The following is a 96,139-nucleotide window of genomic DNA, read 5'->3' as shown; positions in this document are numbered from 1 at the left end:
CACCGATGGCGGCAACCTCGTTTTGCCGGGACCCGGTGCTGTAGACGACGGCAACCGCCGCCGGCAGCTGCCCCGGCACCGTGACGGGCGCCGCCACCGAGGACAGCCCCGGAATGACCTCGTCGATGCTGGTGGCATAGCCCAGGGCGCGGGCCTCGGAGGCGATCTTCCGGTACGGTGTCTCGTGGTTCAGCGCCGCCCACTGCTCCTCCGTGAGCGTTGACTGCATGGCAATGCCCGGGGCGCCGTGCCCGAAGGGATGGCGGGAGCCCGGGCGCTGCACCACCGCGGCGTGCACGTGGCGCGGCTCCACCGTGACCAGCGTGGTGCAGTCGGGTTGGTCCCACACCGCAATGAAGGCGCACATCTTCAATTCGTTGGCCAGGAGCGTCAGCTCCGGAAGGGCCGCGCTCTGCAAATCCCGCTGCACGCTGCTTGCCAGCACGGCAAGGCCCGGGGCGCCGTGCACCCGGCCGGACTCGTCGCGGGTGACCAGTCGGTGGGATTCCAGGGTGCGCAGGATCCGGTAGGCGATCGAGCGGTGCACGCCAAGGTCCTCGGCGAGCTCGGCAATGGTCATGGGCCCGTTGGCCTCGGCAAGGATCTCCAGCATGCGGATGCCGCGGGAGAGTGTTTGTGATGCCGGTGCGGTGGTGCTGGTGGCGGTCATGGGGGCCGGTGCCGTCCTTCGGTGGGTTGGCGCCGCGTGGCGCTGCCCGTGGGGGTTGTGGGTCAACCCGCGCTGGGTTATGGTGCAAATACTATTCTTTATTGGAACTGCTCGTTCGATATTAGAACATTTGCCGCGTTAATGCGAGGGATAGGCGGGAATGGGAAGCAGGAGCACGCCATGATCGTCCCGGGCAAGGACGAAATTGCCGAGGGCGGCGTTCCGCGCCGGATCGATGCCTCCACGTTGCCACATTTCCGCGGCAGCCTGGGTCGTTTTGCCACCGGCGTGGCCATTGTGACCTTTGACGGACAAAGCAAGCGCCACGGGATCACGGTCAACTCGTTCACCTCGGTCTCCATGGACCCGCCCCTGGTGCTGGTTTCCATTGCCCGGTCCACGAAGGCCCACGATGAGCTGGCCAACCGGCCGTTCACGGTGAACATCCTCGGCGCGGAGCAGATGGACCTTGCCCTGCATTTTGCCGGCCGCCCGAGCCACGATCCGGTCTGGATCGAGGGGGCCACGGCCCCGCGCCTCGCTGGCGTGCTCGCCTACTTCTCCTGCACGCCGTGGGCCGCTTACGACGGCGGTGACCACACGCTCTACCTGGGAGAGGTCCGCGACTTCAACTACCGCCGCGGTGACGCGCTGGCCTTCGCCAATGGGTCCTTCACCACCATCCCCGAACGCCACCTGGGCGTCGAGGAGCTGCTCTAGTCCACTACCGATGCGGAAGCGCCGCCACTACGCAAGAGGGGTCTTGAACATGGGAATCAGAACCGGGGCACAGTTCCTGGCCAAGCTGGACGCGATGCGTCCGCACCTGGTCATCGACGGGGAGGTGGTCTCCGAAAACCTCACCCGGCACCCGGCCTTCAGGCAGCTGGCGCTCACTTACGCGAAACTCTTTGACATGCAACACGACCCGGCTCACCGGGACGCTCTGACCTACGAATCGCCCACCACCGGAGACCGGGTCAACGCCTCTTTCCTGGTGCCGCGCACGCCGCAGGACCTGGCCCAGCGGCGGGCAGCGACAGCCACCTGGTCCGAGTATTCCAACGGCTTCCTGGGCCGGACCGCCGACTACATGAACTCCGCCCTCACCGCACTGTCCACCGCCAAGACGTTCTTCGCACAGGGCGACCCGGTCTTCGGGGAGCGCATCGAGGCCTACTACGAATTCGCCCGCGAGAACGACCTATTGGCCACGCACACCCTGATCCCGCCCCAGGTCAACCGTTCGGTCTCCGGCTCCGAGCAGCTCGGCGGCCAGCTCACCGCGCACATTGTCGAGGAACGACCGGACGGCATTGTCATCAGCGGTGCCCGGATGCTCGCCACCGTCGCCCCGATCGCCGACGAGCTGCTGGTTTTTCCCTCCACCGTGCTGCGCGGCACCCCCGAGGACGCTCCCTACTCCTTTGCCGTGGCCGTGCCCAACGACGCGCCGGGGTTGCGCTACCTCTGCCGCACCGGGCTGCACAACGGCGGCAACACGCATGACGAGCCGCTGGCAGCCCGCTTCGACGAGATCGACGCGGTGGTGGTGTTCGACGAGGTGTTCATCCCCAATGAGCGCATCTTCATGCTCGGGCGCCCGGAACTCTGCAACGCCTGGTATACCGACACCGGAGCCGGCGCGTTGATGACGCACCAGGTCGTCACCCGCACCGTCGCCAAGTCCGAGTTCTACCTGGGGCTGGCCTCGGAGATCGCCGGGGCCATTGGCATCGACGGCTTTGCGCATATCCAGGAGGACCTGGCGGAGTTGATCCGCAACGTGGAGATCGGCAAGGCGCTGGTGGTCGCGGCCGAGGCGCAGGCGGCCCCCAGCGTTGACGGGGTGCTGTTGCCGCACTGGGAAACGCTGAACGCCGCCCGCAACTGGTATCCGAAGATCTCCCAGCGCTTCCCGGAGATCATCCGGAAGTTCTGCGCCTCGGGCCTGATGGCGCTGCCCGGCGAAGCGGACCTGGAGGTTGCGACGGAGGATATCGCCAAGTACCTGCAGGGCAAGTCCCTGACGGGGTCCGAGCGGATCCGGCTGTTCAAGCTCGCCTACGACGCCTCGATCACCGGATTCTCCGGTCGCCAGGCACTCTATGAATACTTCTTTTTCGGCGATCCCGTGCGCATGGCCGGAGCCATGGTGAACAGCTACGACCGCGAGCCGATGCGTCTGCGAGTGCGCGAATTCCTGGGCCGGGAGGATTGAGGAACCACCACGGAAAAGCCTTCGCCCAAGACGCCGGATTGCTGGCGCATCCGGCGTCGGGCAGTCCCCGCGCAGGGGGAGGAAAAGCCGATACCCAAATTGGCGTGAGCGAAGTCACGATGATGGGTTACCATGGACAAAGCACTTTACCGTCCGAACGGTCGGTATGATGCGCACACTCGTCCACCGCACCTAGCACCGAACGCAGGAGTTCTCCCATGGCTTCCTCATCCCTCGCGGCAAGCAGCAAACGTTCCGAGGAACGTCGTGTCCTTGCCGGCACATTGGTTGGCACCACCATTGAGTGGTACGACTTCTTCATCTTTGCCCAGCTCACCGCGACCTTGCTGACACCGCTCTTCCTGCAGCCCTTGAGCGTGTCCAACCCGGGCTTGGGACAGATCCTCGCCTTCGCAATGATCGGCATTTCCTTCCTCTTCCGGCCGCTGGGCGCGATTGTGGCAGGCCACCTGGGTGACAAGTACGGACGCAAGCGCGTGCTGGTCGCCACCCTGATCCTGATGGGCGCGGCCACCGCGCTGATCGGCCTGCTGCCCACCTACGCCACCATCGGCCTGTGGGCTCCGATCCTGCTGGTGCTCCTGCGCATCATCCAGGGCTTCTCCGCCGGCGGCGAATGGGGCGGCGCGGCATTGATGGCCGTGGAGCACGCCCCGAACAACAAGCGCGGCTTCTTCGGCGCCTTCCCGCAGATCGGTGTCCCGATCGGCATGATCATTGCCACGGGCATGCTGTACCTCCTGCGCACGTCCATGAGCCCGGAACAGTTTGCCGCCTGGGGCTGGCGCGTGCCGTTCCTGCTCTCGGTGGTGCTGATCGTCGTTGGCTACCTGATCCGAAAGGCCGTCGAGGAATCCCCGATCTTCAAGCAGCTCGCACTGCGCAAGGCCTCGGAGCACACCCCGCTGAAGCAGCTCTTCCAAACCAACACCAAGGAAGTCATCCAGGCAGCCTTGATCTTCATTTCCAACAACGCCGCCGGCTACCTGGTCATCGCCTTCTTCATCGCCTACACCACCAGGGTGCTGGAGATGCCGACCGCACCGGTGCTCCTGGCCACCACCATCGGCTCCATCGGCTGGCTGATCTTCACTCTGGCCGGCGGCTGGCTCTCCGACCACTTGGGGCGCCGCAACACCTTCCTGATCGGCTACGGCATAGTTTTTGTCTGGATGATCCCGATGTTCCTGCTGATCGAGACCCGAAGCGTCTTCCTCTACGGTGTCTCGATCTTCATCCTGACGGTAGGCCTGGGGCTTTCCTACGGCCCGCAGTCGGCAATGTACGCCGAAATGTTCCCGGCACACATCCGCTACTCGGGCATCTCGATCGGCTACGCCCTCGGCGCGATCCTCGGCGGTGCCTTCGCATCGACCGTCGCCGAGATCCTTCTTCAGCGGACCGGCTGGTCCGGCTCGATTGCCATCTACATCATGGTGCTCACCCTTATTTCGATGGCGGCAGTCATCTGGGTGGGCGAGACCAAGGGCCGCAACCTGCACGTCGAGGACATCGACCCGGACCTGCAGGCGGCACATGACGCCAAGCACCGGGGCCAGCACGCCTAGACGATATAGTCCTCTCGCGCACCTGCGAAGCATGTAAGAAGGGCCGGCCGGTTCCTTTCCCCTCACGCGAGGTGGTAAGGAACCGGCCGGCCCCGCTTCTGTCCTGTCGGCAGGTGAATGTCACGCCCAACGGGCAGCGGCGCTGGAACCCTAGCGGCGGGGGACCAGTGCCGTGATCTCGTAGTCGGCGATTGAATCGAAGCGCGAGTAAAAGGCGCTAACGGAGTGGAACACCCTGGGCCTGATGGCGCAGATGAACTCGTCAACCAGCGGCTCGACTTCCTTGCAGGCCACCGCCGGGGCCACCGGAACCGCGACCACGATACGCCCGGCTCCGGCCTCGCGCATCAATTCCACGGCTGCCAACATGGTCGCGCCACTTGCCATCCCCTCATCGACCAGGATCACGGTGCGTCCGGAGACCGGCAGGACGACCGCGCTCACGAGCCGGGCACGCAACTCCTCCAGCTCCAGCCGGGCCTCCGTCTCCACCCCGTCGAGGATTTCCTTCTCGAAGCGCAGCTGCGCCGAGTCCCAAACGCCCTCGATGTACTTCAGCGACGTGTGCTCTCCATGGGCGGCCAATGCGGCAAAGGCGATGTCGGTGCGTTCGGGCATCACCAAGCGGCGAACCGCCAGCACATCGAGTTCAAGCTCCAGCCTCGCGGCGACCTCCGCCGCCACCGGGACCCCGCCGCGCAACAGTCCAAGCACCAACGCGTTGGGGTCCTTGGCGTACTGCTGCAGGTCAACCGCCAGGAATTCGCCGGCGGCCGTGCGGTCCGAGAAGCGGGTGGGGGCAATGTGTTCGGGTGTCATGTCTCTAAGTCTGCACCCCGGCACGGCGGCTTGGGGAGCGAGCCACGATTTCTCACCTCTTTGCAGGCCAAAAGCCGGTTTTCGGGGCTAGCATGTGACCATGAAGCGACCTGGAGCCCTGGTCATGATTGCGGTGATGGCCTTTGCGCTGTCGGCATGTTCAACGGGTCCCGGCGCCGAGAGCACAGAGGCAACCGTGTCCCGGGACGTGGGCCCGTACGGGCTTCCCCCGGCAGGCAACACCCCGCCGACGCCGAGCCCGTCGGCTTCCGCACCCGAGGAAACAACGAGCCCGGAATCGGATCGAAGCGACGCCGACGCTGCGGTCATTGGCCAATGGGGCGGGGCCTCAGAGGGGTCTCCGGTGCTGTCGTTCGCGCCCGAGGGCCGGTTCAACGGGCATGACGGGTGCAACACGCTGACCGGCTCGTGGACGGGATCAGGACAGGCATTCGAACTGCACGAGATGACCACGACGTTGATTGGCTGCCCGGGGATGGACACCTGGCTCTCGAGGGCCGCCGCGGTGGAGGTAGATGGTGAGACCCTGAGGGTCACCGACAAGGACGGCAAGGACATCGGGACGTTGCCGCGCCTGAACCTGGCCGGCTGATTACGGACAACGGGCTGCGGGCAATGGGCCAAGACCCAGGTCCTGCGGCCTATTCCCCGCGCTATTCCACGAGCATCCCCTGCTCCAGATGGATCCGCCGCCCGGCAAACCTGGCGCGCAGCGCCCTGTCGTGGCTGACCACCACGACGGTGCCCCCGAAGGAGTCCAGCGCCAGTTCCAGGTCATCGCCGAGGGCCGGGGACAGGTGGTTGGTGGGTTCGTCCAGCAGGAGCAGTCCCGCCGGCCTGGCGAACAGCCGCGCCACATCGAGCCTGCGCCGCTGCCCCAGCGACATCTCCGAGATGCGCATGGTCAGTTCCTCCGGCCGGAAAAGCCCCAGGGACAGCAGCTGCTCCAGGTCCTCGGCGAGGTCCCGACCCGAGCCGAAACAAAAACCCTGGGCCGCCATCCAGTGCCCGGGCCAGGAAGCGGGTTCCTGGCGCAGGTATCCCGCCTGCCGGCCGACGCGGCAGGTGCCGGAGGGGGGAGTCAGGACCCCCGCGATGACGTCCAGCAACGTCGACTTGCCGGCGCCGTTGGGCCCGGTGAGCAGGACCCGTTCACCGGGTGCCAGCAGCAGGTGGTCGATGGCAAGGCGTCCCGGAACGTGCACGCCGACGAGCTCGACCGCAGTCGGCGGGACGTCGGCCCCGGAGTCGGCCACGGCCGCGGGATCCGGGGTGAAGCGCAGCGGCTCGAGGGGCAGCTGCGCCTCATTTGCCCGCAACTGCGCCAGGCGCGTCTTCGCCTGGCGCAGCGCGGCGGAGGATCCGTGGGAGCGGTCGCGCGCCCGGAACGCACCGTGGCCGAATCCGGGCTTCTCCGTTTTCCGGGGGATCTTGGCCACCGCGCCTTCGGAGCGTTCGGCCATGCGGGCTGCCTGTTCCAGTTTGTCCTGCCATTGTTCCCGGGCCAGGATGACGGCCCGGCGCTGTGCCGCCTTGGCCCGCAGGTAGCCGTCGTAGCCATCGGCATGGCGGGTGGGTACGCCGCGGTCCAGCTCGAGGATCGCATCTGAGACCCGCTTGAGGAACAAGCGGTCGTGCGTGCAGAACACCACCGTTCCGCGGTGGGTTGCCAGCCGGTGCTCCAGCCACTCCAGACCGGCGGTGTCAAGGTTGTTGGTGGGTTCGTCGAGCAGCAGCACCTCCGGATTCGCCGCCAGCGTGGCCGCCAGCGCCAGCCTGGACCGTTCCCCGCCGGACAGCGTGTCGAAGCGCCGCGCGCCCTCGATGCCGCCGATGCCGAGCCGGTGCGCCGAGGCGGCCAGGCGCTGCCGTGCCCCCGCGCCGTCCCGGGACTCCTGCAGATCCGTCAGGAGCCCGTATTCCGCCAGCGCCCGGGGAAGCTGGGCCTCGGAGGCGAGGGCCAGCCGCGCGGCCGCGGCCTCGATCCGTGATTCAAGGTCCCTGAGCCAGGCCAGGGCATGGTCCAGGAAGTCCGCGACGGTCCATCCCGGTTCGAAGGACGGCTGCTGCGCCAGGTAGCCGAATCCTCCCGCCGCCTGCCGGGTGGCGGTTCCGGCGTCCGGGGCCAGGTCGGCCGCGAGCAGCCGCAACAAGGTGCTCTTGCCGGCGCCGTTTTCGCCAATGATCCCCAGCCGCTCGCCGGGACGCACCGCGAAGTCCAGGTCGCGGAACACCGGGTGCCCGGGATGGGAAAAGGTCAGGCCGTGAAGGGAAAGTTGGGTTCGCATGGTCGATGTCTCCTGTTTTCGCGCGGTCCACGGACCCCCTGGGGGCGGACAGGCGCGGGACTGCGGCGGACCGAGCACACCGGCGGGGGTGCGCACGGTCGGGCATCACCGGATTACAGGAAGAAAGACAACATGGGCCAAAGATAACAACGGGGACGGGGTGTTGTCGAGGACCATGCCGGGATTGCCGGGGCTAGGCCCGGCGCTGGCGGATAACACCGTAGGTCCCCGCCACCACCGCGGCACCCAGGATGGAAGGCACCCAGGTGCGCAGGTTCAGGAATTCGCCGATTCCGGTGCCGAAGGCCATGGCGGCCAGCCAGCCGCCGGCGACGGCACCAAGGACCCCCAGGAGCAGGGCGGCCGTCCAGCCATGGTGGGCGCGGCCCGGCATGATGTTCTTGAACAGGGCGCCGACAATGAGCCCCAGGACGATCCAGCCAAGCAACCCCATCGAGTTCCCCTTCGATGCAGCGGATACCCGGGCCCGCGGCCGGTGGCTCCGGCCGGCGAGTGTGCACCGGTGGGCTACAACCTACGACGTGTTCGCACCGGAGGCAATGGACGTGCAGCGCGGGCAACGGGGGTGTTGGCGGGATGCCGGGACCGGCTAGTTGGCATCCCGGGCGTCGTGGTGCCGGCGCGCCTCGCGGGCCTCGAGCAGCATCCGTTCCACGGCGTCCTCGTCGACCTGCGAAAAATCCTCGTAGTGGGATCCCACCGCGGAAAACTCCTGCGGTGCCAGCAGGCAAACGACGGAAGAGGCACCGGCCATGGAACGGGCAAGGATGCGCGGCGCGACGGGCACCGCCACGATGACCTCCCGGGCTCCGCACTGCGCCACCACGTCCACGGCGGCATGCATGGTGGCACCGGTGGCCAACCCGTCGTCGCACAACACCACCTTCGCCCCGGTGATGTCGGGCGCGTAATCGGCAAAGCGCCGGGCGAGCCGATCCAGTTCCGCGGAGGCGCGGGCTTCCACCTCCTCCAGCACAGCCTTCGCGCGGGAACCGAGTACATGCTGGTGGACGGTGCGCACCAGGTAGCGGCTCCGGCACGAGCGGTAGGAGGCGACTGCCCCGAAGGCGACCTCCTCCTGTTGCGGCACTCCCAGCTTGCGCACGGCCAACGCGCCGAGCGGGGCGCCCAGCCTTGCGGCCAGCGCCGCCGCGACGGGGATCCCGCCGCGGAGCAGGCCCAGCACGATGCTCCCGGAACCCAGCCCGCGCTTCACCAGATGCTCACCCAACAGCGCGCCGGCCTGGCCTCTGTCCTGGAACTGCGATCCTGCTTGCCTGTCCATGTATCCAGTGTGCTCGGGTTCGGGGCGGGAGTGAAGACCAAGGCAACCCGGGCGGCGGATGCCTGACCGGTGACTTCGCCGAGGCCCGGGAGTACCGTGGGATCCACGCTTCACGCCGTCCCGCCCCCACCCGGGGCACCAACCGCACGCACGAGGGGAACACCATGTCCAGGCTGATCTACACGTTTCTCGCATCCTTGGACGGCTACATCGCCGATGAGGCCGGGGCATTCGACTGGGCCTATCCGGGTGAGGAGGTGCTCGACTTCATCAACGCCACCGAGCGCGGGGTCGGCACCTACCTGTATGGGCGGACCATGTACGAGATGATGACCGGCTGGGAGAACGACCCGGACCTGGCCGCGGATTCGCCCGGGAACGCCGAGTTCGCCCGGATCTGGCAGGCGGCCGACAAGGTCGTCTTCTCGAGCACGCTGGAGGCCGTGTCCACCAGGCGCACCCGGATCGAGCGCAGCTTCGACCCCGAGCTGGTCCGCTCCCTCAAGTCGTCGGCGGGCCTGGACCTGAACATCTCCGGTGCCCGGGTGGCGGCGGAGGCCTGGCGGGCGAACCTGATCGACGAGTGCCAGGTATATGTCGCACCGATGCTCGTCGGCGGCGGCAAGCGGATGTTTCCCGAGGGCATCCGCCATTCCCTGGAGCTGCTCGACGAGCGGCGCTTCGAAAACGGCATGGTTTTCCTGCGGTACTCCGTGGGACGCTGACCCGGGCATCACCGTCCGGCGCCCCGCCGGCCCCCGGGGCATCGGCGGGCGCGACGGAAAAGCCGAAGGGCAGGAAAAACGGAAGGGCCGGTGTCGGTGCGCACCATCGGATGATGATGTGCGCCGACACCGGCCCGTTTCATGCGCCAGGGCGCATGCGGGTGGAGAAGGCCTAGAGCTGGTGGCCCATCTTGAAGCCGACTTCCTCGCCCGGATCGCCGGTCAGTGCGTCACCCGGTGCACGGGTGTAGGAGAAGCCGTCGGCGCCGACGGTCACCTCCATCTCGGAGGAGTGGGTGCGCTGGATGACGTCCTGCGGCTTGCCGTCCAGGTCCAGGACCAGGGAGGCCTCGGTGTACCAGGACGGGACAACGGGGTTGCCCCACCAGTCGCGGCGCTGGTTGTCGTGCACGTCCCAGGTGATGACCGGGTTGTCCGGGTCGCCGGTGTAGTAGTCCTGGGTGTAGATCTCGATGCGGTGGTCATCGGGATCCAGGATGTAGAGGTAGAACGCGTTGGAGACGCCGTGGCGTCCCGGGCCGCGCTCGATGCGGTCGGACATGCGAAGCGCGCCCATCTTGTCGCAGATCTGGATGATGTTGTGCTTCTCGTGGGTGGAGAAGGCAACGTGGTGCATGCGCGGGCCGTCGCCGCCGGTCAGGGCGGTGTCGTGCACGGTGCCCTTGCGGTGCATCCAGGCGGCGTAGGTGATGCCCTGGTCGTCCTGGATGTCCTCGGTGACGCGGAAGCCCAGGTCCTCGAGGTACTTCCGTCCCCGCGGGACATCCGGGGTGACCTGGTTGAAGTGGTCCAGGCGGACCAGTTCGCCGGCCGAGTACAGGTCGTAGCGCATGTGCAGGCGTTCGACGTGCTCGGTCTCGAAGAAGAACTCGTAGGGGAAGCCCAACGGATCCTCGACGCGGACGGAGTCGCCGATGCCGCGCACGAAGCCTTCCTTGCGGCGCTCGGTGCGGCAGCCCAGTTCCTTGTAGTACGCCTCGGCGGCGTCAACGTCGGCGTTGGAGCGCACGCGGTAGGAGAATGCGGCAACCGCGGCAATCGGGCCGAGGGTCAGCACCAGGTTGTGGTGGATGAACTCCTCGAAGGAACGCAGGTAGATCTGCTTGTCGTCCTCGTAGGACACGTGCAGGCCGAGCAGGTCCACGTAGAAGGCACGGGACTTGGCCAGGTCGGTGACCACGATTTCCATGTACGCGCAGCGCAGGATATCGGGAGCCGGGACGGAGGGCTTGGGGATGACGTTGGACATGATTCGCTCCTTTGCGGAAAAAACTGGAAAAGCTGGGTGGGGGGGGAAGAGGTTAGGCGCCGAACTTGGGGGTGTGGACCTCACCGAGGGTGATGTGCACCGCCTGCTGGTCGGTGTAGAAATCGATCGAGCGGTAGCCGCCCTCGTGGCCCAGGCCCGAGGCCTTCACGCCGCCGAACGGGCTGCGCAGGTCGCGGACGTTGTGCGAGTTGAGCCAGACCATGCCGGCCTCGACGTCCTGTGCAAAGTTGTGGGCGCGCTTGAGGTCGTTGGTCCAGACGTAGGCGGCCAGGCCGTACCGGGTGTTGTTGGCCAGTTCCAGGGCCTCTTCGTCGGTGTCGAAGGGGGTGATTGCCACTACGGGTCCGAAGATCTCCTCCTGGAAGATCCGGGCATCCGGTGCGACGTCAACGAACACGGTCGGGGCGACGTAGGATCCGTTTTCCTGGCCCTCGGGGAGGTTTTCCGGGCGTCCGCCGCCGGCCACGACGCGGCCCTCGGACTTGCCGATTTCCACGTAGCTCATGACCTTGTCGTAGTGCTCCGGGTGGACCAGCGCGCCGACCTGGGTTTCGGGATCGTGCGGGTCTCCGACCTTGATGTTCTTGGCGCGGGCGGCGTAGGCCTCGACGAACTTCTCGTAGATCGGGCGTTCGACCAGGATGCGGGAACCGGCGGTGCAGCGCTCGCCGTTCAGCGAGAACACGCCGAAGAGGGTCGAGTCGATGGCGGCGTCGAAGTCTGCATCGGCGAAGACGATGGCGGGGGACTTGCCGCCCAGCTCCATGGACATGCCCTTGAGGTTTTCGGCGCAGTTGCGGAAGATCAGCTGGCCGGTGGAGGATTCGCCGGTGAAGGAGATCAGCGGGACCTTCGGGTGCTTGACCAGTGCGTCGCCTGCTTCCTCGCCGATGCCGTTGACCAGGTTGAAGACGCCGTCCGGGAGGCCGGCTTCCTTGAAGATGGTGGCCCACAGCGAGGCGGAGAGCGGGGTGAACTCCGCCGGCTTCAGTACCACGGTGCAGCCGGAGGCGATCGAGGGGGCGAGCTTCCAGGATTCGAGCATGAACGGGGTGTTCCACGGGGTGATCAGGCCGGCGACGCCGATCGGCTTGCGGTTCACGTAGTTCAGCTGCGATCCGGGGACCTTCAGCGCGGTATCGTGCTGGGCGACGATCAGGTCGGCGAAGAAGCGGAAGTTCTCCGCGGCCCGCTGGGCCTGGCCGCGGGCCTGGGTGATCGGCAGGCCGGTGTCGAAGGTTTCCATCTCGGCCAGGCGGTCTTCCTGGGCGACGACGGCGTCGGCGATCTTGTAGAGGACCTTGGCGCGTGCCCGGGCGCTCATCGTCGGCCACGGGCCGTTCTTGAACGCCTCGGTTGCGGCGGCGACGGCTGCATCGATGTCGGCCTTCTGGCCGGCGGCGGCGGTGGCGTAGGTCTGGTTGGTCACCGGGTCCAGGACCTCGAAGGTCTCCCCGCCGATGGAATCGACGAACTGGCCGCCGATGTAGTGCTGCAGGTGGTTGGGAAGGTTCTCTGGAACGAAGTGCTTGCTCATGGACTGGCTCCTTGCTGGGTGGGAAATGGTGTCGTGTTGCAGTTGTCTGGGGGGGTGCCTAGAGCGGGGAGGCCGGGAGGTTGGCCGCCGCGAGGTAGGCGTTCAATGTGGTGGTTCGGTGGGCCCTTGCCGCCTGCTCGATCTCGGCGGCCGGGGCCTTGGCCTCGATCAGGTCCAGGAGTCGGGCGTGTTCCTTCACCGATTCCCGGGCCCGGCCCGGGATGTGGGTGAAGGAGGAGGAGCGCATCACCGCCAGGCGGTTCCAGCCGCGGTGCACCAATTCCAGGATGTGCGGATTGGGGCAATTGCGGTAGAGCACCTGGTGGAACTCGTTGTTCAATTCGGTGAAGCGCGGGGCGTTGAAGTCGACCAGCAATTCAGCCATGGCCTGGTTGATGGCCCGGGCCGCTGCCAGCTGGTCGTCGTCGATGAACGGGGCGCTCAGCGCGGTGGCAGCCCCCTCGATGATGGCCAGGGTTTGCATGGTGTGCAGGTAGAGGGTGGTGTCGGCTGCCGCGACCATGGCCCCGACGTTGCGTTCGAAGGTCACTAGGCCCTCGGCCTCGAGCCGGCGGATGGCCTCGCGCACGGGGACCACCGAACAGCCGAGCTCCGCGGCGATGGTGCCGAGCACCAGCCGGTAGCCGGGGGAGTAGGTTCCCTCGGTGATCTTCTCGTGCAGCAGTCGGTAGGCCGACTCTGACTTGCTGGGGGCCATGGCGCGGCCTAGAATTCCGGTTCGCCGTCGGCGACCCACTGGTTGTACTTGGCTTTCCAATCGGCGTTCATCGGGAACAGGCCCTGGATCTTGTTGCCGTTCTTCACATTCAGGAACACGAAGGTGTCCTGGCGTTCGGATTCGACGACCTCGTCGGCGATTTCCGCTGCCAGGTGCGGCGGGATGACCAGGATGCCGTCGGCGTCGGCTATGACGATGTCCCCAGGAACGATGGTGGTGCCGCCGCAGCCGACCGCGACGTCGGTGTCCCACGGCACGTGCTTGCGCCCGAGCACCGCGGGGTGTGCTCCGTTGTGGAAGGTGGGGATGTCCAGGGCGGCAACCGCGTCGAGGTCGCGGACCCCGCCGTCGGTGATGATGGCCTCGGCGCCGCGGACCTGGGTGCGCATCGCCAAGATGTCGCCCAGGGTGCCGGAGCCCTTTTCGCCGCGGGCCTCCATGACCAGGATCTCGCCCGGGCCGATGTCGTCGATGACGCGCTTCTGGGCGTTGTAGCCGCCGCCGTGGGTCTTGAAGAGATCCTCGCGGTTGGGCACGTAGCGCAGCGTGCGGGCGGTGCCGATGACCTTGGTCATTCCCTTGGTGGCTTGCAAGCCGTCGACCGAGACGTTGTTCAGTCCGCGCTTGCGCAGCGCGCCCGAGATGGTGGCGGTGGCGACGGACATCAGCTTGGCCTTGACCTCGTCGGTCAGTGCTTCCCTGCCGGTGATCGGCGCCTGGATGCCTGCCGCGGCGTGTGTGCCGAACGCGTCCACCTTGTCCGCGTCGGTGATCTTGGGCTGGTTGCCGAAGGCCGCGAAGGTGTCGGTGCCCTGGATGACGGTGGTGGCCAGGCGCCCGGTGGACAGGCCTGCTGCCTCGTCGTCGACCTGGATTTCCACGACGTCGCCCGGCACGATCACGGAAGATCCGGCCGGGGTCCCGGTGAGGATCACGTCTCCGGCCTTCAGCGTCATCTGCTGGGAGAGGTCCGCGACGATCTGCGCGAAGGAGAAGATCAGTTCCTGCGTGGAGGCGTCCTGGGCGATCTCGCCGTTGACCCAGGTGCGGATGCGCAGTGCGTCCGGGTTCAGGGAGGCCGCCGGGAGCAGCACCGGGCCCATCGGGGTGTAGCCGTCGCCGGACTTGGAGCGGATGTTCGATCCCTTGTCGGCGTATTTCATGTCGTAGACGCCCAGGTCGTTTGAGGCCGTCACGTATCCGACGTGGCCCCAGGCCTGCTCGACCGTAACGCGGCGGGCGTCGGTGCCGATGACCAGGGCGATCTCGCCCTCGAAGGCCAGCAGTTCGGTGCCTGCCGGGCGCTCAACGGTGGAGCCCGTGGTGGCCAGCGAGGAAGACGCCTTCATGAAATACGACGGGAAAGCAGGGGTGCGGCCGCGCTGGGCTGCCCGCGAGGAGTAGGAGAGGTGGACCGCAAGGACCTTGCCGGCCCTGTCAAAGATGGACTGGTCGACCTCGACCAATTCGGTGGCTATAGCGTCGCTGCTCACGGCTTCCTCCTGTTGTGTATGAAATCGTATACGATCCAGTGTGACCGGGGTCTCCGCGAATGTCAAGGCCCGGGCGCGAAGCGATGGTTCTGATCCACTGGCGTGGGGTTCGCCGGGGCGCGGGCGGGCGGATTCATCGACTTCCGTCGCAAGCCAGTAGGCGGTTCCGGACGGCGCCGGCCCTGGCATTTACCGTGCAGCCGGGGTCCGGTCCAAGAGCACGTCGTACAAGTCCCGGTGGGCCCGGGCGAGTTCTAGCCGCTGCCGACGGCGCCCTTCCGCCTCAAGGCCGGGCAGGTCTTCGGCCCGCAATACATCCCGGATCGCGTTCAGGAGTGAATCTTCATCCACGCCGGTCGGCGTGGACCTGAATCGTGCAACCGAAGGGTCCTGGTCCGCATAATGCCCGCAATCGGGCACGACCACCGGTGTGCCGACATCAAGGGCCGCTTCGAGCCAACCGGAGTGGGTGCCAAAACGGTAGGGCAAGACACAGGCATCCAGCGAGGCGAGGTAGTCGAAGAGTTCCGGTTCGCTGAAGTACTCGTGGGACCGCAGTTCCCAGAACCCCAGGTTCGCGCCGTGGTGCAGCTTCCCGGCCAGCGCGGGCCGGTATTCGTCGCTGGCCGGATCCAGGGGCTGGGAATGGATGTTGACCTGGAGCACCGCGGAGGGGAGTCGGGCCACGGCGCGGGCCAGCGGATCCAGGATGGAGGTGTCCATGTTGGGTCGCAGTCCCTTGAGATGCACGCCGATCCGCTTCATCCCACGCTTAAGCCCTGTCGCTGCGTCCTGCCGGCGGGCGGCGCGGATCCGGTCCATGGTTCCGAAGTCCACGACGTGGGGGTGGGGCAGCACCTGGGCCTCGGCACCCCAGCGGCGACGGATTTCCCGCGCGGCCCCCGCAGTGAGCGTAATCAGCTTGTCCGCATGGGGTATCAATATATCGAGCAATTCCACATGCGCCGCAGGGTCGGGCTGATGCGGGTTGACCAGATCGTGAACCGTGTAAACCAAGGGCTTGCCGAAGTGCCGCAATTCGGCGACCAGCTCGCGCAGCTGGGCCGGATCCGCGGCGTCGAAACCGAAATGAACATGCATCAGGTCAAAGGAGTCATGGTTGGCCCGTACCCAGTCGGCCGAGAGCATCGCCGGGGGCCACCACCCGGATTGCGCTGATCGCACGCCCTCGACGGGCGGGGGATCGGGCAGGCGGAACACCCCGGCTCCCGACGAATCGCCGGCCTCAAGGTGGCGGATATAGATCTGGTCGTGCGGAATCGATGCGACCCTGACCAAAGGGTTGGATGGTGTGCCGCTCATGCGTTCCTCCTCGATGCTGTTGGATGTGTGCCGGTTCGGTGCCGGGCGGTGGTGCGTCGACGTAAGCTGGGAGCAACCCGACGGATGGTGTCCGGTGCCTTCGCGGCGCGATGGCCGGCAAGCAAGGAGGCACGGTGGAGGCACGGAATTTTTCGGTACTGGTGATCGCCCACGGGCGGGCCGGACACCTGCGCAACCTGCTGGCAGGTGTGGAGCGCTCGGCCGAGCTTCCCTGCGAAGTGGTGCTCGTCTACATGGATGAGCCGGATCCGGAGCCCGTTTCCTGCACCGTGCCGCTGCGGATCCACCATGTCACCTCGCATCCCGGCGAAGCCGGCCTGCCGCTGGCCCGGGCCCGCAACACTGCCGCAAGCGCGGCGGCCAGCCCGAATCTGGTGTTCCTGGACGTGGACTGCATTCCTGCGGACACGCTGTTCACCGCACTCCTGGACGCCATTGAGGGGGATCCGGTGCTGGCCATGGCTGAGCCCCGGTACCTTCCGGCCCCGCTTCTGGCGGGCTTCGGAATCGATGATGCCGCGTTGCTTGGAGCCTCCGTCCCCCACCATGCCCGGGCGAACCTGGCAGGGGGCGGGGAGCGCTCCCGCCACGAAATGTTCTGGTCGCTCGGGTTCGCGATCAAGGCCGGGATTTTCTTTCGACTGGGCGGATTCGACGAGGGCTTTACCGGCTATGGTGCCGAGGACACCGATTTCGCCTTCAGGGCGCGCAAGCAGGAAATCCCCATGTGTTTTGTGGCCGAGCCGCTGTTCCACCAGCACCACGGCGTCCACAAGCCGCCGCTGAACCACTTCGAGGCCATCATTGCCAACGCCCGGAACTTCCACGTGCGCTGGGGAACCTGGCCCATGGAAGGCTGGCTGGGCGCATTCGCGGGAATGGGGCTGATTCGGTGGGATCCGGATGGGAGCGGGATCGATGTAATGAGAATGCCCGAACCGGCTGAAGTCGAGGCGACCCGCAGCAACGACCCCTACTAAGGCCCGGTTCATGCCCTTGCCGCCAGCAGGCAGGCGGCAAGCATCGCCTCCAATGCGTCGGCGAAGCTTTCGGGGCTGACAAACAGGGCATCGGCCAGGGCGCCTTGGGCCGTGCCGACGGCGCGTTCCAGCAGGGACGGCCAGTCTGCGGGATCCTCCCAGGATCCAAGCATCGGGATTCCCGCGACGCCTTCGAGGGCACGGGCAAAGTGGAGCTGCTCGCCATGAGGCCTTTCCTCCGGGACCAGCATTACCGGCCGCCCGGACGCAGCTGCTGCTGCAACGGCGTTGTGGCCCGCTGAGCTGATGACCAGGTCGGCCGCGGCCATCGCGCGGGCGGGGTCGGGCAACACCCCGTGCAGCAGCAGGTTTTCCGGCAGCCTCGTCCCGTCCTCTTCCACCGCCCCGGCGACCTCCCATAGCCATCCGGGTGATGCCGCGGCCGCCGCGGCCAACGGCCGTGCCGGAATCGCGGAGGCAAGCGAGGTCTGCACCAGCACGCGACGGCGGCCCGATGGCGCTGCAGCGGGATCACTCGGCGCAGGCAGGGTCCCGGGCACACCCAGATAGTGGCTCTTGTTGCCGAACGCCGCCAGATGGGAGGGATCCTCGAGTGCTGCGGGAAAATAGCCGAAGATGGCATCGGCGACCTCGTAGGCCAGTTCGTGTGCCCGGTCCCGGCGCTCCCCGGGCATGCGGCGGAAGGCGACGGGATAGCCGCTGAGGCGGGCAAACCATGCCACCTCCACGGATACATCGACCATGACAACATCCGGCACAAACCGGGCCCACGCCCGGTTCAGCGTTGCAAAGCGCTGTTGGATGCCAGGGCCGACCGGGGCATAATGCAGCGGGTCGCCGGCCCGCATCTTGCCGGGGTGCTGCAGGGGTCCTGCATCGGCCGGCAAGGCGACGTAGTCCAGTTCACCGAAGAGCAGATCGCGCCGGCGTTCCCCGGTGCTGGCCACCTGCAAATCCACTCCCTCCAGCTCCGCCAGCCGCTGTGCATGGCGCAAATGTCCGGTCCCGTGGTGGTGGGCGTAGTAGGAGACCCTGTAGTTCACGAAAACCGTCCCGGAGCGCTCTGCGGCACGGGTGCCACCGAACGCAAATGCCCTTCATAGGAGTCGATCATGGAATCCAGCGAGAAGGTGCGGGCGCTGTCGCGTACCTTCGTCCGCTCCAGGTCCCTGGCCAGGATGACAGCCCTTGCAAGGGCCCCGGCGTCGTGGCCCGTGGCCAGGACGCCGGATTCGGCGGTGATGATTTCGCCCATCGCCCCGGAGGGCAGCGCTGCCACCGGGGTGCCGCATGCGATCGCCTCCAGGGTGGTGAGCCCAAAGGGTTCTTCCCACAAAGGCGTGGAGATGAACACCTGGGCCGAGGCAACCATGGTGCTCAGGTCCTGTTGGTCAAGGTGTCCGAGGTAGGTGATGTCCGCGTCCAGTTCCGGTTCGATCAAGGCGGTGAAGTAGTCCCGGTCCTGCACCGGACCGGCGATCCTCAGCTTCATGTTGGCTGCCCGGGCGGCCGCTATGGCCAGATGGGTTCCCTTTTCCGGGGTGATGCGCCCGGTCCAGGCCGCGGTGCCCGGAATCGACTCCGCGTCCGAGTGCCAGGTCTCCAATGCGATGCCGTTGTGGACCACGTCGATCTCCGGCAGCCACCGGCGCCACGCCCGGGCGTTCGCGTGTGAGACAGTGACGTGGCGGTGCATCGGGTCCGGTGTCCAACCCGGGGTCCCGAAGATTCCTGCCAGTCGCGGCAGGAGCGGGGTATGCAGGACATGCAAGGTCGGTATTGCGGCCAGTTCCCTGTGGGGTAGGGGACTCAGGGAATTGTTCAGGACTACGTCGAAGCGTCCCGCACGGATCCGTCCGGTGGCCTGCGCCATGGCGCCGTCCAGCATCAGGTGTTGCCGGTTTCGCCCGTCGCTTTCAGGGTAGCCCTCCACGATGTAGGAGCGAGCCAGCACGGATTCGACACGGCACGTTGCCTCGCTGCCCGTCTTGGCAAAGAGCGTTACCTCGTGTCCGCGGTCGGAGAGGCCCCCAACCAGGTGTGCGGTGTGCGATTCCATGCCGCCGGCAAAGGGCGGGACGATCGCATGGTGCAGGTGCGCCAGGACTGCGATCCGCAACGGGTCGCCTGCTGGGCGGGTATCGAGAATCATTTTCGCATCCGCATTGAAAGCTGTCTCCTTCGTTGAGGCGCCGGCCGGTGGATCACGTCCACACAGGGCATCGTGGAATCGTGGTGTTCCGTCAGGATATGGTCACGAGTCGGGACTCGGATAGCTTTTCGCAACCCGTCGGAGGAAGCCACGGACGCGTCGTGGGTGGCCCGGCGGTTCGTATCGGACGGTGACTTGGCAACAGGACTGCGCGCTTGGCCGCGTGGCAACCATTTGAACCGCTTGGAGGCGGCCGAACCCCAAGGCGACAGACGAAGCGGGAAGGACCCTTGCCACAATGGCAGTACGTGCAGATTCCTTGGCACGGCCCCACAAGGACAGTAGCGTGGGGAACGCGACGTTGGGTTGGAAGCTGCGGGCACATGGCCGGGGGTAATCGGTTGGAACGGACCTCCGGTCCGGAACGCAAGTCGCCCAAATCGCCACCAGGCACGTGAAATCCTGAAGCAACGAAGGAGGCACCACATGTCAACGACACCACGGAATCCAGGTTCCGGGCACGAGGACGAATACCCCGAGGACGCCTCGGGGTCAGGCACCGATGGGTTGTCCGAGTTGGACTCCCTCGACGGGCCCGAAGACCCCGGCACCGTCGACCCGTTTCAGGACCCCGACTACCTGGCCGAGCAATTGCTGGGAGCTGACGAAGTCCAGCCGGGGACCAGAGACACCGCAGCCCGTGACGCGTCCTCCGAAGGACAGGACGGAACCCGCGCGGCCAAGCCGGACGCCGGCGACCTTGAAGCGGACGGCTCCGGATCCGACGCATCGTCGGGGGACGAAGACCGCTTCGACGCAGGGTAGCCCGATGTCCACGCAGTCGGCCCGCAAGACCGTCGTCGGCCTGATAGCTGACACCGGAATGCCGCTGTCCCTGGCCGTGTCGCTGAAGGACTCGCTGCCCGCGCAGTTGCTATCGGACTTGGACAACGGTGCGGGCTGGGAGGTGGAAGTCGCCGAATTCTCGCTTCCCTTGGCCGGTAACGGCGAGGTTGAACTCAATGCCCACTCGCACCAATTGCGCGAAGCGGGCGGTTGGGACTACTTGGTGTACCTGACGGACTTGCCACAATATGAAGGGGGTGAGCCCGTGGCATCCAGCGTCAACGCCGGCTCCGGCTCCGCCATTGTGGTCTTGCCCGCATTGGGGATAGTCCGAAAGAAACGACTGCAGCGTGCAGTGGTCCAGGCACTCGCGGCCCTGCATGGGGTCGGGGATCCGTACTTGCGGGACGACGGGCGGGTATTGCCAGCCGTGGACCCCTTTTCCCTTGAACGAAGGATCGAGGCCGCCAAGACGGACGACGATGCCTTCGAAACCGTCAAGGGCATGATGGGCAGGTTGCTGCTGCTCATTGGCATGGTGCGCAGCAACCGACCGTGGAGGCTGGTGCCCAGCCTTTCCTCGGCGATGGCCGCGGCCTTGGCTACGGGTGCATTTGGCGTTTTCTACACCAGCATCTGGACCATGGCGGACTACCTCCCACCCCAGCGTCTTGCCATCATCAGCCTGCTTTCCGTTGTGGTGATGGGTTCGTGGCTGGTGTTGCACAACAGGCTCTGGGAACGACCCGTCGGGAATCGCCACCGTGAGAAGCGTGTCATTTACAACTTGGCGACATTGATGACCATTGCCTCGGCGATTCTCCTGATGTACCTGGTCCTGTTTGCCATCATCCTCACCGGCGCTCTGATCATCATCGATGCCCGGTTCCTGGCCATGGAATTGGGCCATGAGGTGGGGTTCGGGGAGTACCTGAATTTGTCGTGGCTTTCGGCATCCCTGGGCACCATTGCCGGAGCCGTCGGATCGAGCTTGGACAACGAGGAATCCGTGCGGAAGGCGACCTTCAGCCAGCGCGAGTATGAGCGCCGGCAAATCACCTTTGACAAGGCCACGGACGGCGAGAACTGACGAGCCGAACGAGGCCCCAAACAGAAGCACACAACGAAGGAGAAAAAATGAAACTTGTCACCAAGGCCCTGGCAATCGGCATCTCGATCATTGCCGGACTGGTCGCGGCAAAGATCTCCGGCGCCATCTGGAAAGGGGCCACCGGCGAGCAGCCGCCGAACGTCACCAACCCAGAGGCCCAGCAACGGGCCAAGATCGGCAAGGTACTCGCCTTCGCCGTCTTCTCCGGCGCCAGCGCATCGGTCATCCAGGCCGTCACCAAGCGCTGGACCCAGAAACTCGTGGAGAAAAAGCGCACCCTCTAGACCACGCAAAAAGAGATAAGGAGCTCGACCATGGAACGACACGAAAATGACCGGCACGACGAAACCGGGCAGCCGCAGGAATCGGACGCGGACGAAATGCCCGACTCCGGTGAAGTTGATCGGCCTTCGACGGAAGAAGAGATCCAACCGGGGATCAACCAGGATCTGGGCGCGTCGGAGGCTTCCTCCGAGACGCAGGAGGAAGCCTCCGGTTCCGGCAAAGAGTAGGGAATCGGCCACAACGAACGCCCCCTGCGGACATGGTGGCCGGAAGCCAAGCCTGCCTCCACGAAGACCGTTGCCGCGCCATGGCCAAGCGTGTGCGCATTCATTGAACCCCCAGGGGGTTTGCCCTAGCGTGAACCGTACGAGCATCAAAGTCCACGACGACAGGAGGATTTCCCATGGATGAGCGTGAACCCAATATTCCCGATTCCGAGGCCCAGCTTTCTCTTGACAACCCGGTTGAACGGCACCCCCGGATCTCACCGCCCAAACAAGACCAACCCGAACCCGGCCTTGATGCGAAGCTGGAACCGTTGGCGGACCACGGTGAGGCGTCCTACGTCGGGACCGGGAGGCTCAAGGGTCGCAAGGCGCTGGTCACGGGCGGGGACTCCGGTATCGGTGCGGCGGTGGCCATCGCCTTCGCCCGGGAAGGTGCAGATGTCGCCATTGCCTACCTGCCGGCCGAAGCCGAAGACGCGCGCAAGATCATCGCGGTGATCGAGGCCGAAGGACGGGTCGGCATCGGCCTTGCCGGGGACCTGCTCGATGCCCAATACCGCAACTCACTGGCCGACGAGGCTGCGGAGAAACTGGGCGGATTGGACATTCTGGTGAACAATGCAGGCAAGCAAATTGCCATCGAGAACCTGGAAGACCTGGACGACGAGCAGGTCCTGCAGACCTTCCAGGTCAATATCCTGGCCATGTTCACAGTCACCCGCGCAGCCCTCAAGCACCTGCCGGCCGGGGCCAGCATCATCAACACGACCTCGGTCCAGGCCTACGACCCGTCACCCACGCTGTTGGACTACGCCTCGACCAAGGCGGCCATCAATGCCTTCACCAAGGGGCTGGCCGTGCAGCTGGCACCTCGCGGCATCCGCGTGAACGCCGTGGCCCCCGGTCCCATTTGGACGCCGTTGCAGGTCTCCGACGGCCAGCCGAAGGATGCCTTGCCGAAGTTCGGTCACAACGTACCGCTCGGCCGGGCGGGGCAACCCGTCGAGCTGGCCCCGGCCTACGTCTTCCTGGCGTCTGCCGAGTCCAGCTACGTGGTCGGGGAAACGCTGAACGTCAACGGCGGCAAGTCGACTCCCTGAGCCCGGTCTCCGGGCGGGCAGACCAAGAGGAGAATTCACGATGGATAAACACGGCCTTCCCACGGGAGGGGAGCCCGAAGCCGAAACGCACGGGAGCGAAGTCGAAGCTGATCCGTTGAGCCTTCAGCCGGACGATCCCGAATGGTCCGATATCCCCGATGAGCCCGACGGTCACGCCGGAGAGGCAACGGCCCGACCCACAGACGCCGAAATCGACATCGACAGACAGGAAAATACCGCGATGGGCAACAAACCAGCCTTCGACCCAGAGAACGAACAGGCGCCGGAGTCAGACGAATCGGCCATGTCTGAAACCGTTGAACCCGGGGCCACTTCCAATCCCGATCCGGTCAAGCAAAAAATAACAGGCCTGGAACCGGGAGGTGGAGTCCCTCCGGGCGAGACGCCCCCGGGTGAGGGAACGATGAGCCAGGACCAAGGGCACGAAGAGTAGCCTCGCAATGCGCGCAACAGCGCGTGCCCTTTGGACTTTGATTTGTCCTCGACCGGAGCCTCGGCTCCGGTCGGGGACAAATTCGTGCAGGGGAGCGAACTGGATCTTGCCACCACAGTGAAGTGCGCCAAGATCCGCGCCCACGAAATATGCGCCGACCAATTTCTGCGTGCCGGGCACACAGCCTGAAGCGGCCGTCGCCTGGCACTTGTCAGACTGCTGCCGGGTCCGCGGCTTTCGGAGGCATAACAGGGGACCTAAGGCGTCAAACGGGTGGCTGGAACTCCCCGGTGACGGAGTCGCCGGGGGAGGTGTTGCCCTTGCCCGTTTCATGTTTCCGCTGGTCACTCCCACAGGTTGGTGCCGTTAGCTCCGCGGGAGCGTACGGCGCAGTACAAGCTATGTTTCGAACCGGTAGCCCATACCTGGTGCTGTCAGGAGATGCCGGGGGTTTGCAGGGTCTTCCTCAAGCTTGCGCCTGAGCTGTCCCACGTAGATGCGCAGGTAGTGGGTTTCCTTTTCGTAGAGCGGCCCCCAGACCTCGCTGAGGATTTGTTGCTGGGACACGAGCCTTCCCCGGTTTTCGACGAGTAATTGCAGCACGCCCCATTCACGCGGGGTGAGACGGATTCGATGTCCTGCACGGGAGACGGTCGCAGCCATCAAGTCGATCTCCAGATCGCCTGCTTCCACCGTCCCGGCCTCACGGACGGGCCAGGAACGCCGCTCGACGGCGCGGAGCCGGGCCAAGAGCTCATCCAGGCCGAAAGGCTTGGTGATGTAGTCATCGGCCCCGGCATCGAGGGCTTCGACTTTGTCCGAGGAGCCATGGCGGGCCGAGAGCACGATAATGGGCAGTTCCGTCCAAGCGCGCAGCCTGCGGATGACCTCGGTGCCGTCCATGTCCGGCAGCCCGAGGTCGAGCACGAGTACGTCCGGGGGCTGGGAGGCAGCTGCCCGCAGCGCTTTGGCGCCGTCGGGTGCGGTCGTGACGGCGTAGCCCTCGGCCTCAAGATTGATCTGCAAGGCGCGGACGAGCTGGGGTTCATCGTCTACCAGCAGGACGTGCTTCATTCGTCGTCCTTGAACGTTGCCAGCCCGGTGTAAAGCGGCAGCCTGATGGACATGGTGAGTCCGCCCCCGGGCGTTGGCTCGGCCACGAGCTGCCCCTCCATGGCCTCGATAAAGCCCTTGGCCACCGCCAGTCCAAGGCCGATGCCTGCGTCGGGGGACGCGTCGTCGAGTCGCTGGAAAGGCTGAAACATTGCCACGACCCGGTCCGCGGGCACGCCGTCGCCATGGTCCACGACGCGCAGTTCACCAAAGGGACGGCCGTCAGGCCAGACATGCAAGCTACCACCGGCCGTGGCGCGCACCACAATATCGGTGCCCGAGGCATACTTCACGGCGTTCTCCACGAGGTTGGCCAACGCCCGCTCAAGCAACCCGCGATCCGCATCCACTGGTGGCAAGTTGGGAGCCAGTTCCACACGCACGGCCCCGTCCGGCACCCCGGCAAGCGCTTCGGGAACAACTTCGAGCCACGTGACGGGTTCGTGCAGCACCTGGACGCTGTCGCTGGAAAGCCGCGACATGTCCAATAGGTTCCCCACCAGTCCCTTGAGCCGGTCGGTGAAGCTCTGAACCGCGTCCAGCATCTCTTCCTGCTGCTCCACGCTGGTCTTGGACCGTTGACGGCGCAGCGCGGTCAGGGCGAGTTCGATACCGGCCAGAGGGGTCCGCAGGTCGTGGGAAACGGCCCGCAGGATCGACGTCTTGACCCGGTTTCCTTCGATGAGCTTGATCGAATCGCGTAGCCGCAGGATAAGCCGCTCACGCTCCAACAACGCCGCAAGATGTGCCTCATAGGCGTTTAGCAGGCGCCGGTCACCGCCGGTCGGCGCCGATTGGTTCAACCCGACTGCCAACCCGGGACGAGGTCGGTCAAGGGTGGTGGCGGCGTCCGGAAACTGCGGCGCGTCCGGACCGGCCGAGGCACGCAGCCGCCACAATCCGTCATCAACGCCCTCGAAGACGCTGACCCCGTTGAGCTGGAACTGCCCGCGCAACTGGTCGAGGAACTCCTCCGAACTTTGGTCGCCGGCCAGGGAGGTGCGCGCCAACTCGCTCAGCGTGGCTGCTTCGGCGCTGGAGAGGGCTGCCGCCCGGGACCGGCGGGCGGAGAGCCCCACGACCAGGGCCACGGTAATCCCAACCCCCAGATAAACCAACAAGACGAAAAAGTCCTGCGGGTCGTTGACCGTCAAGGTGCCCACCGGATGGGTCACGAAATAGTTCAGGAACAAGGCGTCCAGCACCGCCGCAAGCACCGCCGGCCCCAGACCTCCGAGAAATGCCACGACTATCACCGAGCACAGCCGTGCCAGGGCATGGGTGGCCAGGTTCAACTCGTCGAACGGAGAGAGCAGGAAGGTCATTGCCGCCGGCAGGACAAGCGCAAGAAGATAACCCGACAAGGTGCGCATCGGGTCCTGCCCGGCGGCGGCGGGACCCGCTTTCCCGATGCTTCTGCCGCGGATCATCCACCCATTATGCCCGACGACCACGAATCTTTACGGGACCCTTACGCCAAACCTCGCCGGGCGTCCATCGGCCGGAGGTAACGTCGAATTGTGTTGTTGCGTGCCTCGAAAAAACCGGTCCCGAAGCGGGGCAACCCTTGGGTGCCGGCCCGCTGGGTCGGATTCCTGAAACGGGTGGTGCTGCACCCGGTACGCATTGTTCCGCTCGCCTACCTCTGCATGATTTCGATCGGCACACTCCTGCTGATGCTTCCCGCGGCACGCACCGAGGACGCCGATGAAGGGTTCATGCCGGCGTTGTTCACCGCCGTCTCGGCGGTGTGCGTGACGGGACTGGTCACCGTGGACACGCCAACATTCTGGACGCCCTTCGGGCACACCGTCATCCTCGGACTCATCCAGGCCGGCGGATTCGGCATCATGTCGCTCGGAACACTCCTGGCACTGATGCTCCGGAAGAAGATCGGCCTCCACGGACAACTCGTTGCACAGTCCGAAACCCATACCCTCAACCTGGGCGACGTGCGGGGTGTGCTTTTCCGGGTGGCCCGGATCATGCTCGTCTTCGAGGGCGCCACGGCCATCTTCCTCACGGGCAGGTACTGGTTCGCCTACCAGGAGAATCCCCTCGCGGCCCTGTGGCACGGCGTCTTCCATGCGGTCTCGGCGTTCAACAACGCGGGCTTTGCCTTGTACAGTGACAACCTCATCGGCTTCGCGCAGGACCCCTGGATCATCATCCCGATCTGTCTGGCCCTGATTTCCGGCGGCCTGGGGTTCCCCGTGCTCATCGAGCTCAGGCGGCAGGGATTCAGGTTTGGGTCGTGGACCGTCCACGCCCGTCTGACCATCTACGGCACCATCGCTCTCCTGCTCCTCGGAACGCTCATGTTTGCCGCCTTCGAATGGAACCGGCAGGAAACCCTCGGAGGCTTCACCCCGGGAGGAAAGATGCTCGCCGCGCTGGCCGGAGGGGTGTTCCCCAGAACCGCCGGCTTCAACAGCATCGACTACGCCGACGCCGCATCCGAAACACTCCTCGCCACCGACATCCTCATGTTCATCGGCGGCGGCAGCGCGGGCACGGCCGGCGGCATCAAGATCGCGACTTTCCTCGTCCTGGGCTACTCCATCTGGAACGAGGTTCGCGGCAACGGGCAGGTCAACATCGCCCACCGCAGCATCTCTTCCTCGGTGCAGCGCCAGGCCCTCACCGTCGCACTGCTCGGTGTCGCCGCGGTCATCATTGGAACGCTCCTGCTGCTCACTTTTACGGACCACACACTGGAAAAGACGCTGTTCGAAGCGACCTCTGCCTTCGGAACCGTCGGCCTGAGTGCCGGTATCACCGCGGGCCTGCCGACGAATGCCCAACTGGTACTCATCGTCTTGATGTTCCTCGGCCGGATCGGCACGGTTACCGTGAGCACCGCACTGGCTCTCTCCCTCCGGCCCAGGCTCTTCCGGCTACCGGAAGAGCGGCCCATCATCGGCTAATCCAGCGGGCTGCGGCTCACTTCCGCGGAGCCCGCCGGCTCATCTCCGGTGCAGCCGCGCAAGCGGCAGCGCGCCCCCGGCACCAAACCAGTGGCCGGCATCGGGCGGTGAAGGACCCGTGGTGCAGCGCCCGCGGGGATCAGGCCTCCAGGAAAGCGACCGCAGCGTTCTTGAACTCGCGGCTGGTCACCGCGTTGGCGTGGTCGCGGCCGGTGAGCCAGAGGATCGACTTCTCGGTGTCGCGGGTGGCGAGCAACTCGGTGAGCCGCGGCATGGTGGTGGCCAGCGAGTCGCCGTCTCCGGCAACCAGCAGCGTGGGCATGGTGGGAATCATTTGTTCGGGGGAGAAGGGCTCGGTCTTGATGGCCTGGATCATGCTCATGAGTGAGAACATGTCGTTGGATTCCACGGTTTGGGCCATGCGCAGCAAGTCGGCCGTCGACTCGTCGGCGATCGAGGTGCCGTCTGCCAAATAGAGTTGGGCGGCGTTCAGGTCAAAGGAGGCCAGCGGGTCGATGCTGGCCGGACCGCCAAGCACCAGCCGATTCACCAGTTGCGGCTGGGTGCCGCCGAATTCCCACGCCAGGCGGGCACCGAGGGAATAGCCGACCAGATCGACGCCGCTGAGTGCGTCGCTTGCCGAGAGTGTGGTGACACCGTGGTCCATCAGCAGCTGCAACAGGTCCGCGCGCATCCGGCTGGGGGTGTAGGCGTCCAGGTCCTCGGGAGCCGGAGAGGTGCCGTGGCCGGGCAGGTCGACTGCCAGAACCTTGCGTCCGGCCTCGGTGAGGCTGCGGATCCACCCGGACTTCACCCAGTTCAGGACGCTGGAGGAGGCAAAGCCGTGCAGCAGGACCACCGGCCGCAGCGCCGTGGGGGAGCCGGGTTCATGGACGGTCAGGCCCAGGGCGTTGGCGGTGCCTTCGACAAGGTGCTCATGTGTGGATTCCATGAGGCAGATCCTTTCAGATCCGGAGCGGCTTTGCGAGCGTGCTGGCATGGCGGGATTTCGTGTTCGGCGTGGTGCCTAGGATCGCTGCGATCCGGCGGCCGGCGAATCCACGGCCGGCTTGATCGTCTCGAAATGTTCGACCACCGGAAACGGCTCGTAGAAGCGATGCAGCAGGCGCTTCCATTCGAGGTAGTTCTCCGAACCGCGGAAGCCGATGGTGTGGGCTTCGACCGACTCCCAGGAGACCAGCAGGAGGAAGTGGTTGGTGGTCTCGATGCTGCGTGAGAGCTGCAGTTCGAGGTAGCCATCGGTGGCGGAGATGAGCGGGCGTGCCTGTTCGAAGGCGGCCATGAATTCGTCTTCCAATCCGACGATGACTGGCAACAATGCGTGTTCGGTGATCATGGTTTCCAGTCTGCACCAGTGGCGCGGACCGACGCGAAACGGAGTCGCGGACCTGCGTGTCCGCGCCACAACGCCGCTGCGCCTACCCTGGCACGGGAGCCGGGGCGGGCGCAGCGATCTGCAGGTCAGCGGTCCGCTGCTCCGGATTCGAGCAGGGCCTTGAGCTTCCTCAGGTCCTTGCCCATGGCACGGCGCATCATGGGTGCCATGACGACCCCTGAAATCCGGGAGAAGCCGGTTGGCTGGCCGGTGTTGGCCAGCACCATGCGGGTTGCCGAGCCCTCGCCGCTCCACGTGTAGGTGGTTTGCATGGGGAAGGGGCCCTGGGCGGTGCGCATGACCAGCCTGCTGCCGGGCACCCATTCGACGAACTCGTAGGTGTACTTCAGCTCGCGCCCCAGGAAACGGGCACCGAAATCCACGAGCGTGCCGACACCCACGGGCGGGCCGCCGCGGTGAACGGCCGAGCCGATGTTTGCGTACCACGTGGGTGCATTGTTGGGATCGGCCGTGAACCCGGCAACGGCCGCGCGCGGCCGCTGGATCACGATCTCGCACTTGACGTCGACCATTGGTGCTCCTTAGGTGTTCCTGCCCGCTCAGCGGGCGGAAACTTCGCGGCCCGTGAAGGCCACGAGGCGTTCGAGGCTGGCTGCGGATTCCTCGACGAGGGTCTCCTCGGCAAAGCTGGCGCCGCGCATCTGTGGGCTGATGGTGTTGCGGGCCAGTGAGAGGACGTAGTCCGAGAGTGCTGGGGCGACCTCCAGTTCGGCCCCGGTGGCGGAGGCCAGGTCCCAGGCGTGGACCAGGAACTCGAGGTTCAGGATGTTCGCGACCATGGTTGCGGGCAGTTCGGCGAAGCCCATGTCGATGGTGCCCTCGAGCCCGCGCTTGGTGAAGGCCTCCAGCGTCGACTGGGCGGCGTCGGCCACCCGGGCCTCGGCCGAGGCGGAGGGATCATCGAGCAATTCCAGGCCCAGGGCCTTGCCGATGCCGCAGACCGAACCGACCAGGTGGTCGACCAGCTGGGTGACGCTGAAGTTTTCGCACGGGGTGGGCAGGCCGTTGTCGGCCGGATTGAGCTGGTGCAGGACGCGCTGGGCGATGGCAAGGGTTGCCTCGGCGCTGGTGAGCTCGTTGAGCGGATCGGGGACAGCTGCCCAGTCGTCGGCACCGGCGTCGCCGTCGGTCACGAAGCGCACTAGACGGTCCATGAAGTGGTTCCAGCCCTCGGTGTGCCCGGCGACTTCCTCGGCGGCCAGTCCCTCGTGCAGCAGGGTGAGCCGGGTGCCGCCCTCGGCCGGCTCCAAGGTGATGGTGACCGTCGAGGTGTCGGACTCGGAGCCTTCCCAGCCCCAGTCGAAGACCAGGCGCCTGCCGGGCTCGACCTCCTTGACCTGGCCGGCAGCGGAATGCCCGGGGGTGATGGTCCAGCGGTATTCGCCGCCGGCACGCAGGTCCATGCGTGCGGCGACGGTCTGCCAGCGGCGCAGCCGTTCCGGCCTGGTCACCAGTTCGAAGGCGGCCTCGGGATCGAGCGGGAGGAACACGGATTTTTCGATGGACATGGGGATTCTCCTTGGGGTGTTCATGACTTCGGGCCCGTGGCCTCGGCGACCAGCAGGTCCAGCTCGGTGGTCCAGAAGGACTCCAGCGCCCGGCGCAACGTGGCCATCCCGGAGGGATCAAGCCGGTAGTACCGGTTTCGGCCGTCTTTCCTGGCCGTGACCAGCCCAACTTCTGCCAACAACAGCAGATGTTGGGAGATGGCCGAGCGGGTCACGGGGAAGCGCTCGGCCAGTTCGCTGACGGTGTGTTCCCCGTCGGCAAGGATGTGGAGCAGGGCGCGCCTGGTGGGCTCGGCAGCGGTTTCCAGAACGTCAGGCACAAGAGATACGTTAGCGTTCGCTAACGCATTGCACAACCCCTCCTTTACGGCCAGGAGCTTCGACTTGTCGCCGGCCTTGCGCGTCACAGGGCTTGTGGCGGGCCGCGCGGCACCGTATTCTTAGTTCTGGTCAACATGACACTAACTAGGAAGGTGGACCGGTTGCAGTTTTCGAATGTGGCGGAACGCCGCGAACAACCACCGGCGCTTGCAGTCTCCACGGTCATCTTCTCGCTGCGCGACGACGAACGCACCGGGCGCAAAAGCCTGTGGCTGCCCCTGGTCCGCCGCACCCGCGAACCCTTCCGCGGCCAGTGGGCACTGCCCGGCGGCCCCCTGGGGCCCCGAGACTCGCTGCTCGACGCCGCGGCGAACAACCTGCGCGACACCACCGGGCTCATCCCGCGTTACCTGGAACAGCTCTACGCGTTCGGGGACCTGGACCGTTCGCCCACCCGCCGGGTCGTTTCCATCGTCTATTGGGCGCTGGTCCGCGAGGACGACCCGCACGACACCGCCACCTCGGTGCTGCTTGATGACCCCAACGTCGCCTGGTTCCGTGCCGATGACCCCGAGGTCCTGGGGAACCTGGCTTTCGACCACCGCCAAATCATCGAGTATGCGTTGTGGCGGCTGCGCAACAAGGTCGAATACGGCTCGATCGCCCACCGGCTGCTCGGCGAGCGCTTCACCCTCGCCCAGGTCCGCGAGGTCTACGAGGCCGTGCTGGACAAGGAGCTGGACCCGGCGAACTTCCGCCGGACGCTGCGCAGCACCCCTGACATCGAGGAAACCGACGAATTCCTCGCTGGCGGCAAGCACCGCCCCCCACGCCTTTATCGCTACACCGGCTCAACCACCCATCCCCTTGAGAGCGAGAACATCTCATGAGCAGCATCCAAGCCACCCTGCAGACCTTGAAGCTCGTTTCACCCGAAGCCAGCTGCAACACCGACCTGACCAAGGGTCCCTGGCTCTTTGACACCGGGGAGGCCGCGTACGGCCCGGGGTCCTCGCAGGAAGATGTGGCCCCGGCCGACACCCCGCGGCAGGGGGACATCCCCGCCGAATACCGCGAGGCCTCCGACGAGGAACTCACTGCCCGCATCCTGGCGGCCAAGGAAACCCTCGGCGATTCACTGGTGGTCCTGGGCCACCACTACCAGCGCGACGAGGTCGTGCGCTTCGCCGACTACATCGGCGACTCCTTCCAGCTGGCCAACGCGGCACTGACCCGCGAACAGGCCAAATACATCGTCTTCTGCGGCGTGCACTTCATGGCCGAGACCGCCGACGTGCTCTCCACGGATGAACAGAAGGTCATCCTGCCGAACCTGGCCGCCGGCTGCTCGATGGCGGACATGGCCGACGAATCCAGTGTCGAGGAATGCTGGGAACAGCTCATGGACCTGTATGCCGACGAGTCGGATGCTGACGGCTTGGCCTCGGTGATCCCCGTGACCTACATGAACTGCTCTGCGGCGCTGAAGGCGTTCGTGGGCAAGAACGGCGGGATCGTGTGCACCTCCTCGAACGCCGCCACGGTGCTTCAATGGGCGTTCGAACGCGGCCGCCGCGTGCTCTTCTTCCCCGACCAGCACCTGGGCCGCAACACCGCCAAGGCCATGGGCGTGCCGCTGGAGCAAATGCCGATGTGGAACCCGCGCAAGCCGCTGGGCGGCAGTGACGCGGCCACCCTGCTCTGCTCGAAGGTGATCCTCTGGCACGGCTTCTGCTCGGTGCACAAGCGTTTCACCGTGTCCCAGATCGAGCGCGCCCGCAAGGAGCACCCAGGCGTGCGGATCCTGGCGCACCCCGAATGCCCGATGCCGGTGGTCGACGCCGCCGACGAGGCAGGCTCCACCGACTACATCCAGAAGGCAGTGGCCAACGCCCCCGCCGGATCGGTCTTCGGCATAGCCACCGAAATCAACATGGTCAACCGGCTCGCTGCCCAGCACCCCGAGCACACCATCTTCTGCCTGGACCCGGTCATCTGCCCGTGCTCCACCATGTACCGCATCCACCCCGGCTACCTCGCCTGGGTACTCGAGGCACTGGTGGACGGGGTCGTGCTGAACCAGATCACCGTTCCCGCAGGGATCGCCGCCGACGCGAAGGTGGCCCTGGAGCGGATGCTGGCGGCACGGCCGTGAACGCCACCGGGCTGGTGGTCGTGGGGTCCGGTGTTGCCGGGCTCTACGCCGCGCTGACGGCCGCCGTGCGCGGGCTTGACGTCGTGCTGCTGACCAAGGACGCGCTCGCCGACTCCAACTCCTGGTACGCCCAGGGCGGCCTGAGCGCCGTCGGCCCGGCCGGGGTGGCCGCCGGCGACTCGATCGCCAGCCACATTGCCGACACGCTCACCGCCGGGGCACAGCTCAACGATGCGGACGCGGTGGCCATCATGTGCACCTCCGCGTGGGGACACGTGCAACGGCTCATCGGTGCGGGCGCCGAGTTCGACACCGACCCGTCCGGCACCTTCGCCCTGGGCCTGGAGGCGGCACACGCCCACCCGCGGATCCTGCACGCCGGCGGGGACGCCACCGGCAAGGGCCTGGCCAGTGCGCTGATCACTGCTTGCCGCGCGCAGCAGGCAGCCGGGCGGCTGGAAATCCGCGAACACGCATTCGTCACCGAATTGCTGACCGAGGGAAACCCGTACGCGGAGGCCGGATCCGACCGGCCGGCCACCATGGTCACGGGGGTGCGGGTGCTCGGAGGCGAGGGACAGAGCGATGAACTGCACGCCGAGGCCGTGCTGCTGGCCACCGGCGGTGCCGGACAGCTCTTTGCCGCCACCACCAATCCGCACGGTGCCACCGGAGACGGGGCCGCCCTGGCCTACCGGGCCGGTGCCGTGCTGGCCGATGCCGAATTCATCCAGTTCCACCCCACGCTGGTCAGCCCCGGCGGCTTCATGGTCTCCGAGGCCGTGCGCGGCGAAGGCGCGGTGCTGCTGAACGAACGCGGCGAGCGCTTCATGCAGGCCGTCCACCCGGATGCAGAGCTCGCGCCCCGGGACGTGGTGGCCCGCGCCATCCACGCGGTGCGCGCCCAGGGCGGCACCGTGCACCTGGATGCCCGCGCCGTCGAGACGCGGCACGGTGCGGGGTTCCTGGCCCGCCGCTTCCCCTCCATCACCCGCGAACTGTCGAAGCTGGGCTATGACCTGGCCGCCGAACCGGTGCCGGTGACGCCCGCTGCGCACTACTGGATGGGCGGGGTCCTGACCAACGACACCGGCGCCAGCACGCTGCCCGGGCTCTTTGCCGCGGGCGAGACGGCATGCACGGGGGTGCACGGCGCCAACCGGCTGGCCTCCAACTCCCTGCTCGAGGGACTGGTCTTCGCCTGGCGCACCGTGGTGAACCTGCCCTCCGATCTCGCGGCCGCCACCGCCCTGGCCGCTGCGGTGACCAACAGCGCAGTCATGCAGGTGATGGCCACCCGGCCTGCGGGAGCCGGGAACTTCGATGGTTCCGGCAGCGACCCGGCGGAAACCGCCACCGCGGACATGGGCCTTGCCGAGCTGCAGGACCTGGCCCAGCTGCACTTGGGCGTCGAACGCACCGCCGAGGGGCTGCGCAGCGCCTTGGACCGGTTGGCTTGCTGGCGAGTGACCGGCAGCGACCGGGCTTCCCGTGAGCGCGCCAACCTGCTCACGGTGGCCACCGTCGTGGCCACTGCAGCACTGGAACGGGAAAACTCCATCGGCGCGCACTACCGCAGTGACGCCACCGCGGCCCCGCAGCCGGTCAACGGGCACCTGCCCCGCTTCGGCCGTGCCCTGGCCGCCACAGCCGCCACCCAGAACCTAAGGACCAAGACCCTTGTCTAACACCACTGCCCCCGCTCCGGCCCGCACCGCTTCCGTCATGCCGGTCCCCGCGCGCGTCATTGAGAAAATCGTCCTGGCTGCCTTGGAAGAGGACAACCCCCGAGGGGACCTGACCGGGAACACGCTGATCCCCGCGCACACCACGGCCACCGCGGCCGTGGTGGCCCGCGAACCGGGCATCTGCGCCGGGCTGGACACCTTCATCGCCGCCATGTTGCTCTCGGACCCCGCCCTGGAGCTGGTGCCGGCGCTCGCCGACGGGGATCGATTCGCCGCCGGGGAAACCCTGGTCACGGTCACCGGGCCCGCCCGCGGGCTGCTGGCAGGGGAGCGAGTGGGGCTGAACCTGCTCCAGCGCCTGTCCGGCATCGCCACCGCCACCGCCGCCTTCGTGGCCGAAACGGCCGGCACGAACGCCCGGATCGTGGATACCCGCAAGACCACCCCGGGGCTGCGCGTGCTGGAGCGCTACGCGGTGCGCTGCGGCGGCGGGCACAACCACCGCGACAACCTCTCCGAGGCCGTGATGGCCAAGGACAACCACCTCGCCCTGCTGGGCCAAGGCTCGGAGCTGACCAACGCGTTGCGCAAGGCCCGTGCGTCCCTGGGGCACACCGTCCACTTCGAGGTGGAGATCGACTCCCTGGACCAGCTCGACGCGGTGCTCGCCGCCGGGGTCGACACCATCATGCTGGACAACTTCAACCTCGCCGACCTGGCCACCGGCGTGCGCCGGATCGCCGGGGCCGCGCTGGTGGAGGCCTCTGGCAACGTTAAGCTGGATACCGTGGCAGCCATCGCCGCCACCGGGGTCGACGTCATTTCCTCCGGCGCCCTGACCCACTCGGTGCGCGCCCTTGACCTCGGCCTGGACATCAGGATGGAAGCGAACTGACTTGATCTACCTCGATGCGGCGGCCACCACCCCCGTGCGCCAGGACGTGCTGGACGTCATTATCCCGCTGCTGACCAGCGACTATGGAAACCCCTCCAGCACCCACTCGATGGGCCAAACGGCCAAGCGGGCCCTGGACTACGCCCGCGAAACCGCGGCCAACGTGCTGGGCGTGCGCACCGGGGATATTGTCTTCACCTCCGGCGGCACCGAGTCCAACAACCTGGCCATCAAGGGCCTGGCACTGGGCAACCCGCGCGGCCGCCACCTGGTGCACTCGGCCATCGAGCACCCCGCGGTGGCCGAGGCCTGCGCCTACCTGGTGCGGCACCACGGATTCGAACTCGACGTGGCCCCCGTCGACGACTGGGGGCTCCTGGACCTGGACGCGTTCACCGCACTCCTGCGGCCCGACACCACGCTGGTCTCGGTCATGGCGGTGAACAACGAGGTCGGCACGATCCAGCCGATCGCCGAGGTCGCAGCCGCCGCCCACGCGGTCGGTGCCCTGGTGCATTGCGACGGGGTGCAGGCAGCCGGCTGGCTGGACATGGGCCGGATCGCCGGGCACGTCGACGCGCTGAGCATCTCCGGGCACAAGATCGGCGGGCTCAAGGGCGCCGGGCTGCTGATGGTCCGCGGCAAGCTGGCCCTGGAACCGCTGGTCCACGGCGGCGGGCAGGAACGCGAACGCCGCTCCGGCACCGAAAACGTGGCCGGCGCCGTGGCCAGCGCCACCGCGCTGTCCCTGGCCGCGGCCGCCAACACCGGCGGCATCGCCGACGGCTACGGACGGCACTTCATCGACACCGTGCTCCAGGGGTTGAACACCGGCGGGCGGATCCGTGCCAGGCTCACCGGGGATCCGGCCAGGCGGGTGCCCGGAATCGTCTCCTTCGTCTTCCCGGAGACCGGCGGCGAGACGGTGCTGCTCGAACTCGAGCGCCGCGGGGTGGTGTGTTCCTCGGGCTCGGCCTGCGCCGCCGGGTCCACCGACGCCTCGACCGTGCTGCTGGCCATGGGCTATGACGAGGAGGTGGCGCACACCGCGGTGCGGCTGAGCTTCACCCGAAACGTCAAGGAAGCCGAAATCGCCACCGCCTCCCGCGCCGTGGTTGCGGCGGTCAAGGCCATCGCCGGGGACTGAACACGCCCCGGCCATGGAGCCGGGGCAGGCCATGTGATATCCATGTCTGCATGAGCATCGTGCTGGTTGAAGGCGAAAGCGACGCCGTCGCCATCAGGACCCTGGCCCGGAGGCTGGCCCTGCCCGAACCCCGGGTGCTGCCCGTCGGCGGGTCCAAGGGCGCCCGCCGCGCCGCCGGCGAACTGAACGGGCAGCGACTTGTCGGTTTGGTGGACGCGGCCGAAAGGCGCGACTTCGAGCGGGTGCTGAAGACGGTGTTTGTCTGCGACCCGGACCTGGAAGCCGAGTTCATCCGCGCCCTGGGCGTGGAAGGCGTCGAAGCGGTGATCGCCGGGCAGGGCGAGCTTGTGTCCTTCCGGCGCCTGCAGTCCCAGCCCTTCCAGCGGGCGCAACCCATCGAACACCAGCTGGCGCGGTTCTTTGGCGGACGCAGCGGCAACAAGGTGCGCTACGCCGGGCTGCTGGCGGAGGCGGTGTCGTTGGAGTCCATTCCCGCTCCGCTGTCCTCGCTGCTGGCAAGCCTCTGAGTCTTCCGGGTGCCCGTGCGGTTCCGTGTTGGGTTCAGCGCTGGAAGGTATTCCCCGTCCAGGGGGCTGCCTAGATCGTGAGTGGGAACGCGCTGACCGGATTTAGTGCGATGCCCCATACACGGACAGGAAATAGACCATCAGGGTTGTCAGTGCCATGGCCAGCGACGGCACCCAAAACGCGATGCGGTCATTGACGATCCGTGCAATCGTGAAAAGCGCCGCTACGAGCGGGACGGCGAAAACGAAGACGATCACGGTTGTCACCGCCCACTGCGGCACCGACCGCGTTTGGTGAAAACTTGATGACCCGGCAAGGGCGGCAAGGAAGAACAGCACGATCGCGACCACCGGCTGCACGACCAGGAGGATGATTGACACGACGCAGTCAATAACCAACAGGTGTCGCGGGGGCCGGTCATCGACCTGTGCTTCGCTATCCACTCATCGTCCTCACTCCTGCGCGGAGTGTCTGCCGCGGCCATCGACCGAGTCTATCCGGCGATAATCGGCGGCAGCTCCGTGCGACACGGTAAAGTCCCCTTTCTGCACCGGACCATAACAGGGGGGGATTGCGCGGCCGTGCCCCACCTTCGGGCCGGGTGGAAGGGTTGTGGTCGGGGAAACGGAAACGTTGCTGATCCTCGAGGTTTCCGAACGCACAGCCGTGTCGGCCAGCTCCGGCAGCGTTGTTGGAACACCACACGCTCCGAAGCCTTGTCGAATATGTATTCTAATCATTTTCGGGGCGCGACGGCCCGGCCGCCAGGGGGGCGGTTAGAGTGACCGGTACATCAGGTTCAGCCCCACCATGCCGCGGTCGGGGTGGTTGAAGGCCCCGGGGATCGTGGCCAGGATGCTGAAACCCAGGGACTGCCACAGCCGGATGGCATGGGCGTTGGTGGCAACCACGGCATTGAACTGCATGGCCGTGAAGCCCTGCGCCGCTGCCTCCTCGATGACGTGGCGGCCCAGCGTGCGCCCCAGCCCGCGGCCGGAGGCATGGGAAGCGACCATGAATCCGGCATTGGCAATGTGCGAACCAGCGGCCGGCAAGTTGGGATGCAGCTCGGCGGTCCCCGCGATCCCCCCGTCCGGATCCACCGCCACATAGACCGTCCCGCCGGGCTTGCCCATCCACCACGTGCGGCATTCTTCCTCGGTGGCATCCACGGGCCAGCAGTAGGTCTGGCCGGCGCGGACCACCTCCTCGATGATGGGCCACAGGCCCGTCCAATCCCCAGGGGTGGCAACTCGAATATCCATCCACCCAATCTAATCCACCGCAGGCTCCATCGCCTGGTTGCGGATAAACAACTTCCCCGCCCTGTTCCCGGCTGGCGGTGCACGAGTAGGGTGACGCCTAGGCGGGTACCCCCTCGCGGGCACAGGGGGGTGGCGAGGTGGAATCGGGAGGAAGGTGCATATGTCCAAGCGCAGCGACGCACGGGTGCGCGAATTGCTCGCCTCCATGGCCTCGATCGCCAGCGACCTCTCCGTCACCGCCATCACCCACCGCGTGCTGGACGAGGCGATGAAGATCTTCGGAGCCACCTCGGGGGTGCTCGAGCTGACCAGCGCCTCCCACCAGCAAGGACTCCTGGCCAAGGGCAGTGGCGCCGCCACCTTGGGGGAGCCCGCCGGCAAGGACGAAGCCAAGCGCCTGCGCCTGGAGTTGATGACTCGGCAACACCACTTCGCCCGCCTCACCCTGGGACCCAAGAACGGCAAGGACCGCTATTCCCAGGCCGACAGGAAGCTGGGGGAGGCGCTCGCCGGGAGTGCGGGTGTGGCCCTGGAAAATGCCCAGCTCTACCAGGACGCCGCCGACCGTGCCCGCTGGCTGGAAGCATCGGCCCGCATCGGAGGTCTGCTGGGAGGCGAATCCCCCCACCACACCCAGGGACTGAACGACGTCGCGGAGCTGGCGCGCCTCGAAGCCAGGGCCAAGTACGTCCTGTTGCTGCTCCCCATCGACGGGGGCGGTCCCGGCGCTAGTGGATACCGGATTGCCGGGATCAGCAGGCACGTGCACCCGCACCTGGCCGGCCGGGTCCTGCTGGAGACGGGGGAGCGCCTCGGTTCGGTGCTGCACCGCACCGCACCGACCCTGCTGCCCACCCCCGAGGCAATCGTGCCGCTGGGGGAACTGGCCGACGGGACCCACACCCTGGTGGCCGCGCTGTCGGCCCGCGGCACCCACTACGGGTTGCTCGTTGCCATCAGGGAACACGGGGCCGGCCCCTACCGTCCCGTGGAGAGCCAAATGGCAGGGATCTTCGCCGACAACGTCGCCCAAGGGCTGGGACTGGTCCAGATGCACCACCTGCGCGAGGACGTGCTGCTCTACCTGGAACGCGAACGCATCGCCAGGGACCTGCACGACATCGTCATCCAGCGCATCTTCGCCGCCGGCCTGGGCATCAGCGCACTGCGCAAGCAACTGCCCACCGACGCCACCCGGGAACGTGCTAGCGGCATCGCCGGGGAACTGGACACCACCATCGCCGAATTGCGCGCCACCATCTACTCGCTGCGCGCCCACGCGGGGGAGACGGAGAGCCCCAGTTCCCACATCCTGCGCGCCATCCGCCGGGCCTCGGCACCCCTGGACTTCACCCCGGCGCTGCGCCTGGGCGACAACCTCGACGCCCTCACCGACGAAACCACGCTCACCCACCTGTTGGCCGTGATCACCGAGGCGCTGAGCAACGTGGGGCGCCACGCCCACGCCCACACCGTCGAACTGTCCATCGAACGCACCGACGACACCCTGGCGCTCGTGCTGCGCGACGACGGAATCGGATTCATCGCCCCCGTGGCCGAAAGCGGTCTGGCAAACCTGCGGCAACGCGCCGCAGAACTCGGCGGCACGCTGGTCATTGACTCCGCCCCGGGGGAAGGGACAACGCTGCGCTGGGTCGTGCCGATGCCCGCCGAAGCCTGAAGCCTGGGAAGGCTAGGTTCCCCCGTCGTTGAGCCCCGGAAGCGGATGGGTCACAAACACCGCAGCCTGCGTGCGGGACTCGAACCCCAGCTTCGCCAACATCGATGACACGTAGTTCTTCACCGTCTTCTCCGCCAAGCGCATGCGCTCGCCGATCTGCCGGTTGCTCAGCCCCTCGCCGACCAGTTCCAGCACCCGGCGTTCCTGCGTGGTCAGCTGGCTGATGCGCGGGTCGGTGTTCTCATGGGTGATGAGCCCCGAGACGATCCTGGCCTTGAGCCCCGGGGTGAACAGCGATTCGCCGCGAGCTGCCCGGCGCAGTGCGCGGATCAGGTCGTTGCCGGCGATCTGCTTGAGCACGTAGCCGACGGCCCCGGCAAGCACCGCCCCGCGCAGAGCCTGCTCGTCGTCGTAGCTGGTGAGGATCAGGCAGTTCAGCGACCCGTCGATCGAGCGCACGTCGCGGCAGACCTCGATGCCCGTGCCGTCGGGCAGGCGGGCGTCCAGCACCGAGACGTCGGGGCGCAGCGCGGGGATCTGCTTCCGGGCATCGCGTGCCGTCCCCGAGGTGCCCACTACCTCGAAGCCCTCACCCTCCAGCAGCTCGGCCAGGCCGCGGCGGACCAGCTCGTGGTCATCGAGGATGAAGACGCGGATGGGGGCGGCGGATTCGGCGTCGAGGTGGGTGCCGGTGGCCTGGCCAGGGGAAGCATCCGATGCCGCTGCGTGGTCCATGGCGGTTCCTCCCGATCCCCGTTGGCGTGTGCAGGTTACCGTGCACAACTCCCATCCTTGCCGCCGAACCCGCCCCGGACAAGGGGCCAAAGGCCCGTTGTGGAATTTCCGCCCCGGGGGATCTGCGGCAGCGGATGAAACTGTTCTCAGGCCTGCGGCGGGAAGCCCAGGAGCGAGGGGACGCGGGCATATTTTGCCGCCAGGCGGAGCCGCGTTTGCCCGGGCAGTGCGGCGGTGCGCGCCGGATCGGTGTTGTCCTCGATGTCGGCGCGTTTGACGCGCAGGGCCGTGGGGTTGGCCCGGATGCGCCCGCAATAGTCTTCCAGCCGTTCGCCCTTGGTCTTGGTGACCGCCCTGACCGCTTCGATGACGGTATCGGGGATTCCGGCCTCGGCGAGCTGCGCCGCGGAGACATCGCAGTCTTCCAGCACGTCATGCAGCCAGGCGGCGGCCACTGCCTCGTTCGTGCCGCCGTGCAGGCGTACGCCCGCGGCCACCCGGGCGGGGTGGGTGATGTAATCGAGCCCCGCCTTGTCCACCTGGCCCGCATGGGCGCGGCGGGCGATGTCTTCGGCAATCCCCACGAATGCTTCTTCGGCAATCCCCACGAATGCTTCTTCGGCAATCCCCACGAATGCTTCTTCGGCCATTGGTTCCTCCGTTGCTTGCAGCACACTGTCCTGCTGCCCAGGGTACCGAGGCCGGCGGACGGTTGGCCGTAGCGATCGACATTCCGGTGCGGGCAAACTACTCGACGCGGGACGCGTTGGGCGTCCGTGAGCGGCGAGGAACCCCCTGGTGGATGACGCGAACGGCAAAACCACGGCGGCCCCGGGAAAACCCGGCCGGGTGAAAACCACCAAGGCAGGGTCCCTGGCCGGGCGCACCTCAGGCGTCTTTGAGGGACGGCCGCCCTGGGTGCTCCTGCACGGCCATTGACCTTGCGGCGGGGTTCCTAGGAGATGCCCTCTTCGGGCGGGTAGGTGAGGGCGGTTCCCTCGACATGCGCGAACGAGGTGAGCGTGTGTGGTGTTGCCTTGGTACTTGAAAAGATGTCCAGGACCTCGACGCCGCGCACCACCAGGGCGTCGCCGACCAGCGAGCGGTGGCAGCGCCAGGGGACGGCCTCGGCGCACATGATGGCAGTGTCGTTGTTCGTGGCATTCTCCAGCAGGTCATCGATGGCAGTTGCGAATTCGCCGGTCTGCATGTAGTCGGCGTAGCCGCGGAAGGAATCGTTGCGCCAGGCACCATTGATGCTGTCCTTGTGGGTCGGGCGCAGGCCGCCGAGCTCCTTGGCGCGGCGGTAGCCGATGCCGGCGGCACCCAGGCTTGCGGCTAGGTCCTCGCCGTTGAATTGGGGGTTGTGCCGGGACTTGGGAATGGTCCGGATGTCCACGAGCTGCCTGATGCCGTGGGCGCGCAGGATCTCGATGAAGTCGGCGACCTCGTGGGTCGAATGGCCAATGGTGTGGATGCGGGTGGTGGCCATGATGTGCTCCCCTCGTGCCAACCCGGCGTGGATGCCGGGAACGGAAACGCCGCTTGTCTTCAGCGTAGGCGACTTCCCTGCCCATGCCCATGGCTTGCCGCGGCGGCACTCATCGGCGCTGGAGCTCCGGCGGCCGGTCTTCAAGCCACTGGGCACGGGTGATCGCGTATTCGACATCGCCGAGCTCGTCGCCGTCGATGCGCACCGGCCAGTCGGCGACAAAATGGCGGACCAGGTCCATCCCGCATTTTTCCATGACCATCCGCGAGGCGATGTTCACCGCCATGGTGCTGGCATGGACCCGGGTGACGTCGACGGAATCCGCGCTGAACGCGTGGTCGATGAGCGCGGACGCCCCCTCGGTGGCCAGGCCTTGGCCCCAGAAACGGTGTTTGAGCCGGTAGCCAAGTTCCGGTTCATCCGCCGGGTCCCCGGGCTCGGGGCGCAGGTGGAACCAGCCGGTGAATTCCCCGCTGTCGCGCAACTGCGCCACCCAGAACCCGAAGTCGGGTCCCTTCCGGTGGTACTCGAGGTAGGCGGGGATGTACTCGTCGATGATTTCCTGCCGGGGCGTGGGCGTGGAGTTGGTGATGTAGCGCATGACCCGCGGATCCGAATCCAGCTCCACCAGCAGCCCGGCGTCGTCAGCGGTGAATTCGCGTAGCTGGAGCCGCGCGGTCTGCAGCAGGATCCTCATGTCACCAGTGTGCACCGGGGCCAGCGCCCCGGAACAGCCTTGGCATGCAACTCTGTCGGCGTTGTTGCCGTCCGGACAGGGCATGCCGCCGCACCTATTCCTTGATGGCCCCCTCGAGCATGCCCTTGATGAAGTGGCGCTGCATCAGGAAATAGAGCAGGACCACCGGCAGCGCCACCAGCACCGCGGCCGCGGCCAACAAGGCCGTGCCCTGGGTGTACTGCCCTTGGAAGAAGGCCAGGCCCAACGGCGCGGTGCGAAACGCCCCGGAGGGTGACATCACCAGCGGGATCAGGAACTCGTTCCAGGTCCACATGAACATCAGCACGACCATGGTGGTGATGGCCGGGCGCCCCATGGGCACCAGGATGGAGATGAGGATGCGGGCCTTGGAGGCCCCGTCCACGCGCGCGGCATCCATGATCGAGGGGCTCACGGACTTGAAGTAGGCGCGCATCCAGTAGGTGCCGAACGCGACCGACTGCGCGACCTGGGGCAGGGCAACGGCCCAGAGCGTGTCAGTGAGCCCGAAGGTGCGCAGGTCAAAGAACAGCGGCACGATGATGGCCTCGGAAGGCACCATGATGCCCAGCAGGAAGAGGTAGAAGAGCGCCTGCTCGCCGCGGAAGGACATGGTCCCGAACGCGTAGCCGGAGAGGATGGAGAGCACCACGGCCAGGGACACCACGATCACCGCCACCATTACCGAGGTGCCCATGTACTGCCCGAAGCGTCCCTCCACCCAAGCGGTGGCGAAGTTCGACGGGTGGAAGGCGCCGTTCCGGGCGGCGGCGGCATTGGCCGGGCCGAAAGCGGTGGCCAGGATGGAAAGCACCGGGGTGAGCACGATGAGCGAGAAACCGATGAGGATCGCGTAGTTCAGCGTGCGCTCGGTGCCCGAGACCCTCATGCGCCGCGCTCCGAGATCCGGTTCACGGCCAGCGTGATGAGGAAGATGATCACTGTCAGGGTGACGCCGATGGCGGCCGCGGAGCCGACCTGCCCGGTCTCGAAGGCCCGTCGGTAGACCTCGTAGCTGGGCACCGTGGTGGAGGAACCTGGCCCGCCGGAGGTGGTCATGTAGATCAGGTCGAAGGTCTTCAGCGAGGCCACGATGGTCAGCGTCAGCGCCACGGTGACCTCGGCGCGGACGGCCGGGACGATGATGGCGAAGAACTCGCGGATGGCCCCGGCGCCGTCCAGCCGCGCCGCCTCGAAGAGCTCGGTGGGGATCTTGGCCATGCCGGCAAGCAGCAGCACGGTGACCAGGCCGGTGGACACCCAGGAACCGACCAACCCGACGGCCGGCAGCGCGAAGGCGTAGTCCCCGAGCCAGGAACGGGTGAGTGCATCCAGCCCGATGGAGCGCAGCCCGGAGTTCAGCAGGCCGTCGGGGGCGTAGATCTGCTTCCAGGCCACGGAGACCACGACCATCGCAATGACCTGGGGCAGGAACACCAGGACGCGGAAGAGCGGCAGGGCCCGGACCTTGGCGCGGGTGAGCACCGCGGCCAGCACCAGGCCGATGCCGCAGGGCAGCAGCGCGTAGAAGAAGATGAAGGCCGCAGCGTGGCCGAACGCTGCGCGCAGGCGTTCATCGGCGAGGATGTCGGTGTAGTTCCCCACCCCCACGAAGGTGGCCAGGGACAGCCCGTCCCATTCGAAGAGGGAGAGGTGCACCGAGCGGGCCAGCGGGTAGAGCGTGAACGCGGCGTAGACCGCCAGGGCCGGCGCAATGAAGAGGTAGGGCGTGATGGTGCGCCCGTGGCGGGCCGAGCGTGTGCCCGGCCCGCCGGTGGTGTCACTTGCCTTGGGTGAAGCCGGCATAGTCCGCTTCCATGGCGTCGGTGAACGCCTTAGCATCGAGCTTGCCGGCCAGCAGGCCCTGCAGCGAGTCGCCGAGGGTGTCTCCCATGGACGGGGTCGCGTAGTCCAGGTAGGGCAGCAGGGCTCCCTTGGTGGTGACGGTCTCGAACTCCGTGTAGACGTCCTTGAGCACGCCGGAGGCCGGGGCGTACTTCTGGGTGTTGATGACCGGCAGGTTCCCGGTGTCGGCCAGCACTGCCATCGCCTCGTCGTTGGTGATGAAGTCGATGTAGGCGGCGGCCAGATCAGGGTTTTCGGTCTTGGAGGTCACCGTGAAGGGCAGCCCGGTGCCGCCGGTGGTATGCGCGCCCGTCCCGGCGGTTGCCGGCGGGACGAAGAACCCGACGTCCTCGCCCATGGCGTCGGCCAGGTCCGCGGCCATCCAGGAGCCTCCGATCAGGAACACGCCCTCGCCCTTGGCCAGGTTCTGCCAGGCGGCATCGTATTCGGTGCCGTTGACGCCCTCGTTGAAGTAGCCCTTGGCGTTCCAGTCGGCCAGTTCGGCTGCCGCGGCCTCGTTTTCCGGGGTGTTCCAGGTGGAACCGGCGTTGCCGAAACCAAGCTTCTCGATTTCCTCCGCCGGCACCTTGGCGCCCTGGAGGGGGCCAAAGACGTGGCCGGCGGGCCACTTCTCGATGTTGCCCAGCAGCAGGGGCGTTTCGCCCTTGTCCTTGGCGGTGGCGATGGCTGCCTCGAAGCCCGCCCAGTCGGACGGGACTTCCGTGCCGAGGGATTCCATCTTCTTCTTGGAATAGAAGACACCCACCACCTCGCCGACCTGCGGCAGCCCGTAGACCGAGCCGGAGCCGAACGTGGTGCCGTCGGTGGAGTACTGCGAGTACTTCAGCACGGAGGCGGGGTAGCGCTCAGTCCAGCCATAGGCCTGCGCCCACGCATCGAGCGGCAGCAGCTGCCCGGCCTTGACGAAGGCGCCCATGGTGTTGCGGCCGTTGTTGGCCTGGACCACGTCGGGGGCGTCGTTGCCGGACAGTGCCAGGCGCAGGGTCTTGCCCAGGTCCTCGAAGGACTGGGAATTGCGCTCGATGGTCACGTTCGGATACTTGTCCTCGAAGGCGGCATTGAGCTTGGTCATCTGCTCGTTCTGCCCGCCGCGGACCTCCTGGTCCCAGACGGTGAGCGTCTGCTCGCCCATCTTTGAGACATCCGTTTCCACGGGGGCGCTGGTCAGCGGGGCAGAGGACGTGGGGGCCTCGGAGCCCGGCGTGCAGGCCGAGAGCGTCAGTGCCAGGGCCGCGGCAGCGGCCAAGGCCCCGGTGAGGGTCTTGCCTCGGGGTTTCATGGTGGTCCTTTCATGCAAGGTACGTAGTTGCAAGTGATGCGACATGTCTCGATGGCCGCCGCCGGGACGGCGGGTGCGGTTCAGCGGGCCGGGGGAAGTGGCTTGTAGCCATTGGTCCGGTAGTGTGCCTCGGCCTCGGTCAGCAACCCGAACGTGGCCTCGGCCCGGCGCACGGCATTGAGCTGGTGCTGCGGCAGGACCTCGTCCAGGAAACCGTAGCGCTTGGCGATGTCGGCGCACTCGGCATTCTCCCGAGCCCGCAGCTTTGCTGACTCCCACCAGTCGGCGATGTCTCCCCAGCCCGGGGAAGCCAGGGAGCCGCCAAAGTGCTTCACGGCCAGGGCCGAGCACAGAGTGGAGAAGAGCAGACGCTGCTCCAGCGGCCATCCGGCCAGGGTGCCGAGCACGATGCCGGCCGAAAACACGTCGCCGGCGCCGGTCGGGTCGATGGCAGGAACCGGCAGGCTGGGAACGCGGGCGCGTTCGCCGGTGGTGGAGTCGATGGCGATGGCTCCCTCCACGCCCCGGGTGACGACTACCAGCGGGACGCGTGTCGCGAGGGCCTCGAGCGCGGCGTCCGGCGTGGAGGTGCGGGAGTAGGCCATGGCCTCGACGTGGTTGGGCAGGAAGCCGTGGCAGCGTTCCAGGTCCCCGAGCATGGCCGGATCCCACTTTTCGGTGGGGTCCCAGCCGACGGCCGCGAAGACCTTGCCCTGGTTCGGACCGGTGGCCAGCCACCAGGGCGCCTCGTCCCCGGGCAGTGCCAGCTCGGCAATCATGGCCTTGGAAGTGGGTGGGGTTCCGATCAGCTCCATGGCGCTGACGGGCATCGGGTGGCCGTGGGTGACCATGGAACGGTCGCCGCCGCGGGCCAGGGAGACGGTGACCGCCGAATGCCACTCGGGGAAGATGCGCGAGCGGCTCAGGTCTATGCCCTCCTGCTCTTCCAGCAGCGACCAGGACCAGGCGCCGTAGGCATCGTCCCCGAAGCCGGCCGAGAGCCCGGTGGACAGCCCCAGTCGGGCGGCGGCCACGGCGAGGTTCGCGATGCCTCCCGGGACCGATCCCATGCCCTCGGCCCAGACCTCGGTGCCGGGCTGTGGGGCGGAGGGCAGGCCAGTGAAGATGATGTCGAAGAAGAGCGACCCGTGGAGGAAGAGATCAAGATCGGTGCCGGGATCGGATGCTGTGTCCACCGCTGTATTCCTCTGACTTGTGCCGCATGGAGCCTGCCGCTGCGGGTCGGGTCGATGCACCCCCGGATCGCCCGTGGCGCGGGGCCGCTGGGAGCACCCTTGGACTGGACGTTAGCATGCGTCCAGAGGCGGTTCAAGTGATTGAAAATGCTCGTTCTTGCGCATTTCTGACTGCTAGGGTGATGCCATGCTCATCAGCGCACGGCAGGGTTCCATCCTGCGCCGGATCCAGGAGACCGGTGATGTCTCGGTCCAGCAGCTGGCCGATGACTTGGGCGTGAGTCTGTCCACCATCAGGCGGGACCTGAACCAACTCTCGTCCGAAGGCCAACTTCGCCGAGTCCACGGGGGCGGAAGCCTCGATGCGGAGAAGATCCCCTTCCGCGAGGTGCTCGCCGCCGGTCCGCCGTCGAAGGAAAACATCGCCCTCCGCGCAGCCGAGCTGGTCAGGGACGGAGACGTGGTCCTGCTGGATATCGGGACGACCACCGCCTTGCTCGCCCGGGCGCTGCGTGGGCGCCAGATTACGGTGATGACCTCCAGTATTGCGGTGCTCGATGAATTGCGCACCGACACCGAGGTGGAGCTGGTCATCCTCGGGGGAGTGCTGAGGCGCTCCTACCATTCCCTGGTGGGGTCGCTGACCCTCGAATCGCTGGCCAGCATTCGTGCCAGCATCGGTTTCCTCGGCTGCAGCGGAGTGCGGCCCGACACCACGGTGCTTGACACCACCGGCATCGAGGTTCCCGTCAAGCACGCACTGCTGGCCACCAGCTCGAATATCGTGCTGTTGGCCGACGAAACGAAATTCCCGGGGGTGGGCCTCCGCGAGGTCTGCACCGCCTCGCGCATTGGCACGCTGGTGACCAGCAAGGGTGCCGATCCCCGGACCCTCAAAGCATTCAGGACATCAGGAAGCGAAGTGATTGTGGCATGAAGCTGACCATCATCGGAGGCGGCGGGTTCCGGGTGCCGCAAATCTTTGAGGCCCTCTCTGGCGACACCGAGGCGGTGCACATCACCGACCTGTGCCTCTTCGACTCCGACCCGGAACGGGTGGCAGCCATCGAGGCCGTGCTGGCGCAGATGGCCCCTTCCCTGCCCCGGCCCCCGCGCGTCACCACGGCCTCCGGATTGGATGAAGCGGTCACGGGTGCCGCCTTCATCTTCTCCGCCATGCGCATCGGAGGCACCGGGGGACGGATCAAGGACGAGAGGATCGCCTTGGAACTGGGCGTGCTCGGCCAGGAGACCACAGGTCCCGGCGGGCTGGCCTACGCCCTGCGCACCCTGCCCCACGCCCGCGACCTCGCCGAGCGCGTGGCCAGGCACGCCCCCGAGGCAATTCTCATCAACTTCACCAACCCCGCGGGTATCGTCACCGAGGCCATGCGGGAGGCGCTGGGGGACAAAGTCGTGGGCATCTGCGACACCCCGATCGGGCTCATGCGCCGGGCTGTCCACGCCATCGGATCCACCCCCGAGGACGTCGATTTCGACTACGTGGGCCTGAACCACCTGGGCTGGCTGCGCAGCCTCACCGTGGACGGGATGGACAAACTGCCCGGGCTGTTGGCCGACGACGCGGGGCTTGAAGGCATCGAGGAAGCCAGGCTCATGGGCTTCGACTGGATCAGGGCACTGGGAGCGATTCCCAACGAGTACCTCTACTATTACTACTTCCAGCGCGAAGCCACCGAGCGGCTGCGCGGCTCGGCCGAGACCCGCGGCGAATTCCTGCACCGCCAGCAGGGACGCTTCTACGAGGAGGCCTGCCACCACCCCGACAGTGCGTTGGAGCTGTGGCAGCGGACCAAGCACGATCGCGAGGCGAGCTACATGGCCGAAAGCCGGCCCGAGTCCGAACGCACCGCTCGCCAGGCCTCTGACATCGAGGGAGGGGGATACCAGCAGGTCGCCCTCGACCTCATGACAGCCCTGCTCGGTGGCAAGCCCGCGACCATGATCCTCAATGTGGCCAATCGCGGTTTGGTTCCCCAGCTGCCCGATGACGCGGTGATCGAGGTGCCGTGCACCGTCACCGGCGACGGCATCGCGCCCAAGCGGATCGCGCCGGTCACCGGCGAGATGCTGGGGCTGCTGCAGCAGGTCAAGGCCGTCGAGCGGTTGACAATTGCCGCTTCGAGAAACAAGAGCGGCGAGCTGGCCTGGCGGGCGCTGGCGGCCCACCCGTTGGTGGATTCAATCTCCGTGGCCAAGGCGTTGCTTGACACCTACCGGGAACAAATCCCGGGGGTTGACGCGGCCTTGTCCGGAGGCGAATGAATCAAGCTCCCGGTCCACGGGGAATGGTTCAGTCGGCAACCCGGGCGCCCGCCTCGGCCAGCACCTGGTCGAACCCGCCGTCATGGAAGGAGCGGCGCTGGGCCACGGCACCGTTGCCCTCGCTCATCATCCGGGCAAGCCCTGCGCCGACGTATTCGGTGTCTCCGGTGGTCTGCAGTTCCGGGCGGATGTACTGCAGCAGCGATTCCAGGCGCCGGTCCATGCTGCACTTGGTGCCGGTGACCAGATCGTACTGGTTTCCGCGGATACCAAACTTGGCGGCCTGCCACTGCGCCATGTCCAAGGCCTCGGGTGCCGGATTCGGGATGCGCCCGGGATTGTTGATTCCGGCGGAAACCAGGGCCCGCGCAATCAACGCCAGGAGGACGACGTCGGAGGCGCGCACCTGGGCATCGGCCGTCCTGATCTCCAATGTGGGGTAGCGCGTGGACAGCCGGGCTGCCCAGCTGATGTGGCCTTGGTCAAGGACCACGTCGGAAGCCAGCAGGAACTCCATCCGGCGCAGGTAGTCCTGCTCATCAGCAAAACACGGTGGAATGCCCTGGATGGACCAGCGGCGGTACTGGATGGTGCGCCAGGACGCGAATCCGCTGTCGGATCCCCGCCAGTAGGGCGAGTTTGCCCCGAAGGCAGTGAGCAGCGGCAGCCATGGCCGGAGCGCGTTCATGGCCTCCACCCCGGAGGCAAGGTCGTCGATCCCCACATGGACATGGGTGCCGCTGAGGTAGTGCTCGGCGGTGATGGCACCGCAGAATTCGTTGATGGAATAGTAGCGTTCTGAAGCGTGCACCGCTGCAGGGCCGGACGGGATCCGCGGCGGCGTGCCCGACCCGACGAGGTGGAGTCCCGCCTGGCGCGCCACAGCCGAAAGTTCCCGGCGGGCGGCGGTGACTGACTCGATCGCCTCTTGGCGCGTGGTGCAGATCGGCGTACTGCGCTCCAGCTGGCAGGAGAGGAACTCGGGATGCGTGGGACTGCTTCCGCCGTTCACTGCCATCAAGTCGTTGTAAACGCGCTGCCTTGGGACGGCCGGCATCCCGGTTTCACGGTCGATGAGGAAGAACTCTTCCTCAATGCCAAAGGTGCGCACCTCGCACTCGCCCCTAATCGACTGCGGTCAGGCCGGGCAGCTGCTGGCGGGCCCCCCGGGCGACCTTCGTGCTGTTGCCGCGTTCCAGCCCTGTCACGCGATAGTGCACGTAGCGGGGATTCTCCGCCGCCAGCCTGACGGCCTGGCGGTCTTCGGGCACGTAGGTGGTGAGCATCCCGTAGAAGGACTCGCATGCACCGCACCAGTATTCGATGTCCCAGCATGGGGGCTGGACCCTTTTGGAGTCGAGCAGAAGGGTGACGTTTTCATAGACAAGATATTCGCTGGAGTCACAGCGTTCACAGGTCGGGGCATCATAGGTTGGTGCCTCGTTCCTTTGGATGATCCAGGCACCGGCTGAGGGGGTTGCCTGGCCGGAAAGCAAAGGCATTCGGGGCACACGCTTGGAAACTGACTTCTTCATGGAGACCACTTTCGACGTACCGTCCAGTAGGTTGGCACACGCTACGTGCAACCATTTCAGCATGTCCCGAACATGTCCCCTTTAGCAATGAATGGTCACCGTCCACGGGTTCGCCTAGCGCAGAATCCATGGCGGACGTTGGGAATAGCTCGATACCGGGCCCACGCCGACCGGGCGTCAGGAGTTGATCCCCAGGCGCACCTTTCCGGCCTCGACGTGCCAGCGTGCATCCAGGCGGACGTTGTCCAACAGGCGGCGGTCGTGGGTCACCAGCAGCAACGCACCCTCGTAGGATTCCAGTGCCTCCTCGAGTTGCTCGATGGCCGGCAGATCAAGGTGGTTGGTGGGTTCGTCCAGCACCAGCAGGTTCACCCCGCGTGCCTGCAGCAGGGCCAGGCCCGCCCGCGTCCGCTCGCCCGGGGATAGATCTCGGACCAGGGATGCGGTTTGGTGGGCCTTGAGGCCGAACTTGGCCAGCAGGGTGCGTGCCTCGGCCGGATTCATCTGGGGAACCGCAAGTTCAAATCCGTCGCCCAAAGCGGTGCCCTCGTCCAGGTAACTGCGTGCCTGGTCGATCTCGCCGATGGCCACCGAGGACCCCAATGTGGCCGATCCGGAATCCGGTGCCAGGTGCCCCAGCAGCAGTTTCAGCAGGGTGGACTTCCCGGCCCCGTTGGGACCGGTGATGCCAATCCGGTCCCCGGCGTTGACCTGCGCTGAAACGGGTCCAAAGGTGAAGTCGCCGCGGGTGATGGAGACTTCGTTGAGTGTGGAGACCACGGTGGAGGAACGCGGGGCGGCGGCGATCTCGAATTGCAGCACCCATTCCTTGCGTGGCTCGGCTACTTCGTCGAGGCGCTTGATGCGCGATTCCATCTGGCGGACCTTCTGCGCCTGCTTCTCAGAGGACTCGTTGGATGCCTTCCGGCGCAGCTTGTCGTTGTCAGGGTTCTTCTTCATCGCGTTGCGCACGCCCTGGGAGGACCACTCGCGCTGGGTGCGGGCGCGGCCGACCAAGTCGGCTTTCTTTTCCGCGAACTCGTCGTAGGCCTCGCGGGCATGGCGACGGGCAATGGCACGTTCCTCCAGGTAGGAGTCGTAGCCGCCGTCGTACACGGCAACCTGGTTCTGTGCCAGATCCAGCTCGACGATGCGGGTCACGCAGCGGGCCAGGAATTCGCGGTCGTGGGAAACCAGAACGACGCCGGTGCGCAGCGAAGAGACAAAGGATTCAAGGCGTTCGAGCCCGGCGAGGTCAAGGTCGTTGGTGGGTTCGTCAAGCAGCACCAGGTCGAAGCGGGAAAGCAGCAGGGCCGCCAGCGCCACGCGGGCTACTTGTCCGCCGGAGAGTGCTGTCATGAGGGTGTCCGTGGGCAGGGTGAACCCAAGTTCCGCCAGCGTCCCCGGAGCCCGGTCCTCAAGATCCGCCGCGCCGCTGGCCATCCAGTGCTCGAAGGCGGCGGCGTACGCGTCATCGGCACCGGGTGCCCCGGAGCCCAGGGCCTCGGCGGTGGATTCCATGGCCTCGGTTGCCGCAGCACAGCCAGTGCGCCGGGCCAGGTAGGCCTCGATGGTTTCACCGTCGATGCGTTCGTGTTCCTGCGGCAACCAGCCGATGAACGCGCCGTCCGGTGCGCTGGAGATGGTTCCGCCCAGCGGAACGTCCACCCCGGCGAGCAATCGCAGCAGCGTGGATTTGCCGGCCCCGTTGGCACCCACCACCCCGATGACGTCCCCGGGGGAGACGGTGAAGCTGAGGGAAGAAAATAGCGTCCGGTTGGCATGGCCGCCGGCAAGGTCCTTGGCCACGAGTGTTGCAGTCATTGAACCAGTTTAGTTTCCCCGGACCCGTTGCCCGTCATCGGCCATCCACGGCCAGGACTCAGTGCAGGTATTGCGAACGCATCCAGCCTGTTTGTTCCTTGTGGCTGGTCTGGATCCAGGAACCCGACCTCTTTACCGGTGGCTGCACCGTGGATCCCCTGGGCACCGTTTGATGATGCCTGAACACAGCGAAGGACAGCGACGCGGGTTGGAGATTGCCCCCATGCGACCCCACTGACCGTGACTTTGGACCCTACCCCCGCGCGGGAGCTGCGGGCAGGATGAGATGACAACCGAAGGGGCAATGTGCCAGGCAAGTTGGGGCCCGTTGAACCGTCGGTGCCCGCACGGGCAACCTTCGCGATTCCGGAGAAGCCGTGGATCGGGGGATGGACGTAAGACAAAGGAGATCTAGACCATGAAGCGATGGACTGCATGGCAAAATTGGGTCGCCGTGGCCGCTGGCCTTTACACGGTCTTGGCCATGACCTGGACTACGGAAGTGGGACAGTCTGCCGCCTACATGCTGACCGGTGGTATCGCCTTGATCGTTATTGGCGTTATCAACCTTGCTGCCCCCGGGATGCCGGCGGCCGAATGGGTTCAGCTGGTCGTGGCAGCGCTGGTTGTTGCATCGCCTTGGATGGGCAGCTTCGCCTCGGGCACGCCGATGGTGGCATGGCATACCTGGATTCCGGGTATTGTCGCTTTGGTCGCCTCGGCAATGGCGATCAAGCCGACGATGCGCCTGTACCACGAGCATCATCCGGTTGGCTCGCACTAGGAGATCAACCTTCAAAGGCCCGGTTCCTCACCGGGCCTTTCACTTGCGTCTTAGCGGATTTTGATTGCTTTTGGCCATAGGCTGGTGGCATGAGGCTTCGAAGCGAGAAACCGGCAGATCGGCAGGACATCCGCAAGCTGACCGTGCGCGCATTCGCCGACCCGGACGCCGCCCGGGAACCCGGGGAAGCGGCATTGCTGTCCGAACTCTATTCCTGCGAAGGGTACCTACCCGAATATTCCGTGGTGGCAGAAGTCGATGGCCACTTGGCAGGTCATGCGATCGCCACGCGCGGATGGCTCGACGGGGACATTCCGTTGCTGGGGCTTGGCCCGGTGTCGGTGGATCCCAGGGACCAAAAGCAGGGGGTCGGGACCGCACTCCTGAATGAGATCCGGGATCGCGCCGCCCAGCGCGGGGAGCGCGCCATCATATTGCTGGGCGAGCCGGAATACTACCGGCGCCTGGGGTACGTGCCGGCCATGCCCAGCGGGATCATTCCCTCGGACCCGTCCTGGGGCGACTATTTCATGGTGTTGAACCTCTCGCCGATGCCACTGCCCAAGGGCAACTTCCGCTATGCGGAGCCGTTCGGGGTCTAACGTGGATCCGTCGGCCCGGCCCAGGCAGGCAAAAGGCCACGGGTGCCAAGGAAGATGGATTCCTTGGCACCCGTGGCCTGTGGATTGTCCGGTGTGGACCTAGTGGCTACGGCGCTTCCACATGCTGGCGCAATTTGGTGGCCAGTTGCTGCAGCGTCGCAAATTCCTCGTCGGTGAGCGCGGTGCCAATGAGGTCGTGGATGCCCTTGACATGTTCGCGGCCCATCGCCTTCTGCAGCCGGGCACCTTCCTCGGTCAAGGAAATAAGGACAGCCCGCTGGTCGGTGGGATCCGACTGGCGCGAGACCAGGCCCTTGGCTTCCAGCCTGTCAGCCATGCGGCTGAGGCTCGGCTGGGAAATCAACAGGTGCTGGTTCAAATCCGAAAGCCGGCTGGTACCGGAGGAACACCTGGAGAGATTGAAGAGCACATCGTATTCACGGGTGCTGAGCTCCTTGAACTCCGGGAGTTTCTGGATCTCGCGCATCACCGTGACCTGTGCCCGGAAGACTGCTTCCCAGGCGGCGGACGCGGAACGAAGCGAGGCCTGGCTAGACATTGGCTTTCCCGGCGGCCAGCTTGGCGTCGCGGGCCGCAACGCGGTTCGCGTGGGTCGGTGCCTCGGGGTGGTCGGCCGGCTTGCGGCCTTCAAGTTCCTTGCGAAGCGTGGGCAACACTTCTTCGCCGAAGAGGTCGAGCTGCTCCAGGACGGTCTTGACCGGCAGGCCGGCGTGGTCGACCAGGAACAGCTGGCGGTGGTAGTTGCCGAATGCCTCCTGGAACGTCAGGGTCTTTTCGATCATTTCCTGCGGCGAGCCCACGGTGAGCGGGGTCTGGTCGGTGAAGTCCTCCATCGAGGGGCCGTGGCCGTAGACCGGGGCGTTGTTGAAGTAGGGACGGAATTCATTCTTGGCATCCTGGGAATTCTTGCGGATGAAGAACTGCCCGCCAAGGCCAACCATGGCCTGGTCCGCGCGGCCGTGGCCGTAGTGCTCATAGCGCTCGCGGTAGAGGTTGATCAGCTGGATGTAGTGTTCCTTGGGCCAGAAGATGTTGTTCGCGAAGAAACCGTCGCCATAGTAGGCCGCGATTTCGGCGACCTGCGGGGTGCGGATCGATCCGTGCCAGACGAAGGGGGCCACGTCGTCGAGCGGGCGCGGGGTTGAGGTGAAGTTCTGCAGCGGGGCGCGGAACTTGCCTTCCCAGTTGACCGTGTCTTCGTCCCAGAGACGGCGCAGCAGGTTGTAGTTCTCGATCGTCAGGTTCACCGAGTCCTGCATGTTCTTGCCGAACCAGGGGTAGACCGGGGCGGTGTTGCCGCGTCCGAGCACCAGGTCCACGCGGCCGTCGGCGAGGTGCTGCAGCATCGCGAAGTCCTCGGCGATCTTCACCGGATCGTTCGTGGTGATCAACGTCGTGGCAGTGGAGAGAATGATCTTCTCGGTCTGCGCCGCGATGTAGGCCAAAGTGGTGGTGGGGGACGAGGAGAAGAACGGGCGGTTGTGGTGCTCGCCGATGGCGACGACGTCCATGCCGACCTCTTCGGTCTTCTTGGCGATGGCAACGATGTCCTTGATGCGCTGGGCCTCGCTCGGCGTTTTGCCGGTGGTGGGATCGCGGGTGATGTCACTGACTGAGAAAATACCGAACTGCATGATGCCTCCTGTTGGGCTGGGTGGACTTCGCTCTGGTAACCAGTATGCCAGATTTATATGCGTTTGCATGGAATAGCGAGAATCGTCACCAAATAATTCCCCAGGGTTCATGTGGCGTCCCTCACGTCTCGCTTCGGCTTCGCGGTAGGCTCCGGCCATGGACACGCCTTTATCGATCAACCAGGACCCTGCCCGGCGGGATCCGGTGCGCTGGAACTCGGTGGCCGGGATCGTCGGGTTCCTGGCCATTGTGGAACTCACCAGCGGGATCCTGCAGGGCTACTACACCCCGCTCATGACCGACATAGCCCGCCATCTGGGAATCCACGATGCGGATGTGAATTGGTTCGAGGCCGCCCAGCTCATGGTCAGCGCGCTGGCGGTCCCGCTGTTGGCATCCCTCGGTGACATCTTCGGGCACAAGAAGATGCTCCTGCTCTCGGCCGTGGTCACCGCGCTGGCGTCATGGGCAGTGGTGCTTTCCGGATCCTTCACCACCTTCCTGATCGCGTGGGCATTGCAGGGGGTCTATGCGGTGTGGCTGCCGCTGGAAATAGCCATCGTCTTTTCACGCGCCCGGAAACTGGGCATCCCCGGCCCGATGACCCGTCGCGCGGCGGGGCTGCTGGTTGGGGCGCTCGAGGTCGGGGTGATTGCCGGTGCGCTGGCCGGCGGCGCGCTGATCGGGGTCTTCGGCGGCAGTGTTCCGCTGACCATGACGATCCCCGCCATCGCCACGACGATTTGCATCTTTGCCGTGGCCTTCGGGGTGCCCGATGACGGGGAGCGCAATGGGGCCAGGATTGACGGCGGGGGATTCGGTTACCTGGCCATCGGCCTGCTACTGCTCACCAGCGGACTGAGCTTCCTGCGGATCAACGGTACGGCCAGCCCGTTGGCATGGGGATCAATGGTGCTGGGCCTGGCCGTGCTTTACGTGTTCTATCGCCACGAAAACAAGCAGGCCGATCCGCTGATAGATTTCAAGGTCCTCTTCGCCCGGTCAATGTGGCCGGTGCAGCTGACCGCAGGGCTCTTTGGCGTCTCGGTCCTGGGCGCCCAGATTCCCATGAGCACCTTCGCTCGCACCGACCCGGCCGTCAACGGATATGGTCTTGGGTTGGGCGCCTCGGGCGTCTCGGTCATCATTGGGGCGTATGTGCTGTCCATGCTTGTGGGGGCGTTGCTGTTCCCGGTGGCTGCGCGCCTTATGGGTGCCAAGGCGACGCTGGTCTCGGCCAGCGCGCTCGTTGGCATCGGGTATCTGATGTTCCTGCCGTTGCATGCCTCGCTGGCCCAGGTGTTGGCAAACATGGTGGTTGCCGGCGTCGGTTCAGGTGCGTTGATCGCGGCTCTGCCGGCGGCGGCCGCGGCAGCCGCCCCCTATCACCGAACCGGCATGGCCACCGGGCTGACCAATGCGGTGAAGACCATTGGAGGCTCCTTCGCTTCGGCGGTCTTCGGGCTGGCCCTCATCGGCCAGGTGGCCGGGGCGGCATCGAACACGGCGGTGGAAAACACCGCTGCGCCATTGGCCGGATACATGATCGTTTGGGCCATCTGCGGCGGGACGGGGATCGTGTGCGCACTCGTGCTGCTCGCCGTGCCGCGAAATGCCCTCGAGGATGCCGCGCTGGCCGGGAAGCGCCGGTAGACGGGCCCGTGGGGGAGGATCTCCCGTCGCGCGAGAGGCACGGCATCCCCGAACGGATTTGGTGTGTGGGCGTCGGGGCCCGCGCTTCAAGTTCTCGTGGGTTGCCGGCACGAACACCTTGCTCCTGGATTCCTTGGAGCGCGGTACAGGCCGGTAGAGCCACATTGAAGTCCTGAGGGGTCCCGACGTCTTCGACGATACTCCTTTTGACGTGCTTGTCCATCGCCGCCGGCAGGGAATTTCATGGACGGGCACGGACCATCCCCGAGCGCCACGAAGTCCGGTGAAATTCACCGCCAGAAGTAGTAGGGCCTATCCGTGGCGCATGTGCTTCCACCAGGTCAGCGGATCGGCAACCTTGAACCGCCGCCCGGTCATCGAGCTGGGGATGACGCGCACGAACTGGTCCTTGGGCCCGGATTCCCAGGGGAAGAGCATGAGGTTGAAGGAATCCAGCGTTTCCTCGATGCCGCCGAAAAGTTCCGCCTTGCCCTGGACCATCACCGACCAGGCGACGCCGGTTTCCGGGTTCACCCCGTCCGCCTGGAAGGCAACGTGGGGCTGCTTGCGCAGGGTCTCCAGCTTGGTCCCGGGTCCGGTGCGGAAAACCACGGTGCCGTGGTCGACCGTGAAGTTGATCGGGAAGATCTGTGGCATGTCGCCGTGGCTCACGGCGAGATGGCCGAGGGAAACCGCTCGAAGCAGTTCCAGGCACTGGTTGGATTCGAGGGTCTCAACGTCCGTGTGTGTCTGTTCCTTTTCCATGACTTGAGCGTACGTGCGGTCGGACAAAGTGGCCAGAGGGCCGGGCTCGTTTTCCGGACCAGTGTGGCCGCCGGGGTTCAGGTGGGTGGCGGCATGATGCCGGTCTGATGGGCGAGGATGGCGCCCCGCATCCGGTTCCGGCTCAGGAATCCCTTGGCTGCTTCCTCAGTACGTCCTCGACTTCCTTGCGTTCCTTGCGGGTCAGCGGGATCATCCCGGTGGCCGGATTGATCAAGGTGCCCGAGGCAGCGGTGCCCGTGGCGCTGACCGGCGGTGGTACCGAGCCGTTGCCCGGGTTGCCCGCCCCGACGGATGCGCCACCGGTGAGCGGCGTGCGCCCGGCCGCTGCCATGGCATTGATCAGCTCCCGCGTCGGTTCGGTCGGCGTGACGACAACCGAGCTTCCGGCCCGTGTGCCAGGTTCGGAGTGCCTGTCGATGCGGCGTTTGGCTGCCCGCTCCTTGGCGCCCTCCACCAGGTGGTAGAGCACCGGCACCAGAATCAGGGTCAGCGCGGTGGAGGAGACGAGCCCGCCGATGACCACCACGGCCAGTGGCCTGGAAATGAATCCGCCGCCACCGGTCAGGCCCAGGGCCATCGGGACAAGCGCGAAGATCGTGGCCAGCGCGGTCATCAGGATCGGGCGCAGGCGCTGCCGGGCCCCGTGGTGGATGGCGTCCTGCAGGTTCATCGCCGGGTGTCCGTCACGCGGTTTGCGGTACTGGTTGATCAGGTCGATGAGCACGATCGCATTGGTGACCACGATGCCCACCAGCATCAGCATGCCGATCAGCGACGGCAGGCCCAGTGGCACGCCGGTGAGCAGCAGCAACCCGATGGCGCCGGTGGCGGCGAACGGGATGGAGACCAGTAGGATCAGCGGCTGGATGAGAGACTTGAAGGTCGCGACCATCACCACGTAGACGATGGCGATGGCCGCCAGCAGCGCCAGGTAGAGCTGGCCGAAGGACTCGGCCTGCTCGGTGGCCGCCCCGCCCAGTTCCGCGGTGGCTCCTGCGGGCAGGGTGAGCGCCTCAAGGCGCTTGTCGACCTCGGCGGAAACCGCACCCAGGTCGTTTTCCCCCGGGGTGACGGAGACCGTGGCGATGCGATCCCCGTTGGAGGAGGTGATGGTTGCAGGGGATTCGGAGCGCTCCACCGTCGCCACGTCGCCCAGTTTCACGGTGCCGCCCGCGGCGGGCAGCACCAGGTTCCGCAGCTGGTCGAGATCGGTGAGGTCGGTTCCCTCGCCGATCCGCACCGGGTAGTCCGTGTAGCCAAGGCGCACGGTGCCCGCGGGGACGGGGGAGAGCGTCCCGGCCGCCAGCGCGCCGATCTGCTCCTCGGAGAGCCCGGCGGCTGTGGCCTTGGCCCTGTCGATGTCGATGGAGACCTGCGGGCGCGCCTCTGAGAGGTTGTCGCCCAGGTCTGTCGCCCCCTCGATTCCCGTCAGGGCCGCCACAGTGGCATGGGTTGCCTCGGTGAGCAGCTCCGGGGTGGGCGCGCCGACCTGGACGGTGATCGCGGAGGAGCTGCCCCGGCCGCCCTCGGCGGCGGAGATGGAAATCTCGGAGTCGCCAGCCAGGGGAGCCACGGCGGCGCGGGCGGCGGCTTGGATGGCTTCCTGGTCGGCGTCGGCATCGGTCATTACCGTGAAGCCGGCAGTGTCGGTCGCGCCGCCCTGGAACGCGGCGAATCCGCCGGACGGGGATCCTGCCGTCAGCTGGACATCCACGACGCCATCGAGCCCGCGCAGGGCCTCCTCCACCGGCTCGGCCGCCTTCATGGTGGTTTCCAGGGAAGAACCGGCCGGCAGCTTTTGGGTGACGGAGAAGGTGTTTTGCCCGGTGCCGCCCAGCAGGTTGGTGGGCACCAGCGGGACCATGAGGACGGTGAGTCCCAGCAGGAGAACGGAGGCCGCCAAGGTGATGACGGGGTGTTTCTGCGTCTTGCGCAGGATGGGGGAGTAGCCGCGCTGCAGCCAGGACTTCGCTTCCTTCTTCTCCGCAGCCGCCCGGGCCGCTGCGGCATCGGCGGCCCCTGGCCGGCTGTGGCCCAGGAACCAGTATGCAAGCACCGGGACGATCGTCAGGGAGACCAAAAGCGAGGCCAGCAGGGCAATGGTCACGGTCAGTGCGAACGGTCGGAAGAGTTCCCCGGCCATGCCGCCGACCAGGGCCACGGGCAGGAACACTGCCACGGTGGTCAGCGTCGCGGCTGTCACCGCTGTGGCCACCTCGCGCACTGCGGTGAGGATGGCCTTGGATTTTTCCTCACCATAGGCGAGGTGGCGCTTGATGTTTTCGATGACCACGATGGAGTCGTCCACCACGCGGCCAATGGAGATGGTCAACGCGCCCAGGGTGAGCATGTTCAGCGTGTAGCCGCCGGTGCGCAGGCCAATGAAGGTCACCAGCAGCGAGAGCGGGATGGAGATCGCGGTGACCAGCGTGGAACGCACCGAAAGCAGGAAGACCAGGATCACCGCCACGGCGAAGCCCAGTCCCAGCAGCCCTTCGACGGTGAGGTCGTGGATGGATTGCTCGATGAAGGGGGCCTGGTCGAAGACCGTGGTGAACGTCGCGTCGGGCCCCAGCTGCGCGGCGAGCCCGGGCAGCAGCGCGGCGACTGCATGGGAAATGCCCACGGTGTCCCCGTCGGGTTTTTTGGTCACCGACACGGCCAGCGTCTCTACCCCGTTTGTGCGCGTGATCGAGGTGGCGGCGTCTTCTTGCATGCTGACATCGGCCAGCTCCGAGAGCTCGTGAACGCCGCCGGCACCGCGCACCGGCAGCGACTTCACGGCGTCAAGGGAATCGATGGTGGAGCCGGAGGTGACGGGCAGATCAAGGCCCTCTGTGTCCAGACGGCCCACCGGCATCAGTCCGGAGCCTTCCTCGATGACCTTTTTCAGGTCGTTGCCGTTCAGGCGTTCGGTGGCAAGTCTGGCGGTATCAGGAAGCACTGCGATGTGCTGGGAAGTGCCACCGGAAACTTCTGCGGTACGTACGCCCTCCACCTTGGAGAGCTTGGGCAGCACCAGACGCTCGACGTCCGCGCGCAGGTCGTTCAGGTTTTCACCCCCGGAAACCGCGAGATAGACGATGGGGAAGTCGGCGATGGAACCGGCAAAGGCCGAGGGTTCGACGTCTTCGGGCAGTGAGGACTTGGCATTGGAGATGGCCTTGTCGACCTGGGCGCGCGCCCGGTCCAGATCGGTTCCGTAGGCGAAGGACAGTGAGAGGGTCGTGAAGCCGGTTTGCGAGGTAGAGGATGAGGATTCCAAGCCCTCGACTGCCTGGAGCGCGCCCTCGAGTGGCTGGGCCACCTGCCTGTCGATGACCTCCGGGGAAGCTCCAGGATGGGATGCCAGCACCGAAATCCGCGGGAACTCGAGTGCGGGGATGAGCTCCTGCCTGAGTTGCCCCATGGTGATCACGCCAAACACCGCCACAAAGACCGTGATCAATGCGATGAGGGCGCGATTGCCCAGGGATAGTGCCGCCAGCCGGTGCATCTGCCATCCTAGAAAGTTTGTCTTGTTCGCTATTGCTCCGAGAACAACTCTAGTTGGCCTACGGCGGTCGCGAATGCACCTAGAGGCGTACCTTGATTTCCGGGAAAAGCCTCACTCCATCGCTGGGGCGCTCATGGCCAAAAAGGTCTCCCTGGCACCGGAGTCTGGGACCTTTTCCTGCGAGGGGTGCAGGATCCCCCAATGTTATTCCCTGCACCCCTCGAAGGAGACTTTTGCGTGCGTATCCCGGAGGAATGCAGTGTGACGCTGTGCTGAAGATCCAGCGTACGGAACACTATGTGGTGGAACCCGGTCGTCGAACGCACGTGCAACGACCTTGGGTGGAATGACTTTCCACGAGTGGATTGCCCGTAGCTGCCGGTAACCGCCCCACCGGGGCCATGCCCGGCTAATTTCTGAGAGAGGTCGTGGGGCCACTACGTGAATCCTGAATCTTCTTTCTGGCTAGTTTCTATGCAGGAGACGTTATCGAACGACGGACCCGGGGAACAGGAGACCCGAAAAATATTTGACCGATTTGTTCGGGCGCCTGCACCTCGTGTTGGTAAAACCTCGATGCGCCTGGACATTGCCAGCCGGAAGCGCTGGCGCAGGCGCTTTCGACATTCGTGATGTCGATACGGTGGACTGACCGTTGCGTCCCGTGCAACGATTGACGAACGGTCAAACGAGCCGGGCCATGGTGCCAGGCTGCCAGTTGAATCCGCGAAGGGACGACTTTCTACTCCCACAGTCAGAGGAGAAAATATGTTCATGCAGTTCGGCCAGGGAACTCCAGAATTCCGCGATCCCCAGAGCCTCACACTTCCTCCGGAGCATGAGCCCGCGCCTGATACTCCACCGGGCCCGCCGCCGGGTCCGGATCCAGAGTACCCGGTACCAGGTCCCGACTTTCCGCCAGGGCCCCCGTCCCATCCCGATCCATCGCCGGACCCGGACCCGGACCCATTCCCCTCGCCGGCCCCGGGGCCAGACCCCATGCCGCACCCCGACCCGACCACCAGGCCACCGTCGATGGATTAGTCGGTTTCACTAGTGACGATGTTGTGCGGATCGGCCCCGGTGAGATGCGGCGCCGAAACGCATGCCGCCCTTCGCGGCCTTGGGCTTGCCCGTCCTCGAGGGGCGGGCCCGAACTCAGGCCGTAAGCGCGCTTGCCGCATCATTGATGACTCGGTCGATTCCGCCCAGGGCCATGCTCTCACGTTGCCGCCGGGCACCATTGCCGTAAATCAGAAGTCGGTCCGTGGCGGCTTTCACGAATTCGAAGTCGTCGTTCTCATCCAGCGCATCGCGGATGTGGCCGAGCAGGACTCCTACCAGTTGATCGGACGGCACTCTATCTCCGGTCTCGGGGTGCAACTGGTTCCCCTCTAGGCCGTGCTTGGCCGCCTGCCAGAATGCGAGATCAAGCATCTCAGGATGTATACCATCCTGCGGAGCGGGTTCACGGATGATCGTCTCCACCAGTGCCCTGATGATCAACGCCAACGTCACCGACTCGTCGGCCTGCAATTGGGCATCGGAAATCCGGATTTCTATGGTCGGATAATGGTTTGAAAGGCGGGCCGCCCACCCGATGTGGCCGGCATCAAGAACTACATCTGAACCAAGTATTTGTGCCAGCCGCTTGAAGTAGTCATCCGCGTCGGTGAAATAGGGCGGAATTCCCTGCACCGACCATTGGCGGTAGTGGATACTCCTCCACGAGGCGAACCCCGAGTCTTGCCCGCGCCAGAACGGTGAATTTGCGCCCAGAGCTGCCAGCGCGGGCAACCATCTGCGGATGCCGTTTAGGGCGTGCACCCCGGACTCGGAATCCTGGATCGAGACGTGCACATGCAGACCAGATACATATTGCTCGCTGCTGATGCCCGGCAGGTACCGGTGTATTTCCCTGTAGCGTTCGGTTGGGGCGATCCCGGCTGCGGAAGCCCCGATCAGCGGGGCTGTGCCCAGGGACACGGCAAGCAGATCGTGCCCCGATGCAGTCCTCGCAAGGCCTTGCCGGAAGCCATGGACAGAATCCAGGGCCTGCTGAGCGGACGAGCAAACGGGTGTCGCCATTTCGATCTGGCAATCCAGGAGCTCGTGCTGTGAACTGCTCTCTCCCGCCCGTAGGGACATGAGCGCCTCGCGGGCCTTCTCACCGGGCGCGGCGGGCAATCCGGTGTCGGGATCCAGGAGAAAAAATTCCTCTTCGATGCCAAAGGTACTCATGACGAACTCCTTGCATGGCCCGCAGCCGGATGATGATGCCCCACTGCGTAGGGAGCGGAATCGGGGTGGAACGGTGAGGTGGGCCGACATGATTTCCGGGTTCTCGGCTCACGGGGCGGATATCAAGGGACGCTGGATTATGGGGAGGAATTGTAGGCGGGAATTCACGTGCGAACGTGCCAAGCCGGAGCCGGAGCCGGAGCCATGGATGAACCCCGGGTGATCCGCCTTTTTCTCCAAACCCGACCCCGCGGAAATCCGTGCCTCCCGGAACGGTGCCCCGTGCAGGAATGCTCTCGCTTTCGCAGCCAACGGATGGGCCGGAGCCCCGGAACACGTCGCGCATTTCCGGACTCGGCGGAAGGCATTTTCCGTACATTCGCGGTTTCCGGTTCGCCTTTATAAGTAACCGGCATTTGAACCCCACCATGCATTTATCTTTACACGGGCCCGGAGGGGCGGCAATGCTGGAAGCAGCAGCCGGGGGCGTCCGTGGCTATGGGCGCCGATATGTTGGGAAAAATTGCGGGGGGAGGGAGGACTCGATACGGGTGGACCAGATTCGACTACGCGTCAGGGATGCCATTAGCTCTAACACCGAGGGGCTGAACCAATCTGGCATCGCGCGCCAGGTGTCCATGACCCAAGATGCGTTGAGCCGTTCTCTGAGCGGACAAAGAAATTTCAGCGCCGGGGAATTGGCAGCGCTGGCAAAGACCTTGAAGGTCTCGCTCCAATGGCTGATCACGGGAGACCCGCGGGCCGACGCCAACAATTCCGACGGACCTCCATATGTCCGGGGCAGTTTGGACCGAGTGGCCGAGACCGTTGCCTTTCCGGCGGGTGCTTACCGGGAGGTTGCCCTGACGACGCCCGCAGTGCCCGTGCCGCCCACGGAATTAACGCCCGAGGAAGCCGCGACCCAAGTGGCTTCGCAGCTCTCACGTGCCTCCTTGCAACCCTTCATGCAGGATTTACCCGCCGCCATTGAAAATGCCTTCGGCATCGGGGTTTTCGTGGTGGCCGAGGGTCCTGCATTCGACGCCCGGGCCATGGTCGCCGGTGAGGTCACCTACGTGGTGGTGCGCGGCACTGGCGCTTGGTACCAAGCCAACCTGGTGCTCGCCCGTGAACTCGGGGAGCTGGTGGGCGGGAGGCAACCGGAAATCGGTCACCGGGGACGCCGCCGGAACCAGTGGTCGCGGGAATTCGCCTATGCGCTTTTGCTGCCTGCGGAGACAGTCCTGTCGATCGATTGGAACAAGCAGTCCCCGCGGGACCTGGCCGCCTTCCTGTGGGAAAGAGGGGTGTCGGCCAAGGCCCTGGCCCACCGGTTGGATGCCTTGGGCATCCAGCGCGGGCCGGCGCTGGTGCATGCCGACGAAGGAACGCTGCAATTGCTCGTCTGGCACAACCCGGCTTGCCTCAGCCATGATCGTGCCCGTGCCTACCGCTCGCCGCGGATACCCTTCGACCTGTTCAGTGCGCACCTCAAGGGAATGCGTGAAGGGCGGGTGGATGGCACATCGCTTGCCTGGATGCTCGACACGCCGCTGACGGAACTCTAGCCACCCGCAGTCTCATTCAGAAAGGTTGGAAACCCGAAGGTAGCCCAGTAGCGTGGCAGACACAGCCCCGGAGACTCGTCCCGCAGTCTTGGAACGGGCCGCCGCCGATTCGTGGCCGACAGCCCTCCGCTGTCCCATGAGGATGTGCGCGGTGAAGCGGTCGCCGGGGAATGGCCAGAGGTAGTTCAATGTAAAGGGAGCATGACAATGCCAAAGGACAGGACTCCGGAGATCAAGGACGATGAACTCTACGAAAAGTTGCGCGACGAAGGAAATTCCAAGCAAAAAGCCGCTCGAATCGCCAACGCGGCTGCCCGCGACGGTAGGTCGAAGGTAGGGGAGCGGGGCGGAAAAGCAGGCGACTACGACGACTGGACTGTTCCAGAGCTGAAGGCACGGGCCAAGGAAATCGGGTTGAGTGGTTATTCGAAGCAGAACAAGCAGGAACTGATCGATTCGCTGCGCAATTCCTAACAAATTGGTTGATAACGAGGAGGCAGAAAATGACCCACAAGAATGCCGACGGGGATCCGGAGGACCAAACGACCGTTCCTCCGACGCTTGACAGTTTTGATCCGCTGCGCGACGCCGAGACGTTGCTGGACGACGGCACCCCAAAGAACGAAGAAGTCAAGGAGGGAGATATGGACTCGATCGGAGAATCGGGAAGCGCAGCTCCCGAGGCAAATTACCGCGGGCCCGAAGACATGAACGAAGACGACGCACGCTTCGACGCTGGGTAAAGCAGCGCGGCCAAGGGCACTAGTAACCCGTGCATTCCAAGATGGAGGTGGAGTCGACGGCGCATGCGGTCGACCCCACCTCTCAGATTCTGCAGGCAGGAGCAACCTTTGCCCTGCCTGGGTTGTTCACTTGTCGGTGATGTCCCGGGCGGCGTCCTTGAGGTGCTCGCCGGCTTGTTTCGCCCTGGCCTCCGCCTCTTCCCTTGCGCCCTCCGCCTGCAGGCTTTCGTTGTCGGTTGCGTCGCCGGTATTCTCCTTGATCTTGCCGACGGCCTCTTGCGCCTTGTTGCCGATTTTGTCTCCGATACCCATGGGGGTCCTCCTAGGATTGGTTCCACATTTTTGTACGTTCGGTAACGTGCATGGCCACAGTGGCCGCGAGCCGTGCCCCGGAAGCGCGACAGCCGCTTTCGGGTATTGAACCCGCATGACGTGCCCACAAATTCATCGATGTCCTGTCTGCCTCCCTTCCCGCGAACTTGTATCCGGCCGAGCTAGGGCGCCCGATAGATCTCTTCGCTGTTGCGATCCACACGCCGGTGGTAGTGCATCCCGGCTTGGCCTCCGAGGATTGCTCCGAGCAGCGGGACGATGACGGCGATTGCCAGCGCAATCCAACCAAGAGTGGACATTGCGCCGTCCATGGGAAGTTGTGGGATGCCGTTAAGTTGTCCCAAGGCCTCGAACTTGACGTTGGCAAGGACTGTGATCGCGGCCACGGCAATCGCGGCGATGATCGCCCAAAGCCAGACGGCCATCCCCTGCCGCATACCGCTGAAGCGTGCCATCCTGCCGGCTACGTAGCCGCCGCAAAAGTAGGCGAGCAGCAGGACCAGCACCAAGACAATGGCGGAGGTCCAGGCGGTGGCATCCGGATTACCGGCAACGCTTTCGGTGGCGGTGCCCAGATCGGTGTTGGTGGCCAGGCCAACGCCGGCACCAAAGGCTGTGATGAGCGCCGTGAGCAGGACAGTGATTCCCATGGCGGTCACCCAGCCAAAGAACGCACTGCCGACCTTGACGCCACCGAATTGGCTGCGTTCCCGAGCCAACCTCTCGTTGGCGCGATAGCTGGAAGTACTCGAACCTGAACCCGTGGTTTCCATCAAACGACCTCTTTCGTGATTTGTCACCCGTTAGGTATTGCCTCGCAAGGAGCTGCTCGTGCCCCAAAGCCGTTTCTCAGGGATCCATCCGTTCGCCACTGCGGGGGCGCTTCGTTTCAGGCCCGTCTTCGGTAGCAACACGGTCACCTTCGGACGTTGATTCGCTTCCGTCCCGCACCACGTCGTTCGTCCGCGGTTCATCGGGGTACGCTCCATGCTCCCCGGAAATGCCGGAGGATGCCCCTGCTTGTTTGGACGCCGATGCGTCCACGTGATGTTCGGTAACTACGTACTTCCGGATTCGGGGATGTCCGGACGTGCTCCCGATGGTGTGCACATGTTCTTCGGAGCGCTGCGGGGTGTCTTGGTTCAGTCCTACCGGTTCGGGGTTGCCCTGGTCTCTTGTGGTCTCTGGCGTTCCGGGTTCAACGACTCCACGGTCCGCGCCCAGACCGGCCTGCGAGTAGTAGTCGTAGAGGCGGTCCTCGTCCTCGGGGCTCAGATGCCCCATGGGATCGACGTTGGGGGCGTCCTTCACAAATTGCTTGGTGAACCTGACGTAGAGCTGTCCATTGGAGATTTCCGCATCATCCAGCGGCACAAAGTTTTCGGACGAACCGAACAGACCGGTTTTCACGGTAGCGAAGTGTGGGAGGTTGGTTCCATCATCAAGATAGATCTGACCGAGGGTACCGATCTTTTCTCCTTCGGAGCCAAACACGTTGGCTTTGGTTTCCAGCAGTGGCTTGAGGTCTTCGTTGTTCAGCATGGTGTTTTCCTTTCCGGGGGAGCTCGGGAGGAGATTCGAAGTGGCCCGCGCAGGATCGTGAACGATTCTTCTGTGTGACGGGGAACGGGCATGTCATGTCCTGTGCCGTGGTCGCCCGTAAGCGGAGACTTGCTCCGCCCACGATTGGCCCACTTACCGGCATCGACTTCCTCCCCGCTCGAGCTAAGCCACGGACTGGCAAACGGGAAGCGTGTGACCCGCTGCCTCGCCCATGTCGCAAGCCAAACACTGCCGGCATCGCAATTCAAGAAACTGTCGCATCACTAGGAGACGGCCGGAAACATCCACACCTGGTCATCGAGAAAATCCCAATACAATGATGGCCCGGGTAGGGAACCCCGCCGGCAGTTAGCATCGCAGGCGAACCGTTATCCGATGGCTCGGGGGTGTACATCGCGGGGATCAAAATGGTTGTCCAGCGACGGCGAGAATCCCCACCAGGGCCATACGGTCCTATCCGCCGGTGTCCGGGTCCATCACCGAGTAATAGCCATCCAACAACGATTTCTCCGCGTCATCGAGCACGGACGCCGGGTCGACCTTTGGCGCGTGCCTGATGACATCCTTGGAGAACCGAACTTGCAGGTGGCCGTCAGTGATCACCGCGCCCCTGAGGGAGACGAGGAGCTCCTCCGCTCCGAACAGGCCGAGACGAACAGTCACGAAGTCCGCGTCCCCGGTGCGCACGTCCATGAAAATGTTCCCAAGTGTCCCGATCTTTTCCCTCGCCGGACCATAGACAGTGCTCTTGGCATTCTTCAATGCGTTCAAGTAACCGTGGCCAAGCATGGCTGTGTCCTTCCCGAATTTTCCACCCGTTCCCACCATCCATCCCATGCGGCTGCGCGAACACGGATGCCCAGGAGGAGCAAGCCGACCTGGGCATCCGGAGTGACGGGTTATCCACTGCAAGCAAAGCACCGAGCACGCATGCATTCAAGGGCAACGGCAGGGGACTGGCTCGAGTGGGCAGGGAAGAGATTCAGGAGGCGATAAGCTTCAACTCCCGGCGACCTACCCGCTGACCGGTGATCCAATTGTTCCATTCAATCACTAGCGTATAGTTTCCGGCCGTGGGCGGATGCAGCAGCAGGTCGTATCGCTCGGCGGCCCCCATGCAGAATCTATGGGTGAACAAATGGGCCCTGGGATCCGGATGCATGCTGGTGGGGATTGCGGGCGCCCCGGGAGCGGAGGTGTGCCGGAAGGGCCTGCCGTCATGGGCTATGAGTTCGGCGATGCGGGCGGGTGTCCCGTCTTCGTTGAGGAACGTGACACTGTTGGGGAGGTAGTTTCCGTCGAGGAAGCGCATCAGGCTTGGTGCCTTCCCATTTCCCTTCACGTTGATCGGGAGCTGCTTCGGTGCCCACACCTCCTCCTCACGTTCCTTGCGCTCGGCCAAAAGACCGCCGGTGATGTAGAAGTGAGTGGGTTCAAAGCGGTTCAGCCCGACATCTTCACCTGACAGGCCGGCAGCATGCCCCAGCTCGTGCCATCGTGGATCGATCGAGTACGGCATGATCAATGACTCGGTGGCGATGTCGTATTCCGGTCCGTCGGCAAAGGCTCGCCGGTTTCCCGGGGAAACCGGGAATTCGGGCAGCACGATGGGATCGATGACCAGCGGGCCCAACAGCCCCATCTGGGCGTGGAGCGGGGTGTTGACGTGGCAATGGTAAAAATAGGTTCCTGCCGCGCCGTAGTTCGGATCGTGGGCACGCCCCGGTTCGGGCTGCCACTGGTAGGTGTAGTGGTCGTCGATTTCGAAGGAGGTGTGCCCCACCCCGTCGTTTCGAGGGTCCGGCTCCATGCCGTGCCAGTGGATGGTGTGTGGCCCCATGCTGGGTTCCACCCTGGCGTGGAAGATGGTCCTTTCCGCGGGCCGCAGGGTGGGACTGGGGAATCCGCGGCCGCCGTCAGTCTTATGGAAGACCCACATCTCGAACTCCGCGCCGTCGGGAAAACGTAAGTCACGGCTGGAAAGGTCCAAGTCGACCGACAAGTGCGGCGTTTGGAGGAAGTGGGTCTCCGGCCGATCTTGCTGCATCTGGTGCGATGCGAAATCGGCCTGGGAGTCGTAGTCCCTTTCCTCGCCATCGTCATCGGACGGTGAGGCACTCGTGGGCCGTGGCGACGGAGCCGTCGAGCTGGTGGATGCGGTCGCTGACTTGCTGGTGGAGGTTGGCCCCGAGGAGCTGCGTGTTGGCGTCGAGGTGGAGGACTTGGTCGGCGTTGGTTTTGCTGTTGCGGACTTGGTCGGCGTCGGCTTTGGCGTTGCGGACTTGGTCGGCGTTGGTTTTGGTGTTGCCGATTTGGTCGGCGTTGGTTTTGGCGTTGCGGACTTGGTCGGCTTCGGCTTAGAAGTGCGTTTGCGCGTCGACTTCGGCGTAGGGGTCGGCGTGGGCTTGGGTGACTTGGTGGCCCGTGGCTTGCGTGAAGCCCCCTTCTTGTCGTCGTCGTCGCGGCGCGAATCGCGGCCCTTACCCGCAGCTGCGCTTAGTGCATCCCAAAATGTTGTTCTCATGGTCTTAGCCTCCAATCACCGGTGATTTAAGCTCCCAGTGGGCAACCAACCCACCGGGGTACATGCCACCTGCCGCAGTCTGCGACATCTCGGCATGGCAGTGCATGGGATATTTCCAGTCTTCGGTCCGGGCGTACCAGACTTGGTCTGTGGCGTCGGGTGGTCGCTTCATGGGGATGATGCAGTCCTTCCGATCCATGGGTTCGAGTTGGACCACGTCTTCCCACTGTTGCAGCACCACGTGTCCGTCCTCATCCACGTGGCCGAATTCACGCGGCCATTCGACGTTGTTGCGGCGCACGGTCCACAGGTGGTTGCCGTGGAAGTGGATTTGGTGGAACGCGATTCCGGCATTGATCATCCTGACCACCTGCCCGCCGCGGATGGTGCCCAGTGTCGCGTCCTCCCCGAAGTCGCGTACATCAATTTGTCGCGGATAGCCGGAGACCAGCGACTCCTCGTGGGCGAGCCGATTGATATCCCTGTTGGGTGAATGGCCCAAGGCCTCATAGCCGCTGCGATCGTTGAGCAGGAAGTAGCGGGGAACGGCGGGGGTTGCCAATGGGTCAACGGTACCGCCGGCTGCCTCGATGTTGGCCCATTTGGTGTCAATGGCATGAGTGACCCACAGCCATTGCCTTTCAAAGCCCATCTGGTTGGGCGCGACCCGCCAGGCGTCCTCCGGGTCCACCACGACAATGGATCCGAAGAGCCCGAGCGCACGCTGGACCGGCGCATTCGTTGGATCGTAGTAGATGTAGGTGCCGGCGTATGGTGCGTCGAAGTCCAACCGCGCTTCCCCGCCTGGAGGTATCGGTCCCGTGGTGATGTCGCTGCGGCCGTGGGCCGCCTGGGCAACGGTGAACTGGTGCGTGCCGGCCAGGCGGTTGAAAATGCGCAACCGCACCTTGGAACCGGTCTCGACAATGATGGTGCGTTGCGGGAAATAGCTGGCCCAGTGGTTTCGCCGGATAAAGAACTGGCCCGGGTTCGCGGGGTCCGGTCCGGCAGGTGTCGGCGTCCCGTTGGGGGGAGGCACCGCATTCAATGGATAGGTCCGTGATTCCACCACCTTTCCGGCACGGGTGAAGATCTTCGGAACGATGCGCAGTGACGGATTCGCGTCCCGAAGGGCCGTTGGCTGGTCGCCGAATCCACGCTGGTAGACCAGGGAATCATCGACCATCCTTGTGTAGCCCTCGTTGATGTAGAGGTCCAGCACCCCGGGCAGCGGGGTGACGGCCACGGGAACCGCAGCACGGGCCCTGCGCGGTGGGGCCGCAGTGGCCGGGCGGGCCACCGCCGCCATGGCTGCGGCAGTTCCCAGGGCCGCTGCGGCACCGAGCTTCAATACACTGGACCGATCGACACCGGGATCATCCGGGCGGGAATCGGTTGTGGATGCGGGTTCTGTGCCGTTGGTCTTTGCGGGCACCCTATCGCTAGACATGTGCTTCCTCCAGGAATCCGGGACGCCAGTTCACGGCCGGCAAGGGTAGTTCTACGGGTTTTCCGCCTGGATTTGCGATGTCATCGAATAAGGCGGTGAACGCCGTGGCATCGGATGGAACCAGGAAACTGATATTGGCCCGGACCTGTGTCCCCGGGGCCATCAGCCCTGGTGTGAGGTCGTTCCAACGGTTGACGACGAGCCACGGTTGGCTGTTGCCTTGGATGCGCAGCAGCCCCGGCGAGAACATTTGGTCCTCGTCGCTTTCATTGAAGACCTCGAGCTGGAGAAGCAAGTGGTCCCCGAATGTCATGTTGACCGGTTGCCGGGTTCCGTCGACCGTTGACTGGTGCCCGGAGTGGCCGCCTCCGGCGGCGGCTCCGGAGGCCAGTCTCGCTTGTCGCTCGGCCCGGGATATCCGCGCCTGTCCGAAGCTGGTTTGAACGGTGGTGGTGCCCAACGGTCCGGCGGCGGTGAATGCGGCTGCCAATGCGGCGATGCCGCCCGCGCCCAGGACGAGTGAGGCACCAATTGTGATGCCGAAAGAGCGTCGCGAAAGCAATGGTCTAGCGGATTCCGATGTCACGGGTCTCGACCCGATGTTGTGATGGCGCGGAGCAGCGCGATTTCCCCAAGTTTCAAGCATGGCTGGTACAACCTCCCCAAGTTCCCAAATTCCCAAGCAATCTCCGGGTTAGCCAAGAACCGGAGATAATCCCAATGATGTAAATACTTCCCAAGTATTGAAGTCAGTATGGTCCGCGGACAGGGCACTGTAAAGAGCTCGGCCGGGATTGTGTCTGCGTCGCAACGTTTCGGGTGGTTTGCTCAGCGGATGGGACGCGCTACTTTGCGTGGGCGACTGGGGTGCATGAACTCCGCAGTGAAGATGCGCAGCAGGAGGTGGCTTGGGTGCAGACCCTGAACTCGGCGTCCATGTGGTGGGAATGCCCGGGCGGACGGGACGGCAAAAGCCCGATTCGATGATCCCGTCACGTCATGCGAAAGGGAAAACCACGAATCGGGCTTCTGTCTTGGTCCAACCGGAGGCGGTGCCGGCGCACCTGCTACTTAAGCGAGGCCGAGGACCTTGTCGGTCTCGGCACGCACGTCGGCGTAGAGCGAGGCATTCTCGTTGAGCTTCACACCGTAGGACGGGATGATCTCCTTGAGCTTGGACTCCCAGCCGGCGAACTGCTTCGGGAAGCAGCGGCCAAGCAGGCCGATCATGATCGGGGTCGCTGTCGAGGCTCCCGGGGAGGCTCCCAGCAGGCCGGAGATGGTGCCGTCGGCGGAGGTGATGACCTCGGTGCCGAACTGCAGCACGCCGCCCTTCTTGGCATCCTTCTTGATGACCTGGACGCGCTGTCCGGCGGTGATCAATTCCCACTTCTCGCCGGTGGCCTCGGGCAGGTACTCGCGTAGCGCGTCGTCCTTCTTTGACCGGGACTTGAGCACTTCCTTGATCAGGTACAGGGTCAGGTCCAGGTTGTCCTTGCCCACGGCGAGCATCGGCAGGATGTTGTGCGCGCGGATGGAAAGCGGCAGGTCCAGCAACGAGGAGGTCTTGAGGAAGTTGGTGGAGAAGCCGGCGTAGGGGCCGAACATCAGCGAGCGCTTCCCGTCGACGAAGCGGGTGTCCAGGTGCGGCACGCTCATCGGTGGGGCGCCGACCGAGGCCTGGCCGTAGACCTTGGCGTGGTGCTGGTCGATGATCGCATCGTCGGTGCAACGCAGGAACTGGCCGGAGACCGGGAAGCCGCCGAAGCCCTTGATTTCGTCGATGCCTGCCTTCTGCAGCAAGCCCAGGGCGCCGCCGCCGGCACCCACGAACACGAACTTGGCCTTCACGTTGCGCGTCGCCTTGGTGGCGTTGTCGCGCACGGAAATGTCCCAGCCGGTGCCGTCGCGCTTGATGCCGGTGACGCGGTGGCCGTAGCTGACCTCCGCGCCGTTGGCGGCGAGGTTGTCGGTCATTTGGCGAGTTAGTGAACCGAAGTCCACGTCAGTGCCGGAGACCACGCGGGAGGCTGCCACGCGCTGGGATTCGTCGCGGCCGTTGGCCACCAGCGGGGCCCAGGACTTGATGGTGTCCAGGTCCTCGGTGTGCTCGATCTCGTTGAACAGCGTGTGGGGCTTGAGTGCTTCGTAGCGGGTCTTGAGGTAGTTGGCGTGGTCGTCACCGATGACGAAGCTCATGTGGGGCAGCGCGTTGATGAAGGTGGAGGGATCGCCGACCTGTTTGTTCTTCACCAGGTGCGAGAAGAACTGGCGGGAGACCTGGAACTGCTCATTGATGCCGATGGCCTTGGCCGGGTCGACGCTGCCGTCGGGGCCGGCCGCGGTGTAGTTCAGTTCGCAGAGTGCCGAGTGGCCGGTTCCCGCGTTGTTCCACGGGGAGGAAGACTCGAGGCCGGCCTGATCCAGGTTCTCGAAAAGGCCAATGCTCCACCCCGGCTCCAGCTGCTTGATCATGGTGCCGAGCGTCGCGCTCATGACACCGGCGCCGATGAGAACGACGTCGAAAGACTGATTGGTGGATTCAGAAGGCACGGGGGTTCTCCATTGAAAGTTCGTCTTGACTCTAGGCAAGACTAGCGCCATCCGGGGGTGTCCAAGAAATTGGTCCCTTGACAGCGGGCTGATTAAGTGTTCATCCTCACATCGGTGAAGACTTCGTCCAAAACCGGAGACGAGGGGTAGTTCCTTACGGAATCGTTGAAGGCCAACGCCGAGATGGGAAAGGCCAGGGGAAGGGCTGGCAGGTCCTTGGCCAAGGTGTTGGAAAGGTCCTGGTATGCGTTGATGCGCTGCTCGCCGGAGGGCATGGAACGAGCCAGCAGCACCTGCGCGGAAAGGACGGGGGAGTCGTAGCCGAATTGCTGTTTGTTGTCCGCAAAGAGTGCGCTCATGAAATCATCCGGGTCCCGGTAGCCGCCGTTGAAGCCCAGCAGGTGAAGGCCAGGGGTGTCCCCGGAGCGGACCGCGGCGACATAGCCGTCGTTCCAGTCCATCGGCACCGGTGCGAGCTTGATTCCGACCAGGGCCAACTGCCGTGAGATTTCTGCATAGATGAGTTCGGGCAGGGGCAGGTAGGCACGGGAGATGTTCAAGGGGTACAGGAACGGGATGGGGCTTCCGTCGTAGTCGCAGGATTCAAGCAGGTCCTTGGCGCGATTGGAATCCGGGCCGTAGTACGTGTCCGAGGTCTTGATCCCCAGCGAAGCGGGCAAAAAGCCCCGGGCTTCCTTGGTGCCGGAGATGTAGAACTGTTCAATGATCTTTTGCCTGTCGATTCCGTGGGCGATCGCCTGGCGGAATTCCTCCTTGGCCAACCATTTGTTGTTCTGGTTCATGCCCAGATAGGTCACGGCGTACGGGTCACGCTGCACGATGAGCTTGCCCTCGCGCACCAATTCGCGCAACCCCGTCACCGCGACCAGGTCGAAGCCGTCGATCTCGCCGCGGTCCAGGGCACCCAGGCGCCCGGACGGCGTACGGATTTCACGGAAGACGACCAAGGTGGGAGCGGTAGGGTTGGCTTCCACGGCGGCGGCATCCCAGTATTCGGTGAAGCTGCGCAAGGTCACCGCCCCGTCCTTCCAGGACACGAACTTGTACGGCCCGGTGCCTACCGGCTGGGTTGCCAAGTACGATACCTGGTCGTTCGATGTCGCGGGGGTGGCAAGTGCCTTGGGCGAGGCCAAGGCCAGGCCGGGCAGCGTCAGCGCCTCGATGAGTCCGGAGATCGGCTGGCGCAGGGTCAGCACCACGGTGTGGGTGTCTGCGGCCTTGATGGATCCGAAGTAGCTGGCGGTGCCACCGACGCTGGTCCCCACGAACGGATTTGCCTTGAGCTGTTCACGGAGCGTAGCCAGCAACGCCGTCTGCGCTGCGTGCTCAACGAGCTTTTGGGGGTCAATGGATTCGTTGCCGTCGTTCGCGTTGGCCTTGGGTTCGGGGATTGACTTGGGAAGCACCGGGAGCTGCTCGTTGTGGCGGAAGACCTGGGTGAAGCCCTGGTCGGAGTTGGCGCGCACATCAATCGGCAGCGCTATCCAGTGTTCGAAATTGGTGACCACGGCCTGTGCATCGAAGTCCGTCCCGTCGTGGAACTTGACTCCGCGGCGCAGGATGAAGGTGTACTGCAGTCGGTCCGGACTCACGATCCAGTCGGTGGCGAGCAGCGGGATCGGCGCCCCGGTTTCGCGGTCCACCCCGATGAGACCCTCGTAGATCTGGCGGGTGATGCGGAAGGTCTCATTGTCCCCGGAGATTGCGGGGTCCAGTCCTGCCGGATCGGCGGCGGAACCAAAGTGAAAAGTACGGATCGCCGGTTCGGCACTGCCGGACGGACTGGAAGGTGCCGTGGTGTCCTTGGAATCGCAGCCGGTCAGGGCCAGCGCCGTGAGACCCAGACTGCCGGCAAGGAAGGCTCGGCGCGTGGCCCTGGGTCGATCCGGGCTGTGCGGCTGGTCTGGCACCAAAGACTCCTCGTCAGTGTTTTGGGCTCCAAATGGTGGCGGGCCGCTGCTCAATGTTAAAGCGCAGGGCCCCCGGCAGTATCCGGGGGCCCTGCGTGGCGCCGTAGGTATCAAAGGATACATTTGACGTTTGTGTGCGAGCGGGGGGACTTGAACCCCCACGTCCGAAGACACTGGAACCTAAATCCAGCGCGTCTACCAATTCCGCCACGCTCGCAAGGCAGCGAACCGCTTTCGAAGTTCGGCAGAAATCAGTCTAGCGGAGAATTTTGGCCCGATTTGTGGCTTTTGGGCTGTGGGCGAAACTTTATTTTGGATCGAGACCCAAATCACGACGCAACTTGGCGACGTGTCCGGTGGCCCTCACGTTGTACTGTGCCAATTCGACGATCCCTTGCTCATCGACCACGACGGTGGATCGGATCAGGCCCTCGTAGGTGCGGCCGTAATTCTTCTTTTCACCCCATGCGCCGTAGGCGGCCGCAACGGCGTGGTCCTCGTCCGCCAGCAGCGGGAAGGTCAGGTCTTCCTTGGCCGTGAACTTGGCCAGCTTGGCCGGCGCATCGGGGGAGATGCCCACGACCTGGTAGCCGGCCGCCGCCAGCGAATCGAGCGAATCGCGGAAGTCGCAGGCCTGCTTGGTGCAGCCCGGGGTGGAGGCCGCTGGGTAGAAGTACACGATCGTCTTTTTCCCGCGTAGCGAGGAAAGGGCAAGTTCCTGGCCCCGGCCATCGGGCAGGGTGAAGTCCGGCGCGGTGTCTCCGGCGGACAGGCGGGCGGTTTCGGTGGTGGCGTTCTCACTCATGAATGTGGGTACTCCCTGGGTGTGGTGGATTCGGCGTGAGCAGTTGAATGCCGCGGCGAATCGAAGCTTCGATGGGGGTCTACCCCCGAGCCTATCGAATATGTGACCGGAGGGTGTGGTCGCGGGCATGGCGTGGTCTGCGGATATCGGGCGGAGCCCAAGCGGCAAGGGTCCTTCGCGCTACGGCAACCGACCGCAACCGACCGCGTGGCTCGCGATGCGCGGGTGCGACCGCAATGGCGGATGCTGGCCCAAGGGAACGGGCCACGAGGTGATGTCGCGATGGGCTGGGAGTGTTGGGAAAAACGAAAGACCCGATCTGTCGAAACAGATCGGGTCTTTCTCACCGTGCACCCCTCGGGACTTGAACCCGAAACCCATTGATTAAGAGTCAATTGCTCTGCCAATTGAGCTAGAGGTGCTGAGTCGCTCTGGTCAGCGCTCCGTGCGGAGCCCGTCCTTGCGACGCAGATAATCATAACCAGAAAACACCCAGGAAATAAAATCGGCGAGGTGGGTCCGGGTGATGATGCAAAAATGCCGATATCTCGGGGATTCACGGGATTGTTGGCACGGAATTGCCCGGATTTTTGGATCGGAATTCCCGGAATTGGATATGTGATTGCGCGCACACCGTACAGGGCTATCGGGTCCAGTGGTTCCGGAGCCCGGACGCCGCGATCCTCGACAGGTGTGTCCCGGGGTGTCGCCGGCATGAAATATCACCACACCGCCAATGTAGGTTGTCGTATCCCGGTCACCGCCCTGCGAGGCGAATCCGGGGGAATGCCGTCGACGGGCGGTCGGGATCCGGGGCCCTTGCATGCCCATCCGCTGTTGAGCCCTGGGTGCCCGAATTCATGGCCAAATGCATTTCAGGGGTGACTGTTGCATTCTGTGAGACCCGGAAACGCCAACGGCTATCGCTGGGCTTTCCGGGCAGTGCACCGTTGCGCGAAACTCGCTGTGGCCGGAGTTTGCGGCGTGCCGGCCGTGCCGACCAGTGGGGGATGCCGCATGGCGGCAAGATCACTTCCTGTCGGAAAAGCAGAAGGTCCGGTTCGCTTTAGCAAACCGGACCTTCTTGTATGTGCACCCCTCGGGACTTGAACCCGAAACCCATTGATTAAGAGTCAATTGCTCTGCCAATTGAGCTAGAGGTGCGACTGTTGTTTCGCTGGGAGTTCGTGGCTCCCGCGCTCTGCAACGACATGAAACTATACCAGCTTGCGGGCGGAAAGCAAACCGAATCGATCCTTTGGGATCGAGGTCACAAATATTGCCTTGAGTAGGGTCGTTGGAACATTTGGCTGGCGCGGGGGAGACGCGTCATGTGTGCCCGTCTTAGCGACGCGGAGCGTTTTGCCCTTGGGGCGGCGTATTGGGCCAACTTAGGCTAAGTCCTATGAAGCCAATCCACGTTGTGTCATTTCCCAATACCGAACTTCTGGACGCCGTGGGCCCGTTGCCCGACGGGATCAAGGCAGGCGTCTGGGACATTGCCGGGGAACCGGACGGGGTGGAGCTCGATGAGATCGACGTGGCCGTCTTCCCGTACATGGCCAACATGTCGATGCTCAAGGGCATCGGGCGGGCCGCGAATCTCCAACTAGTTCAGACGCAGACCACCGGATTCGACGGCGTGCACGAGTTGGTGGGCCCCGATGTCGCTGTCGCCACGGCGGCCGGAGTCCACGCCGCAGCAACCGCCGAGCTGGCCGTGGGCCTGGCCCTGGCTTCGCTGCGCGGCATTGGCGAGGCAGTGCGCGACCAGGCTGAGGGCCGTTGGAACCCCCGGCGCTGGCCGGGCCTGGCGGACCGCAGGGTCGCCATCGTGGGCGTCGGCGGCATCGGTGAGGAAATCCGCAAGCGGCTGGTGCCGTTCGAAGTCGAAATGAGCCGTTTCGGCACCCGCGCCCGCACCGATGCCCACGGCGAGGTCCTGGCGATCGACGACCTGCTGGACCATGCCAAGGACATCGAGGTGCTGATCCTGATCGTGCCCCACAACCCGGGCACCCACCACCTGGTGGACGCCGAGTTGTTGGCCGCCCTGCCCGACGACGCGTTGATCGTGAATGTGGCCCGCGGCCCGGTTGTCGACACCGATGCACTCGTTGCGGAATTGAGCACGGGCCGGCTGCGCTGCGCCTCCGATGTCTTCGATCCCGAACCCCTGCCTGGGGACCACCCGATCTGGAGCTTGCCCAACGCTTTGATTGTTCCCCACAACGGCGGCAACACCGAGGCCTTTCTTCCGCGCATGACGGCTCTGCTGAAGCGCCAGTTGGTCGCATGGGCCAACGGAACCGAACCGGAGAACTTGGTCCTGAAACCGGAATAGGCGAAAGGGTCGGGCATGGCCGGGGATTGCCCGCAGCAGAGACCGACACTGTGCCACGTGCACTTTCCTTGACGTGCCCTGGGGACCCGGGCCTACGGTGGAGGTGGCGGCGTCTGCAAGACGAGCCACCTCCACGCAAACATGCGAAACGCCGCCGAAAGTCAACATTCCATCGCACGCGCCCCACTGCGGGCACGGAACGAAAGCGGGTTCTGACATGTTCACTCCAACTCCTGAAGCGCCGGGCGAATCCGGTCCGAAGCAAAGCGCCCGGCCCACCCATCCGCAGGGAACTGCGCTGACCACCAGCCAAGGGACACCGCTGCGGGATACCGACCACTCGCTTAAGGCCGGCCCGCGTGGCCCGATCCTGCTGCAGGATCACCACCTGCGGGAAAAGATCACCCACTTCGACCATGAACGGATCCCCGAGCGCGTGGTCCACGCCCGCGGCGCCGGGGCCCACGGCCGGTTCATCAGCTACGGCACCGGCTCGCGGATCTGCAGTGCCGGGTTCCTGGCCGACGGCGTGGAAACCCCGGTGTTTGTCAGGTTCTCCACCGTCGCCGGATCGCGAGGATCGGCCGACACTGTCCGAGACACTCGCGGTTTCGCCACCAAGTTCTACACCGAAGAGGGCGTGTTCGATCTGGTGGGGAATAACATTCCGGTGTTCTTCATCCAGGACGGCATCAAGTTCCCCGATGTCGTGCACTCCGTGAAGCCCCACCCGGACCTGGAGATACCCCAGGCGCAGTCCGCCCACGACACGTTCTGGGATTTCGTTTCCGAACACACCCAGGCCCAGGCCCACACGATGTGGTTCATGAGTGACAGGGGCATCCCGCGGTCGTACCGCATGATGGAGGGATTCGGAGTCCACACCTTCAAGATGGTCGCCCCTGACGGGGCGACCTCGCTGGTGAAGTTCCACTGGAAGCCGCGGCTTGGCGTGCACTCCCTGGTGTGGGAGGAGGCTTTGCTGGCCAATGGCGCCGATCCCGACTTCCACCGCCGCGACCTCGCCGAGGCCATCAAGGCAGGTGCATTCCCGGAATGGGAACTGGGCGTCCAGGTCTTCGAGGACAACGAGGAGCAGATGTTCAAAGGCATCGACTTGCTGGATCCCACCAAGTTCGTTCCCGAGGAGCTCGCTCCTGTCCAACTGATCGGCAAGATGGTCCTGGACCGGAATCCGGCCAACTACTTCGCCGAGACCGAGCAGGTCGCCTTCCACCCCGGGCACCTGGTGCCGGGCATCGACGTCACCAACGACCCGCTGCTCCAGGTGCGGCTCTTCTCCTACATCGATACCCAGATCACGCGCCTGGGCGGGCCGAACTTCTCGCAGTTGCCCATCAACCTGCCGCACGCGCCGGTCAATGACATGTTGCGCGACGGCATGCACCAGACGTACGTGCACGACGGCATCGCGCCCTACCACCCCAATTCGCTGGACGGCGGCTGTCCCTTCATGGCCGGCGAGGGGGACAACACCCGCGCGCCGTTCATCGACGTTCCCGAGCATGTCGCCGAGGCACTCAAGGAACGTGGCAACCCGGTGTCGTTCGAGGACCACTTCAGCCAGGTGACGATGTTCTACCGTTCACTGGACACACAGGAACAACTGCATGTCCAACAGGCCTACTCGTTTGAACTGGGCAAGTGCGCCAGCGAACAGGTCCGCAAACGCCAACTGCAGGCCTTGGCCAACATCGATGCCGGGCTGTGCGCTGCTGTTGCGCATGAACTTGGCCTGCCTGCCCCCGAGGCAGACACCGAAGTGCCGGAAGCCGAGCTTTGCCCCTCGGTCTCGCAAATGGGTGGGATGTGGCCGGTCGAGGGCAGGGTGCTTGGCATCGTGGCAAGTCATTCCACCCCGGCGAAAACCATTGAGTTGCTGGTGGCCAACGCCAACCTGCAGGGCCTGAAGCCACTGCTGCTGGCACCCACCGGTGGCAGCCTCGCGGACGGTTCCCCCGTGGACCGTACGCTGCTCACTGCCCGGTCCATCGAGTTCGACGCCATAGTGGTCGCCGCGGCGTTGTCCCCGGCACCGGATTCCAGGGTCGATCTTGACGCCAAGGCAGGGGCCATCCGCCCCCCGGGCGCCGAAGACCTGGACCCGCGATTGGTGTTGCTGCTACACGAGGCGTACCGGCAAGGCAAGGCCATCGTGACAGTGGAGCAGTCCGAGGGTTTCTTTGAGGACATCGGGCTGCCCGCGATGGGCCCCGGGCTGGTGACGGCCACCACCGAATCAGCGATCCAGGACACGGCAACGCTGCTGGCATCGCACCGGGCCTGGGAGCGGTTCGACATCCCGACTTCCTAGGCGGAGGCCGCGAACGGCATAACAACGGCGGGTGAGGAAGAAGACTTCCGCACCCGCCGTTGATCCGCCGGAGTCTGGCCTAGGCACCGCTCAGGCGTGGCTGTGGTTGCCTGGAGGCCGTATACGAAGGTTCGAGGCCGACCGGCGTGGCTGCGTGTGCATGGGCAGCGGTGCTGCGCCGTTTCGGCGAACCGGTGTAGCGGACCTTGTCCATCGGTTTGAGCGCCGCCGTCTGCGCTGACAGGAAACGATCCTGCCAGGCCTCCGGAATCATACGCCGGTACTGTGGATGATCGGCTATGAACAGCCGCATGGCCGGGCAGAACGGCATGACGGCCAGTCGCCGGCGGTGTGCATCATCCAGCACGTGGAGCAACAGCTCCTCGATGAGTTCGGCAGACTTATATCGACGTTTGAGCTGTGTGTAGTGCAGCCAAAGTTCGTCGCCCTGCATGCTGTATTGGACGAAACCGGCCAAATCTCCCAACTCGTAGAGCTGGTATCGGAGCAATTCCTGGTTGTTCTCAATGACCCTCATCGCGCCAACCTGCGCTCTGCGGACAGGGGGCTGAGGGCGTGCCCGGCCGAGCCTGGTCCATGCGGAGTACTGGAGGGTAGGAATCGTACTGCGGGTTCACACGGCGATAAGCCAACAGGCAGTTTCATGGAGTGCTCCATTTTCGAAGGATCCACGGCCCACTGCTGAACCACTTTTAGATTACAAAGAAGTGCCGATGAAGGCAATACCGCGAAAGTTTCGTATCGTTCGTTGAAACACTGGAGCTTGTTTCGTCCAATTCTGGCCCTCGCGGTGGAGCGGGTTGAGCCCGCTCCCGTGTGTGACACTGGCACCGAGCCGTTAGCCGCCGTACCGAGAGCATTTCCGCGTCCATTCGTTGGGACGAAGGCTCGATGAAGAATGGAGCACGCAAGGGGACTCTGGAGTATTCGCGAATGACACGGACCACGTTGCCGGCTCGCCGGCCGAAATCCCGGGCGGCGTGCCGTTGAACAGGTCGAAACACCGCGGGGCCCGCAGGGAAATCCTGCGGGCGCAACTCAACGGGTGTTGGTGGGGCGGGCCCTATTATGGCCGGCGCTCAGTCGAGCGAGATGAACTTGACGAGATCGCCGACCCTGTCTTCGGGGTAGTTCTTGGCAATGTCGGCTTGGCTGAGCATTCCGACCAGTTCATGTCCGTCAATGACGGGAAGTCTCCTGACCTGGTGGGTCTGCATGGTGGAGATGGCTTCCTCAATGCTGTCGTCGGCACCGATGGTAACGGGCTTGCCCTCGCCCAGTTCTCCGGCTCGGGTAGTACGCGGGTCTCCGCCCTGGGCCACGCACTTGGTGACAATGTCCCTGTCGGAAATGATCCCCTTCAACCGGTTGTCCTCCCCACAAATCGGCAATGATCCGACATCGAGTTGAAGCATCTTGCGTGCTGCTTCTTCCAGCGTTTCATTTTCCCCGATGCATTCGGCCGAGCCCGTCATGATTTCTCGTGCGGTTGCCATTGTTCCTCCTGCGTGTTTGATTCCGTGTGTTGGTGATTGGGGCTGGCAACGGAGAGTATCCCTGTTGTTGCCTTCGAGGGCTCGGCGCGGATCCATGGTTCAAGACCCCACCGGATTGTGCTTCTTCACCAAATCACCGGAAACCTTTGCGGGGTTCATGCTTCGTTCGCGCAAGGTTGGCCGTCGGCGCTTGCCGGACAAGCAGCCGCGACCCGGAAAGACGGCGAATGGATGTAGCGGGTGGAGGGGCCAGGGACGAACCAACCCTGGATGGCCGGCCTGGCGGTGCCTGGGGACGACCGGTGTTCAACAGTCCAAACGCTACGCAGCACAGCGCGGCCATGTCTAGGGAATTGCACCTTGTCGACCGGCGCATGGCCATGGCCTGCCGCGAGGGGGAACTTGCTTCGTTGGGGCACAAAGGCTGGCCATCGGGGCAGGGCCACGGCACAGTTGAAGGCAAGGGAAAGGAATTGCCCATGGCAACGCGTGCCAAGGAACAGACTGTCTCGGTGGCGGGCAGGCGGCTAAAGGTCAGCAATCTGGACAAGGTGCTCTACCCGGAGACCGGGACCACGAAGGGCGAAGTCATGCAATACTTCGCGGATGTGGCCACCGTCCTGATTCCGCAGGCGGCGTGGCGGCCGGCAACGCGCAAGCGCTGGGTCGACGGAGTCGGGACCGGGGAGAAGCCGGGCAAGGTGTTCTTCCGCAAGGACCTGGAGGACTCTGCCCCCGAATGGATCCCGCGGGCCAACATCACCCACAAGGACCACGTGAACACCTACCCGATGGTCAACGAGCCCGCGGTGCTGGCGTGGTTCGCGCAGTTGGCTGCCCTCGAGGTCCATGTGCCGCAGTGGCGCTTTGACGAACACCTGAAGCCGATGAATCCGGACCGGATGGTGTTGGACCTGGACCCGGGACCCGGTGCGGGACTGGGCGAATGCGCCGAGGTCGCCTTCCTGTGCCGGGAACTACTCGAGGGAATGGATCTGGTCGCCTACCCGGTGACGTCCGGGTCCAAGGGCATCCACCTCTATGCCGCACTAGATGGAAAACACACCTCCGAACAGGTCTCGCTGGTGGCCAAGGAGCTGGCGTCCCAACTGCAGAGAGAACGCCCGGATCTGGTGGTCTCCGACATGAAGAAGTCCCTGCGCGAAGGCAAGGTGTTGCTGGACTGGAGCCAGAACAGCGTCGCCAAGACCACTATCTGTCCATATTCTCTGCGCGGACGGACACATCCCACGGTGGCGGCACCGCGGACCTGGGACGAGATCGGTCAACTCAGGCTGGCCCAACTCGACTTCCATGAGGTCCTGGAGCGAGTGCAGGATTCCATCGATCCCATGGCAGCGCTGGGCAAGATCCCCGTGGCCACCCCTGACAGACTGGCCGAATATCGATCCAAGCGCGACCCGGACCAAACCCCAGAGCCGGTTCCGGCACCCGCGCCCCACCCTGCGGGACCCGGAAGCCGCTCCACCTTCGTCATTCAGGAACACCACGCACGAGCCTTGCACTGGGATTTCAGGATCGAGCATTCTGGCGTGTTGGTCTCCTGGGCCGTGCCCAAGGGCCCGCCGCTGGAACCCAAGAAGAACCGGCTTGCTGTCATGACCGAGGACCACCCGCTTGACTACGCCGAGTTCGAGGGCGAGATCCCGCGCGGGCAATACGGTGCAGGGACCGTCAAGCTCTGGGACTCCGGGGACTGCGAGATCGAGAAATGGCGGGAGGACTCCGAAGTGATTGCCGTGCTTCACGGCCGCCCGGACGGGGGACTGGGCGGGGTGCCGCGGCGATACGCGCTGATCAACACGCCGGGGATGGGGGATGCGAAGAACTGGCTGTTGCAGCTGATGAAGGACCAGCCCAAGCCGCAGAAACCACCCGCGCCCGATCCGGAAGCCCACGACGAGGTGCCCGAAGCCCGGTCCACCGCCGTGCCGGCACCAATGCTCGCCCAGGCAGGAACCGAGGAAGACATCGACGCGGACGGGGCGTGGGTTTTTGAAATGAAATGGGACGGGTACCGCGCATTGGCCACGGTTGACGGAGCCACGGCGACCCTGCGCAGCCGCAATGGCCAGGCCCTCGAGGGACGTTACCCCGAACTGCAGGAAATTGCGGGACTGGCCCCGGACGGGGCCGTGTTGGACGGGGAAATTGTTGCACTTGACGCCGCCGGCCGCCCCAATTTCGGGTTGCTGCAAACCCGCAACTCCGGCAACGGTGGGAAGAGCGCCAAAGCGGCGCCGGTGCACTTGATGCTGTTCGACGCCCTGCGTTTGCCGAACGCCAAGACCGGGAAACTGGAAGACCTCACGGACCGGTCCTACGCCGACCGGCGCAAGCTGTTGGTCTCCCAGGTACGCACGGGCAAGCACGTGCACATCCCCGAGGCCCATGATGGTTCCCTGCAAGAGGCATTGGAAACCAGCACGGAACTCGGATTGGAAGGAATCGTGGCCAAGCGGCTCGATGGCCGCTACCGCCCGGGAAAGCGCTCGGGGGACTGGATGAAAGTCAAACACGACCGCCACCAGGAAGTCGTTGTTATTGGTTGGCGCCATGGGAAGGGCAACCGCGCAGACACGGTGGGATCCTTATTGCTGGCAGTTCCCAAGGGAGGCGAACTGCATTACGCCGGGCGGGTGGGCACCGGATTCACCGACCGACAACTGGAAGCCGCCCGGACCAAGCTGGAGAAGCTGCGGCGCAAGACACCGGCGGCCAAGGACGTGCCGGCCGCCGACAGCCATGACGCGGTATGGGTTTCGCCCAAGCTCGTCGGCGAGGTGCGCTATGGCGAGACGACCGGGGGCGGCAGGTTGCGCCATCCGGTGTGGCGCGGCTGGCGCGAAGACAAGGACCCGGCCCAGGTGGTCTGGGAAGACTGAGCCGCTGCAAGGCGGGTTCCGTGGCGCGCCGGACACAAGAAGGGCGCCGGCCCCTCGACATCCCCCTGGGAAATGGGGGGGGAAGCAAGGCCGCCGGTGCCCTTCCTCCGGGCACAGCCCGGGTTATTCGCCGAGGTCCGGATCCACGCCCTCGGTCGTGTCGTCGGCGTGCAACTTGACGGCTCCCAGATTCCGCTCGTGGGGTCCAGCGGCACGGCGAAGCACGATCACGACGAGGACCCCGATGACTGCCAGGGTGCCGAGGACGGCCAACACCCGACCACGGCCCTTGTGCTTGCTGCCTGCCTTCCGCTGGGCGTTGCGCAAGGCCAGTTCGACAGCTTTCCGGGCACGGCGGGCCGTCTTGCGGTTACCCGTCACGGTGGCCACGACCTCCTCGGATGCCCGGGCCAGCCCGGCCGGGTCCATCCGGTCCACGGCGTGGCGCACGGAGGCCTCCAACTGGCTGGGATACTCCTGCTTTGCCTTCTCCGCCCAGTGCTTGAGTTGGGTCTGGATCGTCTTCATCTGTTTTTCGAGATCATGCATCGTTGGATCCTCTCTGCTGTTGACATGTGAAACTACGTTCGCCCACAACGGATGCGATTTTGGTCAGGATTCCAGGCGCTTGGCCGCGGTACCTGCGCGGCTTCGCAACTGGATGATGCGTACCGCCGCGACAATGGCCACGACGACTGCCCCGCCCACGGCCGCAAGCAACATGGACACACCAAGGGCCATCTGCCCTTGGAATCCGAGGAAGTTGACGGTCGCCTGGGTCTGGTTCTGCATCATGAATATCACCAGGAGGATCAGCACCACGATGGCGACGATGGTGAATGTCCAAATCACCCCTGCACGTGTCGTCGCCGTGACGTTCTTGGTTGGCCGATGACGGATGGGTTTACCGGACACGGCGTCCGGTTCGGCACGTTTCCCCGGGTTTTCAACCATTTGCTTCCCCATTTCTCGGTGCGGTGCCGAATCGAAGGAACTGCGGGAGGATGCCCTGGAGGCCGGGATCAGGGCCCCTGTGGCCAACATATGCGCATCGCCACGAAGTGGCAAGGGGATTGCGATGCTCCCTCAGGAACCGTGTTCTCCGGCATGCTCCACGTGGCGCTGCGCCAGCTTTCGAAGATACCCAGCGAAGCCGGACCCCACTCTTCCCTGCATCCGCCCGGAGGTGATCGCGTGGATTTTTCCGGTGGCCGTGACCCTGGCCCCGCTTCTGCGCAGCTTTTCAACCAACAGGACGTCCTCGCTCACCGGAACCGGATCAAACCCGCCCACCGCGCAATATGCGGAGGCCCGGAAACCCAGGTTTGCCCCGTGGATGTGGCCATGGCCTTCCCCGCGGTCATGGTCTCGCCACCACAATGCATAAAATGCCTGGTCCATGTCGGCGCTGTCGGGCTCCACGGTGCCGGCGATGACGTCTGACCCGGACTCCGCCAGCTTCACGGCGCGAGTCAACCAGTGCACCGGGACCCGGGTATCGGCATCCGTGCAGGCAATCCAGATGCGTTCCGGCGAATGACGCGCCGGGGTATCAGTGGCCAGGGATTCGAGGGCGAAATCTATTCCCGCTGCCCGGGTGGCCCCTACCACCCCGCATCCCACCGAAAGCACCGACAGACGCGGGTCGTTGGCAGCAAAGGATGCCGCGAGCGCCGGTGACGAATCCCGGCATTGGTCAAGGACCACGGTGAGCCGAATCTCGAGCTCGGGCCTGGCACGGTTCAACCGGTCCATGGCCTTGCCCAGACGCAAGAGGCATGCGCCAAGCAATTCCTCCTCGTTGCGTGCAGGCACCACAATGACGATCGCCGAGAGCCTGTCATCCATCGTTCCCGCCTGCCTTTTCGAGGACTTCCAGCACAAAATCTGTTTCCCGGTGCAGCACCTTGGTCGCCAGACCCAGACCTTGCGCGGCGGCATGCACCTGGGCACCGTCCATCGGCCAGCCGCTCACCGGATGCAGCCAGTGGCACAGAAGAAGGTGCCCTCCCGCGGAAAGCGCCTCGAGACAACGCGCGTACAAGAGGTCAAGTTCGTCGGCGGCCAGGAAATACCCGATTTCCGAGACCACGACCAGGTCCTGGGATCCGGGCATGACATCGGGCCACTCGTGGGGCAGTACCGCTTGACTGAGCACCACGTGGTTGAAGCCGGCCAGGCGAGGGGCCGCTGATTCCAGGGCAACCCGGCTCGCATCAACGGCCAGCAGGGTGTCGGCACGTTGTGCAAGGTCCCGGCTCAACACCCCGATCGAACAACCGAGCTCTATGACGGCGCCGTACCGGGACCGGGGAAGCGACGCGAGCGTGATCGCGCGCTTGCGACGTTCGTAGGCGCTTCCCAAGTAATCCCATGGATCGGGCCGACGCTCATACAGTCCGTCAAAGGTGGCGGATGCCGTGGCGGAATCCCGATATCCCGGGGGAGTGAACCGAAACGTTTCAATGGTGCGTCGGAAGTGTTGAAGGAAGGAGTCCTGAAGCAGCGGCGCGTCCTGCGGTGCATCGGACAGCGGAGCCACTTGGGAACGGTGGGATTCGGTGGCCCGTGTCTTGGCCCGGGTCGTGTCGGCATCCATGGCCAGCGAACCCCAGTGCTCCCACTCGGTGTCCCGCTCCGGCGTGGCCCAGTGCCAGTACCAGATGGGGTATTCCAGCAGGCCGTGGCCCAGTTCGTCGGCTAGGCTTGCCGCCAGCGCACCGAGCGCGTCGTGGTCGGTATGGCCGTCGCGGCGGTATGGGGCCACCAGCGTGGTCCGGCCCTTGGCCGTCGCCTTCCTGATGGCGGACTGGATCTGCCGACTGTGAGACGCCAGCGAGCCGTCCGGCAGGCCCAGGGTTTCGAAGGTGAGGGTGCCGGCGCCGGGGGAGTCGGGAGTGAGCTCCCCGAGTGCCTGGGCCAGTTCTGCGACCCGAATGCCGGCGAGGCGTTCGGGCGAGTGGGTGGGTGAATCCGGGTGGGACGCCTCGCCGGCGGTGGCCACGATCACGTGGACTGCCGTTCCGGCGCGCAGCGCCTGGTGGATCAGTCCCGCCGCGCCGAGCGTTTCGTCGTCCGGGTGCGCGGAGAGCACCACCAGTGAGTGTGCCGCCCCGGCAAAGCAGTCCATGGGAAGGGCGGGCAATTTTGTCACGCCGGCTGCCAGCCAGAGGGTTTCCTCGGTGCCGGGTTCCAGGTGGGTAAAGCTCACCATGGGCACGAACCTCCTTCCGCCGCTTTGGGGGCCTTCAACAGCAGCCCGCCCAGTGCTGCGTCGTCGCGGGAGGCATGGTGTTGCCGGATGTAGATTCCCAGGTCGGCCACCCTTCGGGCATGTTGGTGGTCGAAGCCCAGGGGACCGGGTCCCATGGCCTGCCCTGCAATGGCGATGATGCGTTCGCATATCCCCGCCACATGTCCACGCACCCGCTGGGCGGAAACCTCGTCGAGGCTTCCCTGGTCGGCCGCCTGCGCCGCGCAGTGAAGCATGGCAGCCCCGGAGGCCAGCATTCGGTCGGCTTCGCCAAGCCAAGCCAGGGCCAACTGGTCGGGTTCGCGAGACTGGGCGGAGCGGAAGAGGTCGCGGAAGATCCCGACCGCGCCGCCGAACCAGCAGGCGGCGACTCCGACGCCCCCGACGGCGAATCCGGGCCGGTCCAGGTACCAATCGGTCGGACCAACGGGAAGGGCCGGGGCACGGTCAAATTGCACTGCCTCGCTGTGGATCTTGTTCAGGCCGTGACTGGCCCAGTGACCATGGTGCGCGATCACGCCAGGTTGCTTCAGGTCCACCATGAAGGCTCGGCGCCCGCCGGGGACATGGGCCGTGACGACGGCACGGTCCAGTGTCGCGGCCAGGGAGCACCATGGCTTTTGTCCTTCCAGAACCCAGGGGCCTGACGGTTGTGCCGGGGCGGCGGCAACAAGCTTGGGCCGGCCCTCGGCGGCAAAGACTCCCCAGGTGCTTCCGGCGGGCCAGGGGAGTCCCGCCTGCGCGAGGATTCCCGCGGCGTCCAGATGCGGCTCAACCGTTCGGGCGGCCGCGAGGTCGACGCAGGCCAGCGTGGCCAGGAACTCCCACAGGTCGACAGTTCGCCCGTCGCCGGGTGTGGGCGGCGACTCGACGGAGGAGGCCAGTAGTCCGAGTATCGGCACCGGATCGCCGGCGCACGTATAGGCGGCATCGACCAGAGCAGGTGCCAGATCCCATTCCAGGCGCGAAGTTGTTGCCAGTGAAGTGAAGGCGACGGTGGCCGGCTCCTTCGGGCCTGTTGCCGACCTGGATCCGCGTGCCGTTATTTCAGTGCCGCCAATGTGGTGTTGCGTCAGTCGTGGCTCGCTCAACATTGTCATTCTCCTTCCGTGGCGGTTTCGTGATGCGGGGTGCCCACGGGCTTTGACTCGGCCGAGCCGCGCTGGCGCAGGAAGATGGAGAGGGTGACCATGCTGCCCACGGCCAGGAACTCGGATTGCCAGTTCTGCAGTGTCCGGTCCCAGAAATCGGCGCTGGTCACATAACCGAACCACCCGACCTCCGGCTGCCCGTGTTCCAGTTGGTCGGCATTAAACACCACGGTCCCGGCCACCGATTGCAACCACCACGAAAGCAGGAAAACGGCTCCCATGACCAAAAGCAAGGAATTGGAGTACACGAGCCGCCGCCAGCCATCTGCCTTGGCCCATTTGGGGGAATCCGGTTTGGCGAAGCGACCCACCATTTGGTTCTCGTCGCTGTCGGGCCCCTCGTCGCCTGGCTTCTTGGACTCGGGCGAACCATGCTGGACAAACCATATTGTCGCAAAAATGAAGAGGAAGAACTGCAGGTACTCCGACTGCCAGTTCTCCGCGACATCGACAACGAAATTGCTCGATGTCACGAATTCCCAGTATCCGAGGCCAGCGGCTCCGTGGGCGATCTGGTCTTCGTTGTAAACCGCAAGTCCCGCAAATGACTGGCCCACGAGGGCGCCGATGAAAAGAACCGCGAAACAGATGCTGAGCCCTTGGTTTCTGATTGCTTTGGCCACTGACAATCACCGCCCGGAAAAACTGACGATGGCCATGAACGTAAGCCCGCTCAGTATCATTCCAAGCCACAAAGCAAATTGAGTCCTCATGACGCGAGCGTATGGCCTACGGCTATCCACGTAAAGGGAACTGCGTTTCGGCACTGCGAACAAGGGCACAGATGACGTCACCTGAGGCAACACGCTCACGGGAGCGGGGACAAAGACGCCCGCTGGCCGATGGAAAATCAACATTGCAACGCCGTTTGTCAACGGTTCCTGCAGTTAAGGAGGAAGATGGGTTGCCCCGGCGTTGGCCGCGGCAACCCACCCCCCCATGTGCAGCGGTCAGGCCTTCTTGCGCGTCAACAGTCCCCAGATAATGAGGACAAGCAACGCTCCGCCGATGGCCAGCAACCATGTTGAGAGCGACCAGAACTCGTTGATCCCAACACCGAAGATTGCCGATCCGATCCAGCCGCCGAGAACGGCGCCGACGATTCCGAGCAGAAGGGTGGCGATCCAGCCGCCACCTTGGTCACCCGGTTTGATTGCCTTTGCAATGGCTCCGGCAATCAGTCCTAGAACAATCCAACCAATGAAACCCATAACTTTTCTCCTTTTCGGATGAAGGTCCAGTTTCAGCATCATTGTGGCGATGCACTCTTTGACCCTACAACGAAGAAAGTGCAGATGGATAGCTAAATGTAACGTCGGGAAAACGGTAACCCTCGATCGGTCGACGCTCCACCGGGTCGATGGCATCAGCATGGATCGCGTCAGGCTCCGACTGCCGGAGCACCTTTTTACGAGACGGCCGCAAAACGAATTCTGTGCAGTCTTGTGCCAACCACGCAGAAGCATTTCCTTTGGCAAATGTCCGATTATCCCGGCCAACAAGGATGGCACACTCCACCACGAGGGGGGAGAGGACTGAATGGCCCGGAGCGACACAGCTGCCCAACTGCTTCCTGAAAGGCTTGATGGGCCGCCGGGAAGAGCGATCTGGATGCGACTGCGCTGACGATTGCGCGACTGAGAGGCGGCACCTGCGACAATCCTGCCGGGAGCCCGCGGAACCGTTGCGCACACGAAGTGCCCGGCCTACGGTGGACACAAGATCCAAGGCCGAGTGCCAATGAGGACGGGAGTGCCAGTGCAAGAACTTTCGCAGCTTTCCGAACGAACAGCCCTGCTTATCGTTGACATGCAAAATGCGTTCTTCGAGGACCCCATCCTGGCGCGACACCGCGAATCCCTGGTGCGGCACTGCAATGAACTTGCCGGGCTCGCGCGTTCGATGGGGATGCCCATCTTCAATGTCAGGACCGAACATGCGCGGGACAAAAGCACATGGACACTCAGCATGCTCGATGACGACCAGGGATTCTTGTTCGAGGGCAGTGAACAGGCACAAAACCTGGTGGGCCTCGACGTCCGCGATTCCACGGAGATCATCAAGAGACGGGACAGTGCCTTTTGGCGGACGGACCTGAGCGAGCAACTGGACCGGCTTGGAGTGGAATCCGTCCTTATGGCTGGCGTTTCGTCCCACACGTGCATTGCCTCGACAGCGGCGGACGCATATGCCGACGATCTTCGTGTCTGGCTGGTTTCCGACGCGATTGCCTCATCCGACCCCGATTTCGAAAAATCCACCTTGGGGCTGCTTCAAGCAGAGTACCGCCAACACATCGTCACCACCGACGCCCTACTCGCTGCCCACGATGGGCATCTGGCCAAGCAAGTCCAGGGGCGCGGCACGAAGTAGTCGAACCATTCGAAGCACGGCACTGAACAGGAACGGAGCATGATATGAGCACCCAGCCGGGACAACCCAGCAAGAAGTCCTTCTTCCAGAGGAGGGGAGCCCCGCTCATGGTCACCGGTGTCATCTTGGTGATTGTCTTTGGGCTATTCATCATGGCCGGGAAGCAGCCGGGCGAGGGTCTTGCCTCTCCCATGTGGATTGGCGTCCTCATTGGTCTGGGCATGGCGGGATACGGCCTATACCGGGCGTTGAAGGGACCCGGCATGCTCGACAACCCCAGGGGCGGGACAACCAACGAACCCATGTAGCCGGACCTCACAGCCACGGGCCCGCGGCAGGCCCCGCGGCCTTTCGTATCAGGAACCAGCAACTACCCAGCACAAGGAGTTCACCATGTCTTTGAATACCCCCGAACGCGAACCGGGCCGCGATGAAGAAGCAGAAGGAAAACCCATGGACGGCCGTGACGGACAACCTGTGCAGGAAGGCTCCTCCGACGATCCGCGAACCCTCGACACCATGGACCCGCTGCGCGATGAACATCGCGCAGCGGACGCGTTGAACGGCAACGAGGCGCGTGCCCAAGATGCGCTTCCATTGACTGAGGAGGGCCGGGCCGCGACGCAGGAAGACCTGGAAACTCCTGCCGGCGCGCGGGTTGAGGAACCCACCGATGCCGCAGGCCAGGAAGCCGGAGGTCTTGACGTCCTTGGCCGGCCCCTGCCGCCGGATGTCCCGGAGGGGGAACAGTTCTAACGAGGCGATTAACGGGTCCCTGTTCCTGGCCGCGGGCCAGACCTACGGAGTGATTGCGGGGTCGAGACTGTCCATGAACGCATTCATGAATTCAGCGAATTCTTGCGCGTCGTCATCCTGCGCGAGGATGCCGGAAGTCGGCTGTCGCGTGCCTTCGTGCCCGACCGCGGGGATATTCAGGGACAGCCGGGCCGGGACATTGAAGCGGTAGACGCGTCCGGTGCTGGTGCCGACCTCGTAGCCGCCGTCGAGGACCAATGCCACGTGGGAGACGTTGGTGTTGTTGACCGATACCGCGCGCTCAGTAGGCTGCAGGTTTTCGGGATTCAGCGGGCAAAGAATGAGTTCGGCCGGCTCGCGGCGGAAGCCGATCACCTTCAGCCCCGCGGATCCGGAGCTGCCCACGGCAGCCACCAGGTTGTAGCTGCCGTAGTTGGGGATCTGGGTGTCGAAAGCCTCGTGCAAGAGCTGCTTGAGGACGTCGTCGGATCCAACATTGAGTGTCTCCATGGCTTCCACCCTATCCAATGGAGGTTTCGAACACATGTCCCGTATACGCAGGGCGAAATATGTCGGTCCACCGTCACGGGTTCGGCCTAGGTGCCGGTCAGCCATACAATCAAGGGCATGAGCCAGGACACTGCCCCAGATATCAAGCCTCGCAGCCGCGTCGTGACCGACGGCATCCATGCAGCACCGGCCCGTGGCATGTTCCGCGCCGTCGGCATGGGGGATGACGATTTCGCCAAGCCGCAGATCGGCGTCGCGAGCTCGTGGAACGAAATCACGCCCTGCAACCTTTCGCTGAACCGCCTGGCCCAGGGCGCCAAGGAGGGCGTCCACGCCGGTGGCGGATTCCCGATGCAGTTCGGCACCATCTCCGTGTCCGACGGCATTTCCATGGGCCACGAGGGCATGCACTTCTCGCTGGTTTCCCGCGAGGTTATCGCCGACTCCGTCGAGGTTGTCATGCAGGCCGAGCGCATTGACGGCTCGGTGCTGCTGGCCGGTTGCGACAAGTCCCTCCCCGGCATGCTCATGGCAGCGGCCCGCTTGGACCTGGCTTCGGTGTTCCTCTACGCCGGATCGATCATGCCGGGCTGGGTCAAGCTGGAAGACGGATCCGAAAAGGAAGTCACCCTGATTGACGCCTTCGAAGCCGTGGGTGCCTGCGCCGCCGGCAAGATGAGCCTCGAGGACCTCACCCGCATCGAAAAGGCGATCTGCCCCGGCGAAGGTGCCTGTGGCGGCATGTACACCGCCAACACCATGGCCTGCATCGGCGAGGCCCTGGGCATGAGCCTTCCGGGCTCCGCCGCCCCGCCCTCGGCTGACCGCCGCCGCGATGCGTTCGCCCGCGCCTCCGGCGAGGCAGTTGTTGAACTGCTGCGCAAGGGCATCACCGCCCGCGACATCATGACCAAGAAGGCCTTCGAGAACGCGATCGCCGTGACCATGGCCTTCGGCGGTTCCACCAACGCCGTGCTGCACCTGCTGGCCATCGCTCGCGAGGCCGAGGTGGACCTGACCCTGGCCGACTTCAACCGCATCGGCGACAAGATCCCGCACCTGGGCGACCTGAAGCCCTTCGGCCGCTACGTCATGACCGACGTGGACAAGATCGGCGGCGTGCCGGTGATCATGAAGGCCCTGCTGGACGCCGGCCTGCTGCACGGGGACTGCCTGACCGTCACCGGCAAGACCGTTGCCGAGAACCTCGAGGCGATCAACCCGCCGGATGTCGACGGCAAGATCCTGCGCGCGCTGGACAACCCGATCCACAAGACCGGTGGCATCACCGTGCTGCACGGCACCATGGCACCCGAGGGAGCCGTCGTTAAGTCCGCCGGCTTCGACGCCGACGTCTTCGAGGGCACCGCTCGGGTCTTCGACCGCGAGCAGGGAGCCCTGGCCGCTCTTGATGCCGGCGAGATCCACGCCGGCGACGTCGTGGTCATCCGCTACGAGGGACCCAAGGGCGGCCCGGGTATGCGCGAGATGCTTGCGATCACCGGCGCCAT

Annotated in this window: 94 protein-coding genes and 3 tRNA genes; 37 read left to right on the top strand and 60 right to left on the bottom strand. The window is 65.0% G+C overall.

The window, feature by feature from the left end; all coding sequences use genetic code 11:
- On the bottom strand, positions 1-670 hold a 670-nt coding region (locus tag ACIPUB_RS09265; RefSeq protein WP_407607107.1), incomplete at its 3' end, for an IclR family transcriptional regulator.
- A 180-nt stretch (positions 671-850) separates the two neighbouring features.
- Between ACIPUB_RS09265 and ACIPUB_RS09260 the strand changes: the two genes are divergently transcribed.
- From ACIPUB_RS09260 to ACIPUB_RS09250, 3 genes are all read left to right on the top strand, one after another.
- A complete protein-coding gene (locus tag ACIPUB_RS09260; RefSeq protein ID WP_407607106.1) occupies positions 851-1,390 on the top strand; it encodes a flavin reductase family protein in 540 nt (179 codons plus the stop codon).
- Positions 1,391-1,439: 49 nt separating this feature from the next.
- Positions 1,440-2,891: a 4-hydroxyphenylacetate 3-monooxygenase, oxygenase component gene (gene hpaB, locus ACIPUB_RS09255; RefSeq protein ID WP_407607105.1), complete on the top strand. Its 1,452-nt coding sequence runs from the start codon at positions 1,440-1,442 to the stop codon at positions 2,889-2,891.
- A gap of 218 nt (positions 2,892-3,109) precedes the next feature.
- Positions 3,110-4,480 (top strand): MFS transporter, encoded by a 1,371-nt coding sequence (locus ACIPUB_RS09250; protein WP_407607104.1) that lies wholly within the window; start codon positions 3,110-3,112, stop codon positions 4,478-4,480.
- 150 nt (positions 4,481-4,630) lie between these two features.
- Here the strand turns inward: ACIPUB_RS09250 and ACIPUB_RS09245 are convergent, their stop codons facing one another.
- The gene (locus tag ACIPUB_RS09245) at positions 4,631-5,299 is read right to left on the bottom strand and encodes a phosphoribosyltransferase (RefSeq protein ID WP_407607103.1); all 669 of its coding nucleotides are present in this window, start codon (positions 5,297-5,299) and stop codon (positions 4,631-4,633) included.
- Between the two features lie 100 nt (positions 5,300-5,399).
- Here ACIPUB_RS09245 and ACIPUB_RS09240 point away from each other — a divergent pair, with 100 nt between their 5' ends.
- Positions 5,400-5,912 carry an META domain-containing protein gene (locus tag ACIPUB_RS09240; protein ID WP_407607102.1) on the top strand — a complete coding sequence of 171 codons (513 nt, stop codon included), beginning with the start codon at positions 5,400-5,402 and terminating at the stop codon, positions 5,910-5,912.
- 61 nt (positions 5,913-5,973) lie between these two features.
- On the opposite strand, the gene ACIPUB_RS09235 is transcribed toward ACIPUB_RS09240, so the two are convergent.
- From ACIPUB_RS09235 to ACIPUB_RS09225, 3 genes are all read right to left on the bottom strand, one after another.
- Positions 5,974-7,608 carry an ABC-F family ATP-binding cassette domain-containing protein gene (locus tag ACIPUB_RS09235; RefSeq protein ID WP_407607101.1) on the bottom strand — a complete coding sequence of 545 codons (1,635 nt, stop codon included), beginning with the start codon at positions 7,606-7,608 and terminating at the stop codon, positions 5,974-5,976.
- A gap of 193 nt (positions 7,609-7,801) precedes the next feature.
- Positions 7,802-8,062, bottom strand: coding sequence for a GlsB/YeaQ/YmgE family stress response membrane protein (locus ACIPUB_RS09230; RefSeq protein ID WP_407607100.1), 261 nt, complete (start codon positions 8,060-8,062; stop codon positions 7,802-7,804).
- Between the two features lie 156 nt (positions 8,063-8,218).
- Positions 8,219-8,914 (bottom strand): phosphoribosyltransferase, encoded by a 696-nt coding sequence (locus ACIPUB_RS09225; RefSeq protein ID WP_407607099.1) that lies wholly within the window; start codon positions 8,912-8,914, stop codon positions 8,219-8,221.
- Positions 8,915-9,078: 164 nt separating this feature from the next.
- Between ACIPUB_RS09225 and ACIPUB_RS09220 the strand changes: the two genes are divergently transcribed.
- Positions 9,079-9,639 carry a dihydrofolate reductase family protein gene (locus ACIPUB_RS09220; RefSeq protein ID WP_407607098.1) on the top strand — a complete coding sequence of 187 codons (561 nt, stop codon included), beginning with the start codon at positions 9,079-9,081 and terminating at the stop codon, positions 9,637-9,639.
- Between the two features lie 172 nt (positions 9,640-9,811).
- Here ACIPUB_RS09220 and hpaD read toward each other — a convergent pair whose 3' ends face one another.
- The 5 genes from hpaD to ACIPUB_RS09195 all read right to left on the bottom strand — a co-directional run bounded on the left by hpaD (position 9,812) and on the right by ACIPUB_RS09195 (position 16,022).
- Positions 9,812-10,909 carry a 3,4-dihydroxyphenylacetate 2,3-dioxygenase gene (gene hpaD, locus ACIPUB_RS09215; RefSeq protein WP_407607097.1) on the bottom strand — a complete coding sequence of 366 codons (1,098 nt, stop codon included), beginning with the start codon at positions 10,907-10,909 and terminating at the stop codon, positions 9,812-9,814.
- A gap of 52 nt (positions 10,910-10,961) precedes the next feature.
- Complete coding sequence (gene hpaE / locus ACIPUB_RS09210; RefSeq protein WP_407607096.1) at positions 10,962-12,467, bottom strand: 5-carboxymethyl-2-hydroxymuconate semialdehyde dehydrogenase; 1,506 nt, start codon at positions 12,465-12,467, stop codon at positions 10,962-10,964.
- Positions 12,468-12,525: 58 nt separating this feature from the next.
- Positions 12,526-13,185, bottom strand: a complete 660-nt coding sequence (locus tag ACIPUB_RS09205) for a GntR family transcriptional regulator (RefSeq protein ID WP_407607095.1) — start codon at positions 13,183-13,185, stop codon at positions 12,526-12,528.
- Positions 13,186-13,193: 8 nt separating this feature from the next.
- Positions 13,194-14,699, bottom strand: a complete 1,506-nt coding sequence (locus tag ACIPUB_RS09200; protein WP_407607094.1) for a fumarylacetoacetate hydrolase family protein — start codon at positions 14,697-14,699, stop codon at positions 13,194-13,196.
- Positions 14,700-14,888: 189 nt separating this feature from the next.
- The gene (locus ACIPUB_RS09195) at positions 14,889-16,022 is read right to left on the bottom strand and encodes a glycosyltransferase (protein WP_407607093.1); all 1,134 of its coding nucleotides are present in this window, start codon (positions 16,020-16,022) and stop codon (positions 14,889-14,891) included.
- A 134-nt stretch (positions 16,023-16,156) separates the two neighbouring features.
- Between ACIPUB_RS09195 and ACIPUB_RS09190 the strand changes: the two genes are divergently transcribed.
- On the top strand, positions 16,157-17,023 hold the full coding sequence (locus ACIPUB_RS09190) for a glycosyltransferase family 2 protein (protein ID WP_407607092.1): 867 nt from the start codon (positions 16,157-16,159) through the stop codon (positions 17,021-17,023).
- 8 nt (positions 17,024-17,031) lie between these two features.
- On the opposite strand, the gene ACIPUB_RS09185 is transcribed toward ACIPUB_RS09190, so the two are convergent.
- Together ACIPUB_RS09185 and ACIPUB_RS09180 are read right to left on the bottom strand one after the other, a co-directional pair.
- Positions 17,032-18,087 carry a glycosyltransferase gene (locus ACIPUB_RS09185; protein WP_407607091.1) on the bottom strand — a complete coding sequence of 352 codons (1,056 nt, stop codon included), beginning with the start codon at positions 18,085-18,087 and terminating at the stop codon, positions 17,032-17,034.
- Positions 18,084-19,196: a glycosyltransferase gene (locus tag ACIPUB_RS09180; RefSeq protein WP_407607090.1), complete on the bottom strand. Its 1,113-nt coding sequence runs from the start codon at positions 19,194-19,196 to the stop codon at positions 18,084-18,086. The genes ACIPUB_RS09185 and ACIPUB_RS09180 overlap by 4 nt, the downstream gene beginning before the upstream one ends.
- Before the next feature lie 486 nt (positions 19,197-19,682).
- Here ACIPUB_RS09180 and ACIPUB_RS09175 point away from each other — a divergent pair, with 486 nt between their 5' ends.
- From ACIPUB_RS09175 to ACIPUB_RS09150, 6 genes are all read left to right on the top strand, one after another.
- Complete coding sequence (locus tag ACIPUB_RS09175) at positions 19,683-20,021, top strand: hypothetical protein (protein ID WP_407607089.1); 339 nt, start codon at positions 19,683-19,685, stop codon at positions 20,019-20,021.
- A 4-nt stretch (positions 20,022-20,025) separates the two neighbouring features.
- Entirely contained in the window at positions 20,026-21,132 is a 1,107-nt protein-coding gene (locus tag ACIPUB_RS09170) for a hypothetical protein (RefSeq protein WP_407607088.1), read from the top strand.
- Between the two features lie 47 nt (positions 21,133-21,179).
- Positions 21,180-21,437, top strand: a complete 258-nt coding sequence (locus tag ACIPUB_RS09165; RefSeq protein ID WP_302265756.1) for a DUF4235 domain-containing protein — start codon at positions 21,180-21,182, stop codon at positions 21,435-21,437.
- Between the two features lie 30 nt (positions 21,438-21,467).
- Positions 21,468-21,665 (top strand): hypothetical protein, encoded by a 198-nt coding sequence (locus tag ACIPUB_RS09160; RefSeq protein WP_407607087.1) that lies wholly within the window; start codon positions 21,468-21,470, stop codon positions 21,663-21,665.
- Between the two features lie 176 nt (positions 21,666-21,841).
- A complete protein-coding gene (locus ACIPUB_RS09155) occupies positions 21,842-22,765 on the top strand; it encodes an SDR family oxidoreductase (protein WP_407607086.1) in 924 nt (307 codons plus the stop codon).
- A 40-nt stretch (positions 22,766-22,805) separates the two neighbouring features.
- Entirely contained in the window at positions 22,806-23,219 is a 414-nt protein-coding gene (locus ACIPUB_RS09150; protein ID WP_407607085.1) for a DUF6480 family protein, read from the top strand.
- Between the two features lie 399 nt (positions 23,220-23,618).
- Here ACIPUB_RS09150 and ACIPUB_RS09145 read toward each other — a convergent pair whose 3' ends face one another.
- Positions 23,619-24,293 carry a response regulator gene (locus ACIPUB_RS09145; protein ID WP_407607084.1) on the bottom strand — a complete coding sequence of 225 codons (675 nt, stop codon included), beginning with the start codon at positions 24,291-24,293 and terminating at the stop codon, positions 23,619-23,621.
- Positions 24,290-25,762, bottom strand: a complete 1,473-nt coding sequence (locus ACIPUB_RS09140) for a DUF4118 domain-containing protein (protein WP_407607083.1) — start codon at positions 25,760-25,762, stop codon at positions 24,290-24,292. Before ACIPUB_RS09140 ends, ACIPUB_RS09145 begins: the two co-directional genes overlap by 4 nt.
- A 90-nt stretch (positions 25,763-25,852) precedes the next feature.
- Between ACIPUB_RS09140 and ACIPUB_RS09135 the strand changes: the two genes are divergently transcribed.
- Positions 25,853-27,259, top strand: coding sequence for a TrkH family potassium uptake protein (locus tag ACIPUB_RS09135; RefSeq protein ID WP_407607082.1), 1,407 nt, complete (start codon positions 25,853-25,855; stop codon positions 27,257-27,259).
- A gap of 139 nt (positions 27,260-27,398) precedes the next feature.
- Here the strand turns inward: ACIPUB_RS09135 and ACIPUB_RS09130 are convergent, their stop codons facing one another.
- The 5 genes from ACIPUB_RS09130 to ACIPUB_RS09110 form a co-directional block, all read right to left on the bottom strand.
- A complete protein-coding gene (locus tag ACIPUB_RS09130) occupies positions 27,399-28,211 on the bottom strand; it encodes an alpha/beta fold hydrolase (protein WP_407607081.1) in 813 nt (270 codons plus the stop codon).
- A gap of 75 nt (positions 28,212-28,286) precedes the next feature.
- Positions 28,287-28,616, bottom strand: coding sequence for an antibiotic biosynthesis monooxygenase family protein (locus tag ACIPUB_RS09125; protein WP_407607080.1), 330 nt, complete (start codon positions 28,614-28,616; stop codon positions 28,287-28,289).
- A gap of 125 nt (positions 28,617-28,741) precedes the next feature.
- On the bottom strand, positions 28,742-29,188 hold the full coding sequence (locus tag ACIPUB_RS09120; protein WP_407607079.1) for an SRPBCC family protein: 447 nt from the start codon (positions 29,186-29,188) through the stop codon (positions 28,742-28,744).
- Between the two features lie 27 nt (positions 29,189-29,215).
- Entirely contained in the window at positions 29,216-30,184 is a 969-nt protein-coding gene (locus tag ACIPUB_RS09115; protein ID WP_407607078.1) for a TIGR03086 family metal-binding protein, read from the bottom strand.
- Between the two features lie 20 nt (positions 30,185-30,204).
- Positions 30,205-30,504, bottom strand: coding sequence for an ArsR/SmtB family transcription factor (locus ACIPUB_RS09110; protein WP_407607077.1), 300 nt, complete (start codon positions 30,502-30,504; stop codon positions 30,205-30,207).
- Positions 30,505-30,666: 162 nt separating this feature from the next.
- Here ACIPUB_RS09110 and ACIPUB_RS09105 point away from each other — a divergent pair, with 162 nt between their 5' ends.
- Genes ACIPUB_RS09105 through ACIPUB_RS09080 form a run of 6 tightly spaced genes read left to right on the top strand, consistent with a single transcriptional unit; the run spans position 30,667 to position 36,917 of the window.
- Positions 30,667-31,395, top strand: coding sequence for an NUDIX hydrolase (locus ACIPUB_RS09105; protein ID WP_407607076.1), 729 nt, complete (start codon positions 30,667-30,669; stop codon positions 31,393-31,395).
- Complete coding sequence (gene nadA, locus ACIPUB_RS09100) at positions 31,392-32,660, top strand: quinolinate synthase NadA (protein ID WP_407607075.1); 1,269 nt, start codon at positions 31,392-31,394, stop codon at positions 32,658-32,660. Before ACIPUB_RS09105 ends, nadA begins: the two co-directional genes overlap by 4 nt.
- On the top strand, positions 32,657-34,348 hold the full coding sequence (gene nadB, locus ACIPUB_RS09095) for an L-aspartate oxidase (protein WP_407607074.1): 1,692 nt from the start codon (positions 32,657-32,659) through the stop codon (positions 34,346-34,348). The genes nadA and nadB overlap by 4 nt, the downstream gene beginning before the upstream one ends.
- A gap of 37 nt (positions 34,349-34,385) precedes the next feature.
- Positions 34,386-35,243 carry a carboxylating nicotinate-nucleotide diphosphorylase gene (gene nadC, locus ACIPUB_RS09090; protein ID WP_407607110.1) on the top strand — a complete coding sequence of 286 codons (858 nt, stop codon included), beginning with the start codon at positions 34,386-34,388 and terminating at the stop codon, positions 35,241-35,243.
- A gap of 1 nt (position 35,244) precedes the next feature.
- Entirely contained in the window at positions 35,245-36,390 is a 1,146-nt protein-coding gene (locus ACIPUB_RS09085; protein ID WP_407607073.1) for a cysteine desulfurase family protein, read from the top strand.
- A gap of 50 nt (positions 36,391-36,440) precedes the next feature.
- Positions 36,441-36,917, top strand: coding sequence for an ATP-dependent endonuclease (locus ACIPUB_RS09080; protein WP_407607072.1), 477 nt, complete (start codon positions 36,441-36,443; stop codon positions 36,915-36,917).
- A gap of 102 nt (positions 36,918-37,019) precedes the next feature.
- Here the strand turns inward: ACIPUB_RS09080 and ACIPUB_RS09075 are convergent, their stop codons facing one another.
- Positions 37,020-37,361, bottom strand: a complete 342-nt coding sequence (locus ACIPUB_RS09075) for a hypothetical protein (protein WP_407607071.1) — start codon at positions 37,359-37,361, stop codon at positions 37,020-37,022.
- Positions 37,362-37,694: 333 nt separating this feature from the next.
- Positions 37,695-38,183 carry a GNAT family N-acetyltransferase gene (locus ACIPUB_RS09070; protein ID WP_407607070.1) on the bottom strand — a complete coding sequence of 163 codons (489 nt, stop codon included), beginning with the start codon at positions 38,181-38,183 and terminating at the stop codon, positions 37,695-37,697.
- A 160-nt stretch (positions 38,184-38,343) separates the two neighbouring features.
- Here ACIPUB_RS09070 and ACIPUB_RS09065 point away from each other — a divergent pair, with 160 nt between their 5' ends.
- Complete coding sequence (locus ACIPUB_RS09065) at positions 38,344-39,864, top strand: sensor histidine kinase (RefSeq protein ID WP_407607069.1); 1,521 nt, start codon at positions 38,344-38,346, stop codon at positions 39,862-39,864.
- 12 nt (positions 39,865-39,876) lie between these two features.
- Here the strand turns inward: ACIPUB_RS09065 and ACIPUB_RS09060 are convergent, their stop codons facing one another.
- A complete protein-coding gene (locus ACIPUB_RS09060; protein WP_407607068.1) occupies positions 39,877-40,599 on the bottom strand; it encodes a response regulator in 723 nt (240 codons plus the stop codon).
- A 146-nt stretch (positions 40,600-40,745) separates the two neighbouring features.
- Positions 40,746-41,249 carry an HD domain-containing protein gene (locus ACIPUB_RS09055; RefSeq protein WP_407607067.1) on the bottom strand — a complete coding sequence of 168 codons (504 nt, stop codon included), beginning with the start codon at positions 41,247-41,249 and terminating at the stop codon, positions 40,746-40,748.
- A 148-nt stretch (positions 41,250-41,397) separates the two neighbouring features.
- Here ACIPUB_RS09055 and ACIPUB_RS09050 point away from each other — a divergent pair, with 148 nt between their 5' ends.
- Positions 41,398-41,538 (top strand): hypothetical protein, encoded by a 141-nt coding sequence (locus ACIPUB_RS09050; protein WP_407607066.1) that lies wholly within the window; start codon positions 41,398-41,400, stop codon positions 41,536-41,538.
- Positions 41,539-41,554: 16 nt separating this feature from the next.
- Here the strand turns inward: ACIPUB_RS09050 and ACIPUB_RS09045 are convergent, their stop codons facing one another.
- The 6 genes from ACIPUB_RS09045 to ACIPUB_RS09020 form a co-directional block, all read right to left on the bottom strand.
- Positions 41,555-42,091, bottom strand: coding sequence for a DUF488 family protein (locus tag ACIPUB_RS09045; protein WP_407607065.1), 537 nt, complete (start codon positions 42,089-42,091; stop codon positions 41,555-41,557).
- Positions 42,092-42,200: 109 nt separating this feature from the next.
- Complete coding sequence (locus ACIPUB_RS09040) at positions 42,201-42,788, bottom strand: GNAT family N-acetyltransferase (protein WP_407607064.1); 588 nt, start codon at positions 42,786-42,788, stop codon at positions 42,201-42,203.
- Positions 42,789-42,882: 94 nt separating this feature from the next.
- The gene (locus tag ACIPUB_RS09035) at positions 42,883-43,698 is read right to left on the bottom strand and encodes a carbohydrate ABC transporter permease (RefSeq protein ID WP_407607063.1); all 816 of its coding nucleotides are present in this window, start codon (positions 43,696-43,698) and stop codon (positions 42,883-42,885) included.
- Positions 43,695-44,615, bottom strand: a complete 921-nt coding sequence (locus tag ACIPUB_RS09030) for a carbohydrate ABC transporter permease (protein ID WP_407607062.1) — start codon at positions 44,613-44,615, stop codon at positions 43,695-43,697. The genes ACIPUB_RS09035 and ACIPUB_RS09030 overlap by 4 nt, the downstream gene beginning before the upstream one ends.
- On the bottom strand, positions 44,590-45,954 hold the full coding sequence (locus ACIPUB_RS09025; protein ID WP_407607061.1) for an ABC transporter substrate-binding protein: 1,365 nt from the start codon (positions 45,952-45,954) through the stop codon (positions 44,590-44,592). The genes ACIPUB_RS09030 and ACIPUB_RS09025 overlap by 26 nt, the downstream gene beginning before the upstream one ends.
- Positions 45,955-46,034: 80 nt before the next feature.
- Positions 46,035-47,150, bottom strand: a complete 1,116-nt coding sequence (locus tag ACIPUB_RS09020) for a PfkB family carbohydrate kinase (protein WP_407607060.1) — start codon at positions 47,148-47,150, stop codon at positions 46,035-46,037.
- Positions 47,151-47,337: 187 nt separating this feature from the next.
- Here ACIPUB_RS09020 and ACIPUB_RS09015 point away from each other — a divergent pair, with 187 nt between their 5' ends.
- Both ACIPUB_RS09015 and ACIPUB_RS09010 read left to right on the top strand, forming a co-directional pair.
- Entirely contained in the window at positions 47,338-48,087 is a 750-nt protein-coding gene (locus ACIPUB_RS09015) for a DeoR/GlpR family DNA-binding transcription regulator (protein WP_407607059.1), read from the top strand.
- Positions 48,084-49,436, top strand: coding sequence for a 6-phospho-beta-glucosidase (locus ACIPUB_RS09010; RefSeq protein WP_407607058.1), 1,353 nt, complete (start codon positions 48,084-48,086; stop codon positions 49,434-49,436). Before ACIPUB_RS09015 ends, ACIPUB_RS09010 begins: the two co-directional genes overlap by 4 nt.
- Positions 49,437-49,464: 28 nt before the next feature.
- Here the strand turns inward: ACIPUB_RS09010 and ACIPUB_RS09005 are convergent, their stop codons facing one another.
- From ACIPUB_RS09005 to ACIPUB_RS08995, 3 genes are all read right to left on the bottom strand, one after another.
- A complete protein-coding gene (locus ACIPUB_RS09005; protein ID WP_407607057.1) occupies positions 49,465-50,547 on the bottom strand; it encodes a YbdK family carboxylate-amine ligase in 1,083 nt (360 codons plus the stop codon).
- A 13-nt stretch (positions 50,548-50,560) separates the two neighbouring features.
- Positions 50,561-50,938 (bottom strand): hypothetical protein, encoded by a 378-nt coding sequence (locus tag ACIPUB_RS09000; RefSeq protein ID WP_407607056.1) that lies wholly within the window; start codon positions 50,936-50,938, stop codon positions 50,561-50,563.
- 210 nt (positions 50,939-51,148) lie between these two features.
- Positions 51,149-52,795 carry an ABC-F family ATP-binding cassette domain-containing protein gene (locus ACIPUB_RS08995; RefSeq protein ID WP_407607055.1) on the bottom strand — a complete coding sequence of 549 codons (1,647 nt, stop codon included), beginning with the start codon at positions 52,793-52,795 and terminating at the stop codon, positions 51,149-51,151.
- A gap of 418 nt (positions 52,796-53,213) precedes the next feature.
- Here ACIPUB_RS08995 and ACIPUB_RS08990 point away from each other — a divergent pair, with 418 nt between their 5' ends.
- Both ACIPUB_RS08990 and ACIPUB_RS08985 read left to right on the top strand, forming a co-directional pair.
- Positions 53,214-53,579 carry an SPW repeat protein gene (locus ACIPUB_RS08990; protein ID WP_407607054.1) on the top strand — a complete coding sequence of 122 codons (366 nt, stop codon included), beginning with the start codon at positions 53,214-53,216 and terminating at the stop codon, positions 53,577-53,579.
- Positions 53,580-53,668: 89 nt separating this feature from the next.
- Positions 53,669-54,181, top strand: coding sequence for a GNAT family N-acetyltransferase (locus ACIPUB_RS08985; RefSeq protein ID WP_407607053.1), 513 nt, complete (start codon positions 53,669-53,671; stop codon positions 54,179-54,181).
- Positions 54,182-54,287: 106 nt separating this feature from the next.
- Here ACIPUB_RS08985 and ACIPUB_RS08980 read toward each other — a convergent pair whose 3' ends face one another.
- Together ACIPUB_RS08980 and ACIPUB_RS08975 are read right to left on the bottom strand one after the other, a co-directional pair.
- A complete protein-coding gene (locus tag ACIPUB_RS08980) occupies positions 54,288-54,740 on the bottom strand; it encodes a MarR family winged helix-turn-helix transcriptional regulator (protein WP_302265805.1) in 453 nt (150 codons plus the stop codon).
- Positions 54,733-55,836, bottom strand: coding sequence for an LLM class flavin-dependent oxidoreductase (locus ACIPUB_RS08975; RefSeq protein ID WP_407607052.1), 1,104 nt, complete (start codon positions 55,834-55,836; stop codon positions 54,733-54,735). The genes ACIPUB_RS08980 and ACIPUB_RS08975 overlap by 8 nt, the downstream gene beginning before the upstream one ends.
- Positions 55,837-55,993: 157 nt before the next feature.
- Between ACIPUB_RS08975 and ACIPUB_RS08970 the strand changes: the two genes are divergently transcribed.
- Complete coding sequence (locus ACIPUB_RS08970; RefSeq protein WP_407607051.1) at positions 55,994-57,490, top strand: MFS transporter; 1,497 nt, start codon at positions 55,994-55,996, stop codon at positions 57,488-57,490.
- 312 nt (positions 57,491-57,802) lie between these two features.
- Here ACIPUB_RS08970 and ACIPUB_RS08965 read toward each other — a convergent pair whose 3' ends face one another.
- The 3 genes from ACIPUB_RS08965 to ACIPUB_RS08955 all read right to left on the bottom strand — a co-directional run bounded on the left by ACIPUB_RS08965 (position 57,803) and on the right by ACIPUB_RS08955 (position 64,013).
- Complete coding sequence (locus tag ACIPUB_RS08965) at positions 57,803-58,255, bottom strand: pyridoxamine 5'-phosphate oxidase family protein (protein ID WP_407607050.1); 453 nt, start codon at positions 58,253-58,255, stop codon at positions 57,803-57,805.
- Between the two features lie 142 nt (positions 58,256-58,397).
- Positions 58,398-61,772 carry an efflux RND transporter permease subunit gene (locus tag ACIPUB_RS08960; protein WP_407607049.1) on the bottom strand — a complete coding sequence of 1,125 codons (3,375 nt, stop codon included), beginning with the start codon at positions 61,770-61,772 and terminating at the stop codon, positions 58,398-58,400.
- Between the two features lie 1,158 nt (positions 61,773-62,930).
- On the bottom strand, positions 62,931-64,013 hold the full coding sequence (locus ACIPUB_RS08955) for a glutamate--cysteine ligase (protein WP_407607048.1): 1,083 nt from the start codon (positions 64,011-64,013) through the stop codon (positions 62,931-62,933).
- 551 nt (positions 64,014-64,564) lie between these two features.
- Here ACIPUB_RS08955 and ACIPUB_RS08950 point away from each other — a divergent pair.
- The 3 genes from ACIPUB_RS08950 (at position 64,565) to ACIPUB_RS08940 (ending at position 66,324) form a co-directional block, all read left to right on the top strand.
- Positions 64,565-65,581 carry an XRE family transcriptional regulator gene (locus ACIPUB_RS08950; RefSeq protein WP_407607047.1) on the top strand — a complete coding sequence of 339 codons (1,017 nt, stop codon included), beginning with the start codon at positions 64,565-64,567 and terminating at the stop codon, positions 65,579-65,581.
- Between the two features lie 207 nt (positions 65,582-65,788).
- Complete coding sequence (locus ACIPUB_RS08945; protein WP_407607109.1) at positions 65,789-66,055, top strand: Rho termination factor N-terminal domain-containing protein; 267 nt, start codon at positions 65,789-65,791, stop codon at positions 66,053-66,055.
- Positions 66,056-66,084: 29 nt separating this feature from the next.
- Positions 66,085-66,324, top strand: a complete 240-nt coding sequence (locus tag ACIPUB_RS08940; protein ID WP_407607046.1) for a hypothetical protein — start codon at positions 66,085-66,087, stop codon at positions 66,322-66,324.
- A gap of 126 nt (positions 66,325-66,450) precedes the next feature.
- Here the strand turns inward: ACIPUB_RS08940 and ACIPUB_RS08935 are convergent, their stop codons facing one another.
- The 5 genes from ACIPUB_RS08935 to ACIPUB_RS08915 all read right to left on the bottom strand — a co-directional run bounded on the left by ACIPUB_RS08935 (position 66,451) and on the right by ACIPUB_RS08915 (position 70,159).
- On the bottom strand, positions 66,451-66,636 hold the full coding sequence (locus ACIPUB_RS08935; protein WP_407607045.1) for a CsbD family protein: 186 nt from the start codon (positions 66,634-66,636) through the stop codon (positions 66,451-66,453).
- Between the two features lie 182 nt (positions 66,637-66,818).
- Entirely contained in the window at positions 66,819-67,430 is a 612-nt protein-coding gene (locus ACIPUB_RS08930) for a hypothetical protein (protein ID WP_407607044.1), read from the bottom strand.
- A gap of 76 nt (positions 67,431-67,506) precedes the next feature.
- The gene (locus tag ACIPUB_RS08925; RefSeq protein WP_407607043.1) at positions 67,507-68,199 is read right to left on the bottom strand and encodes a PRC-barrel domain-containing protein; all 693 of its coding nucleotides are present in this window, start codon (positions 68,197-68,199) and stop codon (positions 67,507-67,509) included.
- Between the two features lie 474 nt (positions 68,200-68,673).
- A complete protein-coding gene (locus ACIPUB_RS08920; protein ID WP_302265816.1) occupies positions 68,674-69,009 on the bottom strand; it encodes a PRC-barrel domain-containing protein in 336 nt (111 codons plus the stop codon).
- A 193-nt stretch (positions 69,010-69,202) separates the two neighbouring features.
- The gene (locus ACIPUB_RS08915) at positions 69,203-70,159 is read right to left on the bottom strand and encodes a multicopper oxidase domain-containing protein (RefSeq protein ID WP_407607042.1); all 957 of its coding nucleotides are present in this window, start codon (positions 70,157-70,159) and stop codon (positions 69,203-69,205) included.
- Positions 70,160-70,340: 181 nt separating this feature from the next.
- Here ACIPUB_RS08915 and ACIPUB_RS08910 point away from each other — a divergent pair, with 181 nt between their 5' ends.
- On the top strand, positions 70,341-70,769 hold the full coding sequence (locus ACIPUB_RS08910) for a hypothetical protein (protein WP_407607041.1): 429 nt from the start codon (positions 70,341-70,343) through the stop codon (positions 70,767-70,769).
- Here the strand turns inward: ACIPUB_RS08910 and ACIPUB_RS08905 are convergent.
- From ACIPUB_RS08905 to ACIPUB_RS08870, 8 genes are all read right to left on the bottom strand, one after another.
- Positions 70,749-72,194, bottom strand: coding sequence for a multicopper oxidase domain-containing protein (locus tag ACIPUB_RS08905; protein ID WP_407607040.1), 1,446 nt, complete (start codon positions 72,192-72,194; stop codon positions 70,749-70,751). The two genes, ACIPUB_RS08910 and ACIPUB_RS08905, sit on opposite strands and share 21 nt — an antisense overlap.
- Positions 72,187-72,756, bottom strand: a complete 570-nt coding sequence (locus tag ACIPUB_RS08900) for a hypothetical protein (RefSeq protein WP_407607039.1) — start codon at positions 72,754-72,756, stop codon at positions 72,187-72,189. Before ACIPUB_RS08900 ends, ACIPUB_RS08905 begins: the two co-directional genes overlap by 8 nt.
- Before the next feature lie 509 nt (positions 72,757-73,265).
- Entirely contained in the window at positions 73,266-74,690 is a 1,425-nt protein-coding gene (locus ACIPUB_RS08895; RefSeq protein ID WP_407607108.1) for a malate:quinone oxidoreductase, read from the bottom strand.
- A 149-nt stretch (positions 74,691-74,839) separates the two neighbouring features.
- Entirely contained in the window at positions 74,840-76,678 is a 1,839-nt protein-coding gene (locus tag ACIPUB_RS08890; RefSeq protein WP_407607038.1) for an ABC transporter substrate-binding protein, read from the bottom strand.
- Between the two features lie 135 nt (positions 76,679-76,813).
- Positions 76,814-76,895, bottom strand: a tRNA-Leu gene (locus ACIPUB_RS08885).
- A 90-nt stretch (positions 76,896-76,985) separates the two neighbouring features.
- Positions 76,986-77,483, bottom strand: a complete 498-nt coding sequence (gene bcp / locus ACIPUB_RS08880) for a thioredoxin-dependent thiol peroxidase (RefSeq protein WP_407607037.1) — start codon at positions 77,481-77,483, stop codon at positions 76,986-76,988.
- 349 nt (positions 77,484-77,832) lie between these two features.
- A tRNA-Lys gene (locus ACIPUB_RS08875) sits at positions 77,833-77,905 on the bottom strand.
- 669 nt (positions 77,906-78,574) lie between these two features.
- Positions 78,575-78,647, bottom strand: a tRNA-Lys gene (locus ACIPUB_RS08870).
- A gap of 241 nt (positions 78,648-78,888) precedes the next feature.
- On the opposite strand from ACIPUB_RS08870, the gene ACIPUB_RS08865 reads away from it, so the two are divergent.
- Complete coding sequence (locus ACIPUB_RS08865; RefSeq protein ID WP_407607036.1) at positions 78,889-79,827, top strand: 2-hydroxyacid dehydrogenase; 939 nt, start codon at positions 78,889-78,891, stop codon at positions 79,825-79,827.
- Between the two features lie 217 nt (positions 79,828-80,044).
- Complete coding sequence (locus ACIPUB_RS08860) at positions 80,045-82,162, top strand: catalase (protein WP_407607035.1); 2,118 nt, start codon at positions 80,045-80,047, stop codon at positions 82,160-82,162.
- A 79-nt stretch (positions 82,163-82,241) separates the two neighbouring features.
- Here ACIPUB_RS08860 and ACIPUB_RS08855 read toward each other — a convergent pair whose 3' ends face one another.
- Both ACIPUB_RS08855 and ACIPUB_RS08850 read right to left on the bottom strand, forming a co-directional pair.
- Entirely contained in the window at positions 82,242-82,700 is a 459-nt protein-coding gene (locus tag ACIPUB_RS08855) for a GNAT family N-acetyltransferase (protein ID WP_407607034.1), read from the bottom strand.
- A gap of 562 nt (positions 82,701-83,262) precedes the next feature.
- A complete protein-coding gene (locus tag ACIPUB_RS08850; protein WP_407607033.1) occupies positions 83,263-83,679 on the bottom strand; it encodes a CBS domain-containing protein in 417 nt (138 codons plus the stop codon).
- Between the two features lie 479 nt (positions 83,680-84,158).
- Between ACIPUB_RS08850 and ACIPUB_RS08845 the strand changes: the two genes are divergently transcribed.
- Positions 84,159-86,585 (top strand): ATP-dependent DNA ligase, encoded by a 2,427-nt coding sequence (locus ACIPUB_RS08845; protein ID WP_407607032.1) that lies wholly within the window; start codon positions 84,159-84,161, stop codon positions 86,583-86,585.
- 123 nt (positions 86,586-86,708) lie between these two features.
- Here ACIPUB_RS08845 and ACIPUB_RS08840 read toward each other — a convergent pair whose 3' ends face one another.
- From ACIPUB_RS08840 to ACIPUB_RS08810, 7 genes are all read right to left on the bottom strand, one after another.
- On the bottom strand, positions 86,709-87,134 hold the full coding sequence (locus ACIPUB_RS08840) for a hypothetical protein (protein WP_407607031.1): 426 nt from the start codon (positions 87,132-87,134) through the stop codon (positions 86,709-86,711).
- A 63-nt stretch (positions 87,135-87,197) separates the two neighbouring features.
- Positions 87,198-87,437, bottom strand: a complete 240-nt coding sequence (locus tag ACIPUB_RS08835) for a lipopolysaccharide assembly protein LapA domain-containing protein (RefSeq protein WP_407607030.1) — start codon at positions 87,435-87,437, stop codon at positions 87,198-87,200.
- 234 nt (positions 87,438-87,671) lie between these two features.
- A complete protein-coding gene (locus tag ACIPUB_RS08830; protein WP_407607029.1) occupies positions 87,672-88,433 on the bottom strand; it encodes a glycosyltransferase in 762 nt (253 codons plus the stop codon).
- On the bottom strand, positions 88,426-89,799 hold the full coding sequence (locus ACIPUB_RS08825) for a PIG-L family deacetylase (RefSeq protein ID WP_407607028.1): 1,374 nt from the start codon (positions 89,797-89,799) through the stop codon (positions 88,426-88,428). The genes ACIPUB_RS08830 and ACIPUB_RS08825 overlap by 8 nt, the downstream gene beginning before the upstream one ends.
- Positions 89,793-90,932, bottom strand: coding sequence for an acyl-CoA dehydrogenase (locus ACIPUB_RS08820; RefSeq protein ID WP_407607027.1), 1,140 nt, complete (start codon positions 90,930-90,932; stop codon positions 89,793-89,795). Before ACIPUB_RS08820 ends, ACIPUB_RS08825 begins: the two co-directional genes overlap by 7 nt.
- Positions 90,933-90,934: 2 nt before the next feature.
- Positions 90,935-91,612 (bottom strand): DUF6766 family protein, encoded by a 678-nt coding sequence (locus tag ACIPUB_RS08815; RefSeq protein ID WP_407607026.1) that lies wholly within the window; start codon positions 91,610-91,612, stop codon positions 90,935-90,937.
- Between the two features lie 327 nt (positions 91,613-91,939).
- On the bottom strand, positions 91,940-92,200 hold the full coding sequence (locus ACIPUB_RS08810; RefSeq protein WP_302266451.1) for a GlsB/YeaQ/YmgE family stress response membrane protein: 261 nt from the start codon (positions 92,198-92,200) through the stop codon (positions 91,940-91,942).
- A gap of 541 nt (positions 92,201-92,741) precedes the next feature.
- Here ACIPUB_RS08810 and ACIPUB_RS08805 point away from each other — a divergent pair.
- From ACIPUB_RS08805 to ACIPUB_RS08795, 3 genes are all read left to right on the top strand, one after another.
- On the top strand, positions 92,742-93,362 hold the full coding sequence (locus tag ACIPUB_RS08805; RefSeq protein ID WP_407607025.1) for a cysteine hydrolase family protein: 621 nt from the start codon (positions 92,742-92,744) through the stop codon (positions 93,360-93,362).
- A gap of 44 nt (positions 93,363-93,406) precedes the next feature.
- Positions 93,407-93,670 (top strand): hypothetical protein, encoded by a 264-nt coding sequence (locus tag ACIPUB_RS08800; RefSeq protein WP_302265837.1) that lies wholly within the window; start codon positions 93,407-93,409, stop codon positions 93,668-93,670.
- An 85-nt stretch (positions 93,671-93,755) separates the two neighbouring features.
- Positions 93,756-94,118: a hypothetical protein gene (locus ACIPUB_RS08795; RefSeq protein WP_407607024.1), complete on the top strand. Its 363-nt coding sequence runs from the start codon at positions 93,756-93,758 to the stop codon at positions 94,116-94,118.
- 42 nt (positions 94,119-94,160) lie between these two features.
- On the opposite strand, the gene ACIPUB_RS08790 is transcribed toward ACIPUB_RS08795, so the two are convergent.
- Complete coding sequence (locus ACIPUB_RS08790; RefSeq protein WP_302265840.1) at positions 94,161-94,628, bottom strand: hypothetical protein; 468 nt, start codon at positions 94,626-94,628, stop codon at positions 94,161-94,163.
- A 117-nt stretch (positions 94,629-94,745) separates the two neighbouring features.
- Between ACIPUB_RS08790 and ilvD the strand changes: the two genes are divergently transcribed.
- Positions 94,746-96,139 (top strand): dihydroxy-acid dehydratase (gene ilvD, locus ACIPUB_RS08785; RefSeq protein WP_407607023.1); only part of this gene is annotated, 1,394 nt, incomplete at its 3' end.

Source organism: Paeniglutamicibacter sp. ORCA_105, assembly GCF_045798545.1.
GTDB classification, from domain to species: domain Bacteria; phylum Actinomycetota; class Actinomycetes; order Actinomycetales; family Micrococcaceae; genus Paeniglutamicibacter; species Paeniglutamicibacter sulfureus.
This window is presented reverse-complemented; position numbering and strand designations above follow the sequence as displayed.

What these genes read in the sequence shown, in the direction of transcription:
- ACIPUB_RS08810 (WP_302266451.1), bottom strand. Translation starts at nt 92,200, where the DNA reads ATGGGTTTCATTGGTTGGATTGTTCTAGGACTGATTGCCGGAGCCATT.
- ACIPUB_RS09230 (WP_407607100.1), bottom strand. Translation starts at nt 8,062, where the DNA reads ATGGGGTTGCTTGGCTGGATCGTCCTGGGGCTCATTGTCGGCGCCCTG.
- ACIPUB_RS08945 (WP_407607109.1), top strand. Translation starts at nt 65,789, where the DNA reads ATGCCAAAGGACAGGACTCCGGAGATCAAGGACGATGAACTCTACGAA.
- ACIPUB_RS09170 (WP_407607088.1), top strand. Translation starts at nt 20,026, where the DNA reads ATGTCCACGCAGTCGGCCCGCAAGACCGTCGTCGGCCTGATAGCTGAC.
- ACIPUB_RS08860 (WP_407607035.1), top strand. Translation starts at nt 80,045, where the DNA reads ATGTTCACTCCAACTCCTGAAGCGCCGGGCGAATCCGGTCCGAAGCAA.
- ACIPUB_RS08800 (WP_302265837.1), top strand. Translation starts at nt 93,407, where the DNA reads ATGAGCACCCAGCCGGGACAACCCAGCAAGAAGTCCTTCTTCCAGAGG.
- ACIPUB_RS09165 (WP_302265756.1), top strand. Translation starts at nt 21,180, where the DNA reads ATGAAACTTGTCACCAAGGCCCTGGCAATCGGCATCTCGATCATTGCC.
- ACIPUB_RS09260 (WP_407607106.1), top strand. Translation starts at nt 851, where the DNA reads ATGATCGTCCCGGGCAAGGACGAAATTGCCGAGGGCGGCGTTCCGCGC.
- ACIPUB_RS09180 (WP_407607090.1), bottom strand. Translation starts at nt 19,196, where the DNA reads ATGATTCTCGATACCCGCCCAGCAGGCGACCCGTTGCGGATCGCAGTC.
- ACIPUB_RS08825 (WP_407607028.1), bottom strand. Translation starts at nt 89,799, where the DNA reads ATGGTGAGCTTTACCCACCTGGAACCCGGCACCGAGGAAACCCTCTGG.
- ACIPUB_RS08985 (WP_407607053.1), top strand. Translation starts at nt 53,669, where the DNA reads ATGAGGCTTCGAAGCGAGAAACCGGCAGATCGGCAGGACATCCGCAAG.
- ACIPUB_RS08915 (WP_407607042.1), bottom strand. Translation starts at nt 70,159, where the DNA reads ATGTGGGTCTTCCATAAGACTGACGGCGGCCGCGGATTCCCCAGTCCC.
- ACIPUB_RS09145 (WP_407607084.1), bottom strand. Translation starts at nt 24,293, where the DNA reads ATGAAGCACGTCCTGCTGGTAGACGATGAACCCCAGCTCGTCCGCGCC.
- ACIPUB_RS09070 (WP_407607070.1), bottom strand. Translation starts at nt 38,183, where the DNA reads ATGGATATTCGAGTTGCCACCCCTGGGGATTGGACGGGCCTGTGGCCC.
- ACIPUB_RS09120 (WP_407607079.1), bottom strand. Translation starts at nt 29,188, where the DNA reads ATGGTCGACGTCAAGTGCGAGATCGTGATCCAGCGGCCGCGCGCGGCC.
- ACIPUB_RS08980 (WP_302265805.1), bottom strand. Translation starts at nt 54,740, where the DNA reads ATGTCTAGCCAGGCCTCGCTTCGTTCCGCGTCCGCCGCCTGGGAAGCA.
- ACIPUB_RS09220 (WP_407607098.1), top strand. Translation starts at nt 9,079, where the DNA reads ATGTCCAGGCTGATCTACACGTTTCTCGCATCCTTGGACGGCTACATC.
- hpaD (WP_407607097.1), bottom strand. Translation starts at nt 10,909, where the DNA reads ATGTCCAACGTCATCCCCAAGCCCTCCGTCCCGGCTCCCGATATCCTG.
- ACIPUB_RS09140 (WP_407607083.1), bottom strand. Translation starts at nt 25,762, where the DNA reads ATGATCCGCGGCAGAAGCATCGGGAAAGCGGGTCCCGCCGCCGCCGGG.
- ACIPUB_RS08830 (WP_407607029.1), bottom strand. Translation starts at nt 88,433, where the DNA reads ATGGATGACAGGCTCTCGGCGATCGTCATTGTGGTGCCTGCACGCAAC.
- ACIPUB_RS08820 (WP_407607027.1), bottom strand. Translation starts at nt 90,932, where the DNA reads ATGTTGAGCGAGCCACGACTGACGCAACACCACATTGGCGGCACTGAA.
- ACIPUB_RS09010 (WP_407607058.1), top strand. Translation starts at nt 48,084, where the DNA reads ATGAAGCTGACCATCATCGGAGGCGGCGGGTTCCGGGTGCCGCAAATC.
- ACIPUB_RS08960 (WP_407607049.1), bottom strand. Translation starts at nt 61,772, where the DNA reads ATGCACCGGCTGGCGGCACTATCCCTGGGCAATCGCGCCCTCATCGCA.
- ACIPUB_RS09205 (WP_407607095.1), bottom strand. Translation starts at nt 13,185, where the DNA reads ATGGCCCCCAGCAAGTCAGAGTCGGCCTACCGACTGCTGCACGAGAAG.
- ACIPUB_RS08925 (WP_407607043.1), bottom strand. Translation starts at nt 68,199, where the DNA reads ATGCTGAACAACGAAGACCTCAAGCCACTGCTGGAAACCAAAGCCAAC.
- ACIPUB_RS09130 (WP_407607081.1), bottom strand. Translation starts at nt 28,211, where the DNA reads ATGGAATCCACACATGAGCACCTTGTCGAAGGCACCGCCAACGCCCTG.
- ACIPUB_RS08865 (WP_407607036.1), top strand. Translation starts at nt 78,889, where the DNA reads ATGAAGCCAATCCACGTTGTGTCATTTCCCAATACCGAACTTCTGGAC.
- ACIPUB_RS08970 (WP_407607051.1), top strand. Translation starts at nt 55,994, where the DNA reads ATGGACACGCCTTTATCGATCAACCAGGACCCTGCCCGGCGGGATCCG.
- ACIPUB_RS09080 (WP_407607072.1), top strand. Translation starts at nt 36,441, where the DNA reads ATGAGCATCGTGCTGGTTGAAGGCGAAAGCGACGCCGTCGCCATCAGG.
- ACIPUB_RS09015 (WP_407607059.1), top strand. Translation starts at nt 47,338, where the DNA reads ATGCTCATCAGCGCACGGCAGGGTTCCATCCTGCGCCGGATCCAGGAG.
- ACIPUB_RS09060 (WP_407607068.1), bottom strand. Translation starts at nt 40,599, where the DNA reads ATGGACCACGCAGCGGCATCGGATGCTTCCCCTGGCCAGGCCACCGGC.
- ACIPUB_RS09045 (WP_407607065.1), bottom strand. Translation starts at nt 42,091, where the DNA reads ATGGCCACCACCCGCATCCACACCATTGGCCATTCGACCCACGAGGTC.
- ACIPUB_RS08790 (WP_302265840.1), bottom strand. Translation starts at nt 94,628, where the DNA reads ATGGAGACACTCAATGTTGGATCCGACGACGTCCTCAAGCAGCTCTTG.
- ACIPUB_RS09175 (WP_407607089.1), top strand. Translation starts at nt 19,683, where the DNA reads ATGTCAACGACACCACGGAATCCAGGTTCCGGGCACGAGGACGAATAC.
- ACIPUB_RS09125 (WP_407607080.1), bottom strand. Translation starts at nt 28,616, where the DNA reads ATGATCACCGAACACGCATTGTTGCCAGTCATCGTCGGATTGGAAGAC.
- ACIPUB_RS08850 (WP_407607033.1), bottom strand. Translation starts at nt 83,679, where the DNA reads ATGGCAACCGCACGAGAAATCATGACGGGCTCGGCCGAATGCATCGGG.
- ACIPUB_RS08795 (WP_407607024.1), top strand. Translation starts at nt 93,756, where the DNA reads ATGTCTTTGAATACCCCCGAACGCGAACCGGGCCGCGATGAAGAAGCA.
- ACIPUB_RS09055 (WP_407607067.1), bottom strand. Translation starts at nt 41,249, where the DNA reads ATGGCCGAAGAAGCATTCGTGGGGATTGCCGAAGAAGCATTCGTGGGG.
- ACIPUB_RS09115 (WP_407607078.1), bottom strand. Translation starts at nt 30,184, where the DNA reads ATGTCCATCGAAAAATCCGTGTTCCTCCCGCTCGATCCCGAGGCCGCC.
- ACIPUB_RS09035 (WP_407607063.1), bottom strand. Translation starts at nt 43,698, where the DNA reads ATGAGGGTCTCGGGCACCGAGCGCACGCTGAACTACGCGATCCTCATC.
- ACIPUB_RS09240 (WP_407607102.1), top strand. Translation starts at nt 5,400, where the DNA reads ATGAAGCGACCTGGAGCCCTGGTCATGATTGCGGTGATGGCCTTTGCG.
- ACIPUB_RS08955 (WP_407607048.1), bottom strand. Translation starts at nt 64,013, where the DNA reads ATGAGTACCTTTGGCATCGAAGAGGAATTTTTTCTCCTGGATCCCGAC.
- ACIPUB_RS08840 (WP_407607031.1), bottom strand. Translation starts at nt 87,134, where the DNA reads ATGCATGATCTCGAAAAACAGATGAAGACGATCCAGACCCAACTCAAG.
- ACIPUB_RS08935 (WP_407607045.1), bottom strand. Translation starts at nt 66,636, where the DNA reads ATGGGTATCGGAGACAAAATCGGCAACAAGGCGCAAGAGGCCGTCGGC.
- bcp (WP_407607037.1), bottom strand. Translation starts at nt 77,483, where the DNA reads ATGAGTGAGAACGCCACCACCGAAACCGCCCGCCTGTCCGCCGGAGAC.
- ACIPUB_RS08895 (WP_407607108.1), bottom strand. Translation starts at nt 74,690, where the DNA reads ATGAGCGCGACGCTCGGCACCATGATCAAGCAGCTGGAGCCGGGGTGG.
- ACIPUB_RS09225 (WP_407607099.1), bottom strand. Translation starts at nt 8,914, where the DNA reads ATGGACAGGCAAGCAGGATCGCAGTTCCAGGACAGAGGCCAGGCCGGC.
- ACIPUB_RS09040 (WP_407607064.1), bottom strand. Translation starts at nt 42,788, where the DNA reads ATGAGGATCCTGCTGCAGACCGCGCGGCTCCAGCTACGCGAATTCACC.
- ACIPUB_RS09235 (WP_407607101.1), bottom strand. Translation starts at nt 7,608, where the DNA reads ATGCGAACCCAACTTTCCCTTCACGGCCTGACCTTTTCCCATCCCGGG.
- ACIPUB_RS09025 (WP_407607061.1), bottom strand. Translation starts at nt 45,954, where the DNA reads ATGAAACCCCGAGGCAAGACCCTCACCGGGGCCTTGGCCGCTGCCGCG.
- nadA (WP_407607075.1), top strand. Translation starts at nt 31,392, where the DNA reads ATGAGCAGCATCCAAGCCACCCTGCAGACCTTGAAGCTCGTTTCACCC.
- ACIPUB_RS08965 (WP_407607050.1), bottom strand. Translation starts at nt 58,255, where the DNA reads ATGGAAAAGGAACAGACACACACGGACGTTGAGACCCTCGAATCCAAC.
- ACIPUB_RS08995 (WP_407607055.1), bottom strand. Translation starts at nt 52,795, where the DNA reads ATGACTGCAACACTCGTGGCCAAGGACCTTGCCGGCGGCCATGCCAAC.
- ACIPUB_RS08920 (WP_302265816.1), bottom strand. Translation starts at nt 69,009, where the DNA reads ATGCTTGGCCACGGTTACTTGAACGCATTGAAGAATGCCAAGAGCACT.
- ACIPUB_RS09250 (WP_407607104.1), top strand. Translation starts at nt 3,110, where the DNA reads ATGGCTTCCTCATCCCTCGCGGCAAGCAGCAAACGTTCCGAGGAACGT.
- ACIPUB_RS08855 (WP_407607034.1), bottom strand. Translation starts at nt 82,700, where the DNA reads ATGAGGGTCATTGAGAACAACCAGGAATTGCTCCGATACCAGCTCTAC.
- ACIPUB_RS09000 (WP_407607056.1), bottom strand. Translation starts at nt 50,938, where the DNA reads ATGCCTTTGCTTTCCGGCCAGGCAACCCCCTCAGCCGGTGCCTGGATC.
- ACIPUB_RS08905 (WP_407607040.1), bottom strand. Translation starts at nt 72,194, where the DNA reads ATGTCTAGCGATAGGGTGCCCGCAAAGACCAACGGCACAGAACCCGCA.
- ACIPUB_RS09160 (WP_407607087.1), top strand. Translation starts at nt 21,468, where the DNA reads ATGGAACGACACGAAAATGACCGGCACGACGAAACCGGGCAGCCGCAG.
- ACIPUB_RS09030 (WP_407607062.1), bottom strand. Translation starts at nt 44,615, where the DNA reads ATGCCGGCTTCACCCAAGGCAAGTGACACCACCGGCGGGCCGGGCACA.
- hpaB (WP_407607105.1), top strand. Translation starts at nt 1,440, where the DNA reads ATGGGAATCAGAACCGGGGCACAGTTCCTGGCCAAGCTGGACGCGATG.
- hpaE (WP_407607096.1), bottom strand. Translation starts at nt 12,467, where the DNA reads ATGAGCAAGCACTTCGTTCCAGAGAACCTTCCCAACCACCTGCAGCAC.
- ACIPUB_RS09150 (WP_407607085.1), top strand. Translation starts at nt 22,806, where the DNA reads ATGGATAAACACGGCCTTCCCACGGGAGGGGAGCCCGAAGCCGAAACG.
- nadC (WP_407607110.1), top strand. Translation starts at nt 34,386, where the DNA reads ATGCCGGTCCCCGCGCGCGTCATTGAGAAAATCGTCCTGGCTGCCTTG.
- ACIPUB_RS09155 (WP_407607086.1), top strand. Translation starts at nt 21,842, where the DNA reads ATGGATGAGCGTGAACCCAATATTCCCGATTCCGAGGCCCAGCTTTCT.
- ACIPUB_RS08990 (WP_407607054.1), top strand. Translation starts at nt 53,214, where the DNA reads ATGAAGCGATGGACTGCATGGCAAAATTGGGTCGCCGTGGCCGCTGGC.
- ACIPUB_RS09065 (WP_407607069.1), top strand. Translation starts at nt 38,344, where the DNA reads ATGTCCAAGCGCAGCGACGCACGGGTGCGCGAATTGCTCGCCTCCATG.
- ACIPUB_RS08930 (WP_407607044.1), bottom strand. Translation starts at nt 67,430, where the DNA reads ATGGAAACCACGGGTTCAGGTTCGAGTACTTCCAGCTATCGCGCCAAC.
- ACIPUB_RS08975 (WP_407607052.1), bottom strand. Translation starts at nt 55,836, where the DNA reads ATGCAGTTCGGTATTTTCTCAGTCAGTGACATCACCCGCGATCCCACC.
- ACIPUB_RS09195 (WP_407607093.1), bottom strand. Translation starts at nt 16,022, where the DNA reads ATGAGCGGCACACCATCCAACCCTTTGGTCAGGGTCGCATCGATTCCG.
- ACIPUB_RS08845 (WP_407607032.1), top strand. Translation starts at nt 84,159, where the DNA reads ATGGCAACGCGTGCCAAGGAACAGACTGTCTCGGTGGCGGGCAGGCGG.
- ACIPUB_RS09245 (WP_407607103.1), bottom strand. Translation starts at nt 5,299, where the DNA reads ATGACACCCGAACACATTGCCCCCACCCGCTTCTCGGACCGCACGGCC.
- ACIPUB_RS08940 (WP_407607046.1), top strand. Translation starts at nt 66,085, where the DNA reads ATGACCCACAAGAATGCCGACGGGGATCCGGAGGACCAAACGACCGTT.